General features: G+C 60.8%; 66 protein-coding genes and 13 pseudogenes. 49 read left to right on the forward strand and 30 right to left on the reverse strand.

Going from position 1 to position 82085, the window contains the following annotated elements; genetic code table 11:
- Positions 1-185 (reverse strand): IS630 transposase-related protein (locus tag YU9_RS41900; RefSeq protein WP_036017632.1); only part of this gene is annotated, 185 nt, incomplete at its 3' end.
- 253 nt (positions 186-438) lie between these two features.
- Between YU9_RS41900 and YU9_RS41905 the strand changes: the two are divergent.
- The 3 genes and pseudogenes from YU9_RS41905 to YU9_RS0119910 all read left to right on the forward strand — a co-directional run bounded on the left by YU9_RS41905 (position 439) and on the right by YU9_RS0119910 (position 2109).
- Positions 439-1254: pseudogene (locus YU9_RS41905) on the forward strand (Ku protein).
- A gap of 114 nt (positions 1255-1368) precedes the next feature.
- Positions 1369-1665, forward strand: coding sequence for a hypothetical protein (locus YU9_RS0119900; protein ID WP_027574407.1), 297 nt, complete (start codon positions 1369-1371; stop codon positions 1663-1665).
- A gap of 216 nt (positions 1666-1881) precedes the next feature.
- Positions 1882-2109 carry a hypothetical protein gene (locus YU9_RS0119910; protein ID WP_027574408.1) on the forward strand — a complete coding sequence of 76 codons (228 nt, stop codon included), beginning with the start codon at positions 1882-1884 and terminating at the stop codon, positions 2107-2109.
- A 637-nt stretch (positions 2110-2746) separates the two neighbouring features.
- On the opposite strand, the gene YU9_RS0119920 is transcribed toward YU9_RS0119910, so the two are convergent.
- Positions 2747-4369 carry an alpha-amylase family protein gene (locus YU9_RS0119920; protein ID WP_027574409.1) on the reverse strand — a complete coding sequence of 541 codons (1623 nt, stop codon included), beginning with the start codon at positions 4367-4369 and terminating at the stop codon, positions 2747-2749.
- Between the two features lie 375 nt (positions 4370-4744).
- Here YU9_RS0119920 and YU9_RS41910 point away from each other — a divergent pair.
- From YU9_RS41910 to YU9_RS0119960, 5 genes and pseudogenes are all read left to right on the forward strand, one after another.
- Positions 4745-5789: pseudogene (locus YU9_RS41910) on the forward strand (glycosyltransferase family 4 protein).
- A gap of 782 nt (positions 5790-6571) precedes the next feature.
- Positions 6572-6793, forward strand: a complete 222-nt coding sequence (locus tag YU9_RS0119930; protein WP_027574410.1) for a hypothetical protein — start codon at positions 6572-6574, stop codon at positions 6791-6793.
- Between the two features lie 1256 nt (positions 6794-8049).
- Positions 8050-9247 (forward strand): annotated as a pseudogene (locus YU9_RS41915) (IS256 family transposase).
- 471 nt (positions 9248-9718) lie between these two features.
- Positions 9719-9940, forward strand: a complete 222-nt coding sequence (locus tag YU9_RS0119955; RefSeq protein ID WP_027574412.1) for a hypothetical protein — start codon at positions 9719-9721, stop codon at positions 9938-9940.
- A 19-nt stretch (positions 9941-9959) separates the two neighbouring features.
- Positions 9960-10376 carry a hypothetical protein gene (locus YU9_RS0119960; RefSeq protein WP_027574413.1) on the forward strand — a complete coding sequence of 139 codons (417 nt, stop codon included), beginning with the start codon at positions 9960-9962 and terminating at the stop codon, positions 10374-10376.
- A 142-nt stretch (positions 10377-10518) separates the two neighbouring features.
- Here the strand turns inward: YU9_RS0119960 and YU9_RS0119965 are convergent, their stop codons facing one another.
- Positions 10519-10806, reverse strand: a complete 288-nt coding sequence (locus YU9_RS0119965; RefSeq protein ID WP_027574414.1) for a hypothetical protein — start codon at positions 10804-10806, stop codon at positions 10519-10521.
- 502 nt (positions 10807-11308) lie between these two features.
- On the opposite strand from YU9_RS0119965, the pseudogene istA (YU9_RS45905) reads away from it, so the two are divergent.
- Positions 11309-12302, forward strand: a pseudogene (gene istA / locus YU9_RS45905) (IS21 family transposase); the annotation flags it as partial.
- Between the two features lie 24 nt (positions 12303-12326).
- Entirely contained in the window at positions 12327-13091 is a 765-nt protein-coding gene (gene istB, locus YU9_RS0119975) for an IS21-like element helper ATPase IstB (protein WP_036017638.1), read from the forward strand.
- A 605-nt stretch (positions 13092-13696) separates the two neighbouring features.
- On the opposite strand, the gene YU9_RS0119980 is transcribed toward istB, so the two are convergent.
- The 3 genes and pseudogenes from YU9_RS0119980 to YU9_RS47890 all read right to left on the reverse strand — a co-directional run.
- The gene (locus YU9_RS0119980; RefSeq protein WP_051380439.1) at positions 13697-13912 is read right to left on the reverse strand and encodes a hypothetical protein; all 216 of its coding nucleotides are present in this window, start codon (positions 13910-13912) and stop codon (positions 13697-13699) included.
- A 31-nt stretch (positions 13913-13943) separates the two neighbouring features.
- Entirely contained in the window at positions 13944-14243 is a 300-nt protein-coding gene (locus YU9_RS44665) for a hypothetical protein (protein ID WP_156951996.1), read from the reverse strand.
- Between the two features lie 604 nt (positions 14244-14847).
- Positions 14848-14973, reverse strand: a pseudogene (locus YU9_RS47890) (IS5/IS1182 family transposase); the annotation flags it as partial.
- A gap of 411 nt (positions 14974-15384) precedes the next feature.
- Between YU9_RS47890 and YU9_RS49100 the strand changes: the two are divergent.
- The 5 genes from YU9_RS49100 (at position 15385) to YU9_RS0120010 (ending at position 18823) form a co-directional block, all read left to right on the forward strand.
- Positions 15385-15945 (forward strand): hypothetical protein, encoded by a 561-nt coding sequence (locus YU9_RS49100; protein WP_027574417.1) that lies wholly within the window; start codon positions 15385-15387, stop codon positions 15943-15945.
- The gene (locus tag YU9_RS49105) at positions 15942-16145 is read left to right on the forward strand and encodes a hypothetical protein (protein ID WP_027574418.1); all 204 of its coding nucleotides are present in this window, start codon (positions 15942-15944) and stop codon (positions 16143-16145) included. The genes YU9_RS49100 and YU9_RS49105 overlap by 4 nt, the downstream gene beginning before the upstream one ends.
- Positions 16142-16351 (forward strand): hypothetical protein, encoded by a 210-nt coding sequence (locus tag YU9_RS0120000; protein WP_027574419.1) that lies wholly within the window; start codon positions 16142-16144, stop codon positions 16349-16351. The genes YU9_RS49105 and YU9_RS0120000 overlap by 4 nt, the downstream gene beginning before the upstream one ends.
- The gene (locus YU9_RS49110) at positions 16344-17180 is read left to right on the forward strand and encodes a hypothetical protein (RefSeq protein ID WP_027574420.1); all 837 of its coding nucleotides are present in this window, start codon (positions 16344-16346) and stop codon (positions 17178-17180) included. Before YU9_RS0120000 ends, YU9_RS49110 begins: the two co-directional genes overlap by 8 nt.
- A gap of 1460 nt (positions 17181-18640) precedes the next feature.
- The gene (locus tag YU9_RS0120010; RefSeq protein WP_027574421.1) at positions 18641-18823 is read left to right on the forward strand and encodes a hypothetical protein; all 183 of its coding nucleotides are present in this window, start codon (positions 18641-18643) and stop codon (positions 18821-18823) included.
- Positions 18824-18886: 63 nt separating this feature from the next.
- On the opposite strand, the gene YU9_RS0120015 is transcribed toward YU9_RS0120010, so the two are convergent.
- On the reverse strand, positions 18887-19198 hold the full coding sequence (locus tag YU9_RS0120015; RefSeq protein ID WP_156951997.1) for a hypothetical protein: 312 nt from the start codon (positions 19196-19198) through the stop codon (positions 18887-18889).
- A gap of 875 nt (positions 19199-20073) precedes the next feature.
- Here YU9_RS0120015 and YU9_RS0120020 point away from each other — a divergent pair.
- The 4 genes from YU9_RS0120020 to YU9_RS0120045 all read left to right on the forward strand — a co-directional run bounded on the left by YU9_RS0120020 (position 20074) and on the right by YU9_RS0120045 (position 24234).
- A complete protein-coding gene (locus tag YU9_RS0120020) occupies positions 20074-20316 on the forward strand; it encodes a hypothetical protein (RefSeq protein ID WP_027574423.1) in 243 nt (80 codons plus the stop codon).
- A gap of 2095 nt (positions 20317-22411) precedes the next feature.
- Positions 22412-23041: a hypothetical protein gene (locus YU9_RS47905; RefSeq protein WP_156951998.1), complete on the forward strand. Its 630-nt coding sequence runs from the start codon at positions 22412-22414 to the stop codon at positions 23039-23041.
- Positions 22990-23577 carry a hypothetical protein gene (locus YU9_RS47910; RefSeq protein WP_156951999.1) on the forward strand — a complete coding sequence of 196 codons (588 nt, stop codon included), beginning with the start codon at positions 22990-22992 and terminating at the stop codon, positions 23575-23577. The genes YU9_RS47905 and YU9_RS47910 overlap by 52 nt, the downstream gene beginning before the upstream one ends.
- A 390-nt stretch (positions 23578-23967) precedes the next feature.
- Positions 23968-24234 (forward strand): hypothetical protein, encoded by a 267-nt coding sequence (locus YU9_RS0120045; protein ID WP_027574425.1) that lies wholly within the window; start codon positions 23968-23970, stop codon positions 24232-24234.
- Positions 24235-24470: 236 nt separating this feature from the next.
- On the opposite strand, the pseudogene YU9_RS50030 reads toward YU9_RS0120045, so the two are convergent.
- The 3 genes and pseudogenes from YU9_RS50030 to YU9_RS50035 all read right to left on the reverse strand — a co-directional run.
- Positions 24471-24592, reverse strand: a pseudogene (locus YU9_RS50030) (SOS response-associated peptidase); the annotation flags it as partial.
- Between the two features lie 208 nt (positions 24593-24800).
- Positions 24801-25169 carry a hypothetical protein gene (locus YU9_RS0120050; protein ID WP_027574426.1) on the reverse strand — a complete coding sequence of 123 codons (369 nt, stop codon included), beginning with the start codon at positions 25167-25169 and terminating at the stop codon, positions 24801-24803.
- A gap of 419 nt (positions 25170-25588) precedes the next feature.
- A pseudogene (locus tag YU9_RS50035) lies at positions 25589-25799 on the reverse strand (hypothetical protein).
- A gap of 355 nt (positions 25800-26154) precedes the next feature.
- On the opposite strand from YU9_RS50035, the gene YU9_RS0120055 reads away from it, so the two are divergent.
- Together YU9_RS0120055 and YU9_RS47920 are read left to right on the forward strand one after the other, a co-directional pair.
- On the forward strand, positions 26155-26673 hold the full coding sequence (locus tag YU9_RS0120055) for a hypothetical protein (RefSeq protein WP_027574427.1): 519 nt from the start codon (positions 26155-26157) through the stop codon (positions 26671-26673).
- A 206-nt stretch (positions 26674-26879) separates the two neighbouring features.
- Entirely contained in the window at positions 26880-27020 is a 141-nt protein-coding gene (locus YU9_RS47920) for a hypothetical protein (protein WP_156952000.1), read from the forward strand.
- 2616 nt (positions 27021-29636) lie between these two features.
- On the opposite strand, the gene YU9_RS0120065 is transcribed toward YU9_RS47920, so the two are convergent.
- The gene (locus tag YU9_RS0120065) at positions 29637-30422 is read right to left on the reverse strand and encodes a hypothetical protein (protein ID WP_027574428.1); all 786 of its coding nucleotides are present in this window, start codon (positions 30420-30422) and stop codon (positions 29637-29639) included.
- A gap of 324 nt (positions 30423-30746) precedes the next feature.
- Here YU9_RS0120065 and YU9_RS0120070 point away from each other — a divergent pair, with 324 nt between their 5' ends.
- The 9 genes from YU9_RS0120070 (at position 30747) to YU9_RS50790 (ending at position 38206) form a co-directional block, all read left to right on the forward strand.
- Positions 30747-31211, forward strand: a complete 465-nt coding sequence (locus tag YU9_RS0120070; protein ID WP_036017593.1) for a DUF2231 domain-containing protein — start codon at positions 30747-30749, stop codon at positions 31209-31211.
- A gap of 37 nt (positions 31212-31248) precedes the next feature.
- A complete protein-coding gene (locus YU9_RS0120075; RefSeq protein WP_027574430.1) occupies positions 31249-33051 on the forward strand; it encodes a glycoside hydrolase family 15 protein in 1803 nt (600 codons plus the stop codon).
- 1 nt (position 33052) lies between these two features.
- Positions 33053-33562 (forward strand): hypothetical protein, encoded by a 510-nt coding sequence (locus tag YU9_RS0120080; RefSeq protein WP_198028271.1) that lies wholly within the window; start codon positions 33053-33055, stop codon positions 33560-33562.
- A 6-nt stretch (positions 33563-33568) separates the two neighbouring features.
- Positions 33569-34579, forward strand: coding sequence for an SDR family oxidoreductase (locus YU9_RS0120085; protein ID WP_027574432.1), 1011 nt, complete (start codon positions 33569-33571; stop codon positions 34577-34579).
- A 642-nt stretch (positions 34580-35221) separates the two neighbouring features.
- Positions 35222-36283: a transglycosylase SLT domain-containing protein gene (locus YU9_RS0120090; RefSeq protein WP_027574433.1), complete on the forward strand. Its 1062-nt coding sequence runs from the start codon at positions 35222-35224 to the stop codon at positions 36281-36283.
- Between the two features lie 262 nt (positions 36284-36545).
- Complete coding sequence (locus YU9_RS0120095; RefSeq protein WP_027574434.1) at positions 36546-36830, forward strand: hypothetical protein; 285 nt, start codon at positions 36546-36548, stop codon at positions 36828-36830.
- A gap of 155 nt (positions 36831-36985) precedes the next feature.
- Entirely contained in the window at positions 36986-37195 is a 210-nt protein-coding gene (locus tag YU9_RS45930) for a DUF2892 domain-containing protein (protein WP_084299007.1), read from the forward strand.
- The gene (locus tag YU9_RS0120100; RefSeq protein ID WP_027574435.1) at positions 37192-37716 is read left to right on the forward strand and encodes an RNA polymerase sigma factor; all 525 of its coding nucleotides are present in this window, start codon (positions 37192-37194) and stop codon (positions 37714-37716) included. Before YU9_RS45930 ends, YU9_RS0120100 begins: the two co-directional genes overlap by 4 nt.
- Positions 37717-38080: 364 nt before the next feature.
- Positions 38081-38206 carry a hypothetical protein gene (locus YU9_RS50790; protein ID WP_256375914.1) on the forward strand — a complete coding sequence of 42 codons (126 nt, stop codon included), beginning with the start codon at positions 38081-38083 and terminating at the stop codon, positions 38204-38206.
- Positions 38207-38540: 334 nt separating this feature from the next.
- Here the strand turns inward: YU9_RS50790 and YU9_RS0120110 are convergent, their stop codons facing one another.
- Positions 38541-39734, reverse strand: a complete 1194-nt coding sequence (locus YU9_RS0120110; protein ID WP_027574436.1) for an IS91 family transposase — start codon at positions 39732-39734, stop codon at positions 38541-38543.
- Between the two features lie 10 nt (positions 39735-39744).
- Positions 39745-40584, reverse strand: a complete 840-nt coding sequence (locus tag YU9_RS41940) for a tyrosine-type recombinase/integrase (protein WP_036017599.1) — start codon at positions 40582-40584, stop codon at positions 39745-39747.
- A 458-nt stretch (positions 40585-41042) separates the two neighbouring features.
- Between YU9_RS41940 and acpA the strand changes: the two genes are divergently transcribed.
- Positions 41043-42431, forward strand: a complete 1389-nt coding sequence (gene acpA / locus YU9_RS0120120) for an acid phosphatase (protein ID WP_051380442.1) — start codon at positions 41043-41045, stop codon at positions 42429-42431.
- Between the two features lie 675 nt (positions 42432-43106).
- Positions 43107-43421 (forward strand): annotated as a pseudogene (locus YU9_RS0120125) (methyl-accepting chemotaxis protein); the annotation flags it as partial.
- Positions 43422-43526: 105 nt separating this feature from the next.
- On the opposite strand, the gene YU9_RS41945 reads toward YU9_RS0120125, so the two are convergent.
- Both YU9_RS41945 and YU9_RS0120135 read right to left on the reverse strand, forming a co-directional pair.
- Entirely contained in the window at positions 43527-44519 is a 993-nt protein-coding gene (locus YU9_RS41945) for an alpha/beta fold hydrolase (RefSeq protein ID WP_198028272.1), read from the reverse strand.
- Positions 44520-45140: 621 nt separating this feature from the next.
- Positions 45141-45497 carry a hypothetical protein gene (locus YU9_RS0120135; RefSeq protein ID WP_027574439.1) on the reverse strand — a complete coding sequence of 119 codons (357 nt, stop codon included), beginning with the start codon at positions 45495-45497 and terminating at the stop codon, positions 45141-45143.
- Positions 45498-45802: 305 nt separating this feature from the next.
- On the opposite strand from YU9_RS0120135, the pseudogene istA (YU9_RS41950) reads away from it, so the two are divergent.
- Positions 45803-47328 (forward strand): annotated as a pseudogene (gene istA / locus YU9_RS41950) (IS21 family transposase); the annotation flags it as partial.
- A gap of 14 nt (positions 47329-47342) precedes the next feature.
- Positions 47343-47945, forward strand: a pseudogene (locus YU9_RS41955) (ATP-binding protein); the annotation flags it as partial.
- 86 nt (positions 47946-48031) lie between these two features.
- Here YU9_RS41955 and YU9_RS0120150 read toward each other — a convergent pair.
- From YU9_RS0120150 to modA, 6 genes are all read right to left on the reverse strand, one after another.
- On the reverse strand, positions 48032-48877 hold the full coding sequence (locus tag YU9_RS0120150) for a uridylate kinase (protein WP_036017603.1): 846 nt from the start codon (positions 48875-48877) through the stop codon (positions 48032-48034).
- Between the two features lie 14 nt (positions 48878-48891).
- Entirely contained in the window at positions 48892-49704 is an 813-nt protein-coding gene (locus YU9_RS0120155) for a uridine kinase (RefSeq protein WP_027574441.1), read from the reverse strand.
- A 35-nt stretch (positions 49705-49739) separates the two neighbouring features.
- A complete protein-coding gene (locus tag YU9_RS41960) occupies positions 49740-51644 on the reverse strand; it encodes a WD40 repeat domain-containing protein (protein ID WP_051380444.1) in 1905 nt (634 codons plus the stop codon).
- 119 nt (positions 51645-51763) lie between these two features.
- Complete coding sequence (modC, locus tag YU9_RS41965) at positions 51764-52897, reverse strand: molybdenum ABC transporter ATP-binding protein (RefSeq protein WP_036017606.1); 1134 nt, start codon at positions 52895-52897, stop codon at positions 51764-51766.
- Positions 52894-53592 (reverse strand): molybdate ABC transporter permease subunit, encoded by a 699-nt coding sequence (gene modB / locus YU9_RS0120180; protein WP_036017609.1) that lies wholly within the window; start codon positions 53590-53592, stop codon positions 52894-52896. The genes modC and modB overlap by 4 nt, the downstream gene beginning before the upstream one ends.
- Before the next feature lie 8 nt (positions 53593-53600).
- Positions 53601-54389, reverse strand: coding sequence for a molybdate ABC transporter substrate-binding protein (gene modA / locus YU9_RS0120185; protein WP_027574445.1), 789 nt, complete (start codon positions 54387-54389; stop codon positions 53601-53603).
- 188 nt (positions 54390-54577) lie between these two features.
- Here modA and YU9_RS0120190 point away from each other — a divergent pair, with 188 nt between their 5' ends.
- The 5 genes from YU9_RS0120190 to YU9_RS0120210 all read left to right on the forward strand — a co-directional run bounded on the left by YU9_RS0120190 (position 54578) and on the right by YU9_RS0120210 (position 64850).
- Positions 54578-55435: a hypothetical protein gene (locus YU9_RS0120190; RefSeq protein WP_027574446.1), complete on the forward strand. Its 858-nt coding sequence runs from the start codon at positions 54578-54580 to the stop codon at positions 55433-55435.
- Positions 55436-55848: 413 nt separating this feature from the next.
- Complete coding sequence (locus YU9_RS41970; RefSeq protein WP_198028273.1) at positions 55849-57132, forward strand: efflux RND transporter periplasmic adaptor subunit; 1284 nt, start codon at positions 55849-55851, stop codon at positions 57130-57132.
- Positions 57129-60227 (forward strand): efflux RND transporter permease subunit, encoded by a 3099-nt coding sequence (locus YU9_RS0120200; protein WP_027574447.1) that lies wholly within the window; start codon positions 57129-57131, stop codon positions 60225-60227. The genes YU9_RS41970 and YU9_RS0120200 overlap by 4 nt, the downstream gene beginning before the upstream one ends.
- Before the next feature lie 23 nt (positions 60228-60250).
- Entirely contained in the window at positions 60251-63373 is a 3123-nt protein-coding gene (locus tag YU9_RS41975) for an efflux RND transporter permease subunit (protein ID WP_036017610.1), read from the forward strand.
- Between the two features lie 118 nt (positions 63374-63491).
- Positions 63492-64850 (forward strand): energy-coupling factor transporter transmembrane component T, encoded by a 1359-nt coding sequence (locus tag YU9_RS0120210; RefSeq protein ID WP_027574448.1) that lies wholly within the window; start codon positions 63492-63494, stop codon positions 64848-64850.
- A 370-nt stretch (positions 64851-65220) separates the two neighbouring features.
- Here YU9_RS0120210 and YU9_RS0120215 read toward each other — a convergent pair whose 3' ends face one another.
- Positions 65221-65433 carry a hypothetical protein gene (locus tag YU9_RS0120215; RefSeq protein WP_027574449.1) on the reverse strand — a complete coding sequence of 71 codons (213 nt, stop codon included), beginning with the start codon at positions 65431-65433 and terminating at the stop codon, positions 65221-65223.
- Positions 65434-65633: 200 nt separating this feature from the next.
- On the opposite strand from YU9_RS0120215, the gene YU9_RS0120220 reads away from it, so the two are divergent.
- Positions 65634-65948 (forward strand): hypothetical protein, encoded by a 315-nt coding sequence (locus YU9_RS0120220; protein WP_156952002.1) that lies wholly within the window; start codon positions 65634-65636, stop codon positions 65946-65948.
- A gap of 170 nt (positions 65949-66118) precedes the next feature.
- Positions 66119-66421 (forward strand): hypothetical protein, encoded by a 303-nt coding sequence (locus tag YU9_RS41980; RefSeq protein ID WP_245266449.1) that lies wholly within the window; start codon positions 66119-66121, stop codon positions 66419-66421.
- Between the two features lie 86 nt (positions 66422-66507).
- Here the strand turns inward: YU9_RS41980 and YU9_RS41985 are convergent, their stop codons facing one another.
- Positions 66508-66777 (reverse strand): hypothetical protein, encoded by a 270-nt coding sequence (locus tag YU9_RS41985; RefSeq protein WP_245266450.1) that lies wholly within the window; start codon positions 66775-66777, stop codon positions 66508-66510.
- A gap of 3 nt (positions 66778-66780) precedes the next feature.
- Positions 66781-67142 (reverse strand): annotated as a pseudogene (locus YU9_RS41990) (PRC-barrel domain-containing protein).
- Positions 67143-67595: 453 nt separating this feature from the next.
- Here YU9_RS41990 and YU9_RS49115 point away from each other — a divergent pair.
- The 5 genes and pseudogenes from YU9_RS49115 (at position 67596) to YU9_RS42010 (ending at position 72016) form a co-directional block, all read left to right on the forward strand.
- A pseudogene (locus tag YU9_RS49115) lies at positions 67596-68143 on the forward strand (protein-L-isoaspartate(D-aspartate) O-methyltransferase).
- Positions 68144-68483: 340 nt separating this feature from the next.
- Entirely contained in the window at positions 68484-70298 is a 1815-nt protein-coding gene (gene ligD / locus YU9_RS0120250) for a DNA ligase D (protein WP_027574451.1), read from the forward strand.
- A gap of 2 nt (positions 70299-70300) precedes the next feature.
- Positions 70301-70798, forward strand: a complete 498-nt coding sequence (locus YU9_RS42005; RefSeq protein WP_036017628.1) for a hypothetical protein — start codon at positions 70301-70303, stop codon at positions 70796-70798.
- A 3-nt stretch (positions 70799-70801) separates the two neighbouring features.
- Positions 70802-70969: a hypothetical protein gene (locus YU9_RS47925; RefSeq protein WP_156952004.1), complete on the forward strand. Its 168-nt coding sequence runs from the start codon at positions 70802-70804 to the stop codon at positions 70967-70969.
- Between the two features lie 162 nt (positions 70970-71131).
- Complete coding sequence (locus YU9_RS42010) at positions 71132-72016, forward strand: ABC transporter substrate-binding protein (protein ID WP_084299014.1); 885 nt, start codon at positions 71132-71134, stop codon at positions 72014-72016.
- 1251 nt (positions 72017-73267) lie between these two features.
- On the opposite strand, the gene YU9_RS50040 is transcribed toward YU9_RS42010, so the two are convergent.
- Positions 73268-73696 carry a hypothetical protein gene (locus YU9_RS50040; RefSeq protein ID WP_084299015.1) on the reverse strand — a complete coding sequence of 143 codons (429 nt, stop codon included), beginning with the start codon at positions 73694-73696 and terminating at the stop codon, positions 73268-73270.
- A gap of 347 nt (positions 73697-74043) precedes the next feature.
- On the opposite strand from YU9_RS50040, the gene YU9_RS0120275 reads away from it, so the two are divergent.
- Entirely contained in the window at positions 74044-75039 is a 996-nt protein-coding gene (locus YU9_RS0120275) for an ABC transporter substrate-binding protein (RefSeq protein ID WP_027574452.1), read from the forward strand.
- Positions 75040-75254: 215 nt separating this feature from the next.
- On the opposite strand, the gene YU9_RS51100 is transcribed toward YU9_RS0120275, so the two are convergent.
- Genes YU9_RS51100 through YU9_RS0120285 form a run of 3 tightly spaced genes read right to left on the reverse strand, consistent with a single transcriptional unit; the run spans position 75255 to position 77108 of the window.
- The gene (locus YU9_RS51100) at positions 75255-75500 is read right to left on the reverse strand and encodes a YdeI/OmpD-associated family protein (RefSeq protein WP_156952005.1); all 246 of its coding nucleotides are present in this window, start codon (positions 75498-75500) and stop codon (positions 75255-75257) included.
- Positions 75501-75507: 7 nt separating this feature from the next.
- Positions 75508-76119 carry a protocatechuate 3,4-dioxygenase gene (locus YU9_RS0120280; protein ID WP_027574453.1) on the reverse strand — a complete coding sequence of 204 codons (612 nt, stop codon included), beginning with the start codon at positions 76117-76119 and terminating at the stop codon, positions 75508-75510.
- The gene (locus YU9_RS0120285) at positions 76119-77108 is read right to left on the reverse strand and encodes a tripartite tricarboxylate transporter substrate binding protein (protein WP_027574454.1); all 990 of its coding nucleotides are present in this window, start codon (positions 77106-77108) and stop codon (positions 76119-76121) included. The genes YU9_RS0120280 and YU9_RS0120285 overlap by 1 nt, the downstream gene beginning before the upstream one ends.
- Positions 77109-77226: 118 nt before the next feature.
- Here YU9_RS0120285 and YU9_RS0120290 point away from each other — a divergent pair, with 118 nt between their 5' ends.
- Positions 77227-78183, forward strand: a complete 957-nt coding sequence (locus YU9_RS0120290) for a LysR family transcriptional regulator (protein ID WP_027574455.1) — start codon at positions 77227-77229, stop codon at positions 78181-78183.
- A gap of 352 nt (positions 78184-78535) precedes the next feature.
- Here YU9_RS0120290 and YU9_RS0120300 read toward each other — a convergent pair whose 3' ends face one another.
- Both YU9_RS0120300 and YU9_RS0120305 read right to left on the reverse strand, forming a co-directional pair.
- Positions 78536-79708: a YncE family protein gene (locus YU9_RS0120300; protein WP_027574457.1), complete on the reverse strand. Its 1173-nt coding sequence runs from the start codon at positions 79706-79708 to the stop codon at positions 78536-78538.
- Positions 79709-80908: 1200 nt separating this feature from the next.
- On the reverse strand, positions 80909-81382 hold the full coding sequence (locus YU9_RS0120305) for a DUF5625 family protein (RefSeq protein WP_156952006.1): 474 nt from the start codon (positions 81380-81382) through the stop codon (positions 80909-80911).
- Between the two features lie 357 nt (positions 81383-81739).
- Here YU9_RS0120305 and YU9_RS50045 point away from each other — a divergent pair.
- A pseudogene (locus YU9_RS50045) lies at positions 81740-82085 on the forward strand (hypothetical protein); the annotation flags it as partial.

Consider the following 82085-nt stretch of genomic DNA (forward strand, 5'->3'; position numbering starts at 1 on the left):
GCCTTCGGCTTGTAGCCGCCCATCTGGCTAGGCTCAACGCTGCCGGTCTTCTCGACCCGCTGCATCCAGCCGATGGCTGTGCTGATCGCCACTCCAAATCGCTTGGCGGCCTGATTGCGGGACATCCCGCCCTTGATCGCGGCCACAACACGCTTGCGTAGATCCAGAGAATAAGGCTTGCCCATCCATGCTGGCCTCCGCCCAGCCAGCATGGTGAATCAGAAATACACTGATTTGGGAATCCCAAATCGATTCAAACTAACCCCATCCCGCTTTAGCCCGACGCACGGATGAATCTTCGCTCAGACTGGCTGGCGTGTCGGAACTGGCATCTGCCGTTCGTCTTGAATCCAGGCCACCCCAACGGAGTCCTGCGTGACCTGGCCCCGCGAGCCCAACTGGAAAGGCTTCCTGCGTCTGTCTCTGGTCACCTGCCCAGTGGCGCTCTATCCGGCCACATCGGAGAGCGAGAAGATCAGCTTTAATCAGCTCAACCGGCAGACGGGGCACCGCATCAAATACCTGAAGGTCGATGCCGACGCTGGCGATGAGGTTCCCAACGAGGACATAGGCAAAGGCTACGAGCTCGATAAGGGCCAGTTCATCGAGGTCACAAAGGGGAGCCGAGGAGGTCGCGCTGGAATCGACGCGCACGATGGAGATCGACGAGTTCGTCGACAAGTCTGACATCGAGCCGCGCTATCTGATCCGGCCCTACTATCTGCGCTCGACGGCGAGGTCGGGCACGACGCCTTCGCCGTGATCCGCGAGACCATTCCCGAGATGGACAAGGTCGCGATTGGGCGCGTGGTGCTGACCAACCGCGAGCACATCATCGCGCTGGAGCCGATGGACAAGGGCTTGGTCGGCACACTGCTGCGCTATCCATACGAGGTGCGCAGCGAGGAGGAATATTTCGATGAGATCCAAGATGTCAAAGTCACCAAGGACATGCTGGACCTCGCCTGGCAGATCGTGAACCAGAAGGCGAGGCGGTTCATCGACCTCATCCACCAGAAGCGTGCCGGCAAGCCGATCACGCCGAAGGAGTGGCCGGCATCGACAAACGTCGTCGACCTTATGGTGGCGCTGCGTCGGAGCGTGCGCGGCGAGGCCGCCGAGACCAAGACTCCAAAGAAGCCGGCGAGGAAGGGGAGGAAGGCGGCGGCCGGGCAGAAGGAAATGCTGATGCCGATTGCCGGCAAGAAGCCGGCAAAGAAGACCTCGGCTAAACCGCAGCGGAAGTCGGCCTAGGCGTCGTGATGGGTAACACTTCGCTCGCACGCGAGGAACGCGCGCGGCCCTCCGAACGTTCGAGCTGAAGGTAGCCGCACCCGCGCTTCCGAATTCGTTTCAAAGGAGGATAACATGAGATCGATCACAAGCGCCCTTGTGTTCGCTCTGGCGCTTTCCGCTCCGGCAGCACTTGCCCAAACTACGCAGCCAGACGTCTCAGGCGCGCCGAGCGCGCAGAACTCTGGTGCCGGCATCGCCGGTCAGCCCGGAAACAAGAGTGGCCCGGCCGCAAAGCCTGGCGAGACCGTCGGCTCCGGCTCGACGTCGAACCAGCAGAATCCGACCGTTCAACAGCAGGACACTTCGAACATTAAGGGCCTGCCGGGCAACAAGAGCGGACCGCCAGCGAAGAAGCCCAACAGCCAGTGACGTTGAAGCCGCGATCGTCGGAGCGTGGGCGGCGGCGCATCGGCCGAGGCCAGCCCTTCGGGCAAAGCGATTAAGAAGCTGCGCAAGGCGACTGCAGGTCAGAAAGGATATGCTGATGTCGATCGCCGGCAAAAAGCCGGCGAAAGAAGCGGTGGCGAAGGAGGCTGCCGCCAAGCCGCAGCGGACGACGGCCTGACGCCAGTGTAGGAGAGCCGCATGGACAATATGAAGGAAGCCTCGGCAATGACGGAAGCCTCCGGGCTGGTCGACGAGCAGGGGAGCATTGAGCAGACGTCGGGAGCGCGTCCGCGACCGCTCCACTCGCCTTCGCAGGAGACTGCGATGCGATGGGCCGACCGGCTGCGCGAGGCGACCGTCAAGGCGCCGCTGCAGTCGCTTGTCGTCGCGTTCCTGGTGGGAGTTTGGTTCGCCCGCCGGCGCTAGAGAGCCGGAGCCTGCACGCTTCATCGCCAGGAAGCTCGAGACTTTTCAGACGTCTCTGGGTTTCTGCGTCGCGGTTGCGGCGTCCTCGATGAAGGCGCCATTGCAGGCCCTGGACGCCGGCAGCAATCTTTTCCATTAGGCTGTCGCGAACGAGAGGAGGACCCCGACGTGGTCGCAGCGACGATATCCAGGCCAGGCGTAGTGGTCAGCGGCCGGCGGGTTCGAACGGACGCTTCGCCGAGCACTCCGATCTGCAGTCGGATCTGAGATCCGGTGAAACCAGGGCTCAGCAGAAAAAAGCGTCGCCCAAAGCCGGCGAGGCGAGCCGCCCGAGATCAGCGACCGGGATGCTCGAAGGGCTACCGCCGATTTCGAGAAGGAGCAGAAGCGGCGCGAAGCCGAGCGCCGGTGCGAAGCGCGAGAAGCTGACGGCCAAAGCGCAAGGCGCTGGACAAGGCCGAGCGCGACCATGCGAAGAGGGCGGCCCTTGGGCCGAGGCCGAAGCTCTGGAGGAGCGTTCACGCGCCGAGGACGACCTCTGGGAGAGGTAAGGGAGCGGCTGCAGGTCGCGCTGCGGCGCGCCCGGGACTAAGCATCGGGAGGACGAGCATAATCGTCGACGATGCCGCTCATTGGCTCAATCGAGGCGGAACCATCGATAGCCATAGCCATCAAGCGCGATTGCAGTGGCTTCGGCGGTGGGGTTCCGATCGTAAATTCGGTTACCAAATATATCGGTCAGCTTCCGTTCCTCCGGAATATCCCTGATTTCCGTGCTGCAGCTGGATTGTGACAAGTTGTTCAGCACGAGCAAGAATTTGCCCTCCCAAACGAAATGCTGGATCAGCACCGCGGGACAGTTGCTTTCGAGAACGGTGCATTCACCCCAGCCGATCTCCGGGCAGGACTGGCGCATTTCAACCAGACGCCGTAACCAATTGAACAGCGAGTCCGGGTCGCGCTGCTGGGCAGTCGCATTCACCCTGGCTGGTGCGTATTGGCCCTCGCGGATTACATGATGAAGCAAACGATGCCCCGGCCGCGTGGAGAATCCGCCGTCTTCGTCGTCGGTCCATTGCATGCACGTACGTACAGGCCATCGCTCCGGAAGCGTCAGATCGTCGCCCATTCCCAGTTCGTCGCCGTAGTAAATGACGGGTGTGCCAGGAAGACTGAACAGGAGGCTGAATGCCAGCTCGATGCGGCGACGGTCGTTTCCGAACATGCAGGCGAGCCGCCGCCGAATTCCCCGTCCGTAAAGTTGCATTTTGCGGGTAGGAGCGAATGCAGCATAAACTTCGTCGCGCTCTTCGGAAGTCAAACGGCCGAGGTCCAGCTCATCATGATTGCGGAGAAACTGGGCCCAGTGCGCGAATTGCGGCAATCGGGGGAGCTGGGTCATGCAGCGCCGTAGCGGTTCGGCACTTTCACGTGCAAGCGCAAGAAACAAGTGCTGATTCAACAAAAACGCAAATAGCATGTGAATCCGCGATCCATCTCCGAAATAATGCTGAAGCTCCGCGGGTTCTACGTTTGCTTCCGCCAGCAAGACAGCGTCACCTTTGCGCCAGGACAGGAAGTTGCGGAGCTCGGCGAAAAACTCGTACCGCCGCTTCGCCGGACGGTCCGGGCGTATTTCCTCCACGACGAACGGCGCAGCGTCGATCCGGAATCCCGATACACCGAGTTCAAGCCAGAAGCCGAAGATCCTGAAGATTTCGTCGCGGACGGCGGCGCAGGTTATGTTGAGGTCGGGTTGATGTTGGTAAAATCGGTGATAGTACCACGACTGCGCGCAGAGGTCGTAAGTCCATACGCTGAGTTGGACCCCGGAAAACACGACGCCCTCCGTGCTGTTTTCGGGTTCGCTGCTTGACCAGACGTAGTATTCCCGAAACGGCGACGACGGGTCGGCGCGAGCCTGCTGAAACCAGGGGTGCCTGTCCGAAGTGTGATTGATGGGAAGATCGACTATCAGCCGCAATCCTCGCAGTCGGGCCTGATGACTGAATTCGACGAAATCGCCCAACGTTCCGAGTGCCGGCGCGACGTTATAGTAGTCCGTGACATCGTAGCCGTGGTCCAGTCCGGGACTGGGATAAAATGGAAGCAGCCACAGGCAGTTTACGCCAAGCTGAGCGATGTGATCGAGCTGCTCGGTTAGTCCTTTGAAATCGCCGATTCCGTCTCCGTTGCCGTCTTTGTAAGTGGCCACGTTAAGACTGTAGATCACGGCATTCTTGTACCAGAGATCGAGCAAGCGCCGACTTCCTTTGCTGGCCGAGCGATCGAACGGCTTGCAGGTAACTGCAACTGAGGGCAGTCGTTCCGGGAATTCTTGGCAACGAGGCCTGGGGCGGCATGGCCGCTGGAGGTCGTCCAATTTTACCGAAGGCATTGTACGCGGCAGGCATGGAGTTGGACTCAAGGGTCCGAAGCGGAGCGGCGGAACGTTCTCCCGGTGCGGTAGTTGGTGGCGATAAATCGAGGTGGCCGATGAAAGCAGCACTCACGCGCCGCGGATCACGCCGACCCAAGAAAATCTCGGCCGGGACCTTTCTGGTGGTGATGTGCGCCGCGTTGCTGGTGGCGTGCTTCACGTCGCGAAGTGCCGCGGCGGGGTGAGACCACACCGATGCGGATCGCCCAAATTGCTCCCTTGGCCGAAAGCGTTCCTCCGAAGCTCTATGGCGGCACGGAAAGGGTGGTCGCCTGGCTCGTCGACGAACTCGTCGAGCTCGGCCACGCGGTGACCTTGTTTGCGAGCGGGGACTCCACCACGCGCGCGAAACTTCATCCGGTCTGGCCTCGTGCGTTGCGTCTGGGCCGTCCCCGCGTCGAATCTGGCCGCCGCAATTCTGCTTGAAGCGATCTCTCGGCGTGCCCGAGATTTCGACATCATCCATTCTCATATCGATTGGCTTCACCTGCCGCTGCTGACGCGCCTGGGAATTCCGTTCGTCACCACGATGCATGGGCGGCTGGATCTGCCCGGGATTCCCGAGGCGTTTCGTGAATTCCCCAATGCATGTTTCGTCTCGATCTCGGATGATCAGCGCATCCCGGTCAAAGGAGCCAATTGGTGCGGCACCGTCTACCACGGACTGCCAGTCAGTCAGTTACGTCCATCATATGAGCCAGGATCCTATCTGGCCTTTCTGGGGCGGCTCACAGCCGATAAGGGTCCGGAGGACGCAATCCGGATCGCCCGGGCCGCCGGAATGCCGCTGCGGATTGCGGCGAAGGTTCCGCGGGGAGAGGCGGCCTATTTCAAGAAGAATATCGAGCCTCAGATCGACGGAGCCGAGGTCCGGCTCGTGGGCGAGGTCGACGAGAGCAGAAAGCAGCCGTTTCTGTCGGGCGCTGCGGCCCTGCTGTTTCCGATCAAGTGGCCCGAGCCGTTCGGCCTGGTGATGATCGAGGCGATGGCCTGCGGCACGCCGGTGATCGCGTACCGGGCCGGCTCGGTGCCGGAGGTCATCGATCAAGCCATCAGCGGCTTCATTGTCGAAGGACAGGAGGAAGCGGTTCAAGCGGTGAAGCACCTGGCGCGGATCGACCGACGCATGGTGCGAGCGCGTTTCGAGGAGCGCTTCACGTCTGACCGGATGGCGCGTGCCTACGTGGGACACTATGAGCAGCTCGTGAGCATAGTCCCGCGGGCCACCGCCGCTCTTTGATCGGACAGATCGTCGAGACTGTTCTCGGGATCGCGCTGGTCGGCCTCACGTTGCGCGACGGGCTGGAGACGGTCGTGGTTCCAGGGGGAGCGGGAAGCTGACGGCACAAGCGCAACATTGAGCACCTGAGCCAGGTCAAGTCGGGCTGGACGGCATCGAAATTCCCGAGGTGGTGCCGGATGCGCTTATCGCGGAGCCCCGGAGTGCGGCGCTGCCACGACTTCATGAACGTGTTCGTCACCGACCACGCACTCCTGACCGCGTGTTTCGACGGTCCCTCCGAGCTGAGCACGAATTGAAACGCCGCTTTCCCGGGCGTGAAGTCCGCATGCTCGACATGAGCGCGATCCTCAACGGTGGCGGTGGAATTAGGTGTGACGCAGCCGGTGCCGATGTGAGCGCTCCGTCCATTGTTGGGTTACCGGGCAGAGGTATTCCTTCGTAGCCGTCGTGTAAGCGCCTCCCTACCAGTGACGCGGTCCGTCGCCATCACTCGGTTGGTTGGGCTTGAGCGGCCAAGCGCGACGGGACCATTTGGTATTACCGCAAGCTCAGCGAGACGTTCGATGCCGTCCTGCCGGGCGCGCCGGCTCGGCAACTCGCTCTGAGGGTTTTCATCTTTCCGCCTGATCAAATCGGCTCCGCGACGGGTCATCCCGACATTGGTCTTTGGACTGATCAGGTCCGACGTTCGCGATGATATCTCTTGTCTTGAAAACCCGCGGGTTCTGATGGATACTTGTTTCAAGTCCTTGGCCATCATTATTCCGAGGAAGACGATCATGGCGATCCAGATCGTGATGGATAGTACCGGCGACAGCCGTCACTTTTTCAATCCAGACGATGCACGAGAGCTCGCAAAGGCGGAGCGGCGGTTCTACGAACTGATCGACGCCGGCTTCACCGCGGCGGTCCGGACGGATCCGGATCAAGTATCGCAAATGCGAACGTTCGACCCCAACGCGGAAGAAACCGTCTTCCTCCCGAGGCTGGTCGGCGGGTGATCGGCCCACGCCATGTTCGGCTTCAGATCATCTCACTCGCGTCAAGGCCGGCGCGCGAGAGCTATTCGGGCCCTCTTCATCAGACACGGCGCCGAGAGAACTCCAGAGGGCCGCTCGCTACAGCTCTTGCGGGAGTGGCTATCGCCGGTCCAGCGCCTACAGTTCGCGGGAAGGGGCTATTTCGAAGTCATCGGTGGCGACACTGGCAGCAAATATCGGATCTACGCAGGCGCGTCGACGAACGTCTGCGAGGTGGATGAAAAGGGCCGGCCGACCCGCGGCCTGTGTTTCATGCCACGTGGTGATCTGCCAGTCGGAGATGTTATGCTTTCTCAAAAGATCGCGCTGGAATGCTGCGAGAGCCGCACGCTCGAGGTGGCCAGAAGGTTCGCACCAACAGGTTTCATGTTCCGGCGAAGCCGGCTCCTTGGTTGAGCCGCAACGTCCTCGCTTGGACATCGGCGAAAGATGTTGCGTAGCGGAGATTCAGGACGTGCTGAATTCAATCGGAACACCTGTGAGCCCCCGCATGAGAACAGCAACTAAGCTGAAAATTCGAGGCTAGTTGCCCTCGGTGTTAATCTGTGCTGCCTTCTCCTTCGAGAGGCTCCGACGTGGTCCCGACGGGGAGCATGAGGGCATGTTGCAGACGAGGCCAGTCGGTTCTTCCCCGAATGGAAGAACGGCGTTCTGCTTCAAGTCATTGGTTCGCGACGCAATCTCGCCCCGCGCCTGCGCGGCGTCGTATTCATCGGCGAGCCGTCGTTTTGAATGTCGAGGGCATCGGCTTGCGCACGGAAGGCGCCGGCTTCCGCCGGGCGCGCGTCGCGCAAACCGGCGCCTTGCAGTAAGCCTGATGGCGCTACGCGACCACCGAATGCAACTACGTCAGGGCCGCGCTCCTATTGCTTGCGAGAGGGACGCGATATCTTGTCGTCTCCTTAAGTTTGGATTGATCGTTTTGAGAACGCTGCAAATTTGATCGCGCTTCGGGTGGGGAGCTTGTTCATGTTTCAGGTGCGCCGCGTGCACCGAGGCGAGTGCCCCTGAGGTGGAGAAGTCCGTCGCCGATACTACAGCTGCGAGCAAAACCCGGCGGGGTCGTGTCCCAACTGATGGTGTAGCTCGGTAGAGCAAAGCCGCCCGCACGCGCGCCTCCAAACAGCGCCGTAGCGGGCGGGCGGCTTTGCGGTGGTCATCGATGATTCGCCGGTAGGGTCGGGTTGCTGACACCAACCTGATTCGAGGAACCACCGATGACCGACGAGATGATGAACCTCCGCACGCTCGTGGAGAAGACCCCCGATGCCGATCTGTTGCGCGAGATGATCGGCTTTGCCGCCCAGCGTCTGATGGAGCTGGAAGTCGAAAGCCAGACCGGGGCAGGCTACGGCGAGAAGAACCCCGAACGTCTGGCGCAGCGCAATGGACCGCGACCGGATCTGGGAGACCCGCGCCGGGGCGGTCGAGCTGCGCATCCCCAAGCTGCGCAAGGGCTCCTACTTCCCCGGCTTCCTGGAGCCCCGCCGCATGGCCGAGAAGGCGCTCACCGCCGTGGTCCAGGAAGCCTATGTGCAAGGCGTCTCGACCCGCTCGGTGGACGATCTGGTGCAGGCGATGGGCATGACCGGCATCTCCAAGAGCCAGGTGAGCCGGCTGTGCGGCGAGATCGATGACAAGGTGAAGGCCTTCCTCGCCCGTCCGATCGAGGGCGACTGGCCGTATCTGTGGATCGACGCCACCTACGTGAAGGTGCGCCAGCAGGGTCGCATCGTCTCGGTTGCGGTGATTGTTGCGGTCGGCGTCAACAGCGATGGCCGACGCGAAGTTCTCGGCATGGACATCGGTCCCTCCGAGGCCGAGCCGTTCTGGACGGCGTTCCTGCGCAAGCTCGCCCGCCGCGGCCTGCGCGGCGTCAAGCTGGTCGTGTCCGACGCTCATGAGGGCATCAAGGCCACCGTGGCCAAGGTGCTCAACGCCACCTGGCAGCGCTGTCGCGTGCACTTCATGCGCAACGCGCTGGCGCATGCCGGCAAGAGCGGCCGGCGCGTCGTCTCCGCCTTCATCGCCACCGCGTTCGCCCAGGATGATGCCGAAGCCGCGAAGACGCAGTGGCGCAAGGTCGCCGATCAACTTCGGCCCAAGCTGCCCAAGCTTGCCGGCTTTCTCGACGACGCTGAGACCGATGTGCTCGCCTATATGATCTTCCCGCCACAGCATCGGACCAAGCTGCACTCGATCAATCCGATCGAGCGCCTCAATGGCGAGATCAAGCGGCGGACCGAAGTGGTCGGCATCTTCCCCAACGAGGACGCCATCGTTCGCCTCGTCGGTGCGATCCTGCTCGAGCAGAACGATGAATGGGCCGTCCAGCGTGCCCGCTACATGACGCTGGAAACCATCGCGCCGTTGAGCGATGATCCAACCGTCAGCCTTCCGGCTATCGCCAGCTGACCGATCCGGCTCTTGCCGGCGAACGTGGTGAACTCCACTCAGCTACACCACGCTACGGAACACGATCCCCGCCGCCGCGAACGACAACGCCGAAAACACGCACTGGCCGCTCATTCCATTTCCTGACGGTTGGTACGCTTGGTACGCGACGTCTTGAAACACGGTCGAGATCGGCGCCTAGCGCCTTCGCGCAGGTCGCGTCGGGGGCGATGGATGCCGCCGAACGGCCGCTTTTGGCGGCCGTGTCGACCGTGAAGCGGTTAGACTTCTCAACCTGAGAACTCTTTCAACGCCCGCGCCCGGTCGCGCCGTGCTTCGTCTGCGGATGCAGGGCTCCATAAGCCGCCTTCCGCTTCGCGATCAGCTTCGCGCGTTGCGCGAAAGGGCACCGAAATTTGCCGAGAATAGGAACACTGTTCGCTGCCGCGAGGTTCTTCCGCATCATAGGCCGGCATTGCGGAGTTTTCTGCCATGGCTACCCAGATCGTGATGGACCACACGGGCGACAGCAGACACTTTTTTGACCAAACTGATCCGGAGGGGCTAGCAAAGGCTGAGCGCCGCTTTCGCGAGTTGACCGGCCAAGGATTTACCGCTGCCTCTCGGACGGCGGCCAGCGATCTCAATGTCGTGCGGACATTTGATCCGACTGCGGACGAGACGCTGTTCTATCCGCGCCTCGTCGGCGGGTAGACATTTTGCGGCGCAGCGAATGTTTCTATTCAGACGGAGTGGCGTCGGTAACAGGGCGAGTGTGCACGCTCTGCGTACGCTCTATCGTAGCTTCTTCGAAGAATGTGGACCGGAAGCGCGTGCGCGTCGTCTTCTGCGCGAATGGTTGTCTCCCGATCAGCGCGCGCAGTTCGATGCCGAAGGCTATTTCGAAGTCACTGGCTCTCACACCGGCCGCCGATATCGAGTTCACTATGGTACCGTGAGTAATGTTGTGCAGGTCGACGAAGCCGGACAGCCTGAGACCGGCTGGTGTTTCGTTCCCGAAAGCGCTCTGGCGGCCGGCGATGTCATGCTCGCCCAGAAAATAGCGCTCGAAACCGACGAAATGGCCGTCCTTTCGCTTGCCAATAGGGTTTCTCCGAAAGACCGGCTAGTGGTGCGCCGGGCCTACTGAGGCTGCTCGTGGGCGGGGCCGCCGACGAATGCCGGCGACCCCTTGCCGCGAAGGCGTCAGTACGCGAAACAAGGACGACTTCGCGACTGCATCCAGCATCGGCGCCGCCGCCGGCGAGCGCAACGAGATGCAATCGTTAGTGTTACTTGGATGGTTTAATGACCGCCGGTCGCTTTGCTGCTGGGTTGCGAGAGATGATCGCCTTCACCTTCTTCAGCGTCTCTGCAAACTCAGATCGGAGATACTGTTCGTGCTTCGGGTCTGTAGGCTCCGAGAGGAATGCAATCTTCACGAGGAAGCGGTTCAGTAGCGATGCTATCGCAAGGTTGTCTGAGTGTTGCGAGCGCAAGGCCGTGAGCTGCCGGCGCATCTCCATGAGATCGAGCTGTTCGTGGTCCGGCTGCTTTTTCAAACGAACGGCCTGCAACAAACGAAGCGCCGCGTCGAATATGTTGGCGCGACGACTTCGCCTTTGGTGGACCCGGACGGGTAATGTCCGGCGCGCAAAAGGTAACGCTTCGCAGCGACCCTGCAATCGAGTTGCAGAATTAAGCTTGATGCAGCGAGATCAGGTTAATTCTGGAACAGCCGTGTTGCTATAGCTCCCGATCCATCGCCGGATGGTTGCGGTTCTTCACCTTGATCCAGTGCTTCTGGCGGCCGCCACGGTACGGCCGATCGCGATGCTTTGAGACCAGCCCTTCAAGGCCCATGCGACAGGCGGCCCGGAATAGCTCATGGCCGATCTCGCCGCGTTCAAACGGCGCTACCGTGATGCCGTCCGGGCGCCGCGCCAGCTGTTGGCTCCAGGTTGGCCTTGCGCATGTGGAGCGGGAATAGGCGCGGTCTTCGCTGTCGGGCGACGTGGAAAATTGACCCCCTGACGACACGAGGAATTGACCCCCTCGCGACACGGTCAGAACGGGGGTTTTATGCAGCGACTCAGTTCAGGTCCTCTGCGGTTCAAAGATCCGCGGAGGGAGGCCATGCTGGAGCCGGACGAGGTTTCGGCGATACTCCGGCTCAACCAGCTGGGGTGGGGTAGTAAACGGATTGCGCGGGAGCTCGGGATTAGCCGCAACACGGTGAAGGACTACGTGGCGGCCGGCGGCTGGACGCCGTATCGGCAGCCGCACCGCAAAGGCACTCGATGGCCAGGAGATCTGGCTCAAGGAGCGCCTACGGCAGCACCACGGCAATGCCGACGTGATCCGCCAGGAGCTGGCAGCCGAGAAAGGTATCATCGTCAGCCTGCGCACGGTCGAGCGGGCCGTCCAGCGCTATCGCCAGGAGGTTGCGGCCGAGGCGCGTGCGACGGTGCGGTTCGAGACACCGCCCGGCAAACAGCTGCAGATCGATTTTGGCGAGCGGCTGGTCGAGATCGGCGGTAGCAAGGTTCGCGCCTACCTGTTCGTCGCCACGTTGGGCTACTCGCGCCGGCACCATGCAAGGGCATTCCGCAACGAACGGCAAGAGAGCTGGTTCGATGGCTTGGAAAGCGCCTTCGTGAAGTTTGGCGGCGTGCCCGAGGAGGTGCTGTTCGACAATGCGCGTGCGCTGGTCGTGGAACACGATGCCGCGACGCGCACCGTCGTGTTTAATGACAAGCTGACCGCGTTTGCCAAGCACTGGGGCTTCCGGCCACGGGCCTGCGCGCCATATCGAGCCCGCACCAAGGGCAAGACCGAGAATGGCGTCGGCTACGTCAAGCGGAATGCGGTCGCCGGCCGCACCTTCCCGAGCTGGGAGGCCTTTGAGGCGCACCTTGAGGCTTGGACGTGGGAGATCGCCGACCTACGCCAGCATGGCACGACGGGCGAAGTACCGATTGAGCGCTTCAGGCGCGCTGAGGCGCATGCGCTGAAGCCCATCGCCGGGAGGCCGCCCTTCCAGGCCGCACGTGAACTGATCCGTCGCGTGCGAGCCATTGTCCCCGACCGCCTGAGCGATATGCTGACGCGCCTGAAGCTGACGGCTGTCCGCGACCAGCTGGATGGGCTGTTGGATGAGGCCGGCCGGCAAGAGCTGAGCCTACGCGAGACCCTGGTGCTGCTGTGCGAGCGCGAGATCGCCCGCAAGGATGAGCGGCGCGTCGAGATGACGCTCAAACTTGCTCGCTTCCCGTTCGTTCGCGATCTGTCGGGCTTCGACTTCTCGGCCCAGCCCTCGCTGGATCCCAAGCAGATACGTGAGCTTGCGAGCGCCCGCTGGATTGCCAATGGCGAGAACGTGCTGCTGCTTGGGCCACCTGGCGTCGGCAAGACCCATCTTGCGGTCGCTCTTGGTCGCGAAGCGATCCTGGCTGGGCATTCCGTTCAGTTCGTCGCAGCCACGACTGTCGTTGCGCAGCTTGCTAAAGGTCACGGCGAAGGGCGGCTCGAGGAGCGACTCGCGCAATTTGCCAAGCCAAAGCTCTTGATCATCGACGAGCTCGGGTATCTGCCCTTTGAACCCAATGCCGCGCATCTGTTCTTCCAGCTCGTTAGCCGTCGCTATGAGAGAGGCGCGATCCTGCTGACCAGCAACCGCAGTGTCGGCGAGTGGGGCTCGGTCTTCAGCGACCCCGTGGTTGCCACCGCGATCCTTGATCGTCTGCTGCACCACAGTCACGTTATCACGATCCGCGGCGACAGCTATCGCTTGAAGGAGAAGCGCCGCAGCGGACTGCTGCAGAAGCCCGCTGCACCAGAAGCCAAATCGGAGAAGAAGTCGTGAAGCAAGCCGCTCGCTCGCTACAGCGCTATGACGGGCGCGCTTCGCGAGCGGCTTGCTACAGTCCTGCAAACAACAAGGGGGTCACTTCCTCATGTCGCTGCGGGGTCAAATCCGGACGTCGCTTGACACTTCGCCGGCCGCCGCGAGAAGGTAGGACCGGAAAACGGCCGCGAGAGAACTCGGCCCCAATTGATTTGAGGCCGCCCCTCCAAGGCGGCTTCGTCGTTCCTTCGGAAAGATTACCGGCCCTAGTCGCGGTCGTGGTGGTGATGGTGTTCGTGGTGCTCGTGCCGGACGCCTCCACCTCCGGAGTGCGCAATGGCGTTCGACGTGAGAGAAGTGGAAAGCAGCATGGGCATGGCAGGTGGGGTGACCGCTGCGAATTTTCCGCAGGTCGTCAGAAATTCACGGCGCGGTCTTCGTCTTCCGAGGGCATGGCGTCCATCCTACGATTTGTTTGCGCGGCTAAATTAAATACCCAAAATTAAATAAATTAGAAGTTGTAAATAGGTTCCAATGAGGCGCGCGGCCGCGCCTTAGTTTGTCAGCTTCTGGCCCACTCTGCCCTCGGATGGTCCCTGACCGCAGGGCTACTGCGGGGATTCCTAGCTCGCTTCGCGGCCCGTCAACGTCATTAGGGCGTGGCCCGCTACGACCCGGAGATCTCCTAGTGTGGTCTTGCCGGACCGCGCGGCTGCAATCAGTTGTTCTGCAATGTATTTGCGAGTTTTGTGGTCGCCGCCGTGATGCGGCAGCTCACGGCAGGTTTCTTCCAGCACCGTAATCAGATTTGCTTGTGTGCGATCGTTGAACTCACTCATGATCCACCCCCCTCCTTGAGGGAGCCAAATGCTATGCCTGATTTTCCCGGCCCTCTCCGGTGTGTTCCCTATACGTGTGGGCGCAGACAGTCCTCTCCTGGGCTTTCTGCACCCTCTCTTGGAGCTTCTGGAGCTCAGCAAGCTGGCGAACGAGCACCTGAACGCGTTCGCGCAGAACGGTCGCACAATCATAGTCCTGACGAAGCTTTGTGAGGCGCTTTTCAAGTTCGCTCTTCAGTGCAATTAGCCTCACGGTGAGAACTTCATCGAGGTTTGTGTGAAGGGCCCACAACCGGTCAATGGACATGCCCTTCAATTGCCGCCGGTCCATGATGAAGCGCTCCTCCACCTGCTTCGAGCCGGCCCCCAGCTCCTACGGCGCCCGGAGGGGTGGGATGACCACCTATTGTATTTGGGAGCTCGAACGCCAATGGGTTCCATTCTAGCAATTAAATTGAGCGTATTCCATTTAATTTATTTATTTCTATTTATATCTTCATTTAATTGAGAATAGTGCCGTGAAAACAAGAGCTTATAGTCTAGAGACGCGGCGCGGTGATCTGCTCGGATGCGGCGGTCCTTGACCGGCTCGACGCTGACGGCGAGCTGGACCAGCTGACGCGCAGCTGCTCCGGCGTGGCAAAGGGGCGGGCTTCGGTCATCTTCACCACCGCACTGCTCCCGTCTTCTGCGCGGCGTAGAGGTGAGCCCTGTGAGGGTAGCTCTCGCCCGGCTCCCAGCTGTCGAATACGGCCCGCACGGGCAGCGCATCAGGGTGCTCTGTCGTTCGCTGGGAAGCTTCTCGCCGCGGGCGCGCTTGCCGACCGCCGATTACCAATTCGCTAACCAATTCAGGCAGGCTCTGGACCATTCAAAGGCTGGAAATCGGCGGCCTTGCGTCCTCAGAGTCTGACTCAAAATAGGTCATTGGCATATCAGGATCTCGCGAGGCGACGGGATAGCAGGCGGATGCTCGCGATCAGAACCCAAGCTTCCGCGCTTGCGATGGTTGCTTCGAAGTCTTTGGCGAGCCGTCGATTGCGTCCGAACCAGGCAAACGTAGAGACGAGGTGATCGAGCAGAGTGGCGACTTCCGCTCATGGCCCCAAGCAGCCGTTGAACAAGGTCCGCTATTCCACCGCTGTCAGCGGGCTAGCAGACATTCGTCCCCATCCGGCAATCATTGGGCCGCGCCACAACAACTAGACTTTAGCGCAGCGCCATGTGCGCCCCACAGGTCCAGCCTTCGCAAATCGCCTTGCTCTCCCTAGCTTGGAGGGCATGGCACTATTCTTCCGGCGAAAATCACCCATGGAAAAACTCGAAGCCGAACTGGCCTCGCTGCGCGCGCGCGCCGAGACCTTGAGCAGCCGTCATGCGGCTGCTGACGCAGAGTTCTCTGACGCAAAGTCAAAGCTCCAGCGTCACCACCTCGAAGCCGATCTCAATGCGGACGAGAAGCGCGCACGACGTTGGAGACCGCGCTCGCCGCCTGCACCGTGTCCCGCGACGGCTACGCCGATGCGCTCGCGGAGGTGCAGACGAAGATTGCCGACGCCGAACAGAAGCTCGCTGCCGAGCGCTCCACCCTCGAACGCAAGATGGCGAGCGAAAAGCTGGCGCGTGACCTCGATGCGGTTGAGCGGGCGCTGCCGGATTATCTGGCGGCTGGCAAGCGCTTTGCCGACGCTCTGGAGACACTTCACTTCCACCATGAGAGCGGTGCAATGGCGCGCTTTGTCGGCAACACCGCGACGCAGGTCGAGGTCGCCGCCGGTTTTGCGCTCGTTGAGCTGCGCGGCATGGTGGACGCGATCCGTGACGGCGTTACGCCGATCCCGGCGGCCAAGCCGGTCTCCGCTTCTGTGTCGGTGCCGGAACCGGCCGCGCCCACTATGTCAGTGTTCATGCTGAAGTCCGCGAAGTACCGGGACCATGACGGCCGCTCCCGCTTCGCCGGGCAGTTCGAAGATGCCATCATGCCCGTGGCGACTGCGCAGCGTGCGCTGCGCCTGCGCGTGGCGATCCTGTGACGGATCCGCGCCGCGCCCAGCCCCGTGGCTCGCGCGGCGGCGACTTCAATCCGAAAGCGCCCGATGTCGTCGATCTCGACGCGCTCGAGGAGCATAGCGGCACCGCCCCCGACACCTCCGACGCTCTGCGCGCTGCTAATTTCCGTTTGGTTGACCGCGGCGCGACGCGCACGGGCACGATTTCGGTGACGCGCCTGTGAGCCGCAAAGCCGCACCGCCGGGGTGGGAACCCCACCGGATCACACATCGGCTCGATGGCTGGGTCATCGATCTGCAAGACGAGCACCACATCCCGGCCGCCGTGGAGATGATTGCCCGCGCGATGCCGCGACCGGGCGACGGCGTTGTCGCGGCTACCCGCGCCCGCATGCTGGCGCGGCACAGGAAGGTTTTAGGCGATGTCTGAGGAGAACCCGACCGAGGTCGGCAACGATCCGTATGCAACATCTGTCGGCGGGCCGGGGGCCGCTGCTCATGTCGATGGTGGTGACAACGGCAGCGGCCCCGATGCAGACGCCGGCGAGTACAACAACCTGCTCGCCAAGCTCGCTCGCACGTACGACCAGGACTGCCAGATCGCCACTCACGAGGCGGGCCACATCGTCGCTGCGCGCCTGCTCGGCCATCCGCTGGGCGGTGCGACGGTGGACCCGGGACCCGGCTATGAAGGCCGCGTATGGGGCGAGGGTCACGAGGAGGCGTTCGCGGACGGTCGCGGCGATGCCTCCGATGTTCGGGAGGCCATCGCTCCTGTGATGCCCAAACCGGGCGAGGACATCAGTTCCGTCTCTGACGTATTCGCGAATGTGTATAGCCATTGCATTGAGCTGACAGCCGGCCGGGCTGCCGAACGTATGTTGTTGGGCGATGACGACAGCCGGTCTGCTCTCGATGATCTGCGGCAGGCGCGTGAGCTGGCGCTGCTCATCTGCAAGAGCGAAGATGCCATCGAGAGCTTCCTCGCGCATTGCGACATCGCGGCGCGTGATTTGCTGATGCCCTATGGTGAAGTGCTGATCACGTTGTCCATCGTGTTGCGGGTCAAGCGCACGCTGGACGGTGCTGAGATCGATGAAATTATTCGCGATGTGGAGGTGCGCAAGTCATTGGCGATGGAGCAGCGGCGCCGGGCCGATTGGCGGAATGCCGAGCTGGCGGCCGAGCGGTTTCGTGCCTCATGTGATGACGCTGATGCCGCAGCGGTGACACGTTCTGCACTAGATCGCGTGCGGTAATCGGCGACATCAAGGGATCGTAGGGCACGGCGGATGTAACCTGCCTGACGATCTTGAAGGGCCCCGACGTGCAACATCGTCGGGGCCTTTGTTATGATCTATATCGTCTAACCAGAGGATGAGCGAATACCGAGGGCGAGACGGAAAAAGACCGCCCGCAGGCGGTCTTTTCAGTGCAAGGCAGCGGGCCACAATAGATTGGGATCAAACGCACTCGGCCCGAACTGATCACAGCTAACCATCGTTCAATGAGCGCTGCTTCACAAATATAGTTGCAGTTCTGAAATGGAGCGAAGGGCGCTTGCTGCTTAAGAATGTCCGGCGCGCTTCTAGCGCAGCATCGCTGATTTCGCGGGGACAAAGAAAAACGGCTCCAGTTGTGGGACTGGAGCCGTGACCTTCCTAAAGAGCGCCTCGACTTTGGGGGGCTTGGAGGGCTCGACATTATCCTGCGCTTAGCGTTGCTCGGTCGTCAACCCAGAAGCCAAGACGAAAAGTAAGACGATTGCGCTGTCATCATGGACCGTCGAACAGCGGTCTATCGCTCGCAATCTCAATCTGCAAGAGTTTGACTTCGGCACATCAGAAAGAATAGGCTTCCGAAAAAACAAGCTGAAGGAGGGTCGCAGTGGAGAAGGTGCGACGCTTGCGCGCGATGGGTTCGCTGTGCCGTCAACAGGCCGCGTACAACAGCATGAACAAATGGAAACTGCTCGCGGACGCGGAATGCTGGGAGCACTTGGCTGAGCTTGAGCTGTCGTCCCACTTCCGGGAATGCAATGTCGGTAGCTCGACCAGTTCGCTTGACTGGCCGGGTGAGAAAACGCCTGTAACACGGTGATGAAAAATCGACCCAATGGGCCGACCTCTTCAAAGATCGGGGCGTGCAATGAGTAATCGTAATCGGCCATACAACCGCGTTGTCCTGTGCCAGCGCGCTCAGGCACTTCTTTCTCAGCTTGCCGAACTTGAGATCCTTCGAGGCCGAGTGCAAGAGGCCGAGGAAAATACAGCTCTCGGTCAGTCGGCAGATCCGGTGAGGTCAACTCGTTCACTGACACTAAACAGAAATCAATTACATTAATAGCCGGCTCAACTTAATCGGAGCTGGTTGCCGTCTGATTGACCAAGATTGCTACGAGCCATCTTGCGGCTCTGTAGCCGAGCAATCTATTACGTTCGCAGCTTGCGGATCACTAAGGGGCGGATGATCTGGGCCGAGCAGGTCGCCGGTTTCTCCATGCCATTTCTACAGCATCGACATAAACAGAGCATACAATCCTCGCGCTCTTCAGCGTAGTCGCCGCACTGGCGCGGCTGGCTGAAACCGCGCCCATAATAACAGGTGAGATCGAAGGATCGGCTCAGAACCGATTGAACGCTCGCGTCAAATTATCAGCGTGCTAGAATACACTGCAGGGTGCATCGTGAGTGCTGCAAGTACCGGCGACGCGCGAGCGATGAATATCTTGCGCGAACTGCACGAGGCCGAGACAGAGTTAGTCGGCAAGGCCGTCGTTTTGACTGACGGCAAGGCTGGCACAATTGATGGCGTCTTCCTCGATGATGAGCACGGGCTACGCATCTCGGTCGCGGGACATGAAGGTCGCTGGCCGACTTCGACGGTGAAGCACATGGGCTGATCGGCGTTGCGCCGCTGGCGCCGCCGCCGCGTAAGACCCCGTCGGGCTGGCCTTCAGCCGTTCCTAGTCGCAGACGCGCTCCCTGCGCGTGATCCTGCGGCCGTCGTCCCTTTCAACCGTGGTAGTCTCGTAGTGGCAACGATGTCGTGGGCCGATTGTGACGCCACCTGGGCCGACGCCAACTGTGGTGTCGGAGTTGTAGCGGCGACGGTCTCTATAATAATCATCGCGGTAGTAGCGGTCATCGCGGTCCCGTCCGATCTGGACATCGACGCCTTGGGCCATCTTGACGCCTTCGGCCTTGGCCGGAGTGACGAGCGGGGTAGTCGTCAGCACGGCTGTGGCTGCCGCCGCGGCAAGAGCCATCTTCATCATGCCGAAGTCCTCCTTGGCTTCCATTTTTGATGTAACAGGCCCGGACCGCCGAGGGTTCCACAGGGGTTTAGATCAAAAGCGCCTTCCAGCGCGGGAGACGCGGTCCTACAGGTGGGGTATGCACACTTGCAGGTGTTTGCTGAGGCCGCAGGGGTCGCTGCTGGAAGGGCCAAAGCAACAAGGACCCGACGGATGCATCTATCTAGCTTGATCCAGCGCGCGGCCGGTCTAAAAGATCGCACGGGCGAGCTTCCGCCTGATCACATCGGGGCAATGCAGAAGAACCGGGAAAGCCTTTGACAAAGCACTAGGGCCGCCTCTAGGGCGGCCTCATCATCCGGAAAAGCCTTAGGCGCTAGTCGCGGTCGTGATGGTGATGATGATGCTCGTGGTGCTCGTGACCACGGACGCCTCCACCTCCGGAGTGCGCAATAGCGTTTGACGTGAGGGGGGTCGAAAGCAGCATAGTTATGGTTGGCGGCGTGACCGCCGCGAATTTTCCGCAAGTCTTCAGAAACTCACGTCGGTCGTCGTCTTCGGCGGGCATAGCGGCCAATCCTCCCGATTTGTTGGGCGATAGGATATTAAAGTACCACGAATTAAATAAATTTAAATACAATTAATATGTTCCATTCGCAAATGTCGGAAGGGCAACATTTTCCGGCTTTGCCATGATCCTCGAACCGGACGGTCTCGCCCCCGGCATCCAATTTGACGCCTGAAGGATCGATCCCCCGCTGAAGTAGGATATGGCTTTGTTCTATCTCAGTTCGAACCGGTCGGCTCGTCGGCCGATTGGCTCCAATTGAAGGTTTGCGGTGAAGCTACGGTTCCATGGTATCATCCGACCTCATGAGCGTGCTGGAGGGCGAGACATGGCGATCTACCTACATTTGCAAACCCACGGCATGACACCGAAGGAAATTGCCTGTATCACAAAAGCTTACGAGCAAACGTTGCGTACTCTCTGTGTTAAAGATCGCGACGATCCGCTCACGGAATTGGTGGCGAGAACAATCATCAAGATCGCCCAAACAGGGGTCAAAGACCCTGCACAGATTTCAGCGCAGGCGATTAGCGAACTCGAAATGCTAGGCGATCGCCGACTGGGGAACTGAAACATTCCCGAGATCACGAGGTTGGCTACTGGGCTTCGGGGCTTCGCAACGGGGAGGCGCGCGCCATGACCCCTCTCCCGGTGGGCGATGTGTTCCTCACGGTCGCAATCATGGCCATCACGTTCGTGGTCGAGATCGGCCTTTTCATCCTGACCGGAATGTTCTGAATGGAGCGCTCGCGCTTGGGCTCCTGCACGACATCCTCGCGGAATTAGAAGCGGCGCTGCAAGCTCTGAACGGGTAGCCGGAACAGTAGAGACGCCCAAGCTGTGCCGCGCCTCCAAGGGGAACCTTGGAATATCAAGGAATATCAAGCGGTGTTGAAATCTCAGGCCTAGAGAAATCTGCAATAGCGCTCTGGTCACTTGCCGCCGCCTGCCTGGTGGCGTTCAGTGTAGCCGCAATCGTGTCTCCTCACTGATCGAACAAGAGACCGTCTGCCTCCCGGCGGGGTCGAGGAGCCAGCGCCACTGGGCCCCGCAGCAGGTGGTGATTGTCCGACGCCAACTTCCGGCGGCAGTGGCCACAGCCTCCACTGCGCCCGGCGGCCGACGACGCAGCGGTGCTGGTCGGCCTCGGCCTAAGATTGCATTGAGCGATGGGCCAATGCTGATCTAGTAAACGCACTGTCGGACCCAGTAGCCACCGCTCACCCGTATCCACTGGCATGGGCTGGGTGGGGGCTTTTGATGATCGGCCATCCATGAATGTCGATGTTCGTTGGCGCAGTGATGCCGCGCCAAAAGACAGCATTCGCTTCGGAAGAACGGATAACCAAAGCTCCTGCGAAGCAGGTAACGGCTATGCAGCACAACAGGAAACGGCTCATTTGTCTGATCCCGGTGAGATGTTAAACCTTTGGCGATGCTATGCGAGGTCCGGGATCAGGCCAAGGCACCGAAATTTCAGATGGATGTCTCCCTTTGCGCGCGGCGTGACGCCGCCGCGCTTTCATGTCCGTATTAGGTAGCAAGTCACGAGAGAGGGTCTACGGCGGGATGCGGGCCGCCCTGCGAGCGCCCGGTGTCGCGACGCCAAAGCACTTTCATCCGAATTCGGGTCCTTCGAAAACAGTTCGTTAGCTTTCGTGTGGCTAGTTAAAAGCGTGCCGATTACCGCCGATTGCGGCACATTGGAATGGGAATGCCGGCCCCGGCTGTTTACCCCAATCCTGCGGCTGGGGCCGGTTTAAATTGCGCGCCCGAAATAGATCAGACCGAAGCTCGCCGCGTTGAAGGGGTTGACGAAGACACGACCCGCCATCAGCCGCTCCAAGTTCGTCTTTCGCATGAAGCATGCGCAGGCCGCCCCTTTTTCTTCCGCAGCGCGTTAAAATCTGAGATGCCATCGGCGGCCAGTGCAACCGCATCGCCATCGAGCACGAAGTGCTTCTGGCGGGCGGAACGGGGGGTCAAGGTCCACTATTGCCTGTGCCTTGTTATTTAGTGATTGAATTTGTGTATCGTCGTTTAATTTATTTAAAGCTCCGGGGTGATTAATTGTGATACCAAAAACCATCAGGTCACCGACCCGGGATCGATCCCCACTTGCTTGCGATGAAATCGCTGCGGTGAACGTGCGCAGCTCAATCGCCCGAACGTCGCCATAGGGAAGGTCGCGCCGTGACATAGGGAGGGTCTCGCCATGAGTGGCCTCCATAGTACCCGGAGTTTCCCGCCGGCCCCGCGATGGGCCGATCTCTTCAAATCAGCCGATGTGCCATGGGCGGGCAATTCATGCGGCGGAGCGGATGCTGCTGCCGTTGTTCTTCGTTACCGTTTAGAAGCTTTAGCTTCTCAGCTCGCCGAACTGGACGCCCTTCGCGAACGAGTGCATCAGGCTGAGCAGAGGAGCGAACCGAGATACGCCGAACGAAACGCGACGATGCGGGCTTCTGAAGATGAGCGTGGGTTGGCACCTGCACGATTAATCTCGGATTGAGACGCGTGGATACACAAGCGAATTTCGCGCTGCCCGAAGCTATTGGAGCCAGATGTGCTCAGGTCGGTGATTAAGTTTACTGTAGTAGCAACGTTGCTGATGACCCTAATTACTCCTCCCGTAATCACCCAAGCATTCGGGCACGGGAGCGGTGGTGGCGGGGGGGCTGGCGGCGGCGGTGGTGGTGGTGGCGGCGGCGGCGGTGGCGCTGGTGGCGGGGGCGCTGGAGGCGGTGGCGGTGGCGGCGCGGGAGCTGGTGGCGCCGGTGGAGCGGGAGCCGGGGGTGGTGGCGGTGGCGGCGCGGGAGCTGGTGGCGCTGGTGGAGCGGGAGCCGGTGCCGGTGGTGCCGGTGGCGCTGGTGGCGCGGGAGCTGCCAGCGGTGGCGGTGGTGCCAGTGGCGGTGCGGGAGCTGCCAGCGATGGTGCCGGTGGGGGGTACGGTGGGGGCGATCCCTATGCCGGTGCATACGGTTTCCCTTACCCGAACCGGCTGGGCACGCAGATCCAACGGAGCAAGGATTGGTCTGGTGACGGCTGGCTTCGTGACGGTGCTTTTTATCCGTTCCGCGAACGCGCGCCCCGTCCTCGATGGGATATGTGGAGACACGCGACGCCCGCGCCTTTCCACCACAAGATTCATAAAGCTCAGCGGACGAAGCTCAAACCGCACGAACCAATGCGGACAATATTGTCGGATCACAAACCTGTGCAGCCGCTTGGGGCGCGAAGCCCATTGGCCCCGCGTCGCCCGGGAAATGATGATGCGGCTGCCAGCCTACCGGTAAATCGCGCGCGGGATGAAGTTCAAGTCGCGCCACCATCCGTCGTCGAGGGCAAAAGCGAGCAAACGATCGGCACGGCACCGGTAGATGCCTCGGCCGATGTCGTTCAGGTCACTTCGCCACTCGTTGTCGAGCGCAAAGGCGAGCAAACGATCGGCACGGCACCGTTAGATGTCCCGGCGGCGGATGTCGTTCAGGTCATCCCGCCACGCATTATCGAAGACAACGACGCGCCGATAACCGGCTCCAACAACGGGTTGTCGCTAGTGATGATGATGGCACTCGTGGCACTTGGCATTATCACATTCTTGCCATTTCGCCATAGGTATGCCGAACGCGTGTTAGCCTTTGCTGCGATGCGCTGCTCCGAAGCGCGAGCCGACGATGCCCGCCCAATCAGCTTACGGTGTCCACCGCAAATCGAAGCCGGTCCCGCTCCCCTATCTACTCTAGAAGCGTCCGTGCAAAACGTCCTCGACACAATCAAGGAAGCTGAAGCCGAGATGGTTTCGTCGCGACAACTCCGAAAGCCGGTGTAAAGCCGATTCCCCTACTCCGCAGGTGACCTTGAGCTGATGCAGGAACGGCGCGTTCACCTTCTCGACATGGATGCGGGCCGCCCTGCAACCGCTAACATGTAGGCTTCGCACTCGCCGCCCCTTCTGGGCGGCGTTTTTGTTTGTGCTTCTGGAAAGAAAGCCTGTGCGTCATGCAGCGGCCATCAAAACCTGAACACGATCCAGCACTGGCCGTTGCGGCACCTTCGCCTCGTTCCAAGGCTTGGTTCTGAGGACGTTTCGGAACTCTTGCAGTCCGCAATGAGTTACAGAGCCGCCGACTCGATTGAGCATGAGCGGTCGCGTGCGCGGTAGCACGTGACGGTTTCTTGATCGCGCCGGTCGACAGCAGTTGAACAGAGAGAGGCGACAATGAAAGCACCACTTCTGCTTGCCGGCGTATTAATCATCGGATGCACTGCCCCAGCACTGGCCGATGAGTACTACGTCGTACAAGGTCCGAGCCGCCAATGCACGGTTACCACTACACGCCCGGCGGACAAGGAGATCGTGACGCAGATCGGTCCGATGGCCTTCAAGAGCCGCTCGGAAGCCGAAGATCGCATCAAGCAGACCAAAGTTTGCGAGGAAGGGACAGTTGGTAGCAGCAGCAGCACGACTGTCATCAAAGAGAAATAGTCGAGGGCATCATTCCTGATCGTCTTTGGCTATTCGAGAAAAAGTCGCGCCCATTCCTGTCGGCGCGACCTTTCGTTTGCAGGCCATCTAGTGGGACCCGCGCGGGTCGGGCCAGAGATAACCGCGCCAGTGTGCTCGTCGCGCCGGGGGACTCGGCGGCTATCTTTGTGCGTCGGCGGTGGCACGTCCGGAGCAAGCGCATCATCTCGATTTCGGCCTGCGTGTTACGGATCACCGGGGGCTAGATCATCCGGGAACACGCCGGGCATCGGCTGCAAGTTACCGAGGTAGCAATTGACGACGCCGAACAGGTTATGATCGCGGCTTGGTTGGTGGTGATGCTGTAGAGGTTGCAAATCCTGCTCAGTCGTCTCCGCGCGTGGTGTCGATGAACCCCTTCGGCATGTCCGGCACGTCAGCCGGATCGCCCGGTTCGGGTCGATTGCAGAAAGGACAAGGCTCGCCGGGAGCACCACACGGGCACGGTCGGCTCTCGCTGCCCCAGAACGGCCGGTCAGGGTGTGCCTCGCAGACCCACCGGCTGTTATCGCATCTGGGACAGAACTTCATCGTCCGGCAATTTCGCGCAACGGCAACGCAAGCTGCACGGCGAAGGGTCTGGTCGCGTTGGCCTTGATGAACGCTTGGAGCGTCGGGGAGACCGCGTTGGCGTCCTCGGCCGCGCGCTCGGCCAGTTCGTCCGCTATGTCGGCTGTGGCATCTCGCGACCAACCCTCAACGGCATTGAACACCACGATCCGCAATGGATAGGCATACCGTCCGGACAGGATGTCGCGCAGCACAGTCTCTCGATCGGTGTCCGTCTCGTCTGTCTCACGCCAAGCGCAGCCGGCGCGGGCGCCGAAGTCCTCCAAGACTAGATAGATATCTCGATCGAGACGGTCGGACGGCACAATCGACGGCGCGCTACGCATGACGCAACTCCGGAACTGTTGACGATCAACCGAGGCAGACGGCCCTAAGTTCCGGTCAATGCGGCCCGCCGTCAAGCTCATCCCGAGCCGCCCGCGCAACCTCTCGCGCCGCTTCCAGCGCCACAACACGCGTCAGCACCTCAGGCCAAAGGCGCCGGCTCGGCAGATCGTCCCAGTAGAAGTAGCGGCTCGGCTTCCCGTCGCCGTACCGCACCTCGAAGCTGCCGCAGTCGGCACAGCCTCGTGCTTTATGAGGCGGATCGAAGTGGTCTTTGGGGCTCGCATGCCGCTCATCAAAGCAGCGACACAAGTAGCTCGCAAATTATCGATCCGTAGTGGGTCGAATCATCGGCGAGCTACTGGCAGTCGTGGGTGTTGAAACGAGCGGCCGTGCGTTCACTCGAACACCACTCGCCGATCTACTCGACTTCGATCACTCTGTCCTTTGCGGACCGCAAGCTGCGGACGTAGTAGCCGAGTTGCCTAACGGGCTGATCTGATCTCGTCGCTAACTTTCAGAACTCTTCTTCTGCTCTTGCGCCACCGTTTGGCGGAATAAGCCGCCGGTATCGATGAGCCTAAACTTAGAACGAGCAAGTCGTGCTGCCCGTTGCGATACACATCAAACACTTTCCGCCCCCGATCTATGAGCTGAGAATGAAATGTGTGTTGGTCGTCTAGCAACAACGTGCGCTGCTTGGCACGCTCTCCATCGCATGCGCCGGATTATAGGTTGTGAGTCCCCGAATCCGAGAGCCGGGGCGCCTGTGAACGGTGGGGATAAACTGGGGATGCCGTACATCAACGGATACCATTACTATTTCGTGATATTTGTTCTTCTGCGAAGAAATCAATTAAAATTCAAGGGCTTAAAATAGGCCGTGCAACGAGAGTAAACCTATATTTTACCCGCTGTACATCTCTCTCCTTGCGGAACTCGCTCTCGCCTCGTATATGGCCTCTACCTTCTGGAGCCAGATTCGCAATGACCAAGACATTGGACCAAGCCATCGACGAGATCGTCGCCGACATCGGCAGGCTAGAAGCCGAGATTCGCGATAGGAAGAAGACCGTCAATACCCTCTGCTCCGTTGCCGGTAGGGAGGCCATGTTCGTCCTCGACGCGGCGGAGATTACGGTGCCGACGCAGTTCCGACCGGACCAGTTCTATGGCCAGGCCCTTGCAACAGCAGTGCGCACGATCCTGGAAGCGCGCAAGCAGCAGAACCTCGGCGCAGCGACTGTTAAGGAAATCTTCGAAGCGCTGACCGGCGGCGGCTACCAGTTCAATACCAAGAATGATGAGGTGGCGATTGCGTCGCTGCGCAACTCGCTGTCGAAGAACACCGTCACCTTCCACAAGCTGCCCAATGGCCGCTTCGGCCTTCTAAGTTGGTACCCGAACGCCAAGCCCGTTAAGGCGAGCGCGGCGAACAATGGTAGCAGCGTGGAGGAGGGAGGCGAGGAGAACACCTCGACCGCCGAAACGACGGCCGAGGCTTAAGAGTCACCGCTGGCTGGGTATCGCCCTGAGAAAGTGAAGACCCGCCGGCTCTGGTCCACCCCAAGACCCTCACGAGGGAGAGCTAGGAGCATCCCATGTGGCAAGCCGTCAGAATATAGCAGGCCCGCCGGCGCCGGGCATTTTGCCCGGCCGCTGTCGGGATATGTAGGCGACTCAACCCAATCTGTCCATAGGAGCACTACGCAATGCCGAAGAAGCAGTCTTCGAGCAAACTCTCGACTTTGGCTTCGAAAGTCCTCAGTGGCGAAAAGAAGCCGACCATCACCGACGCCAAAAAACTGGCGGCGTCTGTCCTCTCTCAGGACGAAAAGAAGGGCCAGCGCTAGCGCTGGTACCATCAGCAGCAACGCGAAAAGGGCGGCACGTTGCCGCCCTCTTTGCGCTGTGGATTGTATCAGCCTACTTCTTGATGCTGGCAGCGATCTCGCGGTCTTATTGCGATGGGCGAATAGATGGCCGGTCCTTCTGCACGGGACTAAGTCGCCGGCTCGGCTTGCATGAGCCGGTCAAAATAGATGAGTTCAAGTTTATCCTACTCCGCGGATACCAAAAACTCAGCCGACAACTGTCGGGGGGAACGTAGGTAGCGCTCCCCCGCTACCAAAAACCCCCACAACATCAAAATATTAGATGGATCGCGGCGGTGCGCATCCCAGTCCGTAGCGCATTGGTAGCGCTGTGATCGCATGTAAAGGGCAATCTAGTCCTTGAGAGCTTGTTAGCTGAATCCTTCATGGGCAACCCTTCTTGAACGCCGTCGTCGTTTGCTGCTTACTCATTCGCTGAAACGGCAGACTCCTCGATCCCCGCCAGATGCTTCAAGTGGAGCTGCCCACGCATTCGCCCGAGCCAGCAAGCTAATCCTTGATGGATCGATGTCGGATCGCGCACTCCGCGCCGTCCGAGAACTCGGCGCCTACCCAGCGACAAAGTCGGCCGCGTACTCGCTTCGGCGGTTCAGCCCTCTCAAGGCTGAAACAGGGGTTCGATTCCCCTAGGGAGCGCCATATTTCAACAACTTAGCAGCGTCGCCAAAGCGCGTGTCCAGTTGGTGTCTTGTTGATGCCGACATCATACTCACCTGCTCACTCGTCGAGAGGTCCTTCTAGCGGCAGTCGAATCCTTGAGCGGGCTGTTCAGATCGGCGCGCGTTAGAACTTCCAATCGTCGGTCCAGAAGCGGCTCCCCCGTCGGGGCCTGATATGCTTCAGTGCTGAGCGTGCTGTTATTCAGAAGCTAATCGCTTGTATAGTGAGCGCTTGGCGACAGAACCTCAGACGCAAGCATGCACTGTAGCGACGTCCCAAACAGTTGCCGCCGTCGGCCGTCGCCCCGTTCGTGCCGTTGCGATCCCGCATCACCTCATCGATTCCCGACCACGTCGGATAAGAACTGAGGCGACACTCTTCCCAAGCTGCATACGAGGGTTCGATTCCCTTCGCCCGCTCCAGCCTAGCAAACCTCGATGAAATAAGCACTTCCGCAATTTTCGGAAGCCGAGTTTGTCGCCCCATGGAGAAATCCGTACAACGGCTGTACAAATCTTGCGTCTATCCAAGCCGTGCGTTGCTGTAGCTCGTATAGATGAGCGCGGGCTCCAGTGGTTTCGTCGGTGGCCTCGCAATCTTCCGGACGTAGGTGAGGTGAGAGCCTCGCAACGGGGAGAATCCCTCCCTCTCCGCCACCCGACCGAAGAGGTCGGAAAATCCCGACGAAATAAAGGCCTGTTCGCAGATCCGAGTTTGACCCTGTGTAGCACCCTTGTGGAGCACCCAGCCTACACCGCTCCGGCGAATCCTTGCCAATTTTTTCCTGTGTCCAATCCTTGGCTAGATCCGGCTCGAAGGTCCGCCGGTCCAAGCGCCGCGGAAGTATTCGAATCCTTACCCCTAGGATCTGCAGCGCTTGCTTTCGTCAGACAAGGCGGCCTTTGGCGGAGGGATACTTACGAGTTGCCTACCATGGGATGCAGCCAAGGCAAGCCCGGCCTTAAGCGTGAGGGCGGCTGCCGGCGAGATGGGGATCGCCGCAAGTAGACGAGACCTGCATAGCGCCATCGCATGTGCAGGGTCCGAACGCGACGGCCTGGCTCCGCCGAGCAAGATCGCTGAGGGCATGGGAAGCATCTCGATGCGCAAGCGTCGGGATTTCTCGCCTATGTCCTCTGCTCTAACCTTCACCACCAAGCACGGCGGGGAGAGATCAAGAGGGAGTAAGTCAGGGGTTTGGAATGAACAAGGGTGGGGGTACCAAAAAGTCTATGACCTTTGCTCCGGGACCGGTCTCCCTGGTTCATGCGCAAAATTCTGGAATTAAATACAAAAAGCCACCCGACGACGAAGCGAGGCAAGCCAGGGGGTGGTCAACTCCTCAACGCCGACCGAGTCGCGGACCGGCCCCACTCTCACTTGCAGATTTTTTTCTCGCTCAGGATAATTCACGCCCTATCGTGCAGAAGTCAGATAGTTCCTTTGCAAAGAAGGATTGATATCTCAGGCGCTTATAGATGGCAGAGCTTCCAATGGGCGTGGTGCACCCGGAAAGTAGATGGATAATTTTTCAGAGCTCTTGCGTGAGTGCACCCAGCAATCGACGACAACATGTGTCGCGAAATGCAGAGGAAAGGGGAAGCTCTTACTGCGTTTGCATGGAATCAAGAGGGCCATCGTTCGCCGGCCACCCAGTGCCGGTTTCGGTTACCGTGTGAGGTGGAATGATCGGGGTGCGAGTTGGACGGTCCTTCGGCATTTCGGAGCGAAGCGGACGTGGCCTGCATTGAATAGGACGGACACAAATGACCCAGTACGGACGTTGGTCGGTAGCTCGCCACGTCAGAACCGACAATTCGGCTAGCCGCCTTCCGCGATTCCTCCACTACTATGTGCACGCGCGAGCAGGCCCTTGCGCACATCCTTAAGCCCGCAGACCCAAAGGAGCTTTGATTACGCTCCGAACATCTTCGCGAGAAGATGCACGATTTCCGCCGTGGCAACCTTCATTCCCAAGTCCTTCCCAAGGTCAACAAGACGCCTGCCCCATCGCTTGAGCCTCCCCGCGTCAGGTTCGGCCTTGACCGCCTCCTCTTTCACCACCGCGGCGGTATCGCTGAACGCTTCTTTCTGCTCTGGCGAGAGCTGACTGAATTCCTGCGAGATCAGCGCGCGGTCGATGGCGGCGACCAGTTCGTTGTGGTTTTGCGTAAAGGCGGTCTGTGAAAAGTTGTCGCCGATCCCGACCTGCTGGATAGCTCCAGGACTGTTCGTCTGGTTATTGATGACGCTCACCACGGGATCCTTTCTCAGGCGCTCGCTCCCTTGCATACCGTGAGAGAAGTCTGCCAGCGCCTGCTCCTTGAAGCGCTCCAGCTTCGCCCTCACCTTTTCAATCTGGATTGCGGTCACAGCACCCAGGTTCAGTCGGTCCGCCTTCTCGGTGATCTCCGCCATAATCATCTGTTGGACGCGGTTGGCAAAGTTTGTCAGGTAGACCAGCGCCTCTGGCTCGTGCCCAGCGGTGAACTCGAACGTGAACTTCGAGGCCTCCGCAACGGTCGACTTGAACTGGCTGGCGGCTATCTCCTCAAATGCAATGAGGGTCGCGCCACTCTGCAGCCTCCCCGCCGCCGCGTGCTTCGCCTGCATCGTATTGATCTCCCGAGCCAACACTTCGTAGACATCCGGGAGGCGGTTATCGAGTGAGCGGCCGAGGTAGGCAGTGTCAAAAGCCATGGTAGCCTCAAAGAAAAAGCGCCAAGAAAGGCGCCATTCTACCCAACTTGGGCCCTATGCTACCGGGCGTTGCTGACCATCAAGTGCTCCCGGATAGGTCTTGCTGCTTATGGCCCATCGCTTTACTTGATGCGACGCAGCGGCACGTCCGGAGTTTGGGGTAGACCGGAAGTGGCTGGCAGAGCACCAAACCGACGCGATTGACCCGAACGCGACCTGCAGTGCCGACGTCGGGGGGATGTGTCCACCACCGGCATGCAGACGGGAACTTTGGGCCCCAGAGCAAGTTCCTTTCCCGGCACGGTCTTGAATCGGAGCGATCTCATGCCGGTCACCCGCAATCCTGCCAGCACCGCGAACTTGATGGGGCACCCGCTGCATCCCATTCTTATTACGCTGCCGATCGGGTTTTGGGTCGCGACCTTCCTCGCCGATCTGGGATATTGGTGGAGAGCAACAGACGGCTGGGCGACAGCCGCAATGTGGCTCCTTGGCGCCGCCATTGTGGCAGCGGCTTTGGCTGCCACAGCAGGTCTGATCGACTTTATCGGCGACGCGCGGATCAGAAATCTCAGCGAGGCATGGCAGCACGCCATTGGCAATGTGATTGCCGTGCTCATTTCGCTGTTCAGCTTCTATTGGCGATATCGCCATGGCGGACCAGGCGTGCTGCCAGTCGGATTGATCCTATCGCTGGTCGTAGTGCTGATTCTCCTCTTCACCGGCTGGAAGGGTGGCGAGATGGTGTTCCGCCATCGCGTCGCTGTCTACGACGAGCCGCGGCCGTAGGCCATCCATGCCATCGGCCGCGCAGTGAGGAACGACGTTGGAACAGCCCGCGATCAAGGATTATGCGATCATCGGCGACTGCCGCACCGCTGCGCTCGTGTCGCGGGATGGCTCGATCGATTGGCTGTGCCTGCCCGATTTCTCCAGCCCCTCGGTGTTCGCCCGGCTGATCGATGAAGAGGGCGGCTATTTTGCGATCCGTCCGCGTGACATCTGTACCGTCAAGCGCCGCTACATCGGCTCCACGGCGGTACTGGAAACGACTTTCGAGACCTCAACTGGCGTGCTGCGTCTCGTTGACCTGTTTCCAATCGTCGATGGCGCAACGTCGCTCGCGCCGATGCGCGAGCTTCTTCGCATCACGGAATGCGTTTCCGGCAGCATCGAACTGGAGATTATCTTTAACGCGCAACCGAACTACCGCCGCACCCCCATACGGATGAGCTACCGGTGTGGCTTCGGATGGCGCGGCGATTGGGCGAACGAATTGATCGTCCTCAACACTAAAGCCGAACTTGTGCCATCGGGCACAGGGCTGAGCGGCAACATGTGCTTGCGAACTGGCGAGCGACAACACTTCAGTCTCGCGTATGTGAGAGGCGACGTGGCGAGTGTGGCGCCGCTCGGCCTCGAAGCAGATGAGCGATGCGAGCACACCACCACCTGGTGGCGGAATTGGACTCTCCAATGCTCCTTCGACGGAAGAGAGCGCGATTCAGTGCTCCGCAGCGCGGTGACACTAAAGCTCCTCACGTCCTGCCTCTCAGGCGCGCTGATCGCGGCCCCGACGACTTCACTGCCAGAAGCAATCGGCGCAAAGCGCAATTGGGATTACCGCTACTGCTGGATGCGTGACGCCGGGCTTGCGATGAATGCTTTCATCGGCCTCGGATTTCACGCGGAGGCGGAAGCCTATCTCAACTGGCTTCTGCACGCGACACGTCTCACCTGGCCGCGGCTGAATCTCGTCTACGACACCTACGGTCGGACGCATCTGCGCGAGCAAAAGCTTGCGCACCTCTCGGGCTACCGGCATTCGCAGCCGGTTCGCATCGGCAACAACGCAGTCGATCAGTTGCAGCTCGATGCCTATGGACAGGTGATTGTCGCGGCCGATGCCTTTGCGAGCGGCGGACAGGAGCTAGACGCTACCGAGCAGCGGATGTTGCGTGGTTTTGGAGATGTTATCTGCAAGATCTGGCGCGAGCCCGACAATGGCATCTGGGAGATTGCCGATCGGCGGCGCCAATATACGCTCTCGAAAATGCTCTGTTGGGTGGCGCTTGACCGCCTTCTGTCTCTGGAGAAGCGAGGCATCATCAAACTCAAGCGGCGCTGCGAGCTGTTTGCTCGCGAGTGCGAGGCAATTGGCCGCTGTATCGAGGAACACGGCTTTAATTCGCAGATCGATAGTTACACGGGGGTGCTCGATGGACAGGAGGTCGATGCCGGGTTGCTCTTGATGGTCTGCGTTGCCTACAAAAACGCAACAGATCCGCGCGCGATTTCGACGTACGCGCGCATCCAGCGAGACCTCAGCCGCACCGGGCTGCTTTACCGCTATCGGCCAGGATCGGACGGAATGGCGGGCGAAGAGGGAGCATTCGGTATTTGCGGCTTCTGGGCGGTCGATCATCTTGCCGAGCGCGGCCAAATCGAAGAGGCCGAGCGCTATTTCGATCACCTTGTATCTTTCGCCAACGATGTCGGCTTGTTTGCCGAGGAGATCGATCCCGGAACCGGTGCCGCGCTCGGCAACTTTCCGCAGGCATTCACCCACGTCGGCCTGATATACGCGGCGCTCTCATTGCGGAAAGCGCGGCGCAAGCGTGCTGCATAACATGCTCACCATCACATCCGGATCGCTCCTCTATCTAGTTCTTTGGGGGCTAATTGCGACCGTGGCAATGACCTCAATTTTGGAAGGCAGCCGCGGTCTCGGCTTTTCGCGCCTTAGCCTGCCTTTTCTGATTGGGGCGTTTTTCACCAGGCAACGGCGCTGGGCGGTGATCGTCGGGTTTATTGTCTATACGATTGGTGGCTGGCTGTTCGCCTTTCTCTATTTTCTTCTATTCGCAAGCGTCGGCATGTTCACCTGGTGGTTCGGCGCGCTGGTAGGCGTCGTGCATGGGTTATTTCTCCTCGTGTCAGCGTTACCGCTGCTGCCGTTCGTGCATCCACGCATGGCGTCGGAATATCATGCGGCCAGCACAACACGTGTACTTGAACCGCCGGGTTTTCTCGCGATGAATTACGGCTACCACACACCGCTGACCACGCTGATCGGCCAAACCGTCTACGGCGCAACGTTAGGCGGTTTCGTCCAATTGCAGCAAGCCATGAATGGGTAGGCTCCGATGACATCCGCCGGTCGGGTCGTTGTTGTCACGGGCGCCACGGCAGGCGTCGGGCGCGCCGTGGCGCTTGCCTTTGCACGCCGCCGATGGAATGTGGCGCTGATTGCCCGTGACCATGACGGGCTCGAAAACGCACGCCATGAAGTCGAGGAAGCCGGCGGAGCGGCACTGACGATTGCAGCCGACGTTGCCGATGCGGACGCGCTTTTTGCGGCCGCCGATCGGATTGTGCGCGAATGGCAGGGAATTGACGTTTGGGTCAACAGCGCGATCGCGACGATCTATGCACCGATCTGGGATGTTACGCCAACCGAGTTTCGTCGTGCGACCGAGGTGACCTATCTGGGTTATGTGTTCGGTACGCTCGCGGCACTACGGCACATGCGGCGGCGGAATTCCGGCACCATCGTCCAAGTCGGTTCGGCGCTGAGCTACAGGGCCATTCCGCTACAAGCGCCGTATTGCGGGGCGAAGTTCGCTGTTCGTGGTTTTACCGATGCCCTCCGGTGCGAGCTGCGACATGAACGGAGCGGCGTGCGTGTGACGATGGTGCAACTGCCCGCCGTCAACACGCCGCAATTTGACTGGGGCCGCAACAAGCTCGGTTTCTATACCCAGCCGCTCCCGCCAATCTATCAACCTGAGGCAATTGCCGAGGCGATCCAGTGGGCAAGCCGCGAGAGTCCGCGAGAAGTCTGGGTGGGGTTTTCCTCCCTGAAAGCAATCATCGGCAATATGATCTTCCCCGGCCTGCTGGACAACATTCTGAAAAGGCGAGGTTATCGCGATCAGATCACATCCAAGCCAATACCGGCCGATGCGCCTGACAATCTTTTTGCTGCCGTTTCAGGGCGGCACACCACGCACGGCCGTTTCGATTCGCAAGCGCGTGCAAACGTAAGTTTCTTCAATGCGGCAAGTATTCGCATCACGTTGGCCGTGGCGGCACTCGTCATCGCGATCTCCGCCACTGTCGGTGCAGCTGATCTGTTTCAGCTGATTGTCAGATGAGAACTGCGGACAGACGAACGGCATTGAGCCTAGCAATGTGATGCTCGTCGCAATGTCCGGAGTTGGCCCATCGCTTCACTTGATGCGATGCAGCGGCACGTCCGGGGTTTGGGGTAGACCGGAAGCGGCTGGCAGAGCACCAAACCGACGCGATTGACCCAACTGAGACATTGGCGCACTAGGTTACGGTTGTGCAAGAACGCGGCAGCGCTGTGGTAAGCCGCAACGCTCCGGCCCGAGCGGAGACGGCAGCCCTGAGCTTGGCTAGACCGGCTCCGCTGAGACCGACGCTAGCGGTCATAAAGCGGATTGCGATTGTCCATCCCAGCGACCCGCCCTCGGGTCCTGCGACGTCGCGGCCTCGAGATGCTTGAGAGCGGCGTGCGCGCGGGCGCCGGTCTCGATGCGCTAACGCACGAAGATGCCTTGTTTAGTGACAGTTGCGCGATATGGCGCCCGTCCTGTTCCTCGGCAGGAGGCGCATCACGACCGCAACTTCCAATTTAGGCGATCTTGGCGACGCGGCCGAGACCGGCCGCACCTGTGCCACAGGTGCGCCCCATTGTCATCCCCTCGCGTCCTTAATCTTCGTGCCAAGTCGGGGACATGAATTGGGGGACCGCGGCGGCGCGGCCGGCGACATTGAAGATTTGGCAAGCAAGCTGTATTGCCGGCGCGCTGACAGCAACTTCGCTTGCCGCGATTGGTCAGATCGCGGTACCGCGCCCGAGCATCGCAACGCCGAATGCAAGAGTGGCTGATGCATTCAGCGGCATCCCGCTGAATGTAACGACGGTCCTGATAAATGCCGGCGCCGCGTTTCCGGCCCGGTCCATCGAGACGAAATTCGATACAGGATTATCGGCTAATGCGATCGTTGCGGCGGGATTCCGCGCCGTGGCGTCGGACTCGGTGCCACCGTCCGATGTAACCACTTCGCAAGGGCCAAGGTTGCAGGTCGCCAGCCTTGAGGCAACGTCGCCCGAGAACTCGGTAACTCTACAGCAGGACCGCCCGCCCGTTGCTTCGTCCAGTCCGGGCGAAGGCAAACCGTCGTATCTGAAATACTACGTCTACTCGGAAATTCCGCCGCCGGAGAAACCCGCGAAGATCGCCTTGTCGGCGTTGAGCGACGTTCCGCTCGGAACGCCCGTCCAGGAGATCGAACGTGCAGCCGAGGCGTTCGGTGTCGATGTCAATTTCATGAAGGCGGTCGCCAAAATCGAATCCGATTTCAATCCCAGGCAACGCACCGGCTCCTACATCGGCCTGTTCCAGTTGAGCAAGTTTGAGTTCAGCAAATACGGATCGGGCGATATCCTCAATCCTCGCGACAACGCTATGGGTGCCGCCTACAAGTTTCTCAGCGAGGCTGCGCTATTCGAAATAATGACGCAGAAGAAGCCGACCTTTTCCGACCTCTACCTGATCCACCAGCAGGGCTGGGAAGGAGCCGCCCAACACATCAGCCGTCCGCAGCGGATTGCCTGGAAGTCGATGTGCGCAACCCAGGAGGGCTCGGCGAAGGGCGAGCGATGGTGCAAGCGCGCTATCTGGGGCAACACGCTGCCTGCGGTCAAACGCGAATGGAAGTCGGTTGATAATCTCACCTCGGGTGCGTTCGTGGCGATGTGGCGGGACCGCGTCGACACGCTCTATGCCCGCTATCCTGTGCTAACTGCGGCGGCCGAACGCTCGAGATAGAAAAGCTTGCGACTGCCCACACGCACACCTCTTGGCCCACATTCGTTTCGTCGAGAAGCTGTCTCGGAAAATGTGATAGTGCCATCACGCCCATGAGAAACCCTGCGATTCCCGCATCTGCCTCCGCATCTCAGCATATCTTCGCATTGTCGCCCCACTCGCATTGGTGGCCGGGCCAGCCCCGGACCGATGGACCAAACCATATTGGAGTGCCGTTCCAGATACTCCAACGACCATCCGGTTCAGCCGGAAGCTTCATATAGTGGGCGCGCGTATTCTGATGCGTGGCTCGCGAGCCTCGGCGCTCGTTGTGAGCGTGGCGATCGCGATCAATCCAGTCGACAAGAGCTTGATTGTGGTCATCGAACCTGCCTTTTTAGCCCTTGATGGAGCTGCAACCTTAGCCCGTTTCTTCAACCTCGGGCAGGCGAACCTGTGCGTGAGTCTGCAACTGGCCCGAAGCGACAAACTCGGTCGAGCGCCCGCGATGTCGGCAATGAGAGGTAAGTCGGACGCCGGTTTGATCGCGCCGAACCGACGCGATTGACCCGGAGCAGACCTTTTCACGCAGCCCGCCGACCGCCAGCTTTTGACGCCAGCCGAACTTAGACTATTTTTTCGGAGCCGCGAACCGTTTCTCATTTTTTAAGCCTCTAAGTCTCTAGGGCGTCAGAAACGACGCTACAAAGGCAGGAGGTTGCTATGCTGTACAAGAAGAACGTGGCTGGCTGGGAAAGTTGGGTCCGGCTCTTGGCTGGGGCCATTATGATCGCTTGTGGGCTACTAGGCCTTAAAGGTATGCCCGTTGGATACCTGATCGCCGGTGTCGGGGTCCTGACCGCGCTTACAGGCGTTTTCGGATACTGCCCGGCATGCGCAGTCAGAGGTCGGAAGCTGCGCGCCGAACCATGAGCACACCTTTTTCATCGCCGAGCACGATGGAAGCGGCAATAGGCGGGGACGCTGACGCCATCCTGACGCTGCTCAAAACGTCGCAGCCCGACATACGCCGGTACGCGCGAAGAACCTGCCGCACGACAAGCGATGTGGAAGACGCGGTTCAGGAAACGTTATGGATCGTGTACCGTCGCATTGGTCGTCTCCAACGTGCCGGAGCCTTTTCCCTCTGGCTCTTTCAGATAGTTCATCGAACCTGCTTAAGATTGGCAAAGCAGCATATAGGCCTTCCTGATGACGTCTCTTCCTTGGAAAATGACCTGCAGCTTTCGAAGAGGCCAGAATCAGAACTTCGCATCGATATAGCTGCCGCGATCCAATCGCTGCCGAGCCACTACCGGCAGGTGCTCATTTTTCGGGATGTGGACGAGATGACGATTAGCGAAATAGCGCAATCGCTGGAGCTAACCCGAGAAACTGTGAAGGCTCGACTGCATCGCGGTCGAGCGCTCGTGCGTGAATATATAATGCGCTGAGGAGTCAAAATGTTCGCCAGCAGTTCACTCACCGAGCACCTTACCCGAGGTCTTGTCGGAATTGGAGCTCTCTCGACGGCGGTGTGGGTCGGGACAGACGCAGGTTGGCCTGCAGTACTGGGTTCCGTCATTCTGGGGCTAGTATCATTAATGGCCTTTCGAGGATGCCCGGTCTGCTGGTCTATAGGCCTGTTTTCGATGGCACGCCGGTCGTTGGCCTCGCTGTAATCGGGTTCACTTCTGCTTATGGCCCATCGCTTCACTTGATGCGATGCAGCGGCACGTCCGGGGTTTGGGGTAGACCGGAAGTGGCTGGCAGAGCACCAAACCGACGCGATTGATCCATTGCAGACCTGGAGCACTGATGATCCTATGGGTCGGTATGGCGAGCAATAACGAAACCTCGATCTATGATGCAGTGACCGGCGGCACTGACCTACTGCGCTGGTTCGGTCAGGTGCCGAGCTTCCACGATGCTGAAATCATGTGAAGGGTTTCGGATGCCGGCCGCATGAGGGACGGCACCGCGTGTTCGGCGGCCGGCGTCCGAAAGCCTCCAAGGGAGGAAACCGCGCTTGGGAACGTAGAGCGGTGCGGCAGGCGCTATGGTGATTTGAGTGCCGCGGGCGAGCTGTCTGATTTGGATCGAGCCGATGCAACGAGTCGTACGACGGTGAAGCGGCTGACGAATAAGCGGCGGGTGGTATCGAACGCAGTAGATTGTCGGACGATTTGCGGCGGGTGGAGGATATCTGGGCGCGCTCTGCCGTGGCCGATCGAGAGCCGGCGAGCGCGAGGGGCAGATCTGCGGGATTGTGACGCGGTCATGAGGTGTCGATCCTGATGACGCTGGTTGGGGCTGTCGGCCGATGCCGCGGCGTTGCACCGCGCGCGAAGACCTCGATGATGATCATGTGACCGCCGCAGCATGGACAAGTCGGCTTGCTTGGATCGGCGGCCGCGGTGGGCTGGGCTTCAGGTTTTGCAACGGCGAGCAGCTCGCGGGCACGGGCGATGTTGTCGGCGCACGCGCTTTTGGCGAACAGGCCGTAGTGGCGGATGCGGTGCAAGCCTTTTGGCAGCACATGGATGAGGAAGCGGCGGATGAACTCGTCGGTGGCGAGCGTCATGCGCTTGTGCCGATTGTGGCCCTCGATCCGGTAGTCCTTCCACTTGAAGGTGACGCCCTTCTCGTCGACGGCGATCAAGCGGCTGTTGGCGATGGCGACGCGATGGGTGTAGCGCGACAGATAGGCCAGCACCGCCTCAGGGCCGCCGAACGGGCGCTTTGCGTAGACGACCCACTCGGCCTTGCGCAGCGGCGCCAGGAAGGCCGTGAAGGATTGGGCATCGGCCAGATGGACATTGTCGCCGAAGAAGCTCAGGCGGCCGGCTTGGCGCGCGGCGACGAGCTTCTCCAGGAATAGCCGGCGGAACAGCCGCGAGAGCACGCGCACCGGGAGGAAGAATCCAGGTCGACACGATACCCACTTGCTGCCGTCGAGGGAGATGCCGCCACCCGGTACGATCATGTGCATGTGGGGATGATGGGTCATGGCCGAGCCCCAGGTGTGCAGCACGGAGGTGATGCCAATGCGGGCGCCGAGGTGCTTCGGATCGGCGGCGATCGTCAGCATGGTCTCGGCCGAGACCTTGAACAGGAGATCGTAGACCACGGCCTTGTTCTGGTAGGCGATGTCGGCAATGACCGCAGGCAGCGTGAACACCACGTGATAGTACGGCACTGGCAACAGCTCGGCCTCGCGGTCGGCGAGCCATTGCTTGGCGGTGGCGCCCTGGCACTTCGGGCAATGCCGGTTGCGGCAGGAGTTGTAGGCGATGGTCGTATAGGTGCAGTCCGCACAGCGCGCGACATGGCCGCCGAGCGCCGCCGTGCGGCAGCGCTCGATCGCCGACATCACCTTCAGTTGGTCGCGGCTGACGTGCCCGGCATGGGCTCGGCGCCATGCCGGGCCATGGTCGCGGAAGATATCCGCAACCTCCAAGGCCGGGCGCATGTGCGCCGCGTCAGCCGGGCGGCCGGTTCTCCTTGAGCTTGAGCGCGATATGCTCCAGCGGGCTCATGACCTCGCTGATCGTCTTGGTGGCGACGCGGGTATAGAGCGCCGTGGTGTCGAGCTTGGCGTGACCGAGCAGCACCTGGATGACGCGGACGTCGATGTTCTGCTCGAGCAGGTGGGTGGCGAAGCTGTGGCGCAAGGTGTGCAGCGAGACGCGCTTGTTGATCTCGGCCATCTGGGCCGCGGCGTGGCAGGCGCGATTGAGCTGGCGCGTGGTCATCGGCTGGGCCGGATCGCGGCCCGGGAACAGCCAGCCCTGCGGCCGCGCCGCCTTCCACCAGGCGCGCAGCAGATTGAGCAGGCTCGGCGACAGCATGACGTTGCGGTCCTTGCCGCCCTTGCCCTGCTCGACGCGGATGATCATGCGCTTGCTGTCGATGGCGGCGACCTTGAGCGAGACCACCTCGGCGGCACGCAGGCCAGCGCCATAGGCTACGCTCAGCGCCGCCTTGTACTTCAGCCCCGGCGCGGCATCGAGCAGCCTTGCCACTTCCTCGACGCTGAGCACCATCGGCAGCTTGCGCGGCTCGTGAATGACATGGGTGTGCTCGACGATCTCGTGGCGTTTGAGTGTGACTTTAAAAAAGAACCGCAGCGTCGAAACGGTCTGGTTGATGGTCGGCACGCCAACACCGCACGCCGCCAGATGCAGCTGATAGCGGCGCACGTCCTCGAAGCTCGCCGTATCCGGCGATCGTCCGAGGAACGCCGCGAAGTTCTTGACCCTTTGCACATAGTCATGTTGGGTCTTCGGCGCGAACTTGCGGATCGTCATGTCTTCGATCATGGCCGGCGCAACAGGCTCATAGCCTCGTCGGTCATGGGGATGCTCCTGTCTTGGGTGAAGGTTGCGAACCCCTCATCTCAAGACAGGACGCCCCGTTGCGCTATCCTCTGGGCTGTATCGCCCGCCGCAGCGCCCTACCGCGCGAGCGGTTTAGTCCAGTGGCCCAAGGCGGCGTCCAGATTGGCTCTGAAATGGTCCGCTTAGCGGAGTAGGCCGGCAGTGATTAGCCGACCTCCCGAACGGCGCTTTTGTGCCATTGCCGTCATAAGTCGGGTCAAAATCCCGCATTGCAGCAGTCTCATTGCCGCCCCGTGATGTGGTATTGTTTGGTCTGGGCCAAGGACCTGCGGACCCGGCCAAGGTGCCGGCGGTCACGAGTGGTAACGCTCACCGGCGCAATCCTCGTGTTGTTGTGAAACGGCGCGAAGTTCATCACGAGACAATTGAGGGAGGCTCAAATGACGACCTTCCTCGCAACCGCAAAGAATACGCGCGGCAGGCTGGCTGTTTCGGTGATCGCGCTGTGGTGTGTTGGAATCGCATTTACTGTCAGCGAAGTGAAGGCCCAGCAAGCCGGGTTGGATAACATTCAGCACGTCATTGTGATTTATCAGGAGAATTGGAGCTTCGACGGTCTCTATGGCAAGTTTCCCGGAGCTGATGGCATCGCTAATGCGGGTGAGCGGATCGGGCAATTGAAGAAGGACGGCACACCGTACACCGCGCTTCCGCAACCGCTCGATACCTCAAGGAATCCGCCAATCGCCGATCCTCGGTTTCCGGCGAGTATGCCGGTCGCTCCGTACGACGCGGCCCAGTACGTTCCGCCTGACCAGAAGACCGGAGATATCGTGAATCGCGCCTTGCAAGAGGAGCGTCAAATCAACGCTGGCAAGATGGACGGATTCGTAGCCTGGAGCGAAAACGGCGGCTTGGCGATGAGCTACTATGACGCCACCGACTTGCCTGTGGGCCGCTTGGCTCAGCAATATACGTTGGCTGATCGTTTCTTTCACTCGGCGTTTGACGGATCGCTGTTCAATCATTTCTGGTTGATCTGTTCCTGCACCCCGGTCTGGCCGAATGCACCCGCCAATCTGGTGATCCAACTCGACACTCAGGGCGTCGTGCGCAAGCACGGATCGGTCACTCCGGATGGCTACGTAGTGCATACGGTCTATTCGGCTAGCCGACCGTATCCGGCGAGTATCAAGGATCCCGCGCAGCTGATGCCGCCGCTAACTATGCCGACGATTGGGGACCGATTGAGCGAAAAGGGGATTTCATGGGCCTGGTATTCGGGTGGTTGGAATGATGCCGTTGCGGGCCGCCCTGATCCGCTCTTTCAATTTCATCATCAACCGTTCAACTACTTCGCTCGCTACGCCGAAGGAACGGCTGCCCGCGCCGAGCATCTGAAAGACATCGAGGACTTTCTTGCCGCCCTCCGCACTGGGATCCTACCCGCCGTAACTTTTGTCAAGCCAATCGGGTCGGACAACGAGCATCCGGGTTACACGGACTTATTGCGGGGACAGCAATACGTGGCCAATCTGGTCAAGGCGGTGCAAGAAAGTGTGGTCTGGAAGGACAGCGTGATCATCATTACGTACGACGAGGCAGGCGGACGTTGGGATCACGTGCCGCCGCCACGGGGCGATCGCTGGGGTCCCGGGGTTCGCGTTCCGGCCATCATCATCTCACCCTATTCCAAACGCCACTTCGTCGATCACACGACCTACGAGACTGTTTCGATTTTGAAGTTCATCGAAACCCGGTGGAACTTGGCGCCGCTCTCCAGTCGCGACGCCGCCGCAAACAACCTGCTGAACGCGTTCGACTTCTAATTGAATACGGCTCACCCGTTTCCGCTTCTGGCCCCATAGCTGACGCGTTAGGGGGGAACTTGCCACTTCTGGTCCCGAAGATAGAACGAAAACAGGAGACCTTCATCGCTGTTGAGCCTATGACTAGCTCTTCAGTGCAGCACTTGGCTGGGCGGGCCAGCGCCGTTGCCTTCCCTAGGCTCTGGCTGGCCAAATGCGATGTAATTCAGGGTCGTCCAGCGGCGGCTCGAGCCGCTACTTTGGCTCAGCGGAGATGCGCGCAGTCTGGATGCTCTCGTCTCCCGAGAGCACCTAAGACGCAGCAAGTGAGCAAGTTTTTTTGTGGATTCTCTCCCTCCGCCACTTTGTCCCAAAATCACGTACGTCAAAACAGAGACAGGGAAGAGATCGGGGGCGTTTGACAGTTCGGAGTTATGTCACAACGACTTTGATTGAGAGTGCATCGGAGTCGTAAAACCGGTCCGAGTTGGATGAGACGTCAAGAATCAGACATCCGCCGCTAGCGGCGGATGTCTGATTCTTGACGTAGTCGGCGGTTGAGGCGGGATAAAAAGGGACAGCTTCTGGCTTCATATCGGTCGCGTTGGATCGAGCACGACCGCTCGCATTAGCCTGTTAAGAGGATAGCCACGCCCCGGTCAAGTTGCGCAACCCACTGGGTGGCGGCCCTGCCTACAGGGCGACCTCACCGCGACGGTCGGACATCATGGCGAGAGAACGGAAATCGGCCAAATGGCCACGACCCTCCAGGTGTTCAAGGAAGCGCTGATCGCGAAGAAGGCTGCCGACGAGCTCGCGGCGGCGGAGGCCGAAGCCAAGATCTTGCGTGGACAGCGCGTCGACAGAATCACGCGCGATTTCGAAACAATGATCGGCGAACTGGCCGGATCATTGTCGACTGCCTCCGGCGAGCTTGAGGTCGCCGCAGGTGCGTTGTCCAGGACCACCGAGATGACGCAGCAGCTTTCGACACGAGTAGCCGCCGCATCATGATGCGCAAGCCGCGATCCTCGCCAGGCACGGCGGCAGCTTCTGGAAAAACGTCACAACGTGCCGGCGGCTAAACGGACAGTGTATGACAACTTGGCCGGCTGATCAACGCCGAATGCCCCGCAACCAGTCGATCACGTGCGGCCAGATCTCTCGATGCGCTCGGCGGCCGACGAGAGATCCAACGTGCTGCAACGCCACTCCGATCTCCGGCTCGTAGACAAATACCGTTGGGCTGCTCAATTCTTGCAGCGTGGACGAGGCCGGGACCAGTCGACTTGTATGATCGACGATCGCGGCCACCGGCAGTTCAGCAAGCGCGTCCGAGCGGGCAGTACGGTCGAGCAGATGGAGGTTGTTGCGTGCGAACCGGTCTTCACGATAGAGCAACTCGATCACGTCTTGGAGTAGTTGGCGAGAAGGAGCGAACTCATCGAGGGTCCAGCGAATGACGCGGCCGTGGAGCGCGAGCGCTTCGAAATCCGGCAAGCTGACCAAGCCATCGCAATAACGCCCGAACACGAACTCCTCTGGAGCCGCGACAACGCTCGCCCAGTCCAACAAACTCCCGGCTATACGACGGCTCAAAAGCTCAAACTGCGCATGGAGTGCGATCGGTCGCAAAGCTCCGGTGTATTGGCCGAATGCGAGGGGCGCCTGAACCAGGACGAGTTTGCCGACGCGATGCGGTACAAGTGCAACCGCGATGGCAGCGAGAGTCCCGCCGAGCGAATGGCCAATGACCATTGGCGGGCATTGGTGGTCTCTTGAGAGCTTCTCGATTGCCACAAGCAGCAGAGCTATGCTCGTCTCCAGGTTCCAATTGGTCGGCTGTTGCTCTGGCCATTCGTGTAGGTAGACGGCAAACCCGGCGTCGGCGAGACGCCGTACCACGCTCACCTCTGGTACCAGATCAAAGATATACGGCCGCTTGATGGGTGCAGGCACAATCAAAACGGGATCGGTTGCTGCGGTATTCGAGGCGTAACGGCGCAGTTCAAGATCCGGGTGCTGCACGCGATACCAAGTCGTCTCTTGCGGAGCATAGCCTGCATTTTCCAGCAGGCTTCCGAGCGATTGTCGAAAGACATCGCTCATCAAAAACATCGCATTCCAACTGCTGAGCACCATGACCTAAATGACTAAGTGCGACGGACCATTTCATTGAATGGCAATCGAGGCGTTGGAGCTTTGTTCCAAGCGTCTTAGGGGTAGGCTACCCGTTTGGCGGCGCCTCCCATCCATCGGGGTGGCTTGGGATTTGGCCCGTGACGTCGATGTTCCTTCTCATCAGGGATGCGCCCAGCGGCCACTCCGAAACAGACACCCAGAACAACCGCGGCGCTAACGGCAGCACCGTTAGAAACTGACTCACGCCTCCTGAACGCAACGTGTGGGCTAGAGCGAGTACGGATTGTCGATTCAGAACATGCAGACGCCGTGACGTAACGCTGCTCCTCCCCAAGCGGGGGAGGGCGAGCGCAAGGGCAAGTAACTCCGCGCTCCTTGGTGCGCCTGATCATTCGAAATCATGGCGCCTACGACTGGCTCTTGCTCGGCGTCTGGCGGAAATGAGCGCCCTAATGCCATAACCAACGATGACGCCGGCGATGAATGCGGCTGCCACTATGCAAGATGCTGAGAACCGCTCCATTCCAGCAGAATACGGTTTTAGGGTGCAACGTTCCTACGCGCGCCCTCCATTGAGATGCCTCGCGCTTACCAAGGAGCCGCTCCCACCATCGGGCGAGCTGCCAGGAAGCCCGCCAAGCTTGGAGGCAACCGGAAGATTTGGTCGGCGGAGGTCTCGAGATAGAACTTACCGTCCTCCAGGCGAAAGAAATCCATGGTGATGGTGGACTGACCGGTTCGACGGACCGCCACCACTTGGTTTGTCTGCTCTTCGGGAAGGTAATGCACGAACCAGGTTGCCAGATCAATGCGAGTCGGAGTGTCGCATAATGGGAAGACCCAGGAGATCGGAGTTGTGCCGGACTTGACCTTCGGAATCAGATTTTCGGATAGGTTGCGTCGCTGCTTCTTAGTGGAAATCGATCGTGGCACGATGCCGATCATACGTGCCGACCTCGCGCAAACGAGCGTCGCTCGCAAAAGGCAGGCGTACCTTGCTGCACATTCAGCGAAGAAGCACGAAACCAATTCGGCTGGAAAGCATTCTGCGGATTCCGCTCGATGTCGCCCGCTATTCCGAGATGATCTCGCCCACCATTCCGATTTGAAGTCGCCCACCCATTCCGAGATGAAGTCGCCCATGATTCCGGGATGATGTCGCCCGGGTGACGAGGCCTCTTCTGGCTCCCATTGGTCGTCCCTTTCGGCTTTCCGAAGGGGGACCCTGGATGCCGACGGAGAGGCTTGCGATGCGCCGTGTGCGCGACGTGATCAGGATGAAGGCGGCTGGGCTGCCGAGCCGCGAGATTGCGCGGCGGATGGGCGCGGCGCCCTCGACAGTGCGGTTGACCATCCGGCGGTTCGAGGCCGCAGGCCTGAGCTGGCCGATGCCCGACGAACTCAGGACGCGGCCCTGGAGGCCCGCCTGTTCGCCAAGACCGGCAACGGCAACCGGCAGGGTCACCGCCGCATCGCTGAGCCCGACTGGGCGGCGGTGCACCGCGAGCTCAAGCGCAAGCACGTGACGCTGTCGATCCTGTGGGAGGAGTACATTGCCGCCGAGCCCGGCGGATACCGGTACTCGCGCTTCTGCGAGCTTTACCGCGCCTGGGAGGGCCGCCTGTCGGTGACGATGCGCCAGTCGCATGCGGCCGGCGACAAATTGTTCGTCGACTACGCGGGCGACGGCGTGCCGGTGGTGTCGACCGCCTCACCGGTGAGCGGAGGACGGCGCAGGTCTTCGTCGCCGTGCTCGGCGCCTCGAACTTCACCTATGCGCAGGCGACGTGGACGCAGGGGCTTGCCGACTGGATCAGCGCCCACGTCGGCACCTTGGCGGCGATCGACGGCGTGCCGGCGCTGCTGGTGCCCGACAATACCAAGGTCGCGGTCATCAAGGCGAGCCTCTAGGACCCGCAGATCAATCGCACCTATGCGGAAATGGCCGCGCATTACGGCACGGCCGTCTTGCCGGCGCGACCACGCAAGCCGCGCGACAAGGCCAAGGTCGAGCAAGCGGTCCTCATCATCGAGCGCTGGCTGCTCGGCCGCCTGCGCCACCGCGTCTTCTACAGCCTCGCCGAGGTCAACGCAGCGATCGGCGAGTTGCTCACCAGGCTCAACGAGGAGCGGCCGATCCGGCGGCTCGGCGTAACGCGCCGCCGGCTGCTCGAGGAGGTCGACCGGCCGGCGCTCAAGCCGTTGCCGGCGAGCCCCTACATGCTCGCCGAGTGGCGGATCCGCCGCGTCAGCCTCGACTACCACGTCGAGGTGGAGAAGCATTACTACAGCGTTCCGCATCGCTTCGCGCGTGCCGAGGTCGAGGTGCGGTTCACCGCCCGCACCGTCGAGATCTTCCACAAGGGCGAGCGGATTGCCGCGCATCAGCGCATGAGTGGCAATCACAAGCACACCACCGTGCCGGAGCATATGGCCTCCAGCCATCGCCGCTATGCCGGCTGGACCATTGTGCGCATCCGTCAGGACGCCGCCGCGATGGCCCGGCGACCAGCGCGTTGTGCGACCTCATTCTCGACGAGCGCTCGCACCCCGAGCAGGGGTTCCGCGCCTGTCTCGGCATCCTCAGGCTCGCCGCGTCCTACGGGCGCGAGCGCCTGGACGCGGAGCCGCGCGGGCGATCGACATCGGCGCGCGCACCTATGGCTCGGTCAGGTCGATCCTCGCCAACAACCTCGATCGACGTCCTGCTCCCCAGCGTTCCGCGGACGACCTGCCGATCCTGCACTCCAACATCCGCGGACCGCGCTACTACAATTTGGAGATGATCCCTTGCTCACCCATCCGACCTTCGACCGGCTCAAGGCGCTCGGCCTCCACGGCATGGCCAAAGCCTTTGTCGACATCGAGGCCACTGGCGAGGCCGCGAGCCTCGGTCACGCCGAATGGCTCGCGCTGCTGCTCGAACGCGAAGTCTCGCTGCGTCACGACAAGCGGCTCGCCACCCGCCTGCGTCACGCCAAGCTGCGCCAGCAGGCTTGTGTCGAGGACGTCGACTACCGCACCCCGCGCGGTCTCGATCGCGCGCTATTCGCCAGCCTCGTCGAGGGCCGCTGGATCGACGACCACGCCAACCTGCTGATCTGCGGTCCGGCCGGCGTCGGCAAGAGCTGGATTGCCTCGGCGCTCGGCCACAAGGCCTGTCGCGATAATCGCTCCGTCCTTTACCAGCGCGTCCCGCGTCTGTTCGACGATCTGGCGCTCGCCCGCGGCGATGGCCGCCACCCGCGCCTGCTGCGCGCGCTCGGCCGCGTTGATCTGCTCATCCTCGACGACTGGGGTCTGGCCCCGCTCGATGCCGGCGCCCGCCACGACCTCCTGGAGATCCTGGAGGATCGCTACGGCCGCCGCTCCACCCTCGTCACCAGCCAACTCTGTGCCGCCGGTCGAGCCTCAGCTTGAAATGTTGCTACTTGAGTGGAGAGTGGTGCAACGGCAGAGTGAACTGTTGGCGGTCTTGATCAGTCCTTGCGGACGAGCGTTCCCACATGTTCATCCAGCAGCGCGCGTTCCAGCAGCTCGGGCTTGAGCCCGTTGATGATCTGGAATTTCTTGACTTGGCGAGCGTTGGCAAGGAGATCAATCAGGACGCGATCAAAGGGCAGGGTCTGTAGTTTGAGCGTTCTGAGCTCAGAGACGGTGATCTCGCTGATAAACTTGGCATTTGGGTTGAGCTTTGGGTCGGCGTCGTAGAGGCCGTCCACGTCCTTGACCAGGGTATGTGTGGCGCAGCCGTAGCATTCGGCTAACAGGAAAGTGCCGGCGTCCGTCCTATGTGGCGGGATGCGCCCCAAACGGGGCGTATGCTCCCAAATCGAGAATGGCGGGTCTCCATTGCAGATCACGCCTGGGGCCGATCTGATAAAGAAGGGCAGCATGTGCCCGAGAATTTCGGGCGGGATGGCGACGACGCCGTATGGCGCCAGTAGTGTGCCAAGGAGGTGCGCATTTCCGAGCGCATCGATGATCCGGAGTTGAGCCAGCACTCCAGTCGGCATTCCGAGGTCCATGCCAATCGAAGTCACGTGGCGGCTGCGCACACCGCCACCGGTGCCGATCACCAATTTGAAATTTTCGAGGATTTTGGCGAGGGCGTCGACCAAGGGGTAAACGGCCTTTTTTCCATTGTCGATGATCGACCGTCCGCCAATCTTGACCACGTGGCAGAATGGCAGCATGGGCACGACGGGAGTTTCAGTGGACGACATGACCTGTTTGTCGAGCAGACTCTCGCGCATCAGCATCGATTCGACGTGGCGGCGTTTGTCGAGCGGTAATTCGCGGCCTTCATGGACTTGTTCGGTCATGATCCTACCTCGCTTCAGGCGGTGATAACGGTTCCGACTGGCTCGCCGTTGAGCGCACGCGTCAGATTGCCCCGCTTCAAGCCGTTGATGACCTGAACCGAGCGGCGATTTTTGGCATTCTTCATGAGTTGGAATACGGGCCGCTCCAGCACCACGTCGACCAGATCAAGCTCAATGAGTTCATCGACCGTAATCCTGGGAATGAACTTGGCTTTTGGATCCTTCTTCGGGTCCGCCGTGTAAAGGCCCTCCTCGTCCTTGACGTAGATCATCGAACGGGCACCCAAGGTCTCGCTTATGAGATAACATCCGGTGTCGGTCCGGTGCGGTGGAATGCGTCCGATCTCCGGGTTAGGCTGCCAATACGCATACGGGGGCATACCGACGCAAACGCAAGCCTGGCGTTCGGCGAGGTAGAGTGGCATCTGCGCGAACTGAGCTGGTTCGATGGATGGAATTCCATGCTTGGCGAGGAGATAGTGGATCATCTTCGCGTTCTGGATGCTCACGAAGAATCCGAGCACGCTTAGCACTCCAGTCGGCATACCTAGGTCGAGCCCCACGCTGTAGGCGTGGCGAGCCCGGGTGCCGGCTCCAGTGCCGATGATCATCTTGTGCTCGGGAAGGTTCTCGACGATCTCGTCTATGAGCGGAAACACGGCCTCCCGACCGCGATCGATGAAGCTTTGTCCGCCAATTTTGATGACGTTCGCGTCCGGCAGAATCTGGATCACCGGGTGCCGATCGAGCCGGGCCATCTCCAATTCGTCGTTGTCGCTGCCAGTTACGAGCGCAGAGGTCAGGCGATCCAAGGTTTCGTTTTCCATCTTCCGTCTCCTGTCGCGAGGCCGCCGTTTCGTGATCACCGTCCTGGTGCTGCGACGCTGGATCCAGCGAGTGGCAGCTCCTGCTTCGGCGTGTCCCAGAGTTTGACGGTGCCGTCCATGGCGGCGGTCGCCACGATCTTTCCGTTATGCGAGAACGTGACGAAGTGGATGCGCCTGAGATGTCCCTCGAGCGCGGCCGTTTGCCTGCGGCTCGCGACATCCCAGAGGCGCACGGTGTTATCGAGGCCTGCGGATGCGAGCATTCTCCCGTCCGGCGAGAACGCGCAAAATCGGGCCCAGGCCGTGTGGCCTTTGAATGGCTCCAACTCCTTGCGGGTCTCTACCTCGAAAAGCTGTACGTCCCGACTAGCACCCGCAGATGCCAGCAGCTTGCCATCCGGGGAGAATGTCACTGAGTGGACCGGCCCTGTATGCACGTCGATAGTGGCCACCTCTTTTGCGGAGGAGACGTCCCAAAGCTTTATGGTGCCGTCGATGCTGCCTGACGCGATCATCCGGCTGTCGGGCGAGTATGCTAACGCCTTCACGCCGCCGGTGTGGCCGGTGAGGGTGGCGATCTCTCGGTGGCTGCTGACACCCCAGAGCTTGATGGTTTCGTCATAGCCCGCAGAGATCGCCGTCTTTCCGTCGGGCGCGTAGGCCACGGCGCGGATGATGTTCGTGTGACCCGTGAGCGTGGCGATCTCCCTTCCCGACGGCAGCTCCCATAGCTTGGCGGTCCGGTCGTAGGATCCCGTGATGAGGACCTTGCCGTCAGGTGAGATGGCAAGCGTGACAACTGCGCCGCTGTGGCCGGCTAGCGTCCGGAGCTCGGTGCCCGTCGCGACCTCCCACAGCTTGACGGTCTTGTCGTGGCTTGCTGAAGCGAGAATCCGATCGTCGGGCGTAAAAGCCACTGCGGTCACGAAGGACTTGTGCCCTTTCAGCGATGCCCGTTCCTCTCCCTTTGACCCGGTCTCCTCGGGGGCGGGCTCGATACCCGACCTCAACAACTGATCGACATCCCAAATCTTCGCGAGATGATCCATGGTCGCCGTCGCGAGGCTTTTGCCGTCCGGCGAGAAGGCCACGCCACGGATACGGTCGCCGACCTCGCTCCATCGCACAACGAGGTCCTCGCCAGTTGCGGCATCCCAGATCCGCAGCGAGTTGTCTACGCTTCCGGCGGCCACCAGCTTGCCGTCCGGTGAAAACGCGACGCACAGAACCTCGCTTGTCGAGCCTTCAAGGACCGCCGTTTCCTTGCGCCTCGCAACATCCCAAAGCCGCACCGTCGTGTCCATGCTGCCGGAGACAAGCGTCTTGTCATCTGGCGAGAATGCAATGCCGCGCACACCATGCTCATGGCCTTCGAGTGTTGCGAGCTCCTGCCCGGTGGCGACATCCCATAGCTTGGCGGTGTAGTCGTTGCTGCCCGAGGCAAGAATCTTGCTGTCATGGCTGAATGCTAGTGAGCGGACCGCGCCATTGTGCCGGAGCGTGGCGCGCTCCTCTCCAGTGGCCACGTTCCACAGCTTGATCGTGTTATCGTGACTGCCAGAGGCAACGGTTTTCCCGTCCGGTGCGAAAGCAAGGGACCGGATCATGTTGGTGTGGCCCCTGAGAGTGGCTAGCTCGCGCCCCGAAGCCCAGTCCCAAAGCTTTACCGTGCTGTCGTAACTGCCTGTCGCCAGGATTTTGCTGTCGGGTGAGAAACGGACTGCCTCGACCGTCGCCTCGTGCCCCTCGAGCGTGATGATCACGGCGCCCGTCGTTGCATCCCAAATCTTCGCCGTCTTGTCGTAGCTGCCCGTGGCGACATACCGCCCATCGGGCGAATAGTCGATCGACGCGAGAGCCAGGCTGTGGCTTTTTAATGTGGCGCGGGCCTGTGCAACGGCCGGTATCGATGCAAGGATTGTCGTCGCGAAAACCAGCACGACCGCTGCTGCTCTCTGAAAGCATGGGATCGGCATTGGCCTTCCTCCCATATCGGCTCGTTAAGCCCGCTATTCCGCTGAACGCAACAACTACCGCGAAGCCGTAGTGGTTCCGGTCCTCAAACCGGAATGGCCGTCGTGTCGGCGCCAATAGCTTGAGGAAACGTGGCGCCAAGCGTCTGCCTATCGAAACCCACGGTCTTGATCACCGCGTAGACCGGCGTGCCTTGTGCCAGACCAAGCGTTTCGACCGACCGCTGTGTCAGGCGCGCTAGGATCGCCTGCCCGCCGCAGTCAAGACGCAGATCCAGGATGGGCCCACGCTGTGGACCGAGCTCCGCAACGACTCCGCGCAATACATTCAGCGCGCTGAGTCCCTCAGGGCGGCGCGTGCTAATCATTACGTCGCGAGCGCGGATATGCACCCGGAGCTTGGTGCCGGGAATACGCTCGCTCAGGCGTGGAATCCAGAGCCGGCCTCCGCCGAGGCTCAATTGGGTGAGGCCATAATGTTCGTCGTGCTCAATGATCTCTGCTTCGAGGACGGCCCCTGCCTCGACAACATTGGTGAACGGTAACAGATCCAGGCGCGCCATGATATCGGAGGTCGATCCCGTCGCTACGACGCGACCATCGGTCATCACGACCATTGTGCTCGCCAGACGTGCAACTTCCGGCACCGAATGGCTGACATAGATAATGGGCACTTCGGTCTCGTCGCGCAGGCGCTCCAGATAAGGCAGGATCTCGGCCTTCCGCGCTTCGTCGAGTGAAGCGAGCGGCTCGTCCATCAGCAGCAGCCGCGGCGTGGCCAGCAACGCCCGTCCTATCGCCACTCGCTGTTTCTCGCCGCCGGAAAGCGAGCCAGGACGACGATCGAGCAAATGACCGATCCCGAGCAACTCGACGATCGGTGCAAGCTGGCCTACGCGTTTGGTCCCGGGCGCGAACCACCAGCCGTATAGGAGATTCTGGCGCACGGTAAGGTGTGGGAACAGCCGCCCCTCTTGGAAAACATAGCCGACCCGGCGGCGATGCTTTGGCACAAACACGTTAAGCTTTGTATCGACGATGACGTCGCCGTTCAACGAGATGTAGGCGTGGTCTGGATGAATAAGGCCCCCAATGATGTTTACCAGCGACGTCTTGCCGGAGCCGGACTGACCAAAGAGTGCCGTGACCCGTCCATCGCTCACAAATTGGGCCTTGAGCTCGAACGAGCCGAGACGGTGCTGAACGTCGACTTGGATCATGCCTCCACCCCGATACGCCGTCCGACGCAGTAGCCGATTGCATCCGAGATGAGCAGAGCGGACATGGAGACCACGATCGCGATCACGGTGAGGCGGAATGCGGCAATGTCGCCACCCGGAACCTGTGTGAACGTGTAGATGGCGGAGGGAAGCGTCTGGGTTTCGCCCGGGATGTTTGAAACGAAAGTGATGGTCGCGCCGAATTCTCCCATGGCGCGCGCGAATGAAAGAATTGTGCCAGCGATGATGCCCGGCAAAATGAGCGGCAAGGTCACCGTCACGAAGACCCAGGCGGGATTGGCGCCGAGCGTTCCGGCTGCGTCCTCGAGCCCACGATCGATTGCGTCTATGGACAACTGCAACGCTCGGACCAAGAGTGGGAAGCCCATCACACCGCAAGCGAGCGCTGCCCCGGTCCATCGGAAAGCAAACACTATTCCGAGGTTGTCCGCGAGGAAGGCGCCGAGGGGTCCTCGTCGGCCAAACAAGAGAAGCAGGATATAGCCTGTAACTACGGGCGGAAGGACCAGAGGCAGAAATACAACTCCGTTCAGGATCGACTTGCCCCAGAATTTTCCTCGAGACAGCAGCATCGCGACGACAAGCCCCGGCGGCAGACTCGTCATAGTCGCCCAGAGAGACACCCGTATGCTTAGTTCGACGGCGGCTTGTTCCTCAGGTGTTAGCGTGAACATGGCTGGCCTCACTTCAGCGTCGTGAATCCTTGCTTGTCAAACATAGTGCGCGCCTCCGGCATCTTGAGCATATCGACGAAGGCCCCCGCGGCCGGTTTCGTCGAACTGGCTGTGACCGCGATCGGATAAGCGATACGCGGGTGCGTGTTTTCCGGGAAGGTCCCCACGCGCGCTACGTTTGGGTCCGACGCTGCATCGGATTCATAGACGATGCCAAGTGGGGCTTCGCCCCGAGAGACCATGAGCAGCGCGGCACGGACGTTTTCGGCTTGGGCGATGCGGCCCTTGACAGACTGCCAGACGCCGAGCGCCTCGAGCGCCGCCCTGCCGTACTTACCAGCGGGGACCGCATCCGTGTTGGCCATCGCGAGGCGTCCCTGTCCGAGAAGCGACAACAAGGGAAACCCGGGCGCGATATTCACCTGGAGATCGGCGCCTTTTGGCGAAATAAGCACAAGGCGGTTGCCTACGAGATCCGAACGCGTTTCCAGCCTGATCAGCTTGCGTTCGGCGAGGTAGTTCATCCAATCCTCATCCGCGGAGATGAAGACGTCGGCTGGCGCTCCCTGCTCGATTTGCTTGGCGAGCGCTGAGCTCGCGGCGTACGAGATTGCGGCATGTTTGCCCGTGCGTTCGTGCCATTGGCTGTTGATCTCATCGAGGGCAGTTTTCAGGCTGGCCGCGGCAAAGACGAGCACGTCCGCACGCTGGGCCTGAGCCGGTCGCGCATTGCCAGTGTAAACTAAGGCGAGCAAGGCCGCGCAAAGCAAAAGTAAAAAGGCGCTTCGGATCCTCATGCCCGAACGTTTGGACGCCCGAGAGACGGGTTGCGGGCGTGCATGTTCAGGCATTCTGACATGGATGTTAGCCACGGTAACCTCCAGCCGGAATGCTCTCGTTTTGCGACAGCGTCCCTGAGTAACTTTCACCAAAGCTAAACGTTGCAGACACAAGAGGCTCCCGAACTCATTCGGGGAAAACCTAAATGACCAAGGCGTCGAAGAGCTCAGGTGCAATCGTCCATCCTGACCTGCCGGCGGGCGCCATATATCGAGTGATCGGCGCCGACGGTGTCGAGCGGACCATGTCAGATTTGTCAGACTGGATCGTGGCCATCCGATCCGGCGCGGTCGAACCCCGGTCACTATTCCTGGACGAGGAAACGCAGCGCTGGCGGCCGGTGTCGGACCTCGACTTTTTTGGCGAAGCGAAGCAAGCCACAGAAGTGAGCGAGGTTCGCTACCGAAGCAATGGCTCAAAAGCGGAGAGTGCCCCGGAAAAGTTGCCGAAGCGAAAGCTGAACTCTACGCTGGTCTGGGCAGTCGGGGCTACGGTCGCGCTCATTGCTTTCACGGCCTGGGCCGCAGGATCTGTTCTGGTGGCCGACGTTCAATCGCTTATTCGCCGAATACCGGACCCGGTCCGGATTGGCGGAGCGGCCGTGCTCTTCGTCATTCTAGCTGAGGAGTTCTATTGGTTCTCCCTAATGATGTTTGGGGTGGAGACGGGCTTCGTTCGGCGCTTTGCGCTGCAAGCTCTATCGCTGGCAACCGCCTCCGTGCTGCTCTATGCGGCGTTCGCGCTCTTTTCGAGCGAAGCGTTTGAGCCAAGTCGTTGGTTCTTGGTGAAATACCCTGCTTTTGCAGGAGCAGCCTACGCCGTGTCGCTCCTGCTCTGGTCGATGATTCTGCTGCGTGGGCCCGACGCGCCAGCTGCCAAAAAGGCTCTTGCCGGCTTGGTCGCGTCGATAATGCTAGTCGGCACCCTCTACATGGCGGTCACCCCGTCTGTGCGACAGGAAACACAGACGGACAAGACGATTCAGCTGCAGGACCGCAGATGAGCTCCTGCCGTGTCGCTACGGCTAATAGCCCCAACGCCAACCGGGGTGCCGCCAACGCCACCCGGGATAGTGGCGCCATCGCCCACCTGGATAAGCGTACGGCTGAGCGTGAGCGTACCGCCAACGCCAGCCGGGGTGGTGCCGCCAGCCGGGATAGTACTGCGCTTGGGTGAGGGACGCCTCCGGCTGCGCCATCCGAGCCGGGCCGAGAGCGGCGTCGGCACCGCTGAGGCCAAGCCAGAGGAATAATACGCCCGAGGCGAGGATGGATAGGCAACGCATAAGTGACCTCCTCGATGGGAATGGAACCAAAACCACCAAGGGTAACGCTTGAGAGGCTCTTTAAGCTCCTAGCGCGATGTTTTGCCAATTCCCCCGTGCGGGCCTACAGTATGCGCAAGTGGATCATCCCCATGTTGAACGCGATCCGTGCCGGGGGCGTTCTTTTGATCATGGCCGCCGCGGCCGCGTGGTACGCATATGACCAGGCCGGGGCTACCCGCGCTCGCGACGATTTGGATGTAGCAAGCGCCTATCGTGGTGGGGGTGGAGGCGGCGGAGGAGGAGGTGGTGGTGGCCGCGGCAGGCACCGCCTCAGTGGGCCGATCGACGTCGTCACGACCCCAGTGGTCCGTCAGGATGTGCCGGTTAATGTTGAGGGAATTGGCACAGTTGAAGCGTTCAACACTGTCACCGTGAGAGCGAGGGTTGACGGTCTACTCCAGAAAATCGAATTCACTGAAGGTCAGGAGGTAAAGGCCGGCGATCTGCTGGCCCAGATCGACCCGCGTCCCTACGAGGCCAAGCTCAGCCAGGTCCAAGGCATAAAGGCAAAGGACGAAGCTCAACTGGCCAACGCGAAGCTCGATCTCGATCGTGCCGTGAAGCTTGGCCAGTTCGCAACGCAGCAGACCGTGGACACCCAGCGGACGCTGGTCCGGCAGCTTGAAGCGGCCCTGCAGACGGACCAAGCGAACATCGACGCAGCCGCGTTGGAACTTGAATACACCAGCATCCGGGCGCCGATCGCCGGGCGCACGGGCGTGCGGCTCATCGACGCCGGGAATTTCGTTCGCGCCCGGGAGTCGGGTGGAATAGTCATCATCACGCAATTGGAGCCGATCTCTGTCGCCTTTTCTCTACCCCAACAGTATCTCGAGACGGTGAATCGCGCGCTCGCCAAAGGGAAAGTTGCGGTGGCGGCGCTCGATGTAGACGGGAAGAGATTGTGGGAAGATGGCGTCCTTGCGGTTCTCGATAATCGCATCGATCCTCAGACCGGTACGATCAGACTCAAGGCCACATTCGTCAACACCGAGCGCAAGCTTTGGCCGGGGCAGTTTGTCAACATCCGTGTAAGGCTCGATACCGTCAAGGACGGCACCGTCGTGCCCAGTGCAGCCGTCCAGCGTAATTCAAGCGGCACGTTTGCCTACGTGGTCGATCCCGAGAACCGGGTCGAAATGCGGCCGATCCGGGTCGGCCAGATCGATGGCAATGTGGCCCTTGTCGAATCCGGCCTCGAGCCCGGTCAGAAAGTCGTTGTCACCAGCCAGGAGCAACTGCGGCCGGGCGCGAGCGTGATTCCGACTGAGGCTACGGCCGATGCCGGAGGCGGCATCTCTGCCCCACAGATCGTGTCCCCAACGCCTCCTTCAGAAGTAGCGCCGCATCGGCGGCATCGGGGGCCGCCGTGAGCGTGTCCGCGCCTTTCATCGCTCGTCCCGTCGCGACCTCACTGATAAGTGTCGCGATCCTTGTTGCCGGAGCGCTTGGATTTCGCCTGCTTCCGGTCTCCTCGTTGCCGGAGATTGACTTTCCGACGGTCCAAGTCTCGACACAGCTTCCCGGCGCAGGCCCGGACACAACTGCATCGCTGGTCACGACGCCGCTTGAGCAGCAATTGGGACAGATCGCAGGCCTGTCACTGATGACGTCGACAAGTTCGTTTGGAATCAGCGTCATCACCATGCAATTCGTCCTTGACCGGGACATTGATGCGATTGGGCAGGACGTACAGGCGGCTATCAACGCAGCAGCAGCTTCGCTGCCAACCGGGCTTCCATACCCGCCAGTGTACAAAAAGGTGAATCCAGCGGACCAGCCGATCCTCATTCTGGCCCTTACGTCCGACACGCAGCCGATCACGAAAGTCCAGGATGTCGCCGATTCGGTGCTGGCGCAGAAGCTGAGCGAGGTAACTGGCGTCGGGGCGGTGATGATCCAGGGTGGGCAGAAACCTGCGGTGCGGATCCAGGTCAACCCGGTCCAGCTCGCGGCATATGGCCTAAGCCTGGAACAGGTCCGTACGGTCCTGGGCCGCACGAATGTCGATCAGCCCAAGGGCAGCTTCGACGGCCCTCACCAAGCATTCATGATAGGGGCTAATGACCAGGTTCTCGCACCTGAGGCCTATACAAACGTGATTCTAGCGTACCGAAACGGAGCTCCCGTCCGCGTAGGCGACGTCGGTACCGCGGTCTACGGGGCCGAGAACGCGAAAGTCGGTGCTTGGTTCAACGGTCTACCAGCCGTCATACTCGACGTTCAGCGCCAGCCCGGGAGCAACACCATCCAGACGGTTGACCGGATTCACGAGCTTCTGCCGCGGCTGCAAGCGGCGCTGCCGCAAGACGTTCGGTTGACGATTCTGAGCGATCGCACGGAAACTATCCGGGCCAGCATTTCCGATGTCGAGTTCACGCTGATGGTCACCGTCGGATTGGTCGTGCTCGCGATTTTTCTGTTTCTCCGTCGTTTCTGGGCGACTGTCATCCCGAGCGTCGCCATCCCGCTTTCGATCGTCGGTACGTTCGGCGTCATGCATTTGGCGGGATTCAATCTCGACAACCTCTCCCTCATGGCGCTCACCGTCGCGACCGGTTTCTTGGTCGACGACGCGATCGTTATGATCGAGAATATCGTGCGCCATATCGAGGCTGGAGAGGCACCGCTGGAAGCTGCCTATGAGGGCGCACGTCAGATCGGGTTCACCATCATCTCGCTGACGGTCTCGATTGTTGCGGTGTTCATCCCGCTCTTGTTTATGCAAGGAATCGTCGGGCGATTGTTTCGGGAATTCTCGCTGACACTGTCGGTCACCATCGTTGTGTCGGCGATCGTATCGCTGACGCTTACGCCAATGATGTGCGGGCACCTCTTGCGTAGAGAGCAGGAGCAGCGCAGCAATGCGTTTCTGCGTGCCTCCGAGCGGGCATTTGTCACGAGTCTGGCGCTCTACGAACGGAGCCTCGCGTGGGTGATGCTGCAAAAGGCCACCATTCTCGCGGTCGCATTGGCGACAGTGGTTGCTACCGTCGTGCTGTATGTGCTGATCCCTAAGGGCTTTCTGCCCGTCCAGGACACGGGCGTTATCGTTGCAACGAGCGATGCGGAGCCCGGAATTTCGTTTCAGAAGATGGTGCGGCTGCAGTCCAAGGCTGCTGAGATCGCCCGCCGCGATCGAGACGTCAGCGGCGTTGATTCGTTCGTGGGCGTTGGACTTGTCAATTCGACACCGAACACCGGGCGCATGACCATCGTGCTCAAGCGACGCGACCAGCGGGCCGATACGGCCGCAGAAGTCGCAGGGCGGCTCCGTACCGCTATGGCCGAAGTGCAGGGCCTCTCGGTCTACCTCCAGCCCGCACCCGAAATTCAGATTGGGACGCGCACCAGTCGAACTCAGTACCAATACATCATGGTCGACGCGAATCCCATGGAGTTGGCCGACTGGGCGCGGCGGTTGCTCGAAAAACTGCGCTCGACGCCGCTTCTGGAGAACGTAGCGAGCGACCAACAGACGGGCGGCCTCGCTGCCGACGTGGTTATCGATCGCGACAAAGCTGGACGCCTCGGAGTGCTTCCGCAGACAATAGACGATACGCTTTACGATGCTTTTGGACAGCGTCAAGTCTCGACCATCTATACGCAGCAGAACCAGTATCACGTCGTATTGGAGGTGGCGCCGGATTTCCAGCTCGATCCAGCTGACCTGGGACGGCTTTACGTGCCATCGAGCCAGGGCGCGCAGGTTCCACTCGAAAGCTTCGCCACGGTGAAGCTTGGTAACGCCCCACTTGCGATCACACATCAGGGCCTTTTTTCGTCCGTCACGCTCTCCTTCGATCCGGCCCCGGGTGTTTCACTCGGACGGGCAGTTCAGACCTTGCGTGAAGCAGAGGTGGCGATTGGCATGCCCAATTCCGTCATCGGCTCCTTCGCCGGCGAGGCCGCTGAGTTTCGGGCCTCACTCGTAAGCGAAGTGTGGCTCATCCTCGCCGCCGTGTTCGCCGTCTACATAGTGCTCGGCGTGCTCTACGAAAGCACCATTCACCCGATTACGATACTGTCGACATTACCTTCGGCGGGAATCGGCGCCTTGATCGCGCTTATGATCACGGGAAACGACCTGTCGCTGATCGCGGTGATCGCCATCATCCTCCTCATTGGGATCGTTAAGAAGAATGCGATCATCATGATCGACTTCGCTTTGGATGCGGAGCGGACGCGAGGGCTGCGTCCGGAGCAAGCAATCTTCGAGGCTTCGCTCAAGCGCTTCCGTCCAATTATGATGACGACGATGGCGGCCCTTCTAGGATCCATTCCTCTCGCGCTGGGGACCGGTCCGGGATCAGAGCTGCGCCGTCCACTTGGCATTGCGATCATCGGTGGGCTGCTGCTCAGCCAATTCCTGACGCTCTACACAACCCCGGTAATCTACGTTGTGCTCGACCAAGTCCGGGCGCGGCTCCGTCATCGCTTGCGAATGAGTCTGGGGGCTGCGGAATGAGGTAGCCAAAACGATCGGAGTTCATGGTGGGCTTTCTGGAAACGTGCCTGCGGCGACCTGTCGGCGTCAGCCTGCTGATGCTGGCGCTATTGCTTTGCGGTGCACTGGCGTCTCGATTTCTGCCCGTGGCATCACTGCCGCAGGTAGACTACCCGACCATCATGGTAACGGCAGAGCTTCCGGGCGCCGAACCGCAAACGATGGCCACCGCCGTCGCCGCACCGCTGGAGCGGCGGATCGGACAAATCGCCGGTATTGCCGAGCTCACCAGCACGAGTCTTCTCGGCACCACCACCGTCGTCGTCCAGTTCGAGCTTAGCCGCCCGATCAACGCAGCGGCTCGCGACGTGCAAGCCGCTATCAACGCGGCAGCCCCCGATCTTCCGCCGGGTATGTCGCGCCCGCCAACCTGGCGCAAGAATAATCCATCGGCGGCGCCGGTCCTGATCTTGGCACTGACATCCAAGTCGCTTCCTTCGGGCGCGGTTTACGAGGCGGCGGAAACGATTCTGGCGCAGCAGCTTTCTCAGGTGGAGGGCGTCGGTCAAGTCACGGTCAATGGCTCCGAGAAGCCTGCGGTGCGCGTGCAGGTCAACCCAGCTGCACTTGCCTCGATGGGACTCGGTCTTGAGGATGTACGGGCCGTCTTGAATGCCGTCAACGCAACGGGACCGAAGGGGGGCATTGACACAACGGACAGCTCTTATGTCATTCGCGTCAACGACCAGATGCGCTGGGCCGGTGAATATAAATCAGTGATCGTCGCCACCCGCCATGGAACGCCGATCCGACTCGATGCGGTCGCATCGGTCGTCGACAGCGTCGAGAACGTCCGAACCTCGGGGTGGTTTAACAATCAACCGGCCGTACTGGTCTTCGTTTTCAAGGAGGTCAACGCCAACGTGATCGAGACAGTGGATCGCATCCGCGCGCTTCTTCCTACGCTGCAGGCTTGGCTCCCGGCGGCCGTTGATCTGTCGGTGATGAGCGATCGAACGGAGACGATCCGTGCCAGCGTGCATGAGATAGAACTCTGCCTCCTGATCAGCCTCGGACTTATCGTGGCTACAGTATTCCTGTTCTTGCGACGGTTCTGGGCCACCTCGGCCGCAGCAATTACCATCCCCCTGTCGATTGCAGGTACCTTCAGCGCGATGTACCTGCTCGGTTACAGCATCGACAACCTGTCCCTGATGGCGCTGACGGTTGCGACGGGTTTCATCGTCGATGATGCCATCGTGGTCATCGAAGCGATCAGCCGGCGGATGAGAAGCCGTGAGTCGCCGCTCCAGGCAGCGCGCCAAGCTGCTCGCCAGATCGGCTTCACGGTGCTTTCGATCAGCGTGTCGCTGATCGCCGCTTTGATCCCACTTCTGTTTATGGGTGGCATGATCGGGCGGCTATTTCGCGAGTTTGCCGTCACGCTGGCGCTGGCCATCGCGGTCTCCGCGATGGTGTCCCTGACGTTGATTCCGGTCATGGGAGCCTATCTCGGTCGCGCGCGCAGGGGAGCGGGGAAACCCCCATTTGAGCTCATTTTCGAGAGGCTGCTGGCGGCATACGAAGCCGTCCTGGTAGTCGTCCTGCAACATCGCAAGGCCACTCTCGCCGTGTTGGGAGCAACTGTCCTCGCCACCGCTGGCCTCTGGATCCAGGTGCCAAAGGGATTTTTCCCCCAACAGGACACGGGCGCCATTGTTGCTATCGCGGAAGCGCCGATGACAGTTTCGTTCCAAGCAATGACGCGGAGGGTACAGAATCTTATGAGCGTCCTCCTCAATGATCCGGCGGTTGCGAGGGTGGGAAGCTACACCGGTCAATCAGGCTCCACTTCGAACCAGGCCCGCATCTTTATCGCCTTAAGGCCCCTTGCCGAGCGCGGCCTCGACACGGACCAAGTCATCGCGCGTCTGCGCCGAGCGACACGCGAGGTGCAGGGCGTTGCACTCTATATGGTGCCCGTCCAGGAATTGCGCGTCGGCGGCCGGATCTCCAAGGCACAATATCAGTACACTATCACGGGACCAGATCTGGGTGAATTGGAGACATGGGCAGGACGCCTTGTGGAGCGTCTGAAAGACTTTCCTGATCTTCGCGACGTAACTACCGATCTCGAGGTAGGCGCCTTGCAGACGATGCTCGTCATCGACCGCGACGCGGCCGCGCGGCTCCAGGTGGCGCCAAATGATATCGACCAGACTCTCTATGACGCCTTCGGCCAGCGTCTTGTCTCCTCAATCTATGCTCCCCATTACACGTATCACGTCGTCCTTGAGGCCACACCGGAGCTGCAGGAGGACCCGTCCTCATTGGCGAAGGTGTACGTCGCCGGGCCAGGTGGCAGGCAGGTCCCACTGGGGAACGTTGTGCGAGTCGAGCACGGCGTCCAAATGAGTGCTGTCGCCCATCAAGGGCAAGCTCCGGCCGTGACCCTTACGTTCTCGATGCGAGCCGGTCTGCCAATCCAGCGAGGTACAGAGATCGTCGAGCGCGTGATGCGAGAAATGGGCCCGCCAGGCCATATCCAGGGCAGTTTTCAAGGCAATGCACGAGCTTTTACGGAATCACTTGCCACGCTGCCCATGCTGATCGCCATGGCGCTTTTCGCCGTGTACGTGATCCTCGGCATTCTCTACGAAAGTATGATCCATCCCGTGACGATCCTGTCGACCCTCCCGTCAGCCGGGGTCGGCGCCATCCTGGCGCTCTGGGCGGTCGGGCGCCCGCTCGATCTGATTGGCGTGATCGGAATCATTCTGCTCATTGGCATCGTCAAGAAGAACGCGATCATGTTGATCGATTATGCGCTCGTCGCCGAGCGTGACTATGCCCGTTCGCCGGAGCAGGCGATTTTAGAGGCGTGTAGGCTCAGATTTCGTCCCATCCTGATGACGACCATCGCGGCGATTCTTGGGGCGGTGCCACTGGCCGTCGGGCTGGGTGTCGGTTCCGGGCTTCGGCAGCCGCTCGGCATCTCGATTATTGGTGGGCTATTGGTGAGCCAGGTGCTGACGTTGTTCACGACGCCCGTCGTGTATCTGGCGCTCGATCGCCTGCGCCCCAATGTCGAAAGGCGTAGATTTGAACACCGCGCCCCGCGCGCTCGAACCGACGCGAGCGCGGCGGTAGATATCCCGGCCAAGTAATGCGTAACGAGACGCACGTAAGAACAGTCCCGATCAAGCACGATCCAGCGTATCGTTCATTGCCGGATTGGCAGAGGAGTGGTCCAGCGTGACTGAGATGCGGCACGAGACTCCTACAATGACCGCTGTGTTGAAGGTCTCGTACCTCCTCGCGATGACAGTAGTTGCATTCGCTGTGCCGGCGCTTTCGCTGACCGAGCCGGCGCGCTGGTTTGTCATTCCCTGCCTTGCAGGCATTCAGGCCATCATTCTCCTGGCCTGCCGAGTCGGTCTGCGCGATGTCACACGCATGGCTTTGCGGCTCAAGTGGCTGTTCGTCTTTCTGATTGGCATGTATGCCCTGCTGCCGCCCGAGAACCCTTCTGCAAACGACGTGATGACGGAGTGGGCTGTTCCAGGGGTCGGCTGGCCACTAACGATCAACGTGAGTGGGCTTGAGAAGGGGGCGCTGATGTGTTTGCAGATCGTGACTGTCCTGCTGGCATCGGCTGTCGTGCGCTTGACCGGCAGCGGCAGGGACTTGGTCAATGGCCTGCATGCATTCCGATTGCCGCCGCTGTTCGTGCATGCGCTTGACCGGACTTTTGCTCTCGTCGAAGGCACGCACGGAACGGAGCGCGGGCGAGGCCGCATACGCGGCCGCACGTCGAAGTCCGGAGTCTTTGCTTTTTTGCGGCAAATTTTGCGAGGCGACATTGGCGCGTTTGCCGACATCATCCGACAGAATATTGCGCTTGCGGAAAGCCAGGCCGCTTCCGATGTCGATCCGCGGGTTGGGGGGCAATTCGCTCATGATGTCGCGGTGATTGCCGGAATTGCCCTGTGCATGGCGTCACTCAAAATGTTCAAGATCCTGCCGGGTCTGCCGTTCGCGTCCGGGCACAAGACCCTTCTATTGTTTCCGTTGTATGTGCTTGCCGCGCGACTGACGCAGTCCCGGTGGGGCGCCACTGCAGCGGGCTCGATCATGGGCGTCATCGGTTTCCTCCAGGGCGACGGCCGCTTCGGTGTTCTGGAAATATTCAAGCACGTCGCACCGGGGCTGGTCATTGACATCGGCGAGCCGCTGGTGCGGCGATGGCCACCATGGGCGCTCGGCTATTGCGTGCTTGGGTTCTTCGCGGCCATCGCTCGCACCGCGACCGAATTTGTCGTCGTGCTGCTGCTCGGCGCGCGGGCAGAGATCTACCTCTTTCCTGCCGTCAAGCTGGTGCCGAATCTGATCGCCGGCGTGCTCAGCGGTTTCGTGTCGGTGATCGTCCTGCGTGTAGCAGCCGAGTCGAGCTCGGAGGCTTCCAGCGAAGGCGCCGTGCCGCCGGACGGCAACGAATTGGGTCAACGACCGGCCGGCGAGCAGCACCAGCCCGGCGAGCGGGACGCTGCTTCGGCCGGGAAGGGAACATCGCCTCGCCACGGGCGTCGCTTCGGACGCAGGCACCAGGCCGGGCGTGGCGAGATGGATGGACCGAAGACCTAGGGAGCGGTTTTCAACCCGCCCTTGTGGTATCGCGCTAGTGCGACCCTGCCTCGCCAATGCGCCTTGCATCCTTCTGACACTTCGTTTGGGTCCTTGTCGCGGAGACAGCGGCCGGCTCGCTCTTCGCCACGGCAGAATTTCTCGATCTCACCCTCACAAGCGCGCGGACCCTCGCCGCGAACTGCATCGCTCGACCTTTGCCACGCTGATCTAGACAAGCTGCGTTTACACAGCTGATCAAAGTCAGCATGATCAATGGCTCGCATCATGGCTGACTCTCGCGTTGGGTGACCTGGCGGATATGGCCGAGCCTTCGTGCCTCAGTGCTCAGCGCCTCTGTCCGGTCGCGTGATTCCGCGCTTCGAAGGCGCTAGGGGGGCCGTACAGGCACGTCGCGAAAATTATCCGGTAACTGGCCGGTGAGGCTTTCCAGGAAGGCTACGATGTCCGCAACATCTTGCTGAGCAAGATCCTTTCCCAGCTGCACCTTGGCCATGATACGCATGGCTTCTGGCAGAGTGTTGATTGCTCCGTCGTGGAAATACGTGGAGCAGGGCAGGGACGACTTCTGCCCTTGACCCATTGCTGGTATCCTCAATTGGATCAAGTAGTCGAGACGGTCTCGCCTAGACCGAGCAACCCCTGGCTCCGGAAGCCCGCGGACAAGGGGCCGGCGTCGAGACAGGCGCGATCTCCTGCGCGCCGATCATGTGCCTCCCTTGAATGTCGGGAACTTAGGAGTGAATTCGGAGTTTCCCATCAGTTTCCCAGATGGAGGGTGCCATGCGAAGAACGATTTTGGTTCTGACAGTCATTTTTTGTGCGCCAACGACAGTGATGGCGTTGCCAGCCGGACGGGCGGTAGTCGGAGATGCTGAATTGGGAGCTGCTGGCGTTGCCATCCAGCCAGGTCAAATCGCTCCCGGCGGCATCGCCGGAAGTGGCGACCAAGACTTCTGGGGACCAAACGTGATCCTTGCCAAGGGTGACAAGTCTGCAACCGGGCCTGGCGCTGGCGGCCACAAGGGCGCCCACAAGGGTGAGCGCAAGGGCGGCCAGAAGCATGAAAACGATAAGGGTAAAGCTAAGGGTAAGTGAGCGTATCCGCGCAGCCACAAAGCATCGCGCCGTCGAGCGGCACTCGGGCCTATCGGCGGCCTTGATGCTGTCAGGTTGATCCGAACCAATTTGTTCGTGAACTACCGATCGCTCTTGCCGTTGTGCCGCATCTGGGCCGCCTGCGACTGCGTGCGCCGAGGGAACAACCCATGAGGACCGGTTCGCGCCAGCATTTGGATTCAGGCAGCACCGAGAATCGAACCTACCTCGAGTCGCTGATCCGCGAGGATTTCGAGCGATGCCATCCCCGGCGAGACGCTGGAAGATCTCAGCTGGCGCGGCAGATCAGGGAAATCACGCCTGATTTTCCCGTGCTTTACATGACGAGCGCCAGCGCGCCGGACTGGGAATCGCAGGGCGTCGATGGCTGCGTCCTGATCCAGAAGCCCTTTGCGCCGGCGCAATTGGCCGCCGCCATCTCGCAGCTACTCGATGGGCCCTCGCCGGCTTGACCCGAGATCGTTGTGCGAGCCCGCGGTAGTGGGCTCAGCGTGGGGTGACGCCCCGTCCGCGCGTGCGGCCCTGGCGCGGGCCGCCGCTACCGCCATCCAGTCCCGCAGCAGGCCTCTGTCCTCCTTCGAAAATGACGCGCCACTTGCTCCCACCCGCTGATGCCATCACCCAGGTTGATGTCCGTGAGCAGCGCCCGACATCCCTCGCGGCCCTCGCGAAAGGTGGACAGGGCCGCCTCGCCCGAATGGACCGAGCAGGCCTCGAAACCGCCGTCGAGCAAGGCGTCCTCAATGAAGCTGCAGATCAGCGCCTCATCCTCCACGACCAGAACACGAACGGCATTACCCACCTTCAAGCCTCAAGCCACCGGCACACCGTAGAAGGCGTTCACGGACCGCGTGGTCACGGGGTCGCTCCAATTCCAACTGCTCTCGTCGGCGTATTTGGGGGCGCTGCGGAGCTGGTCCTGGGTGATGCCGGTGACGTAGCCGCCGAGGTTGGTGTCGTATTTCAGCGCCTGCCAGGGCAGCGGGTAGTGATCGTCGCCGATGCCGAGCAGGCCGCCGAAGCTGAGCACCGCATACGACACCTTGCCGCTGACCTTGTCGATCATGAGCCGTTCGATGTAGCCGACCTTTTCGCCGTCGACCCCGTACACGTTCGTGCCCTCGACCTTGTCGCTTCGATGACACTGAACGTCTCGCGCTCTTCCATGGCCATGTTGATCTCCGGGGTGTTGCCTCTTGAGTCAACCGCACGATGATCTCACCGTTCCTGGCTAAAAGCCCCTTGCCGCGGCCACCGGACCGGATGAGGCTGCCGCGACGCCCGCCCTAGAAAGGCGCCCGGCCTCGAAGTCCTGCGCGGAGCGGATTACGGAAAGATCCAGCCTCGCTCTTGCAGATCCTAGTTTGGCGCTGGATCGGAGGCCGTTCCGGAGATCAGCCGCCTCGCCGACAGGGCCGGCCCGTCGCAGTGTCGAGGTCCAAGGAGCAAACCGTCGGTGCCCGCGTTTTCCGTATCTGTCACGGTGATCATCACGCCTGGAGCCAAGAGGTCATGCGCGCGGCCAAGGAGAGTAGACGGTCCAAGAGGTCCCGCTTCCTTCGCGACGCGATGGTCGACGTCCAGATTGCCAGCCGCGGCATTCGCAACAAGCGGGTCCTGCTCTCTATGCGGCAGATCCCCCGCGAAATCTTCCTTGAGCGGCGGTTCGCGGCCGCCGCTTACGAAGACGGTGCCGTGCCGATCCCGAAGGGACAAACCCTCTCTCAGCCCTACATCGTCGCCAAAATGCTCGAGGCTGCTGCGATCGCGAAGTCCGACCGAGTGCTGGAGATCGGCGCAGGTTCAGGTTATCTGGCGGCCCTGGCCGCCAATCTCGGCCGGGAGGTTTGCGCGGTGGAGCGCCATAAACATTGGTGCAGCGTGCCCGATCGCGCCTTCGGCATCTCGGTTGTCGGAACGTGGATCTGCGCCACGGGGACGGCACCGCGGGTTGGCCGGACGGGGGCGAGTTCGACGTGATCCTGGTGTCGGCCACCAGCGCTGAGATACCCGCGGCCCTCACCATGCAACTAGCTCCCTCCGGACGACTGATCATTCCGCTCGGCAACCCGGACGGCGTGCAGCGGCTGACGAAGCTGACACGCGCGCCGGACGGCCGCTTCGTAGAGGAGGAGATCGAGGAGGTGCGTTTCGTTCCTCTCGTTTCCGGGTGAGCGACTAACGAGCCGAGTCGCCCAAATTCGCATGCGGCACGTCAGGCGAGGGCTCGCAGTCGCCCAAGCTCCGCATAACCGGTCGCGCCGTCATTCGGTTGCCGCGCTGCGGGAGGTGAGGCACACGAGCACGAGACCGAGGGCAACTGCGATCAGAAACGTTCCCGCCGATATTTCGACGTGACCGCGTGCCCGCCGCGGCTGCTTCTGAACCGTCCACATTTGGCCGACCTCGCAAACGATTCCGACCAACGGACGCGCTGCGCCTTCGTTCCGAGCGACCGCGAATGTCTCTGGCGCTGCTTCACGGAACGAATCGCCCGCGACGCGTTGAGTCCGCATGTGTGCCGTGGCGTTGCGTCAGTCTCGTTCGGGAGTATCGGGCGTCGCCGGCGCCCGCAAAGCAGCGATCCCAGATTACATCGAGCCCTGCGATGCCACGCTGCGCGAAAGACCGCCCCGGGGCGAGGGCTGGGTCTACGAAATCAAGGCCGACGGCTACCGCGCGCAACTGCATCTCGAAAACGGCGACGCCAAAGTCTATTCCCGCACGGGCCTGGACTGGACCGAGCAGTTCTCGTCGATTGCCGCAAGCGCGCGCCGGCTCAAAGCTAACAGCTTAATCATTGACGGCGAAGCAGTGGTCTACGGCAGCGGCGGCCTGCCGGATTTTCAGCAGCTCAGGCGCGAGCTCGGTCCCAAGCGCAGCGCGCGCGTGCGTTACCACGCCTTCGATCTCCTGTATCTCGACGGGTACGATCTGCGCGACGCGGCGTATGAGGACCGCAAGCGATTGCTGCAGCACCTTCTGAAAGGCGCACCGGAGACTTTCATCTACGTCGAAGCGCTCGAGGCCGATGGCAACGTGATCTTCGAGAAGGGCTGCAAGCTTGGCCTGGAGGGACTCGTCGCCAAGCGGCTCGGCCGGCCGTACCGCTCGGGTCGGCAGGAGAGCTGGATCAAGGTCAAATGCAAGAAGAGCGAGACGTTTCCGATCGTCGCCTTCGTCGAAAAACTGGGAGCGTATCCGCGCAAGATCGCCTCGCTTTACGTGGGCCGTCGCGAGAACGGTGGGCTGGTCTACGCAGGCAAGGTCCGCACCGGCTACACGGAGACGACCGCACGCGAAGTGCGCGAGAAGCTGGATCGACTGATCCGGCGAACCTCACCGCTCGATGTTCGCGTGAACAAGCCGAAGGCGACCTGGGTCGAGCCGAGCGTACTGGCCGAGGTGGAGTATGGCGCATTGACGGATGACGGCCTGCTGCGTGAAGCCGTGTTCAAAGGGCTCCGCGAAGACCTTGCTGTGCGGAAGGTCAAAGGACCACGGCTGGTGCCCGGCTCCAGAGGACAGCGGAAGCTCGGCGTTCCCAAGGAGAACATCCTCCAGCTTCTTCCCGATGCGACGGTGCCTTCCAAGGAAGAGCTGGCGGACTATTGGAAGCGGGTCTGGAGGAAGGCGCTGCCGCATCTCGGCCGACGGCCTCTCAAGCTGGTGCGGCATGTGCACGGCACCACGTTCTACCACAAGGGCCCGCTTCCCAAGGACATTCCCGAATCCGTGCACCAGCTCCGCATCCAGAAGCGCGAAGGCGGCCAGGGCACGCGCCTCTGGGTCGACAGTCTCGAGGGCCTGCTGGGCCTCGTCGAAATTGGGGCGGTCGAGCTGCACCCGTGGAATTCGACGACTGAGGACTTCGAAAACGCCGACCGCATAGTCATCGACCTCGATCCGGGCGAGGGCGTGGAATGGGAGGCGGTGGCCGACACCGCGCTCGAGCTCCGCGCGCTCATGAAGCGGGAAGGCTTCGACGCCTGGCCCAAACTGACCGGCGGCAAGGGCGTCCATCTGATGGCGCCGCTCGACGCGCCGATGCTGCACGACCAGGCGCATCGTATCGCCCGCAGCCTCTGCTCAGAGTTCGCCGCACGCGACCCCGATCGGTACATCCTCTCGGCGCAAGCGCGGCGGAGGGGGCGGATCTTACTGGACTACTTGCGTAACGGACGCGGCACGACCGCCATCGGCACCTATTCGCCGCGGGCGCGTGAACGCTTCCCGATCGCCGCGCCGGTGACCTGGGCGCGCATCGAACGAGGGATCAGGCCGGACGCATTCACGATCGAGAACCCATTCCGGGTGAAGAGGAGGTGACCATGGCGGATGCATTCGACCGCTGGATCGAGTGGGCCAACAACCCGCCGGGCCAAAGACCTGGGCTTGCGTCCGATGTCCACGCCAGCGTGATGTCTCTGGATCAAGAGGATCGTACCGACCGGCAAAAGGTCAATGGCGCCGTCGAGCATCGAGCCGAGTTGCGGCGAACGGGGCGGACCGCCTGGATCTATCTCGACGACTTCGATCGCGGAACACAGCGGACTATCGGCGATCCTGAATGGGTGAAGATATTCGCGTCCGCCGAAGCCGCCGACAGATGGTTCGACGAGCACGATCCGGAGGGCGTTGCGTGGGAGTACGAGATCGAAGGCGGGCCGCGGCAAGCGTCCGTCTGGATCTTCCTCGCCGATGAAGGCTCCAGAGAAATCGGCGATCCGGGCTGGGTCAAGCTGTTCGCCTCGGAAGAGGCCGCCGAGAACTGGCTTGAGCAGAACGCTCCGAGCGGCCAGTCTTGGGAATATCCGGTCGAGGAGTGAGACGTGAGCAGGTTCGTGGACAGTTCGGTCTGGTTCGCGGCCGCCTTTGCGCGCGACCGTAACAACGGACTCGCCAAGTCCATTCTGCTCAGCCTCGATGGATGGCGACTTGACGACAGCTCACGCCCCAAAGCCGAAGATAGCGATGATGCCCGGCTCGGCAGCGGTTGAGGCAAGACCGGACCTCGCGGAGGCGCAACCAAACCGACGCGATTGACCCATCTGCGACATAGGCAGCATCGAAATCCCGTAGCGCAGCAGTCTCCTGCTGTAGCCGAGGTGTGTTATGCTTCCAGTCGGAAGCACGGAGGGACCGGGAGTGAACCGGCGCTCATGCATCATGCTGCTCGGCGGCGCGGCGGCTTGGCCGCTCGCAGCGCGTGCGCAGCGAGGCGAGGTCTGCGCGATTTCGGTTACTTCGAAGGAAGCAACTTGATCATCGAGTATCGGTCGGCCGACGGTCGGGCCGAGCGGTTTCCGGATCTCGCATCCGAATTGGTTGGCCTCAAACTCGACCTGATCCTGGCGAGAGGCACTCCTGCCACCACGGCGGTTCAGAACGCGACCAGAACGATTCCAGTAGTCATGATGACAATGGGCGGCCCCGGTGCGCTCGTAGCGAGCTTCGCGCGGCCGACCGGCAACATCACGGGAGTGATTACTTTCAGCACCGAACTGACAGCGAAACGGGTTCAGGTTCTCAAAGAACTGGTTCCGAGCCTCACGCGAGTTGCGTTGCTTCACAACATGGGCAATCCAGCTGTCCCAGCCGAATGGGAAGAGACAAAGATAGCGGCACGCTTGCTGGGTCTCGAGGCTGAGCTTCTTGACGTGCGGAGCGAGGGTGACCTGAGCGACGCATTCGAACTGGTGGTGCGGCGGCATATCGACGGCCTCGTCGTTGGGGCAGACGGTCTCACCCAAATGCATCAACAAATGATCGTTGAATGGGTAGCCCGCAACCGTGTGCCCGCCGTCTTCCCAGCCCGCGAGTTCGTCGAAGCCGGGGGCTTGATCGCTTACGCGGTAAACTATCTTGACCTCTATTTCCAGCTCGCAACCTTTATCGATAAGATCTTTAAAGGCGCAAAGCCAAGCGATTTGCCGGTGCAACAGCCGACCAAGTTCGAGTTGACGATCAATCTTGGGACAGCGAACGCGCTCGGCCTCGAAGTCCCGCCGACGCTGCTCGCCGGGGCCGACAAGGTGATCGAATAGAGGACCTGCTTGCTGCGTGCATTAATCGGGAATTGGCCCTTCGCGACATATTGCTCCGCCGCACGATGTCGGCAGCTAACGGGGCACAGCGGAAGTCGAGCTGTGGGGTCGGTTGCGGAGGGGCGCCGCTCGTGGACCCAATCCGGACTAAGCGTTGACCGCGTCAATCCGGCCCGCACGATCCCAGCAAGTCTATTGCCATCTTTTTGCGGTGCCCAGACCCAGATGGCTGGAACGCCGTGCTGCTGCCCCTGCTTGTNACTGCACAGCAATGCCGACGCTCGGAANGTTTTTGAGCGCCCCGCGAGGAGACACTCGACATNAAAGCATTTTGTGCAGTAGCGGCCATAGGTCTGGGCCTGATGAGCTCAATGGGTTCAGCCTACTCTCAACCATATAGTGGCCCCGGGTCCGGGTCCGGGTATGGACGGGAATATACGGGCCCGGGGTCCGGGTCGGGGTACGGGCGGGACTACGTAGGCCCGGGGTCCGGGTCGGGACTGGGGCGGTGCCGCACGATCATCCAGAGAATCTGGCGTAGTGGTGAGCGCGTGGTCGTCCGCCGTCGCGTTTGCGGCTGAATCCGCCTGGACCCCTGGCTCCGGAAGCCCGCGCACAAGCAGGGNCGGCGTCGAGACCGGCGTGATCTCCTGGGGGAAACGCTAGCGGNGGCTCCGAGCCTCGCAGCTTCTGCGGTGCTTGACCCGTGTTGCAGAGCTGAGCGTGTCTCAGAGGCTTGATCATGCCTGCTGTGGGCCGCTCCATGGCGCGGTCTGCATCTATTCCGGAATCGAGAGCGGACCCCGGCTGGGGTGGGGTGAGGGTATCGCCGGGGCCAGATGTCGCTCCACCGAGTGCGGACATTAAAAGACGTACGCCGAACGAGGCCGGGCAGCACAGTAGCGCTCCAGATTCGATCTTGAAGATGACGATCCATCTCTAAGCATTGATGGCGCCGGTGGTCCCGTCGATGATGGCTTCGAACACGGCACTTTGGGTCCGCTTGTCTGCCCGTACGCGAAGTCATGACCAGCTCCGAAAACGGTCTGATCATGAGGGTAGACCGGAAATGGTTGCCAAGGGGCAGAATGAGGCGGCTGACCCTAGCGGACATGCTGTGCCGGTTATGCCCCTGAGCACAGCACCCTTCTCCGCAGGCTTAGCTCTCTGGTTTCGCATTATGCGGTCATTAGCCCGACCTTTGCCGGCATCGCAGTCGATGATTGAAGGTCATAGCTGCCGCTGTCGTGATCAGCACGATCGATACATCTCTTGCAGACGCTTTCCGCTCAGAAAGATAGTGTGAGGAGTCAGTCCACCCCTGCGAGCGATCCAGCGGCGCACCGACGTGGGATAGGTCGAGTACAGCATCAAGGTTGATTCGGGATCAGTGAAGGCGCGACCACGGGCGCCGTAATTCCAGGCCGCATGGAAGCCGAGCGTCGCGCGCGAAGTTACGCAGATCTTATCGTGAGGGAGCGCGCTGAGAACCATAGTGCACGCCGAGGCACAGAGACCATCGATGATCACGGATTCGCCCGATGAGGCTAGGCGTTGATATTTAACGATGTAAGTCGCGATCAGACCGCCTCGATCATTCGTGATGCGTACTGCAGAAGTTGCCTCTGACGCATTCAGGATTAGCAGAATTGCCACAAGAAATCCCGTGACGCACCTCATGTCCCACCCCTTGGGTTCGAGCAACCGATTTAGATCGCATGCGTGATGCGCGAAGCTGCGACAGGCTTGTTCAGGTTCATGGCATTATCTGGGCACGCGCAGCGGAGGACGGCGGCACCGGGTCCCGATTGGAGTTCAGGACCTCCTTGATTTCTACCCGTTGCTTTTGGCCTATACCGACGAAGACCAGCGTTCGCCCAAATGCCGGCTGTTAGGAGTAAACCGGAAATGGCTGACGAGCAGCCGAACCGACGCGATTGACCCATTAACAGCGAAGCTGATTTCAGCCCTGTCAATGTACCCGTTTTAGCCGATACGATGCTGGTTCCCGACAAATGAGGGAGCCCATGAAGCGGCGAGAAGTTCTTGGTGTTATTGGTGGAGCAACAGCATGGCCGCTCGCGGTTTGGGCGGAGCAGCCCAAAAACGTACCTCGAATTGGCTTCCTGGTGACGGGTGCGGTTGAATCTCCCGAGGCGCGCGCATCCTTGAAAGCCTTCGATCGGGGACTACGCGAATACGGCTATATTGGTGGTCAGAACGTGCTCGTAGAGGTCCGAGCGGCGGACTTAAACGTTGAGCGGTTTCCGGCTCTGGCGAGTGAACTGATCCGTCTAAACGTCGATCTCATCGTCGCATCTAATTCGCTCGCCGCGCGCGCCGTACCGCGAGCGACAACCACTATTCCCATTGTCGTGCCGGTTATGGGCGATCCTGTCGGAGACGGGCTTGTTGCTAGTCTCGCTCGACCGGGAGGGAACATCACCGGCTTAACTTTCCTCGGCCCGCAGCTTGTCCCCAAGCGTCTAGCTCTGCTCAAGGAAGCGCTACCCACTGCTTCGCAGGTGGCCGCGCTCTGGCATCCCCGCGCCTATGGCGAGCGCACGATGAATGACATGATGAACGAAGCAGAGGAGGCGGCACTCTCCCTGGGAATGCACCTTCGACTTGTTGCTGTGCACGCTCCCGACGACTTGGAGCGCGCATTTTCCACGGTTGCTGGAGAACGTGCCGATGCCCTTCTCATATTTCCAAGCCCGATGATTTTCAATCAACGAAAACTCATTGTCGACCTCGCGGCAGAGCATCGGCTGCCTATAATGGCTATGGGCAAAGAGTTTGTACAACTCGGTGGCTTTATGTCCTATGGAGCGGACATTATCGATTTGAACAGGCGCTGCGTTGCCTACGTGGATAAGATATTTAAAGGCGCGAAGCCTGCTGACTTGCCGGTCGAACAACCCACCAAGTTTGAGCTTTTCATCAACCTCAAAACTGCAAGGACGCTTGGCATCAAGATTCCGCCCTCTCTGGTCGCTCGCGCCGACGAGGTGATCGAGTAGCAGTAGGAACCAACGTCCAGTTGTGGCCCATTGCGGCACTCGACGCCGTGCAGTGATATGTCAGGAGATCGGGGCCGACCGGAAGCCGCCCGCCGTGAACGCCAGCGGCGCTTTTGACCCAGTGCGGAACAGGGTGATGCCGGATCGAAATGGTGGAGCGAAGGCCGGTTTTGCTTCAAAGCGGCACAGTGCAGCCGATCATCTGCCCGCTGGGCTTATTGACTCCGAGAGGCTGCATGGGTCAGTGAAACCTTATCGCCACGATCCAGTTTCGCAACAATTTGCGCGATCCGTCTGGCGCGCGTCTCGGGCTTCTTCGCTGTATGCCATTTTCCGCTCCTGTGCCCTTTGAGACGTGCCCGCCTATCCTGAGAAGGTCCGTTCACCGGAGTAGACCGGAAGTCGCCGTGATCCGGTAAAACCGACGCGGATGACCCATAGCCGACTTGGAGGCCACTCACACTCTCATCATCCGCTAGCCAAGACTATGTCAAAATGCGCGATCATCGCGTGTTTCTCGAGATGCGGTGGAGGCTCTTGCAATTTGACAATCAGCCGGTCGGGGTGCGGGGCCGCGTTGAGCCAGCGGTCGATCAGGTTTTCGGCTTCGCCAGCGAAATAGAGCTGGGTTACCAGGCGATCAAAGCGGCCCTCCACGGTAAGGTGAATGTGCGGCGGCCTGATTTCGCCTTCTGGCGTCGGATAGCGGCCCGGTTTTATCGTACGAAAACTGTAGCCGCCCGACGCGTCTGCGGTGAGGCGCGCGAAACCTTTGAAATTGGGATCGAGTGGCGCCGGGTTCATATCGCTCGGATGACGATACTTCCCCGCAGCGTTTGCTTGCCAGACATCGATAAGGGCATGTGACACCGGCTCTCCAGAAGAAGTGAGCACGCGCCCCCTGACATAGATGAGCTGGCCCTGCGCCTCGGCGGCGCTGCCCAATGGGCGCGCCAGATCGCTTGCCAGATCGGGACGCTCCCGGATTGGATAAAACGGGCCGACGATCTGCGGCGGCGTGATCGCAAATGCTGCTGTATCGCGGCGGCCCGTCGGGCCTTTGCATCTGGCATCGCTCATCAGGGCAGCTTGATATCCGCGTCCTTGACGATCTTGGCCCAGTGGGCGACATCGGACCGGATTCCGTCGCCAAATTCTGCGGCGGTGCCGCCGACGGGTACGGCTCCTATCTTGTCGAGCGAAGCACGGATTTTAGGCTCAGCAAGAACCTTGTTGATCGCTTTGTTGAGCTGCGAGGTGATCTCCGCAGGCGTGCCCCGTTTCGCGGCAAAGCCGATCCAATCGGCCGTGACGAGATCTGGAAAGCCTGCCTCGGCTACCGAGGGAACGCTCTTGAGAGCGGCGATCCGCGTAGGCGCGGTGACGGCAAGAGCGCGCAGCTTGCCCGTTTCGATGAGGTCGATAACCGGAAGCGTGGTGACGAACATGTATTCGACGTTGCCGCCGATCAGATCGGAGATGGCCTGCGAAAACTGCTGATAAGGTACGTGGGTGGCGTGCACGCCGGCCTGCAATGCGAACATCTCGCCGATCAGGTGCGAAGGTGTGCCGAAGCCAGCGGATGCGAAGTTAAGCTTCCCGGGCTTGCTCTTAAGCAGCGCGACCAGCTCGGGCAGGGAATTGACGGGCAACGATGGCGTGGTGACGAGCACGGTGTAGGATGTCGAAATCTTGACGACGGGATCGAAATCCACGTCGGGCCGTGTCTCTGCCTTCGGAAGCAGCGTCGGAGTCACCATCATCGGCAGGCTCATGGTGAGCAGCGTATAGCCGTCCGCCGGATGGCCGCTGACGTCGTTCATTGCGATAGTCTGCAGAGCGCCCGGCCGATCTTCCACCACGAGCCGCCAACCTTCGTTGGCCGCAAGCCCATCGGCCACCATCCGGCTGATGATGTCGGGCGGCGTGCCGGCGCTCGTCGGGACGACAATTCGAATGAGGTTAGAAGGATACGGTTGCGCGGCGACCTGACGGGGCAACAACGATGCTGCGAGCGCCCCCAGCAGAAACGTGCGACGGGGCAGGCGGAAGTGCGGTGTTTCCGACATGGTGCTTGCTCCAAATCTCGCCAGTGAGAAATCACTCTCGATTTGCAGCTTGTTCCCGATCCCTATATAAGGAAAGTTCTGTTTTCCGATCCTTGTATTCCATTTCAGAAAGGGTCGCATGCTCGATGCATCCCGGATCAGCCAGCGTATCAAGCTGCGGCAACTGAGTGTCTTCGTCGCCGTCGTCGAGCACGGGAGCATGGCCAAGGCGGCCGAGCATCTCTCGATTTCGCAGCCCGTCATTTCCAAGATGATCGCGAGCCTTGAGCAAACGCTCGGCCTTCCGCTCCTCGAGCGAAGCCGTCTGGGGGTGACGCCCACACTCTACGGTGAGGCGTTGCTCAAACGTAGCATCGCCCTGAGCAACGATTTGCGAAGCGGCGTGGACGAACTGCAAGCGCTGGCCGATCCGACCATCGGCGAATTGCGCATCGGCAGTACGGAACCTGTGATGGCTGGCCTGCTGCCAGCCATCATCGATCGGCTATCCCGGCAATATCCGAGGCTCGCGCTCCATATCATCGAGGGCGAACCGCCGGAGCTTCAGGACCGCTATCTGCGCAACCACGATATCGATCTGATGATCGGGCGGCTCCCGAGCCCGACGCCTGCTGCCGACACCGATGTGCAGGAGCTGTTGCACGAAAGCGGCGTGGTCGTTGCAGGCTTGAACAATCCGTGGGTGCGGCGGCGCAAGATCCGCCTCGCCGAGCTCGTCAACGAGCGCTGGTGCCTGCCACCGCGCGAAAGTTTTCCGGGCGGCTGGATTGCCAACGCATTTCACGCGTCCGCACTCGAGGTGCCGCGGCCCAGCGTGACCGTGTACTCGATCCTGATGCAGTCGGCATTGCTGGCATCGGAGCGCTTCCTGAGCTTCCTTCCCGCATCGATGCTGCATTACAGCGCCAAGCGGCTGTCGATGAAAATCTTGCCGGTCGAAATGCCTGCGCAGATGTGGCCGATCGGAATCATCACGCTGAAGGGCCGAACTCCGAGTCCAGCGCGGCGGCTATTCATCGACTGCGCGCTGGAGATAGCCAAGCCGCTCGCTGGCAAGCGAACACCTGACCGGTAAATTCAAGCGATGCACTTCCGCTTTTGGCCCATCGCGTCATTTCGCTGTTGCGCAGCACCGCGTCGCCTTAGGGGCAAAGCGGACATCAACCAGCAGATCACCCCGGTCGAATCGGTCGAAAATGACCCTGAACCAACTAACCTGATGCGCCGCGCGTCCGGTACTGAGAGTAGACTGGAATTTGCGTCGGCCCGGGCAAATATCGACCAATCCTGCTCGGTCGAGGTGAGTGCCAACGCCAATCTCAAGCTCCGGCCCGCGCGGCGGCAGGATGCTTTTGAGCAGCAATAATGGAAGGCCTGAGAGGAGCCAGGCCTTCGTGTCTTTGTGCGTCCAAGTTCTCTACGGCGCGCTACGGACCCATCCGCGCCGACGCCGGGTGGCCCGGCACCTGGAAACGCTTGCCGGTATCGGTCACGCTGGTCCCATCGACCTTAAGAATTGAGAAGTCCTGGCTTAGGTAGTTGCCGATGAGGATATATTTGCCGTCAGGCGTGAACATCGCGGCTTCCGGCAATCCTCCGACCTCGATATCGCTCATTTTGGTGACCTTCTTGCCGTCGATCTTGAGCACCGAGACGCTGCCGTTCTTTTCATGGAAGAACGCTTTCTTCATATTTGAGCCGCGCAGGATAACCGAAACGGCGAGATCGCCTTTCGGGCTGATCGCAAGTCCCTCGGGCCCGTCACCCACTACTACGCGATCGATGATGCGAGGCGGATTGGCTTCGAGATCGATCACGCTTGTTGTATCGACGCTGCCATCCGAGGAGCCTGCGCCGCCATTGTCCGAGGTAAGCGCGATCTTGCCCCCAGGTGCCACTGCGACGTTGTATGGCCACTGGCCGGTAGGCAGGTCGATCTTGCTGTAGGTCACCTTGTCGCCAGCGACATCCAGTACAGAGATCTTGTGAGCGGGAAACCGGACGACCAACGCGCGTTTGCCGTCGGACGTAAATGTTACATGCGCAACGCTGTCGGACATCGCTACGGTGTCAGTAATCTTGACATCGCTGCCGTTGACCGAAAGTACGCTGATTGAATTGTCGCCGCGGTTGGCGACCAGCGCCATCTTGCCGTCCGGACTGAAACTCAATCCAGAGGGCTGTTTGCCAGCGATTAGCGTGGCCGCAAGCTTTGGCGGATTGGCGGTGAGGTCTATCACATAGACTTTGTTGTCCGGCACCTGTTTTAGCGCGTCGCCCTCCTTGAGTACGTCGACTGAGTCCGCCACCAGCGCCACGGTGCCGCTCGGGTCGATCGCAACATTGACTGGTGGGCCGACCACCGAGTTCTTCAGCGGCAGGGAAGCGACGATCTTCGGGCTCTCAGGGTCTGCGACGTCGACGATGAGAACCTGGTCTTTGCCTGGTGCAGCCAGGATCGGCTTGCCGTCATCGTCCCATAGGAGTTTCTCGTCGAGGCCGACGATCATGAACGGCTTTGCAAGCGCAGAGCCGAGAAGGCTCGCACCCAGAATGGTCGCGGTTGCGATTGATAATGCGATGACACGTCTGGCTAACATCGTCGTCCTCCCAGAATATCCGGCTTTCTGCACTCCGGTCTTGACAGGTTACGCTCGGAACCACGCGATCGCCAGCGTCGCAGCCCCCTTGGCGGACGTACACCTAAGTCCGTTGTTGGGCCGATTGAGACCTTCCCACCAGTACTGAAGACGTCCGCTCGCAAGGGCTGAGCGGAAATCATAGCCGCAGGGCCAAACCGACGCGAATGACCCAATCCGGACTAAGCCGTTGACCGCGTCAATCCGGCCCGCACGATCCCAGCAAGTCTATTGCCATCTTTTTGCGGTGCCCAGACCCAGATGGCTGGAACGCCGTGCTGCTGCCCCTGCTTGTTACTGCACAGCAATGCCGACGCTCGGAAAGTTTTTGAGCGCCCCGCGAGGAGACACTCGACATCAAAGCATTTTGTGCAGTAGCGGCCATAGGTCTGGGCCTGATGAGCTCAATGGGTTCAGCCTACTCTCAACCATATAGTGGCCCCGGGTCCGGGTCCGGGTATGGACGGGAATATACGGGCCCGGGGTCCGGGTCGGGGTACGGGCGGGACTACGTAGGCCCGGGGTCCGGATCGGGACTGGGGCGGTGCCGCACGATCATCCAGAGAATCTGGCGTAGTGGTGAGCGCGTGCTCGTCCGCCGTCGCGTTTGCGGCTAAATCCGCCTGGGCCCCTGGCTCCGGAAGCCCGCGCACAAGCAGGGCCGGCGTCGAGACCGGCGTGATCTCCTGGGGGAAACGCTAGCGGCGGCTCCGAGCCTCGCAGCTTCTGCGGTGCTTGACCCGTCAGAGCTGAGCGTGTCTCAGAGGCTTGATCATGCCTGCTGTGGGCCGCTCCATGGCGCGGTCTGCATCTATTCCGGAATCGAGAGCGGGCCCCGGCTGGGGTGGGTGAAGGTATCGCCGGGGCCAGATGTCGTTCCACCGAGTGCGGACAGTAAAAAGACGTACGCCGAACGAGGCCGGGCAGCACAGTAGCGCTCCAGATTCGATCTTGAAGATGACGATCCATCTCTAAGCATTGATGGCGCCGGTGGTCCCGTCGATGATGGCTTCGAACACGGCACTTTGGGTCCGCTTGTGGCCCTCAGGCGAAGGATCACTGTCCAGTTCGGCATGGCAGCAGTTGAGGACGTGCGGAGAACGCGGCCAGATCGACGCGAATGACCCAATGCTGGCCTGCAGCGCTCGCGTGTCAGTATGACTACTTCCCAGAGTAAGTGAGCTCGATCTCCGTCCGGAACGGAGCCAATGCTGACACGTCGCTCAAGGGTGTGATGATGACGGTGTAAAGGCCTTCATCCAAAGGCAGCAAACCAAGTTCACGAGCACGAGAGAAGGCTGTCCATGCGTCGATCCCGTCCGAACTACGGGTCTGATTATACACCAAGCGTTGCTCTTGATCGTGGACGGTTACTCGAACCGTCGTGCGCAGCTTCCCGGGCGGCGCTCCGGCGTTGATCGGCTGTGCGACGGGACCGCCGAGGAGAGTTGTAAGAGCAGCCTCCTCCTTTGGTCCCGTGAAAACCATAAGGTTCAGCTCATATCGCCTCTTTCCAATGATGCGGGCGTGAAGGGTGAAGGGTGTTCCCTCGACCAGCAGGACCGGAACGGTAAATCGCGGGATGTCGTGGTGCGCCCATTTTAAGTATTGGACATACGGAGACTCGCCGTACACCCAGCCTCCCGCAATTCGGAAGACACCGACGGCGAGAAGGAAGAGTAGGATGGCAACAAGTGTTCGATGCCACGACCGCCTCAACATCTCTTGGTTGTGCTACAAGAGTGCCTAACTGGGTAAACGATGATCCGCCGTAACTTCCGCTGCTGGCCCCTAGGCGAACAAGGATGACCCCACTGCGATGGTCTGCTATCGGCGGCAGACCGGAAGCTCGCCGGGCTAGCCCTGACCGCTGCTTCTGACCCTTCTCGGACATCAGCCCGGCCCGGTGACATGCGATTCAGGCTATCCCGGCCCTTCCTGAATGATGGTTTGGACCGATAAGATACCCTTCNTGACCCTTTGGGGGCGGATATGGCGCGGCCATCAAGAACGGGCGGCAAGACGAGNCAGGCGAAGACCCGCAAGGGCCGCAAGACCACCAAGAGCAAGCGCCGCATTGCGCCAGCGGCCAGCCGAGCGAAGCGTCGTTCGGTCGCCGGTCCGAGCAAAGACCTGAAGGAGGCCCGCGAGCAGCAGGCGGCGACNGCCCAAATATTGAAGGTCATCGCAAGTTCGCCTGACGATGTGCAGCCGGTATTCGAGGCGATTGCGATCAGCGCCAACAGGCTGATTGGCGGTTTCTCTACGGCAGTGTTTCGCTATATCGACGGCATGCAACACCTGGAGGCGTTCACGCCGACCAATCCGGTCGCTGACG

The sequence above is a fragment of the Bradyrhizobium sp. WSM1743 genome, from assembly GCF_000473065.1.
In the GTDB taxonomy this organism is placed as follows: domain Bacteria; phylum Pseudomonadota; class Alphaproteobacteria; order Rhizobiales; family Xanthobacteraceae; genus Bradyrhizobium.

What these genes read in the sequence shown, in the direction of transcription:
- YU9_RS0120285 (WP_027574454.1), bottom strand. Translation starts at nt 77,108, where the DNA reads ATGTCGGAAACACCGCACTTCCGCCTGCCCCGTCGCACGTTTCTGCTG.
- YU9_RS41980 (WP_245266449.1), top strand. Translation starts at nt 66,119, where the DNA reads ATGAGGACCGGTTCGCGCCAGCATTTGGATTCAGGCAGCACCGAGAAT.
- YU9_RS0119955 (WP_027574412.1), top strand. Translation starts at nt 9,719, where the DNA reads ATGGCTACCCAGATCGTGATGGACCACACGGGCGACAGCAGACACTTT.
- YU9_RS0120300 (WP_027574457.1), bottom strand. Translation starts at nt 79,708, where the DNA reads ATGTTAGCCAGACGTGTCATCGCATTATCAATCGCAACCGCGACCATT.
- YU9_RS0120290 (WP_027574455.1), top strand. Translation starts at nt 77,227, where the DNA reads ATGCTCGATGCATCCCGGATCAGCCAGCGTATCAAGCTGCGGCAACTG.
- istB (WP_036017638.1), top strand. Translation starts at nt 12,327, where the DNA reads ATGCTGACGCGCCTGAAGCTGACGGCTGTCCGCGACCAGCTGGATGGG.
- YU9_RS45930 (WP_084299007.1), top strand. Translation starts at nt 36,986, where the DNA reads ATGCTGTACAAGAAGAACGTGGCTGGCTGGGAAAGTTGGGTCCGGCTC.
- modB (WP_036017609.1), bottom strand. Translation starts at nt 53,592, where the DNA reads ATGTTCACGCTAACACCTGAGGAACAAGCCGCCGTCGAACTAAGCATA.
- YU9_RS44665 (WP_156951996.1), bottom strand. Translation starts at nt 14,243, where the DNA reads ATGGACCGGCGGCAATTGAAGGGCATGTCCATTGACCGGTTGTGGGCC.
- YU9_RS0120070 (WP_036017593.1), top strand. Translation starts at nt 30,747, where the DNA reads ATGCCGGTCACCCGCAATCCTGCCAGCACCGCGAACTTGATGGGGCAC.
- YU9_RS0119900 (WP_027574407.1), top strand. Translation starts at nt 1,369, where the DNA reads ATGAGATCGATCACAAGCGCCCTTGTGTTCGCTCTGGCGCTTTCCGCT.
- YU9_RS0120150 (WP_036017603.1), bottom strand. Translation starts at nt 48,877, where the DNA reads ATGACCGAACAAGTCCATGAAGGCCGCGAATTACCGCTCGACAAACGC.
- YU9_RS0120110 (WP_027574436.1), bottom strand. Translation starts at nt 39,734, where the DNA reads ATGCGCCCGGCCTTGGAGGTTGCGGATATCTTCCGCGACCATGGCCCG.
- ligD (WP_027574451.1), top strand. Translation starts at nt 68,484, where the DNA reads ATGTGTGCCGTGGCGTTGCGTCAGTCTCGTTCGGGAGTATCGGGCGTC.
- YU9_RS0120100 (WP_027574435.1), top strand. Translation starts at nt 37,192, where the DNA reads ATGAGCACACCTTTTTCATCGCCGAGCACGATGGAAGCGGCAATAGGC.
- YU9_RS0120080 (WP_198028271.1), top strand. Translation starts at nt 33,053, where the DNA reads ATGCTCACCATCACATCCGGATCGCTCCTCTATCTAGTTCTTTGGGGG.
- YU9_RS42010 (WP_084299014.1), top strand. Translation starts at nt 71,132, where the DNA reads ATGCATCATGCTGCTCGGCGGCGCGGCGGCTTGGCCGCTCGCAGCGCG.
- YU9_RS41970 (WP_198028273.1), top strand. Translation starts at nt 55,849, where the DNA reads ATGTTGAACGCGATCCGTGCCGGGGGCGTTCTTTTGATCATGGCCGCC.
- YU9_RS41945 (WP_198028272.1), bottom strand. Translation starts at nt 44,519, where the DNA reads ATGAGCGATGTCTTTCGACAATCGCTCGGAAGCCTGCTGGAAAATGCA.
- modC (WP_036017606.1), bottom strand. Translation starts at nt 52,897, where the DNA reads ATGATCCAAGTCGACGTTCAGCACCGTCTCGGCTCGTTCGAGCTCAAG.
- YU9_RS0120050 (WP_027574426.1), bottom strand. Translation starts at nt 25,169, where the DNA reads ATGCGTAGCGCGCCGTCGATTGTGCCGTCCGACCGTCTCGATCGAGAT.
- modA (WP_027574445.1), bottom strand. Translation starts at nt 54,389, where the DNA reads ATGAGGATCCGAAGCGCCTTTTTACTTTTGCTTTGCGCGGCCTTGCTC.
- YU9_RS0120045 (WP_027574425.1), top strand. Translation starts at nt 23,968, where the DNA reads ATGAAAGCACCACTTCTGCTTGCCGGCGTATTAATCATCGGATGCACT.
- YU9_RS0120015 (WP_156951997.1), bottom strand. Translation starts at nt 19,198, where the DNA reads ATGATGAAGATGGCTCTTGCCGCGGCGGCAGCCACAGCCGTGCTGACG.
- YU9_RS0120210 (WP_027574448.1), top strand. Translation starts at nt 63,492, where the DNA reads ATGACCGCTGTGTTGAAGGTCTCGTACCTCCTCGCGATGACAGTAGTT.
- YU9_RS0120055 (WP_027574427.1), top strand. Translation starts at nt 26,155, where the DNA reads ATGACCAAGACATTGGACCAAGCCATCGACGAGATCGTCGCCGACATC.
- YU9_RS0120020 (WP_027574423.1), top strand. Translation starts at nt 20,074, where the DNA reads ATGGCGATCTACCTACATTTGCAAACCCACGGCATGACACCGAAGGAA.
- YU9_RS0120215 (WP_027574449.1), bottom strand. Translation starts at nt 65,433, where the DNA reads ATGGGTCAAGGGCAGAAGTCGTCCCTGCCCTGCTCCACGTATTTCCAC.
- YU9_RS50790 (WP_256375914.1), top strand. Translation starts at nt 38,081, where the DNA reads ATGATCCTATGGGTCGGTATGGCGAGCAATAACGAAACCTCGATCTAT.
- YU9_RS0120190 (WP_027574446.1), top strand. Translation starts at nt 54,578, where the DNA reads ATGACCAAGGCGTCGAAGAGCTCAGGTGCAATCGTCCATCCTGACCTG.
- acpA (WP_051380442.1), top strand. Translation starts at nt 41,043, where the DNA reads ATGACGACCTTCCTCGCAACCGCAAAGAATACGCGCGGCAGGCTGGCT.
- YU9_RS0120085 (WP_027574432.1), top strand. Translation starts at nt 33,569, where the DNA reads ATGACATCCGCCGGTCGGGTCGTTGTTGTCACGGGCGCCACGGCAGGC.
- YU9_RS0120010 (WP_027574421.1), top strand. Translation starts at nt 18,641, where the DNA reads ATGAATATCTTGCGCGAACTGCACGAGGCCGAGACAGAGTTAGTCGGC.
- YU9_RS0120065 (WP_027574428.1), bottom strand. Translation starts at nt 30,422, where the DNA reads ATGGCTTTTGACACTGCCTACCTCGGCCGCTCACTCGATAACCGCCTC.
- YU9_RS50040 (WP_084299015.1), bottom strand. Translation starts at nt 73,696, where the DNA reads ATGAGGTGCGTCACGGGATTTCTTGTGGCAATTCTGCTAATCCTGAAT.
- YU9_RS0120280 (WP_027574453.1), bottom strand. Translation starts at nt 76,119, where the DNA reads ATGAGCGATGCCAGATGCAAAGGCCCGACGGGCCGCCGCGATACAGCA.
- YU9_RS0120220 (WP_156952002.1), top strand. Translation starts at nt 65,634, where the DNA reads ATGCGAAGAACGATTTTGGTTCTGACAGTCATTTTTTGTGCGCCAACG.
- YU9_RS0120135 (WP_027574439.1), bottom strand. Translation starts at nt 45,497, where the DNA reads ATGATCGGCATCGTGCCACGATCGATTTCCACTAAGAAGCAGCGACGC.
- YU9_RS41940 (WP_036017599.1), bottom strand. Translation starts at nt 40,584, where the DNA reads ATGATCGAAGACATGACGATCCGCAAGTTCGCGCCGAAGACCCAACAT.
- YU9_RS0119930 (WP_027574410.1), top strand. Translation starts at nt 6,572, where the DNA reads ATGGCGATCCAGATCGTGATGGATAGTACCGGCGACAGCCGTCACTTT.
- YU9_RS49110 (WP_027574420.1), top strand. Translation starts at nt 16,344, where the DNA reads ATGTCTGAGGAGAACCCGACCGAGGTCGGCAACGATCCGTATGCAACA.
- YU9_RS41975 (WP_036017610.1), top strand. Translation starts at nt 60,251, where the DNA reads ATGGTGGGCTTTCTGGAAACGTGCCTGCGGCGACCTGTCGGCGTCAGC.
- YU9_RS0119910 (WP_027574408.1), top strand. Translation starts at nt 1,882, where the DNA reads ATGGACAATATGAAGGAAGCCTCGGCAATGACGGAAGCCTCCGGGCTG.
- YU9_RS0120275 (WP_027574452.1), top strand. Translation starts at nt 74,044, where the DNA reads ATGAAGCGGCGAGAAGTTCTTGGTGTTATTGGTGGAGCAACAGCATGG.
- YU9_RS0120155 (WP_027574441.1), bottom strand. Translation starts at nt 49,704, where the DNA reads ATGGAAAACGAAACCTTGGATCGCCTGACCTCTGCGCTCGTAACTGGC.
- YU9_RS42005 (WP_036017628.1), top strand. Translation starts at nt 70,301, where the DNA reads ATGGCGGATGCATTCGACCGCTGGATCGAGTGGGCCAACAACCCGCCG.
- YU9_RS47920 (WP_156952000.1), top strand. Translation starts at nt 26,880, where the DNA reads ATGCCGAAGAAGCAGTCTTCGAGCAAACTCTCGACTTTGGCTTCGAAA.
- YU9_RS0119980 (WP_051380439.1), bottom strand. Translation starts at nt 13,912, where the DNA reads ATGAGTGAGTTCAACGATCGCACACAAGCAAATCTGATTACGGTGCTG.
- YU9_RS0119960 (WP_027574413.1), top strand. Translation starts at nt 9,960, where the DNA reads ATGTTTCTATTCAGACGGAGTGGCGTCGGTAACAGGGCGAGTGTGCAC.